Genomic DNA, 112,211 nt, shown 5'->3' on the forward strand with positions numbered 1-112,211 from the left:
GCGACATCGTCGGCGGGAAGCGCCTCGGCATGGTCGATCTCGACGCTGTCGATCGCCGCCTCGAGCTTGTCGAGCTGACGTTTCACCAGGTCATCGGAAGGGCGCGGGTTCATGGATTCGAGTTGCCGGCGCACGGCACCGCGCGCCTTCTCGTAAACCTTCTGCCGCATCTCGGCATTATTGTCCGAGAGGCCGTCCACGGCCCTCCGAATGACTGCTACAAAATCCGCCATCAGAACTTTCCGTCGTGTCCGCTCGCTATCTCATTGGAATACGTCACGGAACTGGTGTTGAGCTTGAGATTAGTCCTCAAACGGGTCGGTCACAAGTATCGTGTCCTCCCGCTCCGGACTGGTCGAAAGCAGGGCGACGGGGGCGCCGATCAGCTCTTCGACCTGTCGTACATATTTGATCGCCTGGGCCGGCAGGTCCGCCCAGCTGCGCGCGCCGACCGTCGATTCCTTCCAGCCTTCGAGCGTGATATAGACCGGCTCGACGCGGGCCTGCTGGCCCTGGCTTGCCGGAAGATAGTCGATTTCCTTGCCGTCGAGCTTGTAGGCGACGCAGATCTTCAACTCGTCGAGGCCATCCAGAACGTCGAGCTTCGTGAGCGCGATGCCCGTGATTCCCGAGGTCTTCACGGTCTGGCGCACGAGAACCGAATCGAACCAGCCGCAGCGGCGCGGACGGCCGGTATTGACACCGACTTCGCGGCCGACGGTCGAAAGGTGCTTGCCGATCTCGTCATCGAGCTCGCACGGGAACGGCCCCTCGCCGACGCGGGTCGTGTAGGCCTTGGTGATGCCGAGCACATAACCGATCGCCGTCGGGCCGAGGCCGGAACCGGCGGCGGCCTGGCCCGCAACCGTGTTGGACGAGGTCACGAAGGGATAGGTGCCGTGGTCGTTGTCGAGCAGCGCGCCCTGCGCTCCTTCGAAAAGGATGCGGGAACCGGCCTTGCGGTGGTCGTCGAGGATGCGCCAGACCTGGTCGACATAAGGCAGCACCCGGTCGGCGACTTCCATCAGTTCCTTCTCGATCGATTCCACCGAGATTTCCGGCAGGCCGAGGCCGCGCCGCAGTGCATTGTGATGGGTCAGCAGCCGGTCGATCTTCGCCGGCAGCGCGTCCCTGTCGGCCAGATCGATGGCGCGGATGGCGCGGCGGCCGACCTTGTCTTCATAGGCCGGGCCGATGCCGCGCCGTGTCGTGCCGATCTTCGTGCCGCTGTTGGAGGCGGCATCTTCACGGAACCCGTCCAGATCACGGTGCAGGGACAGGATGAGCGGTGCGTTGTCGGCAATGCGCAGGATTTCCGGCGTGATGTTCACGCCTTGGGCGCGCAGCTTCTCGATCTCGGCGACGAAGTGATGGGGATCGACGACGACGCCGTTGCCAATGACGCTGAGCTTGCCGCGCACGAGGCCGGACGGCAGCAGCGCCAGCTTGTAGCTGACACCATCGATAACCAGGGTATGGCCCGCATTGTGGCCGCCCTGATAGCGGACGATGACATCCGCGCGTTCGGAAAGCCAATCGACAATCTTGCCCTTGCCTTCGTCACCCCATTGCGATCCGACCACCACGACGTTCGTCATTTCATCTTTCCCGTATTCGCAAGCGGATAGCCGCGTGCCTGACACAAACCCGCGCATCTATACTGTGTTGTCTTTGGGAATGCGACCCTGTTATGACGGCCACAATCCGCTTTTTACATGACATTCCGCGCTTTTTCGCCTTATGTGGACCGCCTGCCGACGCACCCCGCGCCCTTCCCTCCACCGTCCGGATCACCCCGCCTTGAACAGCAGAGCCTATTTCTATCTCAGCGTTACTGCCCTTTTCTGGGGCGCGAACTCGGTGGCGGGCAAACTGGCGGTTGGCCATGTCAGCCCGATGGTGCTGACGACCTATCGCTGGATTGTCGCGCTCATCATCATCCTCGCCTTCATGATGCCGCAGGTGAAGCGCGACTGGCCGATGATCCGCAAGCATTGGCTGCAGCTTCTGCTCTACGGCATCTTCGGTTTCACGGCCTTCAATGCCCTGCTCTACACCGCGCTCGGCTATACCAGCGCCATCAATGCCGTCATCGAGCAGGCCGGCATTCCCATGCTGATCTTCGTCTTCAACTTCGTGCTGTTCCGCATCCAGGCCTCCATCGCCCAGATCATCGGCTTCAGCGTCACGCTTATCGGCGTGCTTGTAACAGCCGCTCATGGCGAATTCTCGGCACTGGCGGAGCTGGAATTCAACTTCGGCGATGCGCTGATGCTTTGTGCAGCCATCGTCTACGCCGCCTATACCGTGTCGCTGCGCTGGAAGCCGGAGCTGCACTGGCAGAGTTTCATCGCCGCCCCCGCCTTCGGCGCGCTCTTGAGCGCCATCCCGCTGTTCTTCTGGGAACTGTCGCGGGGTGCTGCGATCTTCCCGGATACGACGGGCTGGGCGATCGTGCTCTATGCCGGCATTTTCCCGTCGCTGCTCTCGCAGGTGCTCTATGTGCGCGGCGTCGAAATGATCGGCGCCAACCGCGCCGGCCTCTTCATCAACGCCATCCCGGTCTTCGGCACCATTCTGTCCGTCCTGCTGATCGGCGAGACGCTCTACTCCTTCCACGTCGTCGCCCTCCTCCTCGTGCTCGGCGGCATCGCCATTGCCGAGTGGGGCCGGCCGAAGGACAACAAAAAACCCGCCGGATGAACCGGCGGGTTTCTTTTCGTCTTGGGAGGACGAAGCTTAGTCGACGTTGAAGACCAGCGACTTGACCTGGCGGATGGCCGGGTTGGTGCGCAGCTTGTTCAGAACGTCGTCGGACACGGCGGCATCGACATAGAGCAGCGCGATGGCGTCACCGCCCTGCTTGTCGCGGCCGAGCTGGAAGTTGGCGATGTTGACGCCCGCCTCGCCCAGCGTCGAGCCGATGAAGCCGATCATGCCGGGAACGTCGGTGTTGGTGATGTAGACCATGTGGTTGCCGACATCGGCGTCGAGGTTGATGCCCTTGATCTGGATGAAGCGCGGCTTGCCGTCGGAGAAGACCGTGCCGGCGATCGAGCGGGTCTGGTTGGCGGTCGTCACCGTCAGGCGGATATAGCCGTCGAAGACGCCCGACTTGTCGCGCTTGACCTCGGAGAGGATGACGCCCTTTTCCTTGATCATGACCGGCGCCGAAACCATGTTGACGTCGGAAACCTGGGTGCGGATGAGACCCGCCAGCGCAGCACTCGTCAGCGCCTTGGTGTTCATCGAAGCCGTCGCGCCATCGTAGAGGATCTCGATTTCCTTGATCGCGCTTTCCGTGACCTGGCCGACGAAGGCGCCGAGCACGTCGGCAAGCCGGATGAACGGCTTCAGGATCGGCGCTTCCTCGGCGGTGATCGATGGCATGTTGATGGCGTTGGAGACAGCGCCACGCACCAGGTAATCCGACATCTGCTCGGCAACCTGCAGGGCGACATTCTCCTGGGCTTCCGTGGTCGAGGCGCCGAGATGCGGCGTGCAGACGACGTTCGGCAGGCCGAAGAGCGGGCTTTCCTTGGCGGGCTCGACCTCGAACACGTCGAAGCCGGCGCCGGCGACCTTGCCGGACTTCAGCGCTTCGGCGAGATCCGCCTCGACGACGAGGCCGCCGCGGGCGCAGTTTACGATGCGCACGCCGTCCTTCATCTTGGCGATTGCCGCCGCATCGATGATGTTGCGGGTCTTGTCCGTCAGCGGCACATGCATGGTGATGAAATCGGCTTCGGCGAAGAGCTCGTCGAGCTCGACCTTCTTCACGCCCATCTCCTCGGCGCGCTCCTTGGAGAGGAACGGGTCATAGGCGATGACATGCATCTTGAGGCCGATGGCGCGCGAGCAGACGATCGAGCCGATATTGCCGGCGCCGATGACGCCGAGCGTCTTGCCGGTGATCTCGACGCCCATGAACTTCGACTTCTCCCACTTGCCGGCCTGCGTGGAGGTGTCGGCAGCGGGAAGCTGGCGGGCGACGGCGAACATCAGGGCGATGGCGTGTTCCGCCGTGGTGATCGAGTTCCCGAACGGCGTGTTCATGACGATGATGCCGCGGCGCGAGGCGGCCGGGATATCGACATTGTCGACACCGATGCCGGCGCGGCCGATGACCTTGAGGTTAGTCGCAGCCGCGATCAGCTTCTCCGTCGCCTTGGTGGCGGAACGGATGGCGAGGCCGTCATAGTTGCCGATGATCTCGGCGAGCTTGTCCTTGTCCTTGCCGAGCTGCGGCTGGAAATCGACATCGACGCCGCGATCGCGAAAGATCTGGACGGCGGTTTCCGACAGTTCATCGGATACGAGTACGCGAGGTGCCATGGAAGGCCTCCTTCAATTGAGTCTAGGGAGATGAGATCAAAGGTGGCTTCGCCCAGAGGACGAAGCCGGTCGCGAAAAAATCAGGCCGCAGCCTTGGCAAGCGTCGCCTTCTGGGTCTCGAAAGCCCAGGTCAGCCACGGCATCAGCGCTTCGAGGTCCGCGGTGTCGATGGTCGCACCGGCCCAGATGCGCAGGCCCGACGGGGCGTCGCGGTAGGCGCCGATGTCATAGGCGACACCCTGCTTTTCGAGCAGGGCGACGAGACCCTTGGCAAAGGCGGCCTGTGCATCGGCGTCGAGCGCCGCCACGTCCTTGTCGGCGATGGTCAGGCAGACCGAGGTGTTGGAGCGCGTTTCCGGCGCCTTGGCCAGGTTGGCGATCCAGTCGTTGGCCTCGACGAAGTCGAAGATCACCTTGGCATTCGCATCAGCGCGCGCCATCAGCGCCTTGAGGCCGCCGATCTCCTTGGCCCAGAGCAGTGCATCGATGTAGTCTTCGACGCAGAGCATGGAGGGCGTGTTGATCGTCTCGCCCTGGAAGATGCCCTCGATGATCTTGCCGCCCTTGGTCATGCGGAAGATTTTCGGCATCGGCCAGGAAGGCGTGTAGCTTTCCAGACGCTCGACGGCCCGCGGCGACAGGATGATGACGCCATGCGCACCCTCGCCGCCCAGCACCTTCTGCCAGGAGAAGGTGACGACGTCGAGCTTGGCGAAATCGAGGTTCTGGGCAAACGCGGCCGAGGTCGCGTCGCAAATGGTGAGGCCCTGACGGTCCGCCGGAATGAAGTCCGCATTGGCGACGCGCACGCCAGAAGTCGTGCCGTTCCAGGTGAAGACCACGTCACGGTCGAAATCGATCGTGGAAAGGTCGGGCAGCAGGCCGTAATCGGCCGTGATCTTGCGGGTGTCGGGGAGCTTCAGCTCCTTCACCACGTCGGAAACCCAGCCCGAGCCAAAGCTTTCCCAGGCGACCATGTCGACGCCGCGCGGGCCGAGCAGCGACCACAGCGCCATCTCGACGGCGCCGGTATCGGAGGCCGGCACGATGCCGATGCGGTAATCCGCCGGCACTTCCAGGATTTCACGGGTGAGATCGATGGCCTGCTTGAGCTTGGTCTTGCCGACCTTGGCGCGGTGCGAACGACCGAGCGCGGCATCGGAAAGCGCTTCGAGCGACCAGTTGGGGCGCTTCGAGCAAGGGCCAGAAGAAAAATGGGTGTTGTTCGGACGCACGTCCGGAGCGGCGACGGTCTTCGTCATGATTGCTATCCTTCCAGATAGATAGCCCTTCGTTGGGGAAGGGTGTCCCGCCGCCGTGAATATGGAAGAGACCTTTTGAAGTCAAGCGGATTATGTCGCGAACGAAAAATAATCCGGCGCAATGGAAACGGCGCGCCGGTTGCCCGACGCGCCGCTCCAGAAACGAATGGGATGGATCTTACCAGGTGGTAACGCGGATACCGGCGCGGATCTCGTGCTTCTGGAAACCGTCGTCACGCCCGCGGGCGCTCACCGTGCCGACGCCCGGCACGTCGGTGCTGCCGCTAAACATCTTGCCGCCGGCCATGTCGGTGAAGCGGTAGCCGAGGTCGAGCTTCACGCGGTTGGTGAGATCGACCGAGGCGCCGGCCATCAGCGCATAGGTGAAGCGCCAGCTGTCGCCGCCCTTCACCCGGAGTTCCTCGAAGGTCTGCCCGCCGCAGGAACCCGTGCCGTTTTCGCAGTTTGCCTTGGCCCGGAAGCTGTCCCAGTTCATGTAGGTCACGCCCGCGCCGGCGCCGACATAGGGCGTGATGCCGGCATAGGTGCCGAGGTCCACATAGCCATTGGCGAGGAGATGGGCGGCGTTATAGTCAGCCTTCTGGCCGAGGCGGCAGGTCGTGCCGGCCGGCGCCGTGATGCAGGGCGCATCGATGTCGGAGCCGCCGCGCAGCGAACCGCTGAAGAAATCCGTCGTCAGGTCGGCGCGCAGGAAATTGTTGAACTGGTAGCCCATGCCGACGCCGTAGGAGACCGGCTTGGAAAAGCGCGCATCGTCGAAGTCGCCCTCGGCAAAGGTCGAGCCGAACGCCTCGATCCGGTAGTCCGGCTTATCATGGTTGACCCAGCCGGCATAACCAAGATCGCCGCGGATATACCAGCCTTCCGCCACCCCGCTCTCGGACACGTCGATTTCCGGCGCGTTGATGATGTCGAGGTCGCTCGCCGGCGCGCTCGTCGCGATGAGGCCGGCAAAAACGGCGATGCCAAGCGGTGCGATACGACGAAACATGGTCTCATCCCTTGAGGCCGGCAGGACCGGCGGTTGCGTGGAGGGTGCGAGGCCACGCATCGGGGGCCGCCTTACACCGTTGGTTAACCATAAATCTTAAGGAATGAAGAAACGGTTAAGTGGCCGGTTTTCCAGGCGATCGGCAAAACAAAAGGCCGCCCCGAAGGGCGGCCTTGAGAAGAGGTTCGGCGTGATGCCGCTTACTTGTAGACCGGCTGCTCGACCGGGATGTCGACCGGCGGGATATAGGCCTGCTGTTCGCAGCCGTTGAAGGAGTAACGCAGACCGGCGCGTGCCTCGTGGCTGTAGAAGCCCTTGTCGCGGCCCGGACCGCCGCCGACATTGTAGCCGAACATGTTGCCCTTGGTGACGTGGCGGAAGCGGTAGCCGAGGTCGGCCTTCAGGTTGCAGGTCAGGTCGACGGAGGCGCCGGCCATCAGCGCATAGGTGAAGCGCCAGCTCTTCTTGCCGCGGTGGCGGAAGGTCGGGTCGCAGTTCGTCGGATCGCCGTCGTCGCACGAGGTGTTGTCGAGGCCTTTCCAGTTCACGTAGGTGCCACCGATACCGGCGCCGACATAAGGCGTGATCGAACCGTAGGTGCCGATGTCCACATAGGCGTTGGCGAGCAGGCTGAGCGCGGTCAGCGACGAGACGTCCCGCGACGTGCAGTTCGGCGAAACGCCGCAGCCGCCCGAGGTCGAGCCCTTGAACTTCGACTTGAACATGTAGTCGAGCGTCACGTCCGTGCGGAAGTGCTCGTTGATCTGGTAACCGACACCGCCGCCGAGCGTGAAGCCGCTCTTCAGGTCCGTGGAGTCGAATTCACGAACGCGGTCGTTGGAGCCCTGGAAGTATTTCGCGCCGCGCAGCTTGTTGTAGGACCAGCCCGTGTCGCCGCGCAGATACCACCCGCCCGTCTCGATGATGGTTTCCTGCACCGGTGCCTCGACGACCTCCGGCTGGTAGATATCGGCTGCGTAGCCGGTCGTGCCCGTCAGCAGGACCGCAACGACGCCACTCAAAACTTTCCTCATGGCCTTGCTCCAATAGGCTTTTGCTTGGCATGCCCGGCACACCGGATTCCAAGTCCCTCGATCAGGAGTGGATAATGGCGAGGAAAGGTTAAGGGCCGATTAACTACAAACATTTACCGTCTTTGTTAACGAGCGTTCACGCATTCGGTAAACAACATCTAAAATCTGAGTAATCTTCAAAAGAACTTCATCGGCAAAAAAGAAAAAGGCCGGCGCATTGGCACCGGCCCTTAAGAATAGATGAATCGAACAGGATCAGGCGGCGTTGCGCACGGAACCTATTACGGCGACCAGGTCGTCGACGATGCGCTCCACCTTCGCCCGGTCGTCGCCCTCCGCCATGACGCGGATCAGCGGTTCGGTGCCGGAGGGGCGGATGAGCAGGCGGCCGCTCTTGGCAAGCTCGCTTTCGGCATCGGCGATCGCCTGGCGCACCGCGGCGTCCTCCAGCGGCTGGCCCGCCTGGATGCGCACGTTCTTCAGCACCTGCGGCACCGGCTCGAAGCGGTTGCACACTTCGCTCACCGTCTTGCCGTTGCGCTTGACGCAGGCGAGCACCTGGAGGGCGGCGACGAGGCCGTCGCCCGTCGTGCCGAAATCCGACAGCACGATATGGCCGGACTGTTCGCCGCCGACATTGTAATCGTGCTGGCGCATGTGCTCGACGACATAGCGGTCGCCGACCTTGGTGCGCTCTAGGCCAAGGCCCTTGCCGGTGAGGAACCGTTCAAGCCCGAGGTTCGACATGACGGTGGCGACGATGCCGCCGCCGCGCAGCATGCCGTCGGCCGCCCAGCTTTCCGCGATGACGGCCATCAGCTGGTCGCCGTCGATGATCTTGCCGTTCTCGTCGATGATCTGCACCCGGTCGGCATCGCCATCGAGCGCGATGCCGATATCGGCGCGCACCTCGTGCACCTTGCGCTGCAAGGCGTCCGGATGCGTCGAGCCGCATTCGAGGTTGATGTTGAGGCCGTCCGGCTCATTGCCGATCGTCACGACGTCGGCGCCGAGCTCCCAGAGTGCAGCCGGTGCCACGCGGTAGGCGGCACCATTGGCGCAGTCGATCGCAACGCGCAGGCCCTTGAGCGTCACGTCGCGCGGCAGGGTGCGCTTGGCGTGTTCGATATAGCGGTCATGCACGCCGTCGATGCGCTTGGCCCGGCCGATCTCGGCGGACTTGGCGAGCTGCGCCGTGATGTCCTTGTCGAGCAGGTCCTCGATTTCCATCTCGATCTCGTCGGAGAGCTTGTAGCCATCCGGGCCGAAAAGCTTGATGCCGTTGTCGTAGAACGGGTTGTGCGAGGCGGAGATCATCACGCCGATATCGGCACGCAGCGAGCGCGTCAGCATGGCAACGGCAGGCGTCGGGATCGGGCCGAGAATGAAGGCGTCGATGCCTGCCGCGGTGAACCCCGCCACCATGGCGTTTTCCAGCATGTAGCCGGAGAGGCGCGTGTCCTTGCCGATCACCACGCGGTGGCGGTGCGCGCCGCGGCGGAAGAGCGTGCCCACGGCAATGCCGACCCGCATGGCAAGGTCCGGCGTCATCGGGAAGATGTTGGATTGTCCCCGGATACCGTCCGTGCCGAAATAACGACGTTTCATGTTCTCTCCTGAAAATCGCCGGCCTGGGCTGCACATTTAGCGCTGCGCCCGGCTCTCAAGCGTCCATTCTGCCGCCCGCGCGTCCATCTCAGGGCAGAAGGCGGAAATACAATAATTCCGCCCCGTAATCTAATCCTTAAAACGGCGTAGAGCTGTCATACTTCTTTGCCATAAAAGCCGGCAAAGAGCATCCACCGCCCTATCAGAATTCATTACAGCCGGTTACCTAAAGAAAACGGCCGGAAAAGGATTTCCGGCCGTTTTCAATTCATTCGATGGGATCGCTTATTGCGGCTGCGGTTCGAGACCGCCTTCCGCCTCGCCACCCTTCTTGTGGCCGGCCTTCGGCACGGCCGAGCCGCGATGCGGCGGCGTGTCGTCGCCGAGGTCGCGCGCGGGCTTCTCGCCGCGGATCAGCGCCTTGATCTCTTCACCCGTCAGCGTCTCATATTCGAGCAGGCCTTCGGCCAGCGCCACGAATTCATGGTTCTGTTCGGTGATGATACGCTTGGCCTCGGAATAGGCCTCGTCGATCAGGCGGCGGATCTCGTTGTCGATCTTCTGCGCGGTCGCTTCCGAAACGTTCTTCTGCTGCGCGACAGAATGGCCGAGGAAGACCTCCTGCTGGTTTTCACCATAGGCGACCTGGCCGAGCTGGTCGGAGAAGCCCCACTGGGTCACCATCGCGCGGGCGAGCTTGGTCGCCTGTTCGATGTCCGAGGATGCGCCGGAGGTGATGTTGTCCTTGCCGAAGGTGATTTCCTCGGCAACGCGGCCGCCCATCATGATGGCGAGGCGCGAGACCATCCACTTGTAGCTCATCGAGTAGCGGTCGCCTTCCGGCAGTTGCATGACCATGCCGAGGGCACGGCCGCGCGGAATGATCGTCGCCTTGTGCAGCGGATCGGCGAGCGGAACCTTGAGGGCAACGATGGCATGGCCGGCCTCGTGATAGGCGGTCAGCTTCTTCTCCGCCTCGGTCATGGCAGAGGAGCGGCGCTCGGCGCCCATCATGATCTTGTCCTTGGCGTCCTCGAATTCCTGCATGGTGACGAGGCGCTTGTTGCGGCGCGCCGCCATCAGGGCGGATTCGTTGACGAGGTTCATCAGGTCGGCGCCGGAGAAGCCGGGCGTACCGCGGGCAAGGATCTTGAGGTCGACATTCGGCGCCAGCGGCACATTGCGCACATGTACCTTGAGGATGCGCTCGCGGCCGACGATGTCCGGGTTCGGCACGACGACCTGACGGTCGAAACGGCCGGGACGCAGCAGCGCCGGGTCGAGAACGTCGGGACGGTTGGTCGCGGCGATTAGGATGATGCCTTCGTTCGCTTCAAAGCCGTCCATCTCGACCAGCAGCTGGTTCAGCGTCTGCTCGCGTTCGTCATTACCGCCGCCGAGACCGGCGCCGCGATGACGGCCGACGGCGTCGATTTCGTCGATGAAGATGATACAGGGCGCGTTCTTCTTCGCCTGCTCGAACATGTCGCGCACGCGGGATGCACCGACACCGACGAACATTTCGACGAAGTCCGAACCGGAAATGGTGAAGAAGGGCACGTTCGCTTCGCCCGCGACGGAGCGGGCGAGCAGCGTCTTACCGGTGCCGGGCGGGCCGACGAGCAGCACACCGCGCGGAATGCGACCGCCAAGGCGCTGGAATTTCTGCGGGTCGCGCAGGAATTCGACGATTTCTTCGAGATCCTGCTTGGCTTCGTCAACGCCGGCGACATCAGCAAAGGTGACGCGGCCATGCGCTTCGGTGAGCAACTTCGCCTTAGACTTGCCGAAACCCATGGCGCCACGCGAGCCGCCCTGCATCTGGCGCATGAAGAACAGCCAGACGCCGAGGATCAGGAGCATCGGCAGCAATGTGCCGATATAGCTCAGGAACCCGGACGAACCGTCCGTCTCCGGCCGTGCGCTGACGACGACGTTCTTCGCCTCCAGGCGCTGGACGAGCGAGTTGTCGCCGGTCGGCGCATAGGTCTGGAAGGTCGCGCCGGTCTCGACATAGCTGCCGACGATCTTTTCGCCGGTGATGACGACTTCCTTCACCCGGCTCGAGTCGACCTCTTTGAGGAACTGCGAATAGGGGATTTCCCGCGAGCCGGTCTGCGCCGGGCTCGTCTGGAACATGCTGAACAGCGCGATCAGCAGGAGGGCGATGATCGCCCACAGGGCGAAGTTTCGGAAATTGGGATTCATCGAACTTTCCGGGCACTTTCCCGGCCGGGGTCTCCCGGCCGCTTCTTTGATGCCTAACATAGGGTCGCCGTGCGGCCTTGCCAAGGCAAAGCGCGCGCCCCCGGGGCTTTTCTCATAATATCGTCAACGCCGGAGACGCTTCGGCATCGACAGTCATCGATACTTTAGCACAACGCTTTCGCCCGCGCCTTCATTCGTTAGGCGGAGACGAAAACGCGGGGCGCCCGAAAATCGCCGCGAGTGCATTGGCAAGCGGCAGATCGAAACGCGGCAGGAAACGGGCATAGGGCGCGATCAGCGGCTCGATTACCGCTCCCTCCGCAGGCACCACCCCGCCCTGCTCGAAATTCAGGCGCGGCATGGCACGGCTGGCGCGCAGAGCCGGTCCGCGAAGGCCTGCACTATTGGTTTCACCGGCCGGCGAAACCACGATCATCCGGCCGCTCCGGTTGGTTACGCGAAACCTACCGTCCCACACGGCGGCCTCGCCCGCCGGAAGCACGACGCGCTCGATGCCGCGATATTCCCGGTAGAGGAACAAACCCTCGCGGCGGCGGTCGAAGACCACGCGGCCGGCGGTCAGCCGCGACAGTGTGCCGCTGGCGAGGAAGGCCCGCAGGCGCTCGGCCGACGCTGCCTCCAGCGCATGCACCCGACCTCCCGCCGTCGCCGCCAGCAGCAGGAGGCCGCGCCATGCCGACGGATCGGCGAGGAGGGTATCGACCGCGACCGGGTCTATTGCGATGAAGGCCTCGCCGGCTCGAACATTTCCGGCGAGAAAGCCCGCCGCGCGCTCAGAATGCGACACCCTGTCATCGTTGGCCTGTTCCGGCGCCGCGCCGCGCCGGCGCAGGCGCACCCGTTCGAAACGCGGATTGTCGTTGCTCGGATCGTCGAGCCAGCTTTCGCCCTGAGTGACGAGGAACGCCCTGATCATGGCCCGCTCCACCGAGAGGAAGGGCCGCAGCAGCCAGACGGAGCCGTTCAGCAAGACGGCATCCGCCATACCGGAAAGGCCGATGCCCTCCGGCGCGCGCGCGGCGCGCATCGCAACCGTTTCGTTCTGGTCGTCGCTGGTATGGGCGGCGAGGATTGCATCGGCGCCCATTTCGATGGCGACTTCAGCGAGCAGGTCGTATCGCTTTTCACGGGCAGCGGCTTGCAGGCCGGCAGCGGGTTTGTCGCCGTGCCAGCGACGGGTGACATGCGCGATGCCGTGTCGTGCGCAAAGCGCTTCGACCCACCTTGCCTCCTCGGCGGAGCCCGGGCGAAGATCGTGGTCGATAGTGCAGGCGGAAAGGGTGATGTCCGGATAGCGCCCGGTCGCGCAGAGCGTGGCAAGCGCCACGAGGAGCCCGGTCGAATCGCTGCCGCCGGAAATGGCGATCAGCAGCCGCGCGGGGCGCTTGAAACTGTTCAGCAAACGGCCGGCTGCCTCTGCGACGGGATTTCCCGCGCGGGCCACGGCGTTTGCCCGGTCGGCAATCAGCAGGACAGGCGGCCCTGTTCGGACGTCACCTTGGACTTCACGGCCTTGGAGGCGTTCGGATAACGCTTGTTCACTTCGCGCAGCGTCGCGCAGGCGGTCTCGCGGTTGTCGAGGGCGGCAAGCGACATGCCGAGCTTCAACAGCATTTCCGGCGCCTTCTTCGACTTGCTGAACGTCTGGTGCGCATTCAGGAAGGTCTTTGCGGCATCATTGAAATTGCCCTGCGAATATTGCGCTTCGCCGAGCCAGAAATTGGCGTCCGCCGCCTTCTCGCCGCTCGGGAAGATATCGAGATAGTCGCGGAACTCGCGCTCGGCGAGCTGATAATCGCCGGAAAGCACATGGCCGTAGGCGACCTGATAGAGATCGTCCGGATTGTCGAGCGAAGCCGTCGACGACTGCGAGGCCGCCGGCAGGCCGCCATCGACGCCCGGCAGCGAATTGTCGTTGCCGATCGAGGCGCTCTGGTTGTCGAGGTCCGGGTTCGTCGCCGCACCGATCGGGTTGCCGTTCTCGTCGAACTTGATGGAGCCGAGCTCCTGCGGCCCTGCGGCGCCATTGCCGTTTTCGGCACCCAGCGTGTCGGTCCCGGCGGTATCATCCGCCGGCACCCTGTTCGAAGCGATCTGCTGGTCGGCAGTGCCGCCGTTCACCGGCTTGTCGAGCGCACCGCTCTTGCCGGAGCCGCCGCTCTTTTCGATTTCCTGGAAGCGGTACTCGTTGTCTTCCTGCGTCTTGCGGAGCTGTTCCTGCATCTGGAGGAGCTGGTAGCTCATTTCCTCGATGCGGCCGTTGAGGCTGCGGATCTGCTCTTCGAGCTGGCCGACGCGCGGATCCATGGCCTGCGCCAGGATCACATTGCCCTCACCCGACCGTTCGCTGTGGGCCGGCAGGAAGCCGTTCGCCAGTGCCGACAGCGGCGAAGCGCTGATCGGCCCGACCATGCCTGCTACCGCTGCGAGACTGAGAACGCCTGCCGCGACAAGTTTCTTCATCTATCTTCGTCCTGTTGGTCCCATGATGCGCCGAAGCGCCGCCGAAGAGTTTTCTCATATGCTCTCAAAAAGCAACGGAGTTCGGCCAAAGTGTGTTGAAAAAAGAAAGGCGGCCTCTCGGCCGCCTTTCGCACCATCCTTCCGAAGAAGGAATTACATGCCGGCGCCGCCGAGAACGGTGACAGCGCGACGGTTCTGCGACCAGCAGGAAATGTCGTCGCAGACGGCGACCGGCTTTTCCTTGCCGTAGGAGATGGTCTTCATGCGGTTTGCCGGGATGCCGCGCGATGCCAGATACTGGCGGGTCGCGGCAGCGCGGCGTGCGCCGAGTGCAAGGTTGTATTCACGCGTGCCGCGTTCGTCGGCATGGCCTTCGACCGTGATCGCGTAGTTCGGGTAGCGCTGCAGCCACTGGGCCTGGCGATCGAGCGTCGCTGCGGCATCGGCGCGAACCGACGAGGAGTCGGTGTCGAAGAAGATGCGGTCGCCGACATTGACCGTGAAGTCCTGCTGCGAGCCCGGCGTGGCGGCACCGGCGCCGCCGTTGAGGCCGAGGTCGCCGGCATTGTTCGGCATGTTCTTCTTGGAGGCGCAGCCTGCAAGGGCGAGCGTCATGAACAGGGCGATCATCACCGGGTTGCGGGCGATGGTCTGCATGCGGCCAGCGGCCGGGGAATGAATGCGGCTCATGAGCCGGTCTCCTTGCGTCAGTTCTTGCGTCAAGTTCATTGAAGCAGCGGTTTCAATCAGGGTTGCCAGACTGTAACCGCGAGCGGTTAATCCGCATTCAACGATTATGGTTAACGATTGCTTGTAAGACCGTCCCCGGCCCCTTGCCTAAAACGGAAACGGGCCTGCCCGTCTCGCCTTGCGCCCTGATTTACAGGACTTTGCGGCAAGAACGCGGCAGGCCCGCCACATATATGGTGCTACTCCAGAAGCGGCGACCAGGCCGGGTCGGAAGCGAAGCCCTTGGTCTGCACGGCCTGCTCGTTATAGCCGGAAAGGTCGATCGAATAGATCTGCGGACCACCTGCACCAGCCGCCTGGCGGAAGAACATCAGCACGCGGCCGTTCGGCGCCCAGGTCGGGCCTTCATTGTGGAAGCCGGAGGTCAGGATGCGCTCGCCCGAACCGTCCGTCTTCATCACGCCGATCGAGAACTTTCCGCCCGACTGCTTGGTGAAGGCGATGAGGTCGCCGCGCGGGGACCAAACCGGCGTGGAATAGGAGCCGTCGCCGAAGGAGATGCGGCGCTGGTTGGAGCCGTCCGCGCCCATCACGTAGAGCTGCGGCTTTCCGCCGCGGTCGCTTTCGAAGACGACCTGCGTGCCATCCGGCGAGTAGGAGGGCGAGGTGTCGATCGCCGCCGTCGAGGTGAGCCGCGTGGTGGTGCGCGAGCGCAGGTCCATCGTGTAGATGTTCGAGTTGCCTTCCTGCTGGAGGCTCATGATGACCTTCTGGCCATCCGGCGAGAAGCGCGGCGAGAAGGTCATGCCCGGGAAGTTGCCCACCACCTCGCGCTGCCCCGTCTCGAGCTGGAGCAGATAGACGCGCGGCTGGTTGCCCTCGAAGGACATGTAGGTGATTTCCTGGCGGTTCGGCGAAAAGCGCGGCGTCAGGACCAGCTCGTTGGCGTTGGTCAGCGCGCGGGCGTTGAAACCGTCCTGGTCCATGATGGCAAGCTGGCGCTTGCGGGCCGTCTTCGGGCCGCTTTCGGCGACATAGACGACGCGGGTGTCGAAATAGCCCTTTTCGCCGGTCAGGTTCTCGTAGATCGCATCGGCGATGATGTGGGCAACACGACGCCAGTTTTCGGGCTGCGTATAGAACTGCTGCCCAGTCAGCTGCTGGCCGCCGAACGTATCCCACAAGCGGAATTCTGCACGAAGGCGACCGTCGCCCTCCTGGGTCACGCGGCCGGTGACGAGTGCCTGCGCATTGATGACTTTCCAGTCCTCAAAGCGCGGTGGCTGGTCCGGATTGGAGATCTTTTCGATAAAGGCCTGCTTGTTGACCGGTGCGAACAGGCCCGACCGCTTGAGATCGGCGGCGATCACATCGGTAATGCGCTGTCCGAGATCGCCATTCGCGATGAAATCGGTGACGGCGATAGGCAGCGGTTCGACATTGCCTTTGTTGATGTTGATTTCCACTCTGGCCCACGCCTGCGGCAGCGCCGCAGCAAGGCCGGTCAGCACGACCAGGAGTCGGAGGAGATTGCGTCTGAACATCTATCTAGGCCTTCCCTAGTTCTTACATCATCTCGCTTGGATCAAAGTTCACGACGACTTCGCTCCATGCGTCATATTTTTCAGGCGGCAGCCCCTTGAAGGGCCTCGATTTCATGATCGCGCGGCGGGCGCCGCCGGCAAGCGTGCGGCGCGCGGTTTCCGAACCGCCGGTCGCCACGACTTCCGGCTCGCCGATAATGTCGCCGTTCTGGTCAAGCTGCATCGTCACCTTGATGCGTACATCCGAGGCATCCGACATGCCTGGCACGATCGACCAATTGTTCTGGATCTGACCACGCAGCGCATCCATCTCGCTCAGCGAAAGTTTGGTGCCGCTCGTCGTCTTTTTGCCGCCGAGCGCAGCCTGTTCCTGCGAGCGCTTGGCCCCGCCCCCGGCGGCCTTGTCCTTGTTGAGAAGGGCTGCAATTTCATCCGAGTTGAAGTCGCTGTCGTTCAGCGAGCTCGCCTTTTCCTGCTTCTTCTTCTGGTCCTTCTTGCGGTCCGGCGTCTTGGCGGTCTCGGCTTTTGCCGTCTCGACCTTCTTTTCCTCGGGCTTTTCCGCGGTCTCGGTCTTCTTCGGCTCGATCTTCGGCTTCATCTCGGGAAGCGGAATCTTGTCGGGAAGCGCTTCGGCCTCCTCGGCTTCGGCCGGCTTTTCCTCCGAGGGCGTCGCCTCGGGCTTCGGGTCCGGCTTGACCTCCTGCTTGGTCTCGGGCAGTGCCGCGACTTCGGTCGAGGGCTCGCTGGCAGTCTCTTCCTGCTTGACGTCCTCGACGGGCTTGGTGTCCGGCGTCTGCACGACCTTTTCGGCCTTTTCCGGTGCGGCCGCGGTCTCGATATCGCGCGGCTTTTCCTCCGGCGTCGGCAGATTCTTCAGGTCGACGTCGTTTTCGCCGGCATTTTCCGCATTCTCGACCGGCGTTTCTTTCTTGGTCGGAACGGGCGCCGCCTTTTCCTTCATTTCGGCTTTCTTGTCGCCCTGCTGGATCTGCGTCAGCTCCTCGATCGACACGATATCGACCGGCATGGCCTCGACGTTGGCGACGTCGAAGCTCTCAGGACTGCCGAGCGAAACCAGCGCCCAGGTCAGAACCAGGGTGTGGAGCACGGCGGATGTGGCGAGACTGCCCTTCATGGCGCGCAATCAATTGTCCGGTTTCTGATCGGTGACGAGGCCGATATTGGTGAACCCACCCGCCTGGATGCGCGACATCACGTCCGCGACGATGCCATAGGGCGCATTGCCGTCGCCACGCACGAAGACGCGCTCGGTGTAACCCGTCGTCGCCACGGCCTGGAGCTTGGCAGCGACTTCGTCGATCGGGATCGGCGTTTCCTGCAGGAAGACCTGGCCGTCGGCCTTGACCGAGACGGTGATGGGCTGCGTATCGGCATTCAGCGCGCTCGCCTTGGTCTTCGGCAGGTCGATCGGCACGCCGACCGTCATCAGGGGTGCCGCCACCATGAAGATGATCAGCAACACCAGCATGACGTCGACGAACGGCGTCACGTTGATCTCGCTCATGGGAGCCTTCTTGCCCCCGCCGCGACGACGGCGGCCACCGCCCGAATTTTTTGTACCGACTGACATGCCCATGGCGTCGTCTCCGTCTCAGGACAGGATTACTGCGCCGCGGCGCGCGGCTGCAGCTTCTCGTCGATCTGGCGCGAGAGGATGGCGGAGAACTCGTCCGCGAACCCTTCCATGCGCGCCGTCAGCTTGCCGGCATCTGCAGAGAACTTGTTGTAGGCAATAACCGCCGGAATTGCGGCAAGAAGGCCGATGGCGGTCGCAAGAAGCGCTTCGGCGATACCGGGTGCCACGACCGCAAGGCTCGTCTGCTTGGAGCCGGCGATCGCCTGGAACGAGGTCATGATGCCGACGACCGTGCCGAAGAGGCCGACGAAGGGCGCCGAGGAGCCGATGGTAGCCAACGACCCGAGGCGCGCTTCGAGCGTCTCGGATTCGCGCGACAGCGTCACGTCCATTGCCCGGTCGATACGCATCTGAAGCCCGATCGGCGATCGTGCGCCGCGCTCGAAACTCTTCTTCCATTCCCGCATCGCCGCCACGAAGATGGCGCTCATGCCGGAGGTCTGGCGGTCGGAGAGCGTGCGATAAAGCTCCTCCAGCGACTGCCCGGACCAGAAGACCTGCTCGAAACTATCGAGCTGGCGACGGGCCTTGCCGTAGCTCACCGTCTTGTCGACGACGATCGCCCATGTCCACACGGACGCGGCGATGAGGCCGAGCATGACCAGCTTCACGACGAACCCGGCTTGCATGAAGAGCGCCCAAAGGGTCACGCTGCCTGCCGCTTCCAAACCCACTTGTTCCATAGACCTATGTCCCCGAATCCAAACACCCGGCACGGGCCTTTGCGGCCACGACCGGGTAACATTCACGCCCTTCGCGGTCTCCTGGGAGGTGGAACCCGCAATCGGCATTCACAAACACGACGTCGCAGCCAAGGATTTTCACCCGCACCCGCTTCGCATGTCCGTCAAGAATGTCCGGTTGATGCCGCCGGCCGCCATGCCGGTCAAACGCTTACAACCTGCCTTCTTGACGGCAAATTTGGTTAAAGGATGACGTGCAGTGCACAAAATCCTCACCACCTGAGTAAGACATCATTATGGTTAAGGGAGTGTTACTGCTAATGCGCGCCGGACGCTTCCTGCGCCTTGGCAAGAAAACGCGCCGCCAGACCTTCCGGCAGACGGCGGGGCCGACCCGCAGCATTGATGACGGCGATGATGACGCGCGCGGCGATCAGCAATTGCTCGCCGCGACGGATCTCCTGGTTCAGGATCATCTTGGCGCCGCCGGCCTTTTCCGTCGAGGTGACGATGGTCAGGATATCGTCCATGCGCGCCGGCGATTTGAAGTCGATCTCCATGCGATGCACGACGAAGACGAGCCCCTCGCGGTCGTCTTCCAGAACGAGGCTGCCCTGCTCAACGCCGAGCAGCCGCAGGTAATCCGTCCGCCCGCGCTCCAGGAAATGCAGGTAGCGGGCGTGATAGACCACGCCGGAAAAATCCGTGTCCTCGTAATAGACCCGCTGCGCGAGCCGGTGGCCCGCTTCGGTCAGTTCGCCTGAGAGGTGATGGTTCAAGTCGCTCATGGCGCTTCTCTCCCCCAAAGCGCCCGGAAATGCAAGGTTGCGGCGCTCAACCGAGTTCGACGACCATGATTTCCGGTGGCGAGCCGAAGCGCACGGGCGCGATCGAGCAGCCGAGCCCGCCGGAAACGCAGAGATGCCGGCCGTCCTCGACGACGTGGCCATAGGCGAAACGGTTGCCGAAGGCGGAGGGCACCATGGGCGAATAGCCGAACAACCGCACCTGACCGCCATGGGTGTGGCCGGACAAGGTGAGCGAGACCCGCGCCGGCACCTGCGGAAAGATATCCGGCTCATGCGCCAGGAGGATGACCGGCGCCTCGTCCGTCACCCGCGCCAGCGTGCCCGGCAGGTCATCGAGCCCAACATAACCGTAGCGGTTCCATTGCCGGCCGGGGCGCAACGCGATCTGGTCTTCCAACCCAGCGAGCCAGAAGGCACCAGTCGTCGTCTCGATCCGCGCGGCGCTGTTCGAGTAAACGGCAATGCCGGTATCGCGCAGTGCCCGGTGGCTGAAGGTTTCCCCGCCGCCGATCGCCTGCGCATCGTGATCGTCCCACCAGTCATGGTTTCCAAGCACCGCATGAACGCCAAGCGGTGCTTGAAGCGTCGAAAGCGCGGCCGCCCATGCCGCCGGCGGCACCTTGCCCCAAACGGCGCGCATGCTGGAGAGATAGTCGCCCAGCAGCACGACGATATCGCCGCCGAGATCATTGGCATGGCGGCAGATGTCGCCGATGCGGCGAGCGCTCATCCAGGGTTCGCAGGCATGGATATCGGCGAGCGCGACGATCCGCAGCTTCTGCCCTTCCGGCCATCCGGGCGGCGAAATCCGGTAGGTCGTGGTGCGCAGACGCAGCAGCGGTTCGACGCCCACGGCATAGGCGGAGGACGAAAGGCCCGCGGCAACCAGTCCACCGAAGGCCTTCAGCATCCCGCGCCGCGTCAGCACATCAATCGTCCTCGGAAAACAGCCTGAACTGCGTCGCCTCAAGATCCTTGGGCGGCGTCAGGCCCATATGTTTCCAGGCATTTACGGTCAAAACACGGCCGCGCGGCGTGCGCTGGATGAAACCCTGCTGGATCATGTAGGGCTCGATGATGTCCTCGATCGCATCGCGCGGCTCGGACAAGCCGGCCGCGATGGTCTCGATCCCGACCGGCCCGCCGCCGAAATTATGTGCGATCATCGACAGATAACGCCGGTCGAGCTGGTCAAGCCCCATATTGTCGACGAGCAGCCGCGTCAGCGCGTCGTCGGCGATGACCCGGGTTACCGCCTCGGCCCGCGCCACTTCGGCAAAATCGCGCACCCGGCGCAGCAGGCGGCCGGCGATGCGCGGCGTGCCGCGCGCACGACGCGCGATCTCGTGGGCACCGTCTTCGGTAATGGGGAGCCCCATCAGCCGCGCGCCGCGGCGCACGATCGATTCCAGCTCCTCGACGGTGTAGAAATTCAGGCGCACCGGAATGCCGAAACGGTCGCGTAGCGGCGTCGTCAGCAGGCCGAGGCGCGTGGTGGCGGCAACGAGGGTGAATTTCGACAGGTCGATCTTCACCGAACGCGCCGCCGGGCCTTCGCCGATGATCAGGTCGAGCTGGAAATCCTCCATGGCCGGGTAGAGGATTTCCTCGACGGCCGGGTTGAGGCGGTGGATTTCGTCGATGAAGAGCACGTCGCGCTCTTCGAGATTGGTCAGCAGCGCCGCAAGGTCGCCGGCTTTCGCAATGACCGGGCCGGAGGTCGAGCGGAAATTGACGCCGAGTTCCTTCGCCATGATCTGGGCGAGCGTCGTCTTGCCGAGGCCGGGCGGGCCGACGAACAGCACATGGTCGAGCGCCTCGCCGCGGTTCTTCGCCGCTTCGATGAAGATCTTGAGATTGGCACGCGCCTCCGCCTGGCCGGTGAAATCGTCCAGCGTCTGCGGCCGCAAGGCGGTATCGATGTCCTCGCCGCGCTTTTCCGGCGCCAGCAGTCTGTCCTCGTCGCTCATGAGCGCCTAATCCCATTGTCCACGGCGGAAGGCAACCGCATCATCGCGACAATTCCTTGAGGCCGAGGCGGATGAGCTTTGCACTATCTCCACCCTCTCCGCCATTCTTCCGCGCCGCGGCCACGGCATTGGCCGCCTGGTCGCGCGAATAACCGAGATTGGTGAGCGCCGAGACCGCATCGGAAACCGGCGCCGAAGCCACCCCTTCGCCAAGCTCCTGCTTGAGCCCGATCGAGGCTGATGCCTCGCCGGCAAAGGCCGGCGCCTTGTTGCGCAGTTCCGTCACGATGCGCACCGCCACCTTCGGCCCCACACCCGGCGCCCGCGACACCGCCGTCTTGTCCTGCAACGCGATGGCATTGGCCAGCTCGCCCGGCGTCAACGTGGAAAGCACCCCGAGCGCCACCTTGGAGCCGACGCCCTGCACGCTCTGCAACAGCCGGAACCACTCCCGCTCCAGCGCCGTCAGGAACCCGAACAGCCGGAACTGGTCCTCCCGCACATAGGTCTCGATGAACAGCACCGCCGCCTCGCCCGCGGACCCGAGCTTGCCAAGCGTGCGCGCCGAGCAATGGGCGACATAGCCGACCCCGTGCACGTCGATGACCACATGGTCGTCGCCGATCTCATCGATTGTGCCTTTGAGTTTGCCGATCATGAAAGGGGTCCGTCAGGGATGGGTTTCGGGAGAGATGATGTCGAGCGCGGGAAAGTAGGTGCGATAGCGTGCAGTGTCGCGCGTGAGCAGGCGATGTCCCCGGGCTTCCGCATGTGCGCCGATCAGAAAATCCGGCAAGGTGCGCTCCCGCTGCCCGCCCGCCCTCCGATAGTGCTGGTGCACAAGTCCAGCCCGATAGGCCGCAGAAAAGGGCAGAGCCTCACGCTGCAGGTTGAGCCTCGATAGCGCAAGCGCCAGCTCGTCCTCGCTCGGCAGCAGCCCGGCCAGCTCAGACCAGACGACCGGCGTCATGACGAACTGCGCCTGCGGCTTGAGCGCCAGGATGATCTGGGAAGACCAGATCTTGAACGGCGTCTCCGGTCCAAACACGTCGATGAAGATGTTCGTGTCAACGAGGACCGAGGTCATCGCGCGGCCCCCTCAGCCATTCCATATATTCGTCCGTCGTCATACCGCCGGTATCGAACGTGCCGCTCACGCTTTTGAGCCAGCTCTCGAAATCTTCAGGCTCCTGCGCCTTGCCACCCGAAACGACAATCAGCCGCGCACCCCTGTCGTCGGCGACAAAATCCACCTCCGATCCGGGACCGATATTCAAGCGGTCGCGGATATCCTTCGGGATCGTCACCTGGCCTTTTTCCGTCACACGCATGGTAATACCTCTGCGGTATTACTTATCGCCCACCCCGGAACAAGTCAAGAACAAATCAGCCGACGAGCTTGGCGAGGCGGCCGGAGAGACCCTGGCGGTTGTGGGCGTGGCAGATGGCGATGGCCAATGCATCGGCGGCGTCGTTACCGGTGAAGGTGGCCTTGGGCATCAGTACCTTCAGCATCATGTGGATTTGCTGCTTCTCGCCGTGACCGACGCCGATGACGGCTTTCTTGACGGCGTTCGGGGCATATTCCGCGACGCGCAGGCCGGCCCGCGCCGGCACCAGCATGGCGATGCCGCGCGCCTGGCCGAGCTTCAGCGTCGCCACCGCATCCTTGTTGACGAAGGTCTGCTCGACGGCGGCCTCATGCGGCTGGTGGCTGTGGATGATGTCGGCAAGGCCGTCATGCAGCTGGCAGAGACGCGAGGCGAGATCGGCGTCGCCATCCGACGTCACCGTGCCGGAAGCGACAAAGCGCAGCGAATTGCCCAGCGTCTCGATGATGCCCCAGCCGGTGCGGCGAAGCCCCGGATCGATGCCGATGATGCGAATCATGTCCTGCATGCGAAAACCCTAATCCTGTCCACCGGACCCTGCCAGCGAAATGTGAACAAAACAAAAACAAATGGCCGTTTGCAGAGGCGCCTGCGAAAAGCTGGTGCGGATCGCTTGGATTTCACAAAACTGAACCTACATGGGAGCACAATCAAATCTACTCATAGCGAGGCCGCTCCCATGGTGCCCTTCTCCATCCTCGACCTTTCCCCGGTCATCGAAGGCGGCACAGTCGCCCAGTCGCTCGAAAATTCCCGCCGTCTCGCGCAGGAGGCCGAAGCCTTCGGATACAAGCGCTTCTGGCTCGCCGAACATCACGGCATGCGCGGCATCGCCAGCGCCGCCACCTCGCTCGTCATCCAGCATGTCGCGGCGGGCACGCAGAAAATCCGTGTCGGCTCCGGCGGCATCATGCTGCCGAACCATTCGCCGCTGGTCATCGCCGAACAGTTCGGCACGCTCGCCGCCCTCTTCCCGGACCGCATCGACCTCGGGCTTGGCCGCGCGCCCGGCACCGACATGCGCACGGCCCAGGCGCTGCGCCGAAACCTCGACAGCGCCGCCAACAATTTCCCGCAGGACGTCGTCGAGCTGATGCAACTAATGGGGCCGACGAGCCCGCAGCAGCAGGTCATCGCGATTCCCGGCGCGGGAACCAATGTGCCCGTCTGGCTGCTCGGCTCCAGCCATTATTCGGCGCATCTCGCCGGCATGCTCGGCCTGCCCTTCGCCTTCGCCTCGCATTTCGCGCCGGACATGCTGCTGACGGCGCTGGAAATCTACCGCGAGCGCTTCGAGCCCTCACAATATCTCGACAAGCCGCATGCCATGGTCGGCGTGATGGGGGCGGCGGCCGATACGGATGCGGAGGCCGACTACCTCTTCACCTCGATGCAGCAATCTTTCGTGCGCCTGCGCCGCGGCACGCCGGGCGCCTTCCCGGCACCGGTGGACGACATGGACCCGCACTGGAGCGATGGGGAGCGCATCAATGTCGAGCACACACTGCAATATGCGGTGGTCGGCGGGCCGGAGAAGATCCGGCGCCGCATCGCCGATTTCCTGTCGATCACCAAGGCCGACGAGTTCATCGTCTCCATGCCGATCTACGACATGGACGCCCGGCTGAAATCGGTCCGGCTCTTCGCCGAGGCGCAGCAGGGGCTTGCCCTCGCCGCCTGAACGAAAAAGGCCGGGGCCTTGCGGCACCCGGCCTTTTCTTTGATTGCGACTTCGCCGATCAAGCCGATAGCTTGGCCATGACTTCGTCGGAGACTTCGAAGTTCGAGTAGACGTTCTGCACGTCGTCGTCGTCTTCCAGCGTGTCGATGAGCTTCATCAGCGACTGCGCCTTTTCCTCGTCGACCGGCACGGTGTTCTGCGCCTTCCAGATCGCCTTGACGGTCTCGGCTTCGCCGAGCTTGTCTTCCAACGCCTTGGAAACGTCACCGATATCCTCGAAGCCGCAGATGATCGTGTGGCCGTCCTCGTCGGTCGTCACGTCTTCGGCGCCGGCGTCGATGGCGGCTTCCATGACGGCATCCGCGCTGCCGACGGCAAGCTTGTAGGTGATTTCGCCGACGCGATCGAAGGAGAACGAGACCGATCCGGTTTCGCCGAGCGCGCCGCCGGCCTTGGAGAAGGTCGAGCGCACGGAGGAGGCGGTGCGGTTACGGTTGTCGGTCAGCGCTTCCACGATGACGGCCACGCCGCCGGGGCCATAACCCTCGTAGCGGACTTCCTCGTAGTTCTCGCCGTCGACGCCGGAGGCCTTCTTGACGGCACGCTCGATATTGTCCTTCGGCATGGACTGCGCCTTGGCGTTCTGGATCGCCAGGCGCAGGCGGGCGTTCATCGACGGGTCGGGCAGACCGGTCTTCGCCGCAACCGTGATTTCACGGGCAAGCTTGGAGAACATTTTCGACCGCACGGAATCCTGCTTGCCCTTGCGGTGCATGATATTCTTGAACTGTGAATGGCCAGCCATGGCACCCCTGTCTCGTTTTTTGGCGCCCGTTTCCGGTCGCCGATCACTGTGCCGGAGCCCCTGCCGCGGTGACGCGCCAGCCTGCTGCCCCGATTTTCGAAATGCCGCCTTATAATTTCATTGCCGCCGGACGTCCAGCAGTCCCGCAAACAAAGCGGCGGCCGCCTCAATCGGCCCTGACGCGGGCGCGACTGAGCAGGAAGGAGTGGCCGTCATTGCGCTCGCAGGTCAGGCCCGTGCGCTCCGAATAGCAGGTGAAGGGACCAGCAGACCAGGTCTCGCCATAGCCAAGCGTGTTCGCGCTGCCGCAGCACCCCTGATCGCCGACATTGCTTTTCACGGAGGCCTTGCCGCTGCGCCCGAGCGTCGCGCGCAGGTATTTCGGCTCGACGCGGTCGCAGGACAGTTCCGGTCCGCCATCGGCCGGCTGATAGACCGCCGTGCCGCCCTCGGGAATGTAGATGCAGCCGATATTGCCGGACGGCAGAATAAAATCCTCCGCCACGCCGAGGGTGCGCGTCGGAAGCTTTTCCACCGGCTGGGTCGCAAGCCCGCGCGGCTGGCCGGATTCGCCGCCGGGGCCTTCGGGCGTCGGCGCACCGCTCGCGAGGGCAATCGCGGAGGAAAGCAGAAAGGCGGGCACGGCAATGAGAAAGCGCATCAAAAACTCCGGCATCAGACGCCGGAGAGAATATGGATCGTCGGCCGCTTGGGCAAGCTGCGGATGGAAACGGTCATCGTCGCATCGTCGTCGGTCACCGCGTCGAAGCCCGTGCCGAACATCGAGAGGAACTGGCTGATCGGCGGCCCGCGGCGGTGCATGGGCAGGATCAGCGAGGAGCGCAGGCGCTGCACGACGCGGCTCATGCTCTCCGCCCCCATCGTCAGACCGCCGTCGACCGGCACCATCAGCACGTCGAGCCGGCCGATCTCGGCATATTGTTTTTCGGTCAGTTCATGATGCAGGTGGCCGAGATGGCCGATGCAGAGGCCCGCGACCTCGAAGATGAAGATGGAATTGCCGTTCGCCTCCATCGATCCGCCCCAGTTGCGGATGTCGGTCGGCACGTTGCGGATATAGGTGTCGCCCACCACGACATCATGGTCCGCGCCCTTCGGCGAGCCATCCTGCCAGCCGTGCAGCACATATTCGATGCCGGGCTCCGGGTTCGTCGTGTAGTGGCTGGAATGGGCCTTGTTCATCGTCACCACGGTCGGCAGCGCCGGCGGTTTGTACCAGCCGTTATAATCTGTGGCGATCTTCACGCCCGCAGGCGTTTCGATGAAGAAGGTCGAGTGGCCGATATAGGTGATCTTCACCTCCTCGTTCGCCTTGGCCTGCACCTTGAGGGCGGGTTCAGCGGAAAAGCTGGCAAAGGTGACGGAGGGAAGCGAGCGCGCGATCATCTGGCACTGGCTGACGGGCGTTTCCGCCTGTGCGAGTGCTGGCCGGGGTGCCGCAAACACGGCGAAGGCTGCAACGATCAACGGAACGAGCAGGAGATGCGGCATCAGCGGCTCCGTTCATTGGATCGGCGGGACTATGCGCCCGCAAGCATCGCCGGTCGAGATTTGCCGGCCGGCGCGGCGATCACAATCCGTTGACCGGCCGTGGAGCGGAACCTTGGACGCCCCCTCACGTTTCCCACCCATCAACGCCAACAGACGAGAGGAATATCCATGTCCAATCTCACCCGTGCCCGCGAAAACCCGAAGGAACAGCTCTTCGACGAAATCGACAAGATCCATGCCGGCATGCTCGGCGTCGAGGGCAGCCACATGCATATGCAGCCGATGGCGCCGCAACTCGACCGCCAGACGGCAACGATCTGGTTCTTCACCAGGACCGATGCGGAAATCGTCGACGCCATCTCACCGGGCTCGCGCGCGCATTTCTGCGTCGTCGGCAAGGATCATGACTACCATGCCTGCCTCGCCGGCCGCCTTTCCGTTCGCAAGGACCCCGTCAAGATCGATGAATACTGGAGTTCGATCGTCGAGGCCTGGTTCGACCATGGCAAGGACGACCCCCGGCTCACCATGCTGGCGCTGGAGATCGAGGATGCCGAAGTCTGGGCCTCGACCGGCAGCAAGCTGAAATTCGGCTGGGAGATCGCCAAGGCGAACTTCAATCCGGACGAGGAGCCCGATGTCGGCGTGAAGGCGCACCTGACCTTCAGCGGCGGCTCAGCCGATCACCTGCGCCACATGATCTAAGGCTTTTGTTTTTCCCGCATTATCCGACGTCGAAGCGATCTCGCTTCGACTGGAAATGCTCTAGCGCCAGAACTCCGGCACCGCTTCGGCCAGCCGCGGGCCGAGCCGGAGCGGTGCAATCTTTTCAGCAAGGCCCGTGCGGTCGGAAATTTCGACCGCAAGGCCGCAGATCGTCGCCGGTCCGGAAGCCGCCTCGAAGCGGCTTTTCGGCATTTTCGAGATGAAGCGGTTGAGCGGCTCTTCCTTCTCCATGCCGAGCGACGAATCGTAATCGCCGCACATGCCCGCATCCGACATATACGCCGTGCCGCCGTTCAAGATCTGGCAATCGGCCGTCGGCACATGGGTGTGCGTGCCGACGACGACGCTGGCGCGGCCATCGACGAAATGGCCGAAGCACTGCTTCTCGCTGGTCGCCTCGGCATGGAAATCGAAGATCACGGCATCCGCCTGCTCGCCCAGCGGGCAGGAAGCAAGAATGGCCTCGCCCGACTTGAAGGGATCATCGAGCTCGGGATGCATGAACACGCGGCCCATGATGTTGGCGACGAGCACCCGTGCCCCATTCTTGGCAACAAACAGATTGGCACCACGGCCGGGCGTGCCGGCGGGATAATTTGCAGGGCGCAGGAACTGGTCGTGGCGGCCGGCGAAGGTCACGGCCTCCTTCTGGTCCCAGACGTGGTTGCCGGTCGTCACGACGTCGGCGCCGGCATTGATGGTTTCGAGAAAGATCTCTTCGGTGATGCCGAAGCCGCCGGCCGCGTTCTCCCCGTTGACGACGACGAAATCCAGCCTGAAATCGCTGATCAGCCCCGGCAGGCGCTGCCAGACGGCCGTCCGCCCGGTCTTGCCCACCATATCGCCCAGAAAGAGAAAACGCATCGAAACTGCCTTACGAAACCTGTTGGAACAAACGGAAGCCGCTTTCAGTGAGGATCGCGTCCAGTGCGACGTCATGCGGTTCCGCGGGTACTGATGCCACTTCCTGGCAGTCGAACGCAATGCCGATCAGTTTTGGCGCATGGCCCTTCGCCTTCAAACGGTCGATCGCGCGGTCGTAGTGGCCGGCGCCGTAGCCGATGCGGTGGCCCGCCTTGTCGAAGGCGGAAAGCGGCACCAGCAGGATATCCGGATCGAGCACGGCAGCCTCCGGACCCGGCCCGGTCGTGCCGAAGCCGGTCTTCACCACCGGCGCGCCGACGACGAGTTCGCGGAAGACGATCGTCTCGCGGTCGAGCACGACGGGCAGGCAGAGCCGTGCGCCGCGCGTGCGCAGATGGGCGAGCAGCGGCCGGATATCGGCCTCCGAACGGATCGGCCAGAAGCCGGAAATCACCATGCCCGGCTCGAACTCTATGCGGTCGCCCGCATGCTCCACCATGGCGAGGCTGCCCTCGATGCGCGCTTCCGGCGTCATCGCATCGCGCAATGCCAACCGCTCGTTCCTGATCGCCGCCTTCAGTTCCTTGGGTGTCACGGGGGATGTCACGGATCTCTCCAGCCTTTTGCGCGTGGCTTACCAGCTAGCAGCGCCGGAAGGCAAACCCCTGTGTTTTTGCGACGGAGCGGAGTCGCAGAAATGCGTCCCGTAACGGGACAAAAAAGCCCAAAACGGCGCACTCCCGTTAAGCATTAGAACAGCTTCTGCTTTGCGCGGCGCCACCCAGCCATTAAGCGGAGCCGCATGACGTCCTCGGCAAATGACCCTTCCCGCCTTCCCGAGCTGACCGAAATCGAAAAACGGTGTCTTGAACTTGCCGCCAACGGCAGGACGCCGGCCGATATCGTGCTCGAGACCGACATAGCGATGCCGCGCGTGACCGAAGCCATGCGTAGCGCGATAGACAAGCTCGGCACGCGCAACATCACCGCCGCGATCATCCGCGCCGCCCGTCTCAACCTGATCTAGGCGGCCGCAGACGTCTCGGCGAGCCGTAGCATGGCGAGCGCCGCGCCTTCGTCGGTGATCAGCGTGTTGCAGCCGACGCGGCGGATGGTGGCGCGGATTGCAAGCGCCCGATGCTCGCCGCCGGAGACCAGCACGATATGGCGCGCCTTCTTCACCGTATCGAGGTCGATCGACATGACCCGATGGCGGATCGGATGGTCGATCGTGTGGCCCTCGGCATCGAGGAAATTGCACATCGTATCACAGACGCAGCCGGCCGCGATCAGCTCGTCCAGCTCATGCCGGGCGATGAAATCGCGTGACAGCGAAGAGGAGCGCGGGCCGATGTCGCCGCAGCTCACAACCGCGATGTCCATGTTTTCCGCCAGCTCGAACAGCGTTTTCAAACCGCACTTTTCGATCAGGCTGCGCTTGGTCTCCCGCGAATCGACCAGCAGCGGCGCGAGGAACAGGTAACATTCGGCACCAAGCTGGCTCGCCAGCCGCCAGGTATATTCGATCGGGTTGATATGGTGCGCCTCGACCACGCCGCCGAGCAGCGAGACGACCTTCACCCGCTCGCGCCGCGCCGGGCGGAAGCTGGCGAGCGAGGCGGTCAGCGTGCGCCCCCAGCCGACGCCGATCGTGCAATCGTCGGGTATCGCTTCTGTCAGGAACTGGCCGAGCGCCAGGCCGACGCCCCTCGCATTGGCCTCGGCACTTTCGGCCGCTGGCACCACCACGGCCTCGTCCAGCCCATAGGCCTTCTCCAAACGCACGGCGAGCTCGACGCAATCGGACACGCCCTCGTTGATCCAGATCTGCACCTCGGAGCGCTTCAGCGCCTCGTCGAGCATGCGGATGACGGTGGTTCGGCTGACGCCGATCTTCTCCGCCACGTCCTTCTGGGTGAGGCCCTGGTTGTAATAGAGCCAGGCGGCCCGCAGCCTCAGCGCCGCCGATTCCGAATAGGCCGTGTGTGTGTCGCGCCGGAGCCTAGCCACGGTGCCTCCATCTCTTTGCAATCGTTCCCGAACACCTTAACACAGGAAACGAAAAATGCGACATATGTTCAGAAGATTGATCAAAAGTGCTTGACTTTTGCCGCCGGAAACGACGATAGTCCGCCTCATATCGGCTGGCGCATTCCGTCGGCGGATTGGTTGTGCCGGCACGCACGGCGACTGAAACAGGAAGCACAGTCGTCGAGCGCGCCATCACGAGCAACTGGAGGAGGGCCTGGCGTTTCCGTGCAAGGAAAGCGGCCTAGCAACAACCATTTCGGGATATCGATATGACGTCCAAGCTTGAACAACTCCGCGCGATGACGACCGTCGTGGCAGACACCGGCGACATCGAAGCCGTGCGCCGCCTGAAGCCGGTCGATTGCACCACCAACCCGACGATCGTGCTCAAGGCACTCGGCACGCCGATGTTTGCCGACACCGTCTCCGAAGCCATCCGCTGGGGCCAGTCCCAGGGCGGCAACCGCGAAGGCGTCGTCTCGGCTGTCGCCGATCGTCTCGCCATCTCCGTCGGCGCAGCGCTGTCCGAACTCGTGCCCGGCCGCGTCTCGACGGAAGTCGATGCCGACCTCTCCTTCGACACGGAAGCCTCCATTGCCAAGGGCCGCGAGATCATCAAGGCCTATGAGGCGCGCGGCATCCCCCGCGACCGCATCCTCATCAAGCTCGCCTCCACCTGGGAAGGCATCCGCGCCGCGGAAGTGCTCCAGAAGGACGGCATCGACTGCAACCTGACGCTGCTCTTCAACAAGGCCCAGGCGATCGCCTGCGCCGATGCCGGCGCGTTCCTCATCTCGCCCTTCGTCGGCCGCATCCTTGACTGGCACGTCAAGGCTTCGGGCAAGACGTTTTCGGCCGAAGAAGATCCGGGCGTCGTCTCGGTGCGCGCGATCTACGACTACTACAAGTCCAACGGCATCAACACGATCGTCATGGGCGCCTCGTTCCGCAACACGGGCGAAATCGAAGCCCTTGCCGGCTGCGACCGTCTGACGATCAGCCCGGCGCTTCTCGAAGAGCTCGACGCTGCCGAAGGCACGCTGGAACGCAAGCTTTCGCCGGAAAAGGCTGCCAAGGTTTCGCCGATCAAGATCGACGAAAAGACCTTCCGCTGGATGCTGAACGAAGACGCCATGGCCACCGAAAAGCTCTCCGAAGGCATCCGCGCCTTCGCCAAGGACCTCGGCAGCCTGCGCGCCATGATCGACAAGGAACTGAAGGCCGCCGCTTAAACCCGGACCCTCGACAAAAAGCCACCCGAAAGGGTGGCTTTTTTGCGTGGTGGCCTGCGGCAAAAGAGAAAGGACCCGGCTCCTTTACGAACCAGGTCCCCTCACCCCCGGATAACTGGAATTTTAAGCAGCCGAGGATTCCCGGCAGTAGAACATCCGCGCGGACGCGGCGACGACGGACCGATATCGCTGCGCATCGAACGCCTCAGCCGGAAACGTCTCGATCAGATATTTTGCGAATGACACTTTTGCGTCCGGATCGAACCATGGCTGGCCCGTGATATCGTCAAAGATCGATTTCAGCTCGGCGAGCTCTTCTGGCTGATATGACGATTTAACGAAGAGGTGGTCCACTAAGGCCTCCTGACCTGCGGATAAATCAGCAAATCGCTTTGTTTAACGTGATTTTATGGGGCGCTTTGCCTATCGCATATGCAGAAATTCTAAGCCGACCGGCAGAATTGTCTATTAAGTTTGACATAGCCAAACCCACATTCGCCGTCGGGAATTCGCGCCAAAGCTGGATAGGATTCGCATCACTAGCGACCTGCACGCCGCACTGCGGTGCCGAGGCGGTAGCCAGTCAAGAACACTGCAATGAAGGTGAAGTGCGATCCACGGCGACCGATGGATGTTTACGATCCTGGGTGCCTACAAACGTAGGTGGGCGCCATGTGACCAAGCCCACGGGCCGGGTCAGGGACAGCTCCCTTTGGATCGAGTATGGCCCCAGGGATTGTGGTTCCTGTCGGGAAGCGCAGACCGCATCCGATATATAGGCGCAAAGCGGCCTCTTCGCCAGTGGCAATCGTAAGCGTCAGTTGACCGGCGGCTTGCCCGAGAGTTTTGCCGCCATGCCCTGGATCTGGCTGGTCAGGTCGCCGAGCGCCTGGGCGATCGCATCCTCGCTCTTCGAGACCTCGCTCATCACGCCTTCGCGGCCCTTGCGCAGCTCCTCGGCCTCCTTTTCGAGCTTGGCGAGGCGGCGGGTGACCTCGTTTAGCTCGTCCATCACCATGATGCCGGCCATGACGGTGAGGCGCAGGTCGCCGATCTCGCCGAACTGTTCCTTGAGGTGGCCGACATACCGATCGAAGCCGGCGGCGAGCTCTTCGAGATGCCCCTCCTGGCCCTCTTCGCAGGCCATGCGATAGGCCTTGCCATCGATCTGTACGGTTACCTGTGCCATGCGGAATTTGTCCTGATTGCTGGGAAGGCGGGCGGCTAGCGGTCGAGCACGGCCCGGATCGTTTCCATGGCGGTGACGAGCCGCCGGGAGACCTCGCGGTTGACCTCCTCCAGGCGGTTGGCGCGGAATTCGGACTGGTCCAATTCCTGGGCGAGCCGCGAGCGGTCGGTGTTCACACGCCGCACCTCGCCCTCGACCTCGCCGTGATCCCGTTCGCGGTCGAAGCGCATGTCGAGCGCATTGTCGAGGGAGGAAATCGCCCTGCGCAACTCCTCGATCGCTGCCCTGACTGTTTCCCCGTTCGTCATAAAGCCTTCACCGGCACTCTCAAAAAACGCGAATCGCCGCCGCCAGCGCCGGTTCTCTCGGCCTGACAGTATTCAACAGCGGGCGGCAGCGTCAACAGCGCGGCAATCCGCGGCGCAAACACCCTGTGGATCAGATAGCGGGACTGCGGCCTCGGCCCCTACTCAATCGATTTAAAAAACGCTAAGAAATGCGGCGGAATTGGTCGTGGAAACCCGCAAAAGCAGCCGAATTCGTTGACTCCGACGGCGCACCTGCTATGTGTCTCCCGCTTCCTAACCGATGCCCGAAACGGCATCGGCCCTGACACCCCGAAGAATACGGAACAGTCATGATCTCTCGCGAAAAACACGACCGGATGGCGAACGCAATTCGCTTCCTTTCCATGGATGCCGTGGAAAAGGCGAACTCGGGTCATCCCGGCCTGCCCATGGGCGCAGCAGACATCGCAACGGTTCTTTTCACCCGCTTCCTCTCCTTCGATCCGAAGACGCCGTCCTGGCCGAACCGCGACCGGTTCGTGCTGTCGGCCGGCCACGGCTCGATGCTCCTCTATTCGCTGCTCTATTTGACCGGCTACGAGGACATCACGATCGACGAGATCAAGAATTTCCGCCAGCTCGGCGCGCGCACCGCCGGTCACCCGGAATACGGCCACGCCGCCGGCATCGAGACGACCACCGGTCCGCTCGGCCAGGGCATTGCCAATGCCGTCGGCATGGCGATCGCCGAGCGCAAGCTGCGCGACGAGTTCGGCGCAGACCTCATCGAGCACTACACCTACGCCATCGTGGGTGACGGCTGCCTCATGGAGGGTATCAGCCAGGAAGCACTCTCGCTCGCCGGCCACCTGAAGCTCAACAAGCTGATCGTGTTCTGGGACGACAACAACATCTCGATCGACGGCCCGATCTCGATTGCCGACTCGACCGACCAGCACGCCCGTTTCCGCGCCTCGCACTGGCACACGATCGCCGTCGACGGCCATGATCCGGACGCGATCGCAGCCGCAATCGAGGAAGCCCGGAAGTCCGACAAGCCGACCCTGATCGCCTGCAAGACGACGATCGGTTTTGGCGCGCCGAACAAGGCCGGTACCCACAAGGTGCACGGTTCGCCGCTCGGTGCAGAAGAAATCGCCGCCACCCGCAAGGCGCTGAACTGGGAATCGGAAGCCTTCGTCGTTCCCTCCGACGTGCTCGACGCCTGGCGTCTCGCCGGTCTTCGCTCCGCCAAGACCCACAAGGAATGGGACACCCGCCTCGAAAAGACCGAAGGCGAGAAGAAGGCCCAGTTCGTGCGCCGCTTTGCCGGCGAACTCGAAAGCGGCCTCGACTCGGCGATTGCCGCCTACAAGAAGAAGCTTGCTGAAACCAAGCCGAACCCGGCGACCCGCAAGGCCTCCGAGGACGCGCTGGAAGTCATCAACGGCGTGCTTGCCGAAACGATCGGCGGCTCGGCCGACCTGACCGGCTCGAACAACACCAAGACCAGCCAGACCAAGTCAATCACGCCGACCGACTTCTCCGGCCGCTACCTCCACTACGGCGTGCGCGAGCACGGCATGGCGGCCGCCATGAACGGTATCGCGCTGCACGGCGGCCTGATCCCGTACTCGGGCGGCTTCCTGATCTTCTCGGACTATTGCCGTCCGTCGATCCGCCTTGCCGCACTGATGGGCATCCGCGTCATCCACGTCCTGACTCATGATTCCATCGGTCTCGGCGAAGACGGCCCGACGCACCAGCCGGTCGAGCACATGGCCGCACTGCGCGCCATCCCGAACCTGCTCGTCTTCCGCCCGGCCGATGCCACGGAAACGGCAGAAGTCTGGCAGCTTGCGCTCGAAAGCCACAACCGCCCGTCGGCGATTGCGCTGACCCGCCAGAACCTGATGCCGGTGCGCCTGGAATACGAAGAGGAAAACCTCTCCGCCCGCGGCGCCTACGATCTCGTTTCGGCAAGCGATGCGCAGGTCACGATCTTCGCCTCCGGCTCGGAAATCGAGATCGCGGTGAAGGCCCAGCAGACGCTGTCGGCCAAGGGCATCTCGACCCGCGTCGTCTCCGTGCCCTGCGTCGAGCTCTTCGCCGAGCAGCCGGAAGCCTACCAGCAGGCGGTCATCGGCAACTCGCCGGTCAAGATCGCCGTCGAAGCCGGCATCCGCCAGGGCTGGGATCACTTCATCGGCTCGGACGGCATCTTCATCGGCATGTCCTCCTTCGGCGCCTCGGGTCCCTACAAGGAACTCTACAAGCACTTCGGCATCACGCCGGAGGCTGTCGTCGCCGCTGCGGAAGCCAAGCTCGCCTGAGTGTCGCCTGAGTGTCCTGGGGGCGCGGCCACCCGCCGCGCCCGCTCAGACTGCCATTAGATTTTTGATAGGGAGAGACCCCAAATGACTGTGAAAGTTGCCATCAACGGATTCGGCCGCATCGGCCGCAACGTGCTCCGCGCCATCGTCGAATCCGGCCGCACCGACATCGAAGTCGTCGCCGTCAACGATCTCGGCCCGGTCGAGACCAACGCGCATCTCGTTCGCTACGATTCCGTCCACGGCAAGTTCCCGGGCACCGTCACCGTTTCCGGCGACACGATCGACGTCGGCCGCGGCCCGATCCGCGTCACCGCCATCCGTGACCCGAAGGAACTGCCCTGGGGCGACGTCGACATCGCGCTGGAATGCACCGGCCTGTTCACGACGAAGGAAAAGGCCGGCGCGCATCTCGCCAACGGCTCCAAGCGCGTCATCGTCTCCGCACCGTGCGATAATGCCGACAAGACGATCGTCTACGGCGTCAACCACAACACGCTGACCAAGGACGACCTCGTCATCTCGAACGCGTCCTGCACGACGAACTGCCTGGCGCCCGTCGCCTACATTCTCGACAAGGCCTTCGGCATCGAGAAGGGCTACATGACGACGATCCACTCCTATACGGGTGACCAGCCGACGCTCGACACCATGCACAAGGACCTGTACCGCGCCCGCGCTGCAGCCCTGTCCATGATCCCGACCTCGACGGGTGCCGCCAAGGCCGTCGGCCTCGTGCTGCCGCAGCTTGCCGGCAAGCTCGACGGTTCGGCGATCCGCGTGCCGACCCCGAACGTCTCGGTCGTCGACCTGAAGTTCGTGCCGTCGCGCAACGTCACGGCCGACGAAGTCAACGCCGCCATCAAGGCCGCCGCCGAAGGCGAACTGAAGGGCATCCTCGACTACGTCACCGGCCCGCTCGTCTCCATCGACTTCAACCATGACAGCCATTCCTCGAACTTCGCTGCCGACCAGACCAAGGTCCTCGACGGCAACCTCGTTCGCATCCTGTCCTGGTACGACAACGAGTGGGGCTTCTCCAACCGCATGTCCGACACGGCCGTTGCCCTCGGCAAGCTGATCTAAGGACGCCGATCATGTTCCCGCCCCTCACCCTCAAGACGGTCCGCTGGCGCCCGTTGGAGGGCGAGGGGCTGGAACACCTCACCGTGCGCGCCCTCGACGGCGGCATTCGTGTGGAAAGCGCCGTCATCGGCGAGCGCGAGCCCAGCATTCCCTATGGCGTTCACTACCGGGTCGATCTCGACGCGGCCTGGCATGTCCGGTCCTTCCTGGTGGAGGTCACTACGGGCCAGCGCATCGCGATGACATCGGATGGACAGGGGCACTGGCGATCGGAAGACGGAACGCCGCTTCCCGCCTTAGACGGCTGCATCGACATCGATCTTGCCGGCTCGCCCTTCACCAACACGCTGCCGATCCGCCGCCTAAACCTCGCAAAAGGCGAAAAGAGCCCGCTGCTGACCATGGTCTACGTGCCCTTCGACACGTTCGAGCCCTTTCCGGACGGTCAGTTCTACACCTGCCTCGCGGCGGATGAGCGCTACCTCTTCGAGGAAGAAGACGGCACGTTCACCGCGGAACTTCCGGTCGATGCCGATGGCTTCGTGACCGACTACCCCACCCTATTCGCAAGACTCTGACGGGAGCCCTCCCCCCATGACCTTCAAGACCCTCGACAACCTCACCGACATCGCCGGCAAGCGCGTGCTCGTCCGCGTCGATCTCAACGTACCGGTCAAGGACGGCAAGGTCACCGATGCAACCCGCATCGAGCGCGTCGCGCCGACCATCCTGGAACTGTCGAAGAAGGGCGCCAAGGTTATCCTGCTCGCCCATTTCGGCCGCCCGCAGGGTGCCGTCGTCGCCGACATGTCGCTGGAGCAGATCCTTCCCGCCGTGAACGACGTGCTCGGCACGACGGTGCACTTCGCCGCCGATTGCATCGGCGAGGCTGCTGCCGCCGCCATCGCATCGCTGCAGAACGGCGATATCCTGCTTCTCGAAAACACCCGCTTCCACAAGGGCGAAGAGAAGAACAACCCGGACTTCACCGCAGCCCTCGCCGCCAACGGCGACCTCTACGTCAACGACGCCTTCTCCGCCGCGCACCGCGCCCATGCCTCCACCGAGGGCCTCGCCCACCTCTTGCCCGCCTATGCCGGCCGCACCATGCAGGCAGAGCTCGAAGCACTGGAAAAGGGCCTCGGCAATCCGTCCCGCCCGGTGGTCGCCATCGTCGGCGGCGCCAAGGTTTCCACCAAGATCGACCTGCTGATGAATCTCGTGAAGCGCGTCGACGCGCTGGTCATCGGCGGCGGCATGGCGAACACCTTCCTCGCCGCCCGCGGCACCAATGTCGGCAAGTCGCTCTGCGAGCATGACCTCGCCGAAACCGCCAAGCAGATCATGATCGAGGCCGCGACGGCCACCTGCGCCATCGTGCTGCCGGAAGACGGCGTCGTCGCCCGCGAGTTCAAGGCCAATGCCGAGAACGAAGTGGTCGATGTCAACGCCATTCCGGCCGACGCCATGATGCTCGACGTCGGCCCGAAGACGGTCGAAGCGGTCAATGCCTGGATCTCGCGCGCCGCGACGCTCGTCTGGAACGGCCCGCTCGGCGCCTTCGAAATCGCCCCCTTCGACACGGCGACGGTCTCGGCCGCAAAACACGCCGCTGCACGCACGAAAGAAGGCAAGCTCGTCTCCGTCGCCGGTGGCGGCGACACCGTCGCAGCCCTCAACCATGCCGGTGTTGCGGACGATTTCACCTATGTCTCGACGGCCGGCGGCGCTTTCCTGGAATGGATGGAAGGCAAGCCGCTTCCGGGCGTCGAAATCCTGCACCAGCAGAAATAATCCCGGGGGGCTTGCGCTCAGCCGTGGATCGCCTACATTTCTAGTCAGTATCAACGAACAGAAAGGAAGGTGATCCAATGTCTAATGAGATTTCGGTCTTGGCTTCGGGCATGGGAATTGTGGTGAACGAAACGAGGCAGCCCTCGTTCTGATCCCGCCTTCCTTCGGGTCGCAAGACCCGGGTCCGCACCGGACCAAACCTCATGGGGGCCACCTTCGGGTGGCCCTTTTGCGTTTCAGGGCCTGATGAGCACCGTCAGCATCATCAGCACGATGGCGACGACCGCGATCTTCCAGAAATCCGCGCGTCGCTTCAGCCCCGGCAGGCCGATGGGCCGGATGAGATGCAGCAGCATGACGGCGAGCAGCAAAGCGGGAAGGATTTTCGACATGGTGGCCTTTCTCCGCCCTTCCTGTCACACCCGAGACACTTTTCCAAGCGATCAGCGCAGGGTCTGAAAATCGTTCGCGTGTCGCCTTTGTATCTGGCAATCGGCGGCGAGTGCGCTATTCCTTACCCATTGGCGAAACTCACGAAAATATCATGCGTAACAACCTCATCTCCGTCTTCGCGCTTCTCATGGGCACGCTGTTTCTTTTCCTTGGAAACGGCCTGCACGGCCTGCTGCTGCCCATGCGCGGCGCCTTCGAAGGCTATGAGACGACGATGCTCGGCCTGCTCGGCACGTCCTGGGCCTCCGGCTTCGTGCTCGGCTGCCTCATGGCGCCGACCATCGTCAAGCGCATCGGCCATGTGCGCGCCTTTTCCGGCTTCGCCTCGCTGATCGCCATCATCGCGCTTTTGACCGGCATGCTGGTCGATCCGTTCTGGTGGATCGTGCTGCGCGCCGTCACCGGCTTCTCCATTGCCGGCACCTCGATGATCATCGAAAGCTGGCTGAACGAGCGCGCCACCAATGAAAGCCGCGGCCTGATCTTCTCGCTCTATATCGCCATCACGCTCGTCGGCACCGTCGGCGGCCAGATGACGGTGGCGCTCGGCGACGTGACGACGCCGATGCTCTTCATGTTCGCCGGCATTCTCTACTGCTTCGCCATGCTGCCGACGACGCTGTCCACTGCCGCCTCGCCGCAGCCGCTGAAGCAGGTCCGGCTCGATATTCCCGCCCTCTTCCGCACCTCGCCCGTCGCCTGCGTCGGCATCGTGCTGATCGGCATTGCCAACGGCGCCTTCGGCACGCTGGGTGCCGTCTTCGGTGCCAATGCCGGCCTCACCTCCAGCTCGATCGCCATCATGATGAGCGTGGCGATCTTCGCCGGCGCCGTCATGCAGCTGCCGGCCGGCCGCATGTCCGATCGCATCGACCGCCGCATCGTGCTCGCCATCCTGTCGGCGGTCGCCGCCGGGGCCGGCCTCGCGCTCTTCGTCTTCCAGCCGGCCTCGGTCACGGTGCTGCTGGTGCTGACGGCGCTTTACGGCGCGACGGCGAACGCGCTCTACCCGATCGCCGTCTCACACGCCAACGACTTCGCCAGCCCCGAAGACTTCGTGAAGGTGTCGGGCGGCCTGCTGCTGCTCTACGGCATCGGCACGATCATCGGCCCGACGATCGGCGGTCCCATCATGTCGGCCGTCGGCCCCTATGCGCTCTTCATGGTCACCTGCTGGGCGCATATCCTGATCACCGCCTACGCGATCTTCCGCAGCCGCCGCCGCGCCGCAAAGCCCGCCGAGATGCGCGATTCCTACACCACCATCAATCCCGGCACGATGACGACGCCGGAAAGCCTGCAGCTCTCGCCGCGCGCCCTGCCCCAACAGCAGGCGAGCGACGAACTATCGGAGGAGAAATCGGCATGAGCCTCTTCGACGACGACCGCCCGCAAAAGAAGATCGCCCACGAGATCGGCAGCGACCTTTCGCTCCTGTCGGTGGACGAGCTTGCAGCGCGAATCGCGCTTCTGCGCGCAGAAATTGAACGGCTCGAATCGGAGAAAACGAAGAAGGGTGCGAGCCGCTCGGCAGCCGAAAATCTGTTTCGTTAACCACGCGCCAGATTGCCGCACCCTTGCCGAAAAGGCACAGGAAAGGGCAATCCGACAATAGAGTTAACCAGCCATTAAGCCTTATACGTTATTACTTGGGACATCCGGTCTTCCGGGTTCAGACATTTTCTCCCTTCGGGGTTTCGGTCTGATTTTTCTCCCTGTTTTACCTTGAGAGCCGCTTTCCGCGGCTCTTTTTTTGTTTGCACGAGGGCGCCCAAGGCACCTGTGCCGAAACAATTGTGGAGATTAACCCTTTATTAAGAATGCCCTTGCGCGAATTAGGTTATGGGATCATCCTTGAGACATAAAAGGGCGGCTCGGAACATAGGGCCCTCACCTTCCGTTACCTGCATTGTGATGCGTTCAACAGGGATGACACCATGTCCGATCGTGGATTGAATACCGTCAGCTTCGCTGGCCATGTTGCGTCTTCGGCGCAATTCAAGTCCCTGTACGCCGAAGGCATGGGTCTCGTCGAGGAAACGGCAAGCTATCTGGATGGCATCGGTCGCCAAGCCTCCAAGGTCCTGCCCCGCATGGCCTCGGTGCTCTACGCGGCGGAATCGATGCGGCTCACCACCCGCCTGATGCAGATGGCCTCTTGGCTGCTGCTCCAGCGCGCCGTCAACAATGGCGAGATGAGCCGCGATCAGGTTCTGTCTGAAAAGAACAAGGTGCGCCTCGACAGCTTCAATGTCGACAAGACCGCGCCCGGCTGGAACGACCTGCCGGAATCCTTCCGCGACCTGATCGAACGCTCGCTCCGCCTGCAGAACCGCATCGCCCTGCTCGACCGCGAAATCTACCGCCCGCAGGACGTCCAGACTTTCTCGCCGGACAACCAGAACAGCGTCCAGGCCCAGCTCAACCTGCTGCAGACCGCCTTCGGCAACAACTGAGCGACCGTTGCAGACGACATGACAGAACCCGGCTTCGGCCGGGTTTTTTATTGGCCGTTGGTGAACACCCCCTCATCCGACCCTTCGGGCCACCTTCTCCCCGCTGGGGAGAAGGAGAGTGGGAACGTAAGCGATCTTCCCCTTCTCCCCAGCGGGGAGAAGGTGGCGGCAGCCGGATGAGGGGGTTCAGCGTGCACGAGCCAATCGGCAAAAGCAGGCAACAAAAAAAACCCGGCCGAAGCCGGGTTCTTGAAACCGTCAAGGAGAAGCAGATTAGAGGCCGAGGCCCGAGAAACGCTTCTTGAACTTGGAAACGCGGCCGCCGCGGTCCAGCATCTGCTGGTTGCCGCCGGTCCAGGCCGGGTGCGAGGTCGGGTCGATTTCGAGGTTCATCGTGGCGCCTTCCGAACCCCAGGTCGAGCGGGTTTCGTACTCGGTGCCGTCGGTCATGACGACCTTGATGACGTGGTAGTCGGGATGGATATCAGCCTTCATGACAATCTTCCTGCTTGTTCCGGGGGCCATTTGTCGCAACGCATTGCGACAGCGGGGCCAAAGACGTAAATGAAGCCGCGGTCGGCTAGACCTACGGCTTCCCAATTCGATGGCGAGCCTATACATGAAGGCCGTCTGGATAACAAGAGCCGAAAGACAATTCGTGCCGCCAGGCACTGGAAACGGGGGTATGGTGTCCGCAGACAGAGAAGCAACCGCGCCGGGCAAAACCGAGCGCCGGACCGTCCGTCCGCTGGGCAGGCTCCTTCCCTATATCGGCCGCTATCGCGGCCTCGTAGCCGGTGCGCTCGTGGCGCTCGTCATGGCCGCCATCACGACGCTCATCCTGCCGCTCGCCGTGCGCCGCATGATCGACCACGGCTTTTCCGGTGCCGATGCGGGCTTCATCAACACCTATTTCATGATGCTCTTCGTGCTGGCCGGCCTGCTCGCGGTCGCGAGCGGCATGCGCTACTATTTCGTCATCACGCTCGGCGAGCGCATCGTCGCGGATCTCCGCCGTGACGTCTTCGCCCATGTGACGAAACTGTCGCCCGCCTTCTTCGATGTGAACCAATCCGGCGAGATCGTCTCGCGGCTCACCGCCGATACGACGCAGATCAAGTCCGCCGTAGGCGCCACGGCCTCGGTCGCATTGCGCAATCTCATCCTCTGTCTGGGGGCCATCGCGATGATGGTCTATACCAGCCCGAAACTGTCCAGCCTCGTCATCGCGGCCATTCCGGTCATCGTCTTCCCGCTTGTCGCCTTCGGCCGCTCCGTGCGTCGCCGCTCGCGCGAGGCGCAGGATACACTCGCCGCAGCCTCCGCCTATGCCGGCGAGGCGATCGGCGCGACGCGCACGCTCCAGGCCTTCAACGCCGAAGAAGCCGCCCGCGCCCGCTTCTTCGGCAATGTCGAAAGCGCCTATGAAGCCGCCCGCGCCGCGATCCGCGCCCGCTCGCTGCTCACGGGTTTTGCGATCGCCATGATCTTCGGTTCCGTCGTCGCCGTCCTGTGGTTCGGCGCGCGTGACGTGCTCGCCGGCAATCTTTCCCCCGGCACACTCGGCCAGTTCCTGCTTTATGCCGTCTTCGCCGCCGGTAGTCTTGGCGCACTCTCCGAGGTGTGGGGCGAACTTTCGCAGGCCGCCGGTGCCGCAGAGCGCCTGACCGAGCTTCTCGCCGAAAACCCGGCGATCAAGGCGCCCGCCAACCCCGTCGTACTGCCCCAACCCGCCCGCGGCGAACTCGCCTTCGAGGACGTGCACTTCTCCTATCCAGCCCGCCCCGGCTATCGCAGCGTCAACGGCCTGAGTTTCGCGGTGAAACCCGGCGAGACCGTCGCCATCGTCGGCCCCTCCGGCGCAGGCAAGAGCACGATCCTGTCGCTCGTCCTGCGCTTCTACGATCCCGATGCCGGCACGATCACGCTCGACGGCGTGGACCTGCGCGCCGCCGACCCGGAAGAGCTGCGCCGCCGCATCGCGCTGGTGCCGCAGGATGTCACCATCTTCGCCGCGACGATCCGCGACAACATCGCCTTCGGCCTGACCAATGTCAGCGACGCGGCCGTGCAGGCCGCCGCGCGCGCCGCACAGGCGGAAGAGTTCATCGCGCGCCTCGACAAGGGTTACGACACGATGGTCGGCGAGCGCGGCGTGACGCTGTCCGGCGGCCAGCGCCAGCGTATCGCGATTGCCCGCGCCATCCTGAAGGACGCACCCCTGCTGCTGCTCGACGAGGCGACCTCCGCGCTCGATGCCGAAAGCGAGACGCTGGTTCAGAAGGCGCTCGACGGCCAGATGGGCAAGCGCACGACGATCGTCATCGCGCACCGGCTCGCGACCGTGCTCAAGGCCGACCGCATCCTCGTCATGGAGGCAGGCCGCGTCGTCGAGGAAGGCACGCACCAGTCGCTGATCCGCCAGGATGGGCTCTATGCCCGCCTTGCCCGCTTGCAGTTCGATCACGGCGGCCAGGCTTTCCTGGGAGAAGACCGCGCGGCGAGTTAACCGCCACCTGCCCTTGCCTCCCCGGCCTGCCGCCCTATTGTGAAGGGGCGACCTGCGTCACTCTTGGCCCGCGTCACTCTTGGGAGGAGAACCCCGTGGCATTTTCGACGATTACCCGCCGTACCCTCATGGCCCTCGGCACCACCGTGCTGGCAACGCTGGCACTCGGCCTACCCGCCAGCGCCCAGCAATTTCCCGACCGGACCATCACGCTCGTCGTGCCCTTCGCCGCCGGCGGGTCGACGGACGTGGTCGCGCGCATCATCGCGCAAAAGATGTCGGAAGGGCTTGGCCAGCAGGTCATCGTGGAAAATGTCGGCGGTGCCGGCGGCAGCCTCGGTGCGGACCGCGTGGCGCGCGCGGACCCGGACGGCTACACGATCCTGATGGGAACCGTTGCCACCCATGCGCTGAACCCGCTCATCCTGAAGACGAAACCCTATGATGCGGAAAAGGACTTCGCGCCGGTCTCGCTGCTCGTCGTGGTGCCGAACGTGCTGGTGGTGAACCCGGAACTGCCGGCGAAGAATGTCGAGGAGCTGCTGGCGTTGCTGAAGGCCGATCCGCAGGGCTACAGCTATGCCTCGTCGGGCAACGGCACGCCGCTGCACCTTTCCGGTGAACTCTTCAAGAGCATGGCCGGCGTCAGCATGCAGCATGTGCCCTACAAGGGTTCCGGCCCGGCGCTGAACGACGTGATCGGCAACCAGATCCCGATCATGTTCGACAACCTGCCCTCCTCCTCCGCCCATATCAAGGCCGGCACGCTGCGCGCGCTCGCCGTCACGACGAAGGAACGCGCCGCCTCCTTCCCGGATGTGCCGACCATCGCGGAATCCGGCATTCCGGGCTACGAGACCTATACGTGGAACGCGCTCTTTGCGCCGGCCGGCACGCCGACGGAAGTTGTCGCCAAGCTCAACGAGGCGGCCAACAATACGCTGAAGGATCCCGCCGTCATCGAGCGCATGAAGGAATTCAGCGCGACGATCGTCGGTTCCACGCCGGAAGAACTCGGCAAGCATGTGACCGCCGAGCTTGCCAAGTGGAAGCCGGTCGTCGAAGGCGCCAAGATCCAGATGGATTGATCACCTCCGGTCGGCGCTTTCAGGCGCCGACCGCCCTTCCCGCCACGCGGCCGGAAAACAGGCAGCCGCCGAGGAACGTGCCCTCCAGCGCATTGTAGCCATGCAGGCCGCCGCCGCCGAAACCGGCCGCCTCGCCCGCCGCATAGAGGCCCGGCACCGGCTTGCCGGAAAGCTCCAGCACCTGCCCGGACAGATTGGTCTGCAAGCCGCCCAGCGTCTTGCGCGTCAGGATGTTGAGCCGCACGGCGATCAGCGGCCCGGCCTTCGGATCGAGCAGGCGGTGCGGCCGCGCCGTGCGCATCAGCCTGTCGCCGAGATAGGCGCGCGCACCGCGGATCGCGGTGACCTGCGCATCCTTGGAGAAGGGGTTGTCGATCTCCCGGTCGCGCGCCTCCACCTCGGCCCGCACTTGCGCCACGTCCAGAAGCGGCTCGCCGGTGAGCGCGTTCATGGCGGAGACGAGGTCTCCGAGATCGTTGCGCACCACGAAATCCGCGCCCTTGTCCATGAAGGCCTGCACCGGGCCGGGCGGGTTTCGGCCGAGGCGCTTCAGCAGCAGCGGGATGTCCTTGCCCGTCAGATCGGGGTTCTGCTCGGAGCCGGAAAGCGCGAATTCCTTCTTGATGATCGCCCGCGTCAGGATGAACCAGCTGTGGTCATGGCCGGTCGCGCGGATCGCCTTCAGCGTTGCCAGCGTGTCGAAACCCGGCATGGCGGGGGCTGGAAACCGCCGACCCGTCGCGTCGAGCCAGAGTGAGGATGGCCCCGGCAGGATGCGGATGCCGTGGCCCGGCCAGATCGGATCCCAGTTTCGGAGGCCCTCGGTGTAATGCCACATGCGGTCGCCATTGATGACGGAGCCGCCGGCCACCTGCGCGATCGCCAGCATGCGCCCGTCGACATGGACCGGCACGCCGCTCACCATGAAACCCGGCGGCTCGCCGAGACGGTCGCGCGGCCAGTTCTGCCGCACCAGATCCGGATTGCCGCCGATGCCGCCGGAGGCGACAAGCACGGCGCCGGCGCGCAGGCTGAAGTCACCCACAGCCTCGCGTGAGGTCGACCGGCCCCGCGCGGCATTGTCCGGCTTCAGCACCGCGCCATGCGCCCCGACGACGGTGCCATTCTCGACGATGAGGCCGTCCACCCGATGGCGGAAGCGGAAGAACAGAGCCTTGGACACACGCAGCGCCTCGGCCCGCTTGAGGAAAGGCGCCAACACACCCGGGCCGGTGCCCCAGGTGACGTGAAAGCGCGGTACCGAATTGCCGTGGCCGGTGGCAAGCCCGCCGCCACGCTCCGCCCAGCCGACGACGGGGAACCAGCGCATGCCCATGGCATGCAGCCACGCGCGTTTCTCGCCGCTGGCGAAATCGAGATAGGCGTCCGCCCAAAGGCGCGGCCAATGATCCTCCGGACGGTCGAAGCGCGCCGAGCCGAACCAGTCCTGCCGGGCGAGCGCGAGCGTGTCGCGAATGCGCAGGCGCCGCTGTTCCGGACTGTCGATGAAGAACAGTCCACCGAGCGACCAGAAGGCCTGGCCACCAAGGCTTTGCTCGCCTTCCTGGTCGATGACGATGACCTTGAGGCCGCGGCCCGCCGCCTCCGTCGCCGCCACGAGGCCCGCAAGCCCCGCCCCGATTACCAACAGATCGCAATCCACCGCAAAGCCTCCCGCCACTGTCGGGAAAACTTACGCGCACGTCTGCGTAAGATCAACGAAGGCGGCTTGGACCGATCGACATTCAGTTCAGGCTGCGCCGAAAATGGTGAGTTTCCGTGACCCGGAGCGCAGCGTACTTTCAGTACGTGAGCACCGGAAGCACGGAAAATCGCCGTTTGCAGGCCGGCCTGGGCTGAATGTCGATCGGTCTTAGCGTTCGGTGAGTTTCAACTCGATACGGCGGTTGGTGGCGCGCGCCGCGTCGTCCTGCCCCTCGGCAATCGGCTGGAACTCGCCGAAACCGGCGGCGACGAGACGGTTGGCCGGCACGCCGTTGGCGATGAGGAACTTCACGACGGATGTCGCGCGGGCGGAGGAGAGCTCCCAGTTGTCGCGGTAGCGGCCGGTGCCGGAGAGCGGCACATTGTCGGTATGTCCGTCGACGCGCAGCACCCAGTTGATTTCGGCGGGGATTTCGCGCGAAAGGTCAAGCAGCGCGGTGGCGAGCTTGCCCATCTCCGCCTGCCCTTCCGCGTTCAGCTCGTTGCCGCCCGAGGGGAACAGCACTTCCGACTGGAAGACGAAGCGGTCGCCGACGATGCGGATGTTTTCCCGGTCGGAGAGGATTTCGCGCAGGCGGCCGAAGAAGTCGGAGCGGTAGCGGTTGAGCTCCTGCACGCGCTGCGCCAGCGCGACGTTGAGGCGCCGGCCGAGATCGGCGATCTTCGCCTGCGAGGACTGGTCCTTCGCCTCGGAGGCCTGGAGCGCCTCTTCGACGGCGGCGATCTGGCTGCGCAGCGCCGCGATCTGCTGATTGAGCAGCTCGATCTGGCTCATGGCGCGCGCTGTCACCTGCTTTTCCGCATCTAGCTCGCCTTCCAGCGTGGTCGCGCGGGCCGTGGCGACATCGGAGGCGCCGGCACCGCTATCGAGCAATTGCTGCAGGCGGGTGCGGTCGCTTTCCGACTGGGCGAGCGAGGCCTGGAGATTGGCAAGCGAATCCTCCAGATCCTGCTTGCCGCTCTTTTCCAGCGCCAGAAGCTGCGTCAGCTCGTTGATCTGGCTGGTCAGCCGGTTCAGCACGTCGTCCTTGCCGGAGATTTCGCGGCTGAGGAAGAACTGCGCCAGCACGAAGACGGTGAGCAGGAACATGATGGACAGCAGCAGCGTCGACAGCGCATCGACGAAACCCGGCCAGTAATCGACCGTTCGCTGGCTGCGCCGGTTGCGGGCGAGCGCCATTTATTCGCCCCCGGCCTTGTGGGCTTTTTCCGTGACGCGTTCCGGCAGTTTCTCCACGGCCTTTTCACCGCTGCGCGCCGCGATCCTGTCGAGCGTACGGCGCAGCGCCTTTGATTCCTCCTGCTGCGCCTCGATCCAGTCGCGCAGCATCTGCTGCTCGCTGCGCATGTTCTTGACGAGACCCTGGATGCCTTCGGCAAGGCTCGCCATCGCCGCGGTCGAACGGCCGGGGCCGCCTTCCTGCGCGAGTTTCAGGATCTGCTGGGCCAGCGCCTGCACATCGGTGGCGGACGACGCCGCGAGGTCGGCCGCCGGCTGGAGCTCCGAGCCAACATCGGTAACGGAGGAGAGCCAGTTTTCCAGCTCCGTATAGAAGCGGTTCTGCGCGCGGCCGGCCTGGAGATCGAGGAAGCCGAGGATCAGCGAGCTCGCAAGACCGAAGAGCGAGGTGGAGAAGGCCGTGCCCATGCCTTCGAGCGGCGCGGAGAGGCCTTCCTTGAGGGCGGTGAGAATATCGTTCGCCGTGCCGCCGCCGGCATCGAGCGACTGGATGACCGCGCTGATCGAGCCGATCGTGCCGAGCAGGCCCCAGAAGGTGCCGAGCAGGCCGAGGAAGACGAGAAGGCCGATGAGGTAGCGCGACGTATCGCGCGATTCGTCGAGGCGGGTGGCGATGGAATCGAGGATGGAGCGCAGCGCCGCGGTCGACAGTGCCATCGAATGGCGCCGGCCGATCAGCGAACGCATCGGCGCCAGCAGCACCGGGTCGCGCCCGACTTTTTCCGCGCTGCCCGCCGCGCGGAAGGAATTGAACCAGCGCACTTCCGGCCGAAGCGCCAACACATGGTTGAACACCAGCAGGATGCCGATCAGCAGCACGCCGATGATGAGGCCATTGAGGCCCGGATTGCTGAGGAAGGCCGATTGCGCCTGGCGGAAGAGAATGGCAGCAACGAACCCGACAATGATGAGGAAGATCACCATCGTCCAGAAGAACGCCATGGGGCTCGAGAGTTTGTGGGGATAATCGTCCCCGGACTCGGCCGACCCTCCCCAACCCGACAGCGCCAGCTTAGCCATGTAGTCGCATCTCCACTTCCTCGGTCGGGCGGGAGACTAGAGGAAGATTATGCCGAATTGAAGGGCTTCGCGGCCACAGCGGCGCAGGAAAGCGCCGCTATCACACGCTGTTAGCGCGTCGGAACCGGGCGATGCACGACGTCGCGCAGCGCCTTGTGGATATATTCGTTGCCGGCGACCACTGTGCCGGTATCGAACATGGCATTGCCGCCGTCGAGATCGGTTGCATAACCGCCGGCTTCGCGAATCAGGAGAAGGCCGGCGGCGAGATCCCAGGGCATGAGGTCACGCTCCCAGAAACCGTCGAAACGGCCGGCCGCGACATAGGCGAGGTCGAGCGAGGCGGAGCCGAGGCGGCGCATGCCGGCGACTTCGCCCATGACGTGGCGCAGCTCGACGAGGAACTTGCCATGGTTGCCGCGGCCGAGATGCGGCACGCCGCAGCCGATGACGGCATCCGACAGGTTCTTGCGGGCCGCGACGCGCAGGCGGCGATCGTTGACGAAGGCGCCACCGCCGCGCTCGGCGGTGAAGAGCTCGTCGGTCGCGGGGTTCAGCACCACGGCCGCGACGATCTCGCCATTGCGCTCCAGCGCGATCGAGACGGCGAAGGCCGGGATGCCGTGCAGGAAGTTGGTGGTGCCGTCGAGCGGATCGACGATCCAGCGATGCGCGCCGTCCGTGCCGATGATCTCCTCGGATTCCTCACCGAGGAAGCCGTAGGTCGGCCGCGACTTCAGCAGTTCCTCGCGCAGCAGCTTCTCGGCCTTGCGGTCGGCCTGCGAGACGTAGTCACCCGGGCCTTTGAGGGAAACCTGCAGGTTCTGCACTTCGCCGAAATCGCGGGCGAGCGACTTGCCGGCCTTGAAGGCGGCCTGAACCATGACGTTGAGAAGTGCTGAACGAGCCATGTAACAAAAATCCTTCGGGAATGTCCGGCGCTTCGGAACGGCAAGCCGCGGCGCGAAAACGCGCCAGGACCGGAATATGGCGCCTCAAGACCACAAATCCCCCGAAGTTTCAAGCCTTCAGCCCCTGCATCCGCTGCAATGCAGGGTATGCAATCGCGCAACAGGGTAAATGCGGGAGGCTTCAGGAGCCCGAGCGGTACTTGTTTGCGGCGTCGACCGCCGCCTTCTGCTGGTCGTCGTTGAGGCCGAGGTAGAAATCTTCGAGCAAGGGGTCGTTGAGCCCGGCGCGGCGCGCCAGCACGAACCATTTGGCCGCCTGGATCGGATCGGGCTTCGTTCCAAGCGCGTGGATATAGAGCTGGGCAAGCTTGCTCTGGGCGACCGGATTGCCGCCATCGGCCGCGCGCTTCAGCCATTTGAAGCCGGCATCGTAGTCGCGCTCGCCGCCCGTGCCGTTCACCAGCCAGATGCCGAGATCGAGCTGGGCGGTGTCGTAGCCGGCGCGGGCGGCGCGCAGCAGCCATTCGCGCGCGCGCTTCGTCTTTTCCTCCGGCAGGCCCTTCAGGTTGAGGTAGATCTGCGAGACGGCATATTGCGCATCCGCAATGCCCTGTTCCGCGGACTTCTCATAATAGGGAAGTGCTGCGGCAAGGCCCTTCTCGCCCGGGGAATCCGCCACCAGCACCTGCCCATAGTTGAACTGCGCCGAGGCATTGCCGAGATCGGCCGATTTCTTCATCAGCTCGTCGGCCTTGGCGCGGTCCTCCTTGGAGCGCGATCGCTCCATCAGCAGGATTGCATATTTGAACATGCCGGTCGGGTCCCCGCCATTGGCCGATTGCTCGTACCAGAACATCGCCTGTTCGCGATTGCGCTTGACGCCGAGGCCACGGTCGAGGATTTCCGCCACCAGCGTCTGCGCCGCCGGATCGCCGAGCTGGGCGCGCGGCAGTGCAAGCTCCATCGCCGTCAGGTAACGACCGCGCTGGAAAGCGCCGAACGCCTCGTCGATCTTGCCGGTGAAGGGTTTTTCCGCCGGCAGCGCCGGCAGGTCCGCGCCCATGCGGTCGAGCACGGAGAGACCGGTGGACGGGCCGTCGGCGGGCTTGTCCTCCTCCGCCTTGATGGGCGTCTCTTCCGCGGAGGCCGGCGCGGTCTCCACCACGGTGTCCTTCTTCGGCATCGTTCCGTTATCGCCGGCGGTGACGGACGGGCCCTTCTTGGCCGTCTGCGCCCAAGCGGGCGCGGCCACGAAAACGCCCGTGGCGAGGAACGCCACCGGCGCGATACGGCAAGCTTGCAAGAAGAGGACACTGATCATGGCGCCTACTATTGCCCAAACCGTGGCGCTTTTTCGTCAAGCAGCGCGTTGACCGCAGCCACCACATGCGGCGCCTGCGCGGGGTCGGCAAAAACCGCCTTGTCGAGCGCCACGAACTCCGCCCCGGCTTCGGCAACAGCCAGCGCCGATTGCGGATCGGCCCCCCCGAGCACGATGCAGGGGATCTCGATCATGGACGCCCACCATTCGGCCAGCGCCACGTTCTTGGGATGCGCCTCCGGCTTGATGTCGCCGCCGATCTTGCCGAAGAAGATATAGTCCGGCTGCACCTCGCCGATCTCCAGCGCCTTGTGCCGGTCGGTCGCATTGCCGCCGCCGACGATGAACTGCGGCGTGAATTTTTCGATGGTTTCGCCCAGCTCCTGCGCGCCGCCCGTCACATGGATGCCGTCGGCCTTCACCCGGCCGGCCACGCGCGTGTCGCCGGCGACGAGCGCTGCGGCGCCGGCCTGCTGGACGATCGCCACCAGCGCCTCGGCATGTTTCTGGAACTGGCTGTCGTCGAGCCCATATTGCGGCAGGATAACCGAGGCGACGTCGCCGCCCTTCAGCGCGCCCTCCAGCATCGCGGCACGCGCGGACAGGTCCTCGCCCTCGGGAAGGATCAGCACCAGGCGGCAGCGGGATTCGACGTCAGACATGGATGTTGCACTTCCTTGAATTTCAGCGGCCGGTCGCGGCCTTCGGGGCTCGTCATAACAGATCAAAGCGGATAGACGGAAGAACCAACAGGATCAATCGCCCTCCATGTCCATCGACCCCTCAATCTACTACGCCGCCATACCCGCCGTCATCCTCGTCGGCATGACGAAGGGCGGCATGGGCGAGGCGCTGGCGCTGATGGGCGTGCCGATCCTCGCCATGGCCGTTCCGCCGGTGCAGGCCGCCGCCATCCTGCTGCCGATCCTCGTCGTCATGGATGTCGTCTCGCTGTGGATCTGGCGCGACCACAACGACCGCACGCTCCTGAAGATGCTGCTGCCCGGCGCCCTTGTCGGCGTGGCGATCGGCTGGGCGACATCGGCCTATGTGCCGCGCGATGCGCTGCGCCTCATCATCGGCGTCATCACCGTGCTGTTCGCGATCCGCTACTTCTACAACAGCTACCGCGCGCGCCACGGCTATGTCGTCCAGCCGAAACCACACCGCGTCGTGCCCGCCGCCTTCTTCGGCACGCTTGCCGGTTATGGCAGCTTCGTCGCCCATTCCGGCGGTGCACCCTTCCAGGTCTACGGCCTGCCGCTGAAACTGCCGCCGCGCGACTATACAGGTGCGGCCGTGCGCTTCTTCGCGATCATCAATTTCATCAAGCTCGGCCCCTATTTCGCGCTCGGCCAGCTCGATACGACGAACCTGACGATCTCGGCGACGCTCGTGCCGCTGGCCATCGCCACCACGGCGCTCGGCGGTTTCGCCGTCAAGCGCATGAAGCCGGATGTCTTCTATCCCTTCATGTATGCCATGGCCTTCATCGCCGGCCTGAAGCTCGTCTATGACGGCGTCGTGGCCATTCTCTGAGGCCTGAAATTCAGGCTCTTCGCAGCGCACAAAAAGCTTGCCGCACATGCTGCTTTGCCATAGCTTTCGGCCATGGCGCACCCGGACCCCTTCTCTGCGATTGCCGATCCCAACCGCAGGTTCCTGCTGGAGGAACTGCGCCGCGCGCCCCGCACGGTCAACGAGCTCTCCGAAGGCCTGCCGATCAGCCGCCCGGCGGTCTCGCAACATCTGAAGGCCCTGCTCGACTGCAATCTCGTCAGCGTCAAATCCGAGGGCACCAGGCGCATCTACGCGATCAACGCCAAGGGCTTCGACAGGCTCAATCTCTGGCTCGACCAGTTCTGGTCCTGAACACCTGTTTCAAAACAGAACGCCCCGGCGCGTCGATCGACGGCCAGGGCGCCTGCTTGTCTATGATTACGTTTACCGGAGGCAGTTTCGCGAATTGGGCTCCTACCCTGGTCCTCCCATTCAGACCAACTGTTTCGCGACCGTCACTCCATTTGTAACTTTGGAAAAATCCCTGTCTTTCAGTGAGTTGAGGAGCGAAGACGCTCGATCTCATCCTTGATGCGCAGCTTGCGACGCTTGATGTCGGCGATCGTACGATCTTCAGAAGAAGGTTGGTTCATCGCTTCATGCAACTCCTCTTCCAGAGCGAAGTGCTTCTTTTCGAGCGTGGCCAGATGAGCCTCAATCGTCATGTGACAGTTCCTTCCTTTTGCTTGCACCCGGTCATTCGCACGCCGGGTGGTCCAGGTTGCAACAGTTTCAGTGTGCCATGTCATTTTTCATTTGTCGAAGGCGAAAACGTGGCGAGGGATAACTTCCCGTTACCAGGGGTTTCGTGGTACGAGCAGCCTTCATACAGGCTGGGGGACGCGGGTCAGCCGCGCCTCCGACGACGGGGAACGAATAGCATGCCAGACCAGGACCAGGCTGAATTGCGGCTTGCCGTTGCACGGCTGAGGCAAGAACACGAAGACTATGATGCCGCGATCAACGCCATGATCCAGATCGGCTGCGAGGCCCTCAGAATCCAGCGCATGAAGAAGAAGAAACTGGTCATCAAGGACAAGATTTCCAAGATTGAAGACCTGATCATCCCCGACATCATCGCCTGATAAAGAACCGGACGAGAAGCCTTGGACACCACAGAAACGCCCCCCGTCGCCATCATCATGGGTAGCCAGTCCGACTGGGAAACAATGAAGAATGCCGCCGATACGCTCGATGCGCTTGGCGTCGATTACGAGGCACGCATCATTTCGGCGCACCGCACGCCGGACCGGCTCTACAGTTTTGCGCGGGGCGCGAAGGCGGAAGGCTTCAAGATCATCATCGCCGGCGCCGGCGGTGCGGCGCACCTGCCCGGCATGGCGGCCGCCATGACGCCGCTGCCGGTCTTCGGCGTGCCGGTCCAGTCCAAGGCGCTCTCCGGCCAGGATAGCCTGCTCTCCATCGTGCAGATGCCGGCCGGCATTCCGGTCGGGACGCTGGCGATCGGCAAGGCGGGCGCGGTCAATGCCGCGCTGCTCGCCGCCGCCGTGCTGGCGCTGAGCGATCCCGAACTCGCCCACCGGCTCGACGAATGGCGCGAGAACCAGTCCAACGCGGTTGCCGAATATCCCGTGGACGGCCCGCTATGAGCGTTCGCACGATCGGCATCATCGGCGGCGGCCAGCTCGGCCGCATGCTCGCCATGGCCGCCGCGCGCCTCAACCTGCGCACCGTCATCCTCGAACCGCAGGCCGATTGTCCGGCCGCACAGGTCGCCAACGCCCAGATCGTCGCGGCCTATGACGACCCGGATGCGCTTGCCGAACTCGCCCGGGTCTGCGACGTCGTGACCTACGAATTCGAGAACGTGCCCGTCTCCTCCGCCGAGGCGCTGGCGAAAACCGTTCCGGTCTATCCGCCGCCGCGCGCGCTGGAAGTCTCGCAGGACCGGCTCGTCGAAAAAACTTTCATCCGCGATTGCGGCATCGTCACCGCCGATTTCGCCGCCGTCGACAGCCAGGCAGACCTCGAAGCCGCGCTCGACCGCTTCGGCGGCGTCGGCGTGCTGAAAACCCGCCGCCTGGGCTATGACGGCAAGGGGCAGCGCATGTTCCGCTCGCCGGCCGAAAGCCGCGAGGGCACGTTCGAGGCGCTCGGCGGCGTGCCGCTGATCCTTGAAAGCCTCGTGCCCTTCGAGCGCGAGATCTCGATCATCGCCGCGCGCGACCGCGACGGCACCATCGCCTGCTACGATCCGGCGGAAAATATCCACCTGAACGGCATCCTGCACACCTCCACCCTGCCCGCCGGCGTCAACGAGGCGACGGCCGACCAGGCCCGCAAGGCGGCGCGTGCCATACTCGACCAGCTCGGCTATGTCGGCGTCATCGGCGTCGAGTTCTTCGTGCTGCCCGATGGCGGGCTCGTCGCCAACGAGATCGCGCCCCGCGTGCACAATTCCGGCCACTGGACGGAGGCGGCCTGCATCGTCTCGCAGTTCGAGCAGCATATCCGCGCCGTGGCCGGCCATGTGCTGGGCGATCCCCGCCGCCATTCGGATTGCGTGATGCAGAATCTCATCGGCGACGACATCAACGACGTTCCCGCCTGGCTCGCGCGGCCGGGCGTTCTCGTGCATCTCTACGGCAAGACGGAAGCACGTCCGGGCCGCAAGATGGGGCATATCACGCAGATTCTCGACTGAAACGCCGTCGCGGCGGTTGGAAAACCGGCCTCGATGGTTGACAGCGGAAATGTGACGGGGTACATGCCTGCCAACCCGAAAGCGCGCCCGAAACGGCGCGTTTTTGATTGAAGAAATCCGGCGAACTCGTGTCGCCCTGCAATATGCGGATCAGAAAAATGAAGATCAAGAATTCGCTCAAGTCGCTCAAGGCTCGCCACCGCGAAAACCGCCTTGTTCGCCGTAAGGGCCGCATCTACATCATCAACAAGCAGAACCCGCGCTTCAAGGCTCGTCAGGGCTGATACGGCGCCGGTCGCCACCCCTTGGGTGTGATGATCGAGAAATATTGATTTGAAGTTCGGCGATGGCGGTCTACCATGACCGCCATGCGCTTTTTCATGCTTGCCACAATCTGCCTTTCCCTCGCCCTTGCCGGCTCGCCGCCGACCGTCGCGCTAGCGCAGACGGTGGACAAGGCCTCCACCGGCGCCGCCTCCGGTGCGTTCACGACGCACGCCCAGCGGCTCGAAAAACTCTTCGACGAGTTGAAGCATGAGGGAAATCCCGATGCCGCGCGCGGCATCGCCGACCAGATCCGCCGGGAATGGCAGGATTCCGGCAGCGCCAGCATCAACCTCCTCATCCAATGGGCCGACAAGGCCATCTCGGAGGAAAAGAACGCCGCCGCGTTCGATTTCCTTGATGAAGCGATTCGCCTGAAGCCGGATTATGTCGAGGGCTGGAACCGCCGCGCGACACTGCATTTCAAACTCGGCAACTACCGCAAGTCGATGTCGGACATAAACCGCGTGCTCGCCATCGAGCCCCGGCATTTCGGCGCGCTCGCCGGCATGGCGGCGATCATGGCGCAGACCGGCCGCGACGAGATGGCGATGAAGGCCTGGGAACGCTTCCTGGAGGTCTACCCGACCGAGCGGCAAGCACAGAAGGAAATGGGCGACCTCGCGGAAAAGCTGACCGGCCAGCGCACATAGTTTTGGCAAGTGAAATCCCGGCAAGTGAACCGGCATGGCGCCGGTTGCGTAGATCGGCTATCTGACAGGAAAACCGGACCCTTCCTTGCCCTCCCCTTTCCGCCTCATGCTGCTTGCCATCCTCACCGCCCCCGTCGTCCTCGCGTTCGCCCTCTATGCCTTCACGGCATGGAAGGCGCGGGCGATAGAGCGGCAATTTCCCAATGTCGGTGAACTGATCGATGTCGGCGGCCTGCGGCTGAACAGCGTCTTCGTGCCCGCCGGCGACAAGGCTGACCTGCCGCCGATCGTCTTTATCCATGGCGCCAGCGGCAACCTGCGCGACCAGATGCATGCCTTCCGGGCAAAGCTCGAAGGCCGCGCCGACCTGCTCTTCCTCGACCGGCCGGGCCACGGCTATTCCGAGCGCGGCGGGCCGGAAAATGCCTGGCCGGACGGCCAGGCCCACGCCATCGCCCGGCTGATGGAAAAACGCGGCATCGCCAAGGCGATCATCGTCGGCCATTCCTTCGGCGGCGCCATCGCCGCGAGCTTCGCGCTGGAACATCCAGACAAGACGGCTGGCCTGCTCTTCCTCGCGCCTGCGACCCATCCCTGGCCCGGCGGCGTCGACTGGTACTATGACCTTGCGAAGATGCCGGTCGTCGGCTGGCTCTTCACCCGCCTCGTCGCGCTGCCCGCCGGCCTCTCTCGCATCGACAGCGGCACGCGCTTCGTCTTCGCGCCGAATGCCCGCCCGGACGACTACATGGAGGCGACGGCCCCTGCCCTCGTGCTGCGCCCCGCCGCCTTCCGCAACAACGCCACCGACGTCGCCAATCTCCTGGAATACGTCCGCCGCGTGCAACCGCACTATGCGGAGATCCGCACGCCGACGGTCATCGTCACCGGCGATACGGATGGCGTCGTCTATGAGGAAATCCACTCGCGCGGGCTGGCGCGCGACATAGCGGGGTCGGAGCTCGTCTGGATCCGCAATCTCGGCCACAAGCCGGATTATGTGGTGACAGACCTCGCCATAGAGGCGCTGGAAAAGATAGCCGGTAGCGACCGCGACCTGCAAGAATCAGCAAGGCGGGCCGAAGCCCGCCTTGCAAAGGATCATCAGGAGTAAAGCAATTCCAGGAAAAGTGTGGAGCGGTTTTCCGTCCGGAATTGCGTAGACAGAAGAGCCCGGATCAGACGCCGCTGACGCCGTCCGCGCCGATATAGGCGATGCGCAGCATGTTGGTCGCGCCGGGCGTGCGCAGCGGCACGCCGGCCGAGATGATGATGCGGTCCCCCGGCTTGCCGAACTCTTCGGTCACGACGATGCGGCAGGCGCGGTTGACCATGTCGTCCAGGTCTTCCGCGTCACCCGTGACGACGCAGTGCAGGCCCCAGACGACCGAGAGGCGGCGCGCCGTCTCGATGACCGGCGACAGCGCTAGCACCGGCACTTCCGGCCGTTCGCGCGCGGCGCGCAGGCCCGTCGTGCCCGACGAGGTGTAACAGACGATGGCCGACAGCTTCAGCGTCTCGGCGATCTGGCGTGCAGCGAGCGAGATGGCGTCCGCACCGGTCGCTTCCGGCGTCGAGCGCTGGGCATAGATGATGCCCGGATAGTGCGGGTCTCGTTCGACCGTGCTGGCGATGGACGCCATGGTGGAGACGGCCTCGACCGGATAGGCGCCGGAGGCGGATTCGGCCGACAGCATGATGGCGTCGGCACCTTCGAAGACGGCGGTCGCGACGTCGGACACTTCGGCGCGCGTCGGCACCGGGGCGGAGATCATCGATTCCAGCATCTGCGTCGCAACGACGACCGGCTTGCCCTGGCGGCGGCAGGCGCGGATGAGCTGCTTCTGGATGCCCGGAACGGCTTCCAGCGGCATTTCCACGCCGAGGTCGCCGCGCGCCACCATGAGCGCGTCGGAAAGCTCGATGATCTCCTCGATGCGTTCGATCGCCTGCGGCTTTTCGATCTTCGACATGATGCCGACGCGGCCACGCGCGATCTTGCGCACTTCGGCCAGGTCCTCGGGACGCTGGACGAAGGAAAGGGCTACCCAGTCGACGCTGCCGGTCGCGAGCACCGCATCGAGGTCGACACGGTCCTTCTCGGTCAGCACGCCGACGGCGAGCAGCGTATCGGGCAGGCTGACGCCCTTGCGGTCGGAGATCTTGGTGCCGGAAACGACGGTGCAGACGATCGCCTTGCCGTCGGCGGATTCGGCGCGCAGATGCAGCTTGCCGTCGTCGATCAGCAGGCGGTCGCCGGCCTTGACCGATTCGAGGATTTCCGGATGCGGCAGGAAGACGCGTGCGTTGTCGCCGGGCACGTCCTTGTTGTCGAGCGTAAAGGTCTGGCCGGGCTTCAGTTCTTCCGAGCCGTTGGCAAACTTTCCGACGCGCAGCTTGGGACCCTGCAGGTCGGCGAGAATGCCGATCGGGCGCCCGCAACGGGCTTCGACGGCGCGGATGCGGCTGATCAGCGTGCGCATCACGTCATGGCTGGCATGGCTCATATTGATGCGGAACAGATCGGCTCCCGCCTCATGCAGCTTCTGGATCATCTGCTCGTCGGACGAAGCAGGTCCGAGCGTCGCGAGGATTTTGACTTTTCTGTTCCGTCTCATCAGTTCTGGCTTTCCTGGGTCCCTGGCGTATCTGAGAGCTGCACCATCCAGCTCCCCTGTCGGCCCGTGTCATATTCCTTGAAGCCCATGCGCTGGAAACCGCGAGCGAAGCAATCCTGCACACCGGTGATCTTGAACTCGTTTTCGGCAACGCACATGTTGACGTCGCCGGTCCAGCGGCCGCCGCGGGCGGCGTCTTCGGCATAGAGGTAATAGTAGCGCGACTGCAACTCGCCCTCGATCAGCGTGGCGCAGGTCGTGGCAGGAACCTGCCACCAGCCTTCGGTCATCCAGCCTTCCTTGGCGCGGTAACCGATGGCGACGCCGACAAGGTTCTGCGTGCCGTTGCAAACGCGGAAATCGGCCTTCGCCTCATCCGGCGCGGAAAGGGCGGCGAACCCCGTGAAAACGAAAAGGCCGGCCTGGAGAAGGCAGCGGGCTTTCGGGAAAAACGGGCGGTGGCTCTTGGCTCTCACGGCTTCCGATGCAACTCCGTTGATTTGAATATGCGCTTTCTTGCGACGGCGGGGCATGAATGTCAACGCAACACTACTGCGCCGCGCGTCATTCGATGACGCCCGGAGGACGCCGCCGAAATTTCAATCTGCCGCACAGCTTCCTGCATCGTTTTAGATACGGGAAGCTATGCGGCGGTCGATTACACTTTCACGACAACAAGGGTAATCATTCGGGCGACCGCGGGCGTCCAGCCTTGCGGGGCGCATCGCCCCGTGCGATCAGTCGGCATCGGCGGCGCACATTCGGCTGAAATCATGCAGGACCATCCCCCCTTCGAGATCATTGACGGCGATACCGGCCTCGGGCTGGTCATCCTGGCGGACCACGCCACGAACCTCCTTCCCGAACGCTACGGCCGCCTCGGCCTGCCCGACAGCGCCTTCCAGCGCCACATCGCCTATGACATCGGCGTCGAAGGCGTCGTGCGCGGCCTCAACACCCGGCTGAACGCACCGGTCGTCATGAGCCGCTTTTCACGCCTGCTGATCGACCCCAACCGCGGCGAGGACGACCCGACGCTGGTCATGCGGATTTCCGACGGCGCGATCGTTCCAGGCAACCACCCGATCACGCCCGAAGAATGGCAATACCGGCTGGAGGCCTTCCACCGCCCCTATCACGATGCCGTGTCCCGCACGATCGGCGCAGTGGCGGCGCGCACCGGCAAGGCCCCGCTCGTCATCTCCATGCATTCCTTCACGCCGGCCTGGAAGGGCGTCGCCCGGCCCTGGCAGGTGACCGTGCTGTGGGACACCGACCATCGCGCCGTGCGCCCGCTGCTCGCCGGGCTGGAGGCGCTGGGCGACGTCGTGGTGGGTGACAACGAGCCCTATGACGGGGCGCTGCGCGGCGACACCATGTTCCGCCATTGCATGAAACCCGGCATTGCGCATGCGCTGATCGAAATCCGCCAGGACGAGATCGGCAGCGAAACCGGCATCGCCAGCTGGGTGGAACGCCTCGCGCCCATCCTTGCCCGGTTGAATGCGGACCCGGCGCTACACACATACGAGATATTCCCCTCCCGCACCGGACCCTATTGAGGCCAAGACGATGACCGACCTGAGCAAGGACCAGCAGACCGAATTCGAGGCGGCCGCCTTCCGGCGCCTGCTGAAACACCTCAACGAGCGCAGCGACGTGCAGAACATCGACCTGATGAACCTCGCCGGCTTCTGCCGCAACTGCCTGTCGAACTGGTATCGCGAGGCGGCCAACGAGGCAGGCGTCGCCCTCGACAAGGAAGCGTCGCGCGAAATCGTCTACGGCATGCCTTACGAGGAATGGCGCGCGCTTCACCAGCGTGAGGCGAGCGACACGCAGAAGGCCGCCTTCGAGGTCAACCGCCCGAAGGAATGAGGCCACAGCCCCGACGAAAATGGGTGGGGACCGCGCGATAGGCCTTGATCTTGCCGAAAGTTCGCGGCAAGTCACGGCACCTTCGAATTTCAAAGTCTACCCAAGGAGATTATCATGTCGGATGCCCACGGCGTCGCCCGCGACCAGCTTCGCGCGTTCATCGAGCGGATCGAGCGCCTCGAGGAAGAAAAGAAAACCATCGCCGACGACATCAAGGACGTCTATGGCGAAGCCAAGGGCACCGGCTTCGACACCAAGATCCTGCGCAAGGTCATCCAGATCCGCAAGCAGGACAAGGACGAGCGCATGGAGCAGGAAGCGATCCTCGACACCTACCTCCAGGCCCTCGGCATGATCGCGGCACCCGCGGACGCCGAATAAGGTTTTTGAAAGCCAAAGAAAAAGCCCGCCGGATCGCTCCAGCGGGCTTTTTTGATGGGACTGTATCGCCGACTAGTTCTGGCTGCCCTCGAACTTGCGGACTTCCATGAAGTTCACCGCCGTGCCACTGAAGCGACCTGCATCAACCGACTTGCCCTCCGGCTGGAAGCCGGCCATGTAGACGGTCGTCGGTGCGGCGCGCAGCTTGCGGCTGACGAAACGCGGCGCCTTGACGGGCTTGGAGAGCGTCTCGACGCGGCTCTGGCTCAGCGCCCACTGCGAGATGATCTTCTGCGTCAGCTTCGGCTCGGTACGGATCGCGCCACGGCTCGCGGCATCGGCGTCCTTCTTCTTCGGACGGCCGCCCTTGGTCTGCGTTTCTTCCGCCGGCTTGCCGTCGAAGGCATCGAGGCCGGCCAGCGAACGCGTGCTGCCGCTATTGGTCGAGACGAGTGCCGCCATTTCGACCGGATTGCCGGAGAATTCATCCGCCGTCGGATCGGCAAGGGCTGCAAGGCCGGAACGATCCGCCGTTACCGGCAGCGCCACGTCGGCTTCGGCCGCGGCCATCAGCGCCGTTTGCGACTGGTCGAGCTCGGCGACCGGACGCAGGCCCGGCACCGGCACCATGGCCAGTTCCTCGGCGTCCTCGACAGTGGCTTCCGTGGCCGCTTCTGCGGTCAGGACCGTGCCCGGTTCCGCATCGCCAGCCTCGGTGCGTGCACCAAGCATGACGGGAAGCGGGATCTTGTAGGCGGCAAGGTCCTCGAATTCAGGCTTCTGTTCTTCCTCGACCGTGGCCGGCGTGGCCGCTTCGAGGGCAGCAACGGCGCCGCTCGTCGTCGGCGCTACGAGAGCGAGTTCGCTCGTCGTCTCGGCCGTCTTGAAGGCGGGGCGGCTGCCCGGAACGGGCGCGGTGAAGGCCACTTCCGTCTCGGCTTCCGTGACGACGGGCTTCTTCTCCTCGACAGCCTTGGCCGTCGCGCCGGCGGATGCGCCGCCTTCGTCGAGGGCCTCGCCGCTGGCGATTGCTTCGGGTTCTTCATCCTCGTCGCCGCCGCCGCCGAAGAGGGCAGCAAGGAAGCCGCCCTTGCGCTTGGACGCGGTCGGCGTCGAGCCGCCGCCGGCAACCTGGATTTCCTTGGCGCCGACACGGCGCTTGTAGTCTGCGACCGCCTGCTGGTAGCCGGGCAGCGGCTTGCCATCGGTCGGAACGTGCATGGTCTTGCCATCCGGGAAGATGCGCACCAGCTCCTGGCGGCTCATGCGCGGCCAGGCGCGCACGCTGCCGACGTCAAGATGCACGAAGGGCGAACCGGAGGTCGGATAGTAGCCGACGCCGCCGACCTGGAATTTCATGGCGGTGGCGCGCAGCGTCGCGAGCTTGACGCCCGGAATATAGAAGTCCATCGCCTTGCCGAGCATGTGCTGGCTCTTCTTGGCCACGCCCTTGGAGCGCGAGCGCAGCATGCCGTTCGTTGCCGGCGAGCGATAGGCGGAGACGACGTTGATGTAACCGGAGGCGCCGACCTTCTGGTAGACTTCCCAAACCAGGTCGAAGAGACGCGGGTCCATCTTCGTCGGTTCGTTGCGACGCCAGTCGCGCAGGAACTGGCTGAGCTGCTTCAGGCCGCGCGCATCATAACGCCCGTTGCGCTTGAAGGTGATCTCGGCCTTTTCCTTCGTATGGATGAAATAGAGCTTGAGCGTGCGATTGCCGCTCTCGGCCTGCACCGTCGCGGGAATGGCCGTGGGCAGGATGAGGGCAGCCGACAGGACAGCCGTGGTCAAAGCCTTGGGCAGCTTGTGCAACACTCTCTTGCAGAGGCTGCTCAGGGTGGCCCCTGGGCGCTTCATCGATGCGAACAAATTTGCCAACTCTTTCCCCGTCCGAAGGACAACGAACGTCCGTTATCCCAGATGACTGCCAATTGCGGTGAGAGCATGGCAAATCCGCCACACTCATCACCGCGCACCCGTTATAGTGAACAATCCACTAACAGGGAATAAACGGCAATCAAGAAATCTCAAGTGGCCGGGATTCCAAGGGTTTTTACGCAGCTTCTTTCAACGGATTGTCCGGGTCGATGCCATAGTCCTTCAGTTTGCGATAGAGAGTCGAGCGGCCAATGCCCAATTTTCGGGCAACTTGGCTCATCTGGCCATGATAAAACTTCAGGGCAAAGCGGATCAGTTCCTCTTCCACCTCGGCCAGTTTGCGCACATGGCCACCCTTGTCGACGCTGGAAATGGCGGTGTCGGCGCCGGCATCGGCGCTCACTGATTCGTTCGGCCGGAAGTCCGGGTAGACGCTCGGCAGGCGCGATTCCGACGCGGGCTCCGGCGTGCGGATGTTCGCCGCCTCCCAGGTCACGGCGCCATCTTCGGCAAGGCCATAACCCGGAACCTGTGCGGCGATCTGCGGGAAGTCCGCCGCATTCAGCTCCGCCCCTTCCGACAGCACGACGGCGCGGAAGATGGCGTTTTCGAGCTGGCGGATGTTGCCCGGCCAGTCATAGGCCGTCAGCAGCGCCATCGCACCGGCCGAGACGCCGAGCGGACGGGCAAGCTTTTGCTCGCCTGCAAAACGCTGCACGAAGGCGCGCACGAGAACCGGAATGTCCTCCTTGCGCCGGCGCAGCGCCGGAATAGTGATCGGGAAGACGTTGAGGCGGTAATAAAGGTCCTCGCGGAAACGGCCCTCGCGCACCTCGTTGATGAGGTCGCGGTTGGTCGCCGAGATGAGGCGGACATTGACCTTCTGCGGGAAGCGCGCGCCGATCGTCTCGATCTCGCCCTGCTGCACGGCGCGCAGCAGCTTCACCTGCACTTCGAGCGGCAGGTCGCCGATCTCGTCGAGGAACAGCGTGCCGCCATCGGCCTCCATGAACTTGCCGGTATGGCGCTCCGTGGCGCCGGTGAAGGCGCCCTTCTCATGGCCGAACAGGATGCTTTCAACCAGATTGTGCGGGATCGCGCCGCAGTTGACGGTGACGAAGGGCTTGTGCGCCCGCTCGCTCGCCGCCTGTATGGCACGCGCCACCATTTCCTTGCCGACGCCCGATTCGCCTTCCAGCACGACGGGAATGTTCGATTGCGCGGCGCGGCGGCCGAGCTCGATGACGCGCAGCATTTCCGGGCTTGCCGAAACGATGTCGTCGAAATGCACGGTTTCGCTGCGGTTGCGGCGCCCGCCGCGGCCGCGGCCCTCGCGCTGGTCCATCTTCAAGGCATTGCCGACCGCCGTATTGAGGCGCTCCGGCGAGACGGGTTTCACCACGAAATCGAAGGCGCCGGCCCGCATGGCCATGACGACGGTTTCGATGCCGCCCTGCCCGGTCTGCACGATCACGGGTATCGTGTTCTCCCGTTCCCCGAGCGCTTCGAGGAAGGCCGAGCCGTTCATTTCCGGCATCATCAGGTCGAGCAGGATCACATTGATCAGACCGCCCTTGCGATCGAGAAGATCGAGACCGGCGCGACCGTTTTCCGCCATATGGGCGACATGGCCGGAACGCTCGATCATGTTCTTCAAAAGCCTGCGCTGGACAGGATCATCGTCGATGACAAGAATATGGGCCGTCACTGGAACCTCCTTGCCTCGAGGCGTGCCTCATGCACGCCCAAGGGAACTGAACACCAGCGGACCTTGGCAGAAAGGGTTGAACATGCCGTTTTGAGAAAGGCTTGCATTTTAACCAACGCCGACGCAAGCAAGACAACCGATCCGACCACCTGGAAGAGAGAGTGAAGATGACCCGTAATGTCCCCGAAGCCCGCATCGTCTTCGCGCCGGCCGACGCCGCCGCTGCCGCCGAGCTGGGCGACCTTCCCGGCTGGAATCTGACCGATCTCTACCCCGCGCCGACCGCGCCGGAATTCCTGGCCGACATGAAGAAGGCCGAGGCGGATTCGCTTGCCTTCGAGGACCGCTGGAAGGGCAAGCTGGACGCCGCGACCGAGAAGACGGGCGACGAGGGCATCGGTGCCGCCGTGCGCGAATTCGAGGCGCTGGAAGACCTGCTCGGCCGCATCGTCTCCTTCGCCGGCCTCACCTATTTCACCAACACGACCGATCCCGCGAACGGCAAGTTCTACGGCGACGTCCAGTCGAAGCTGACCGATCTCGGCGCGCATCTCCTGTTTTTCTCGCTTGAACTCAACAGGATAGCGGACGAGCGCATCGACGCGGCGCTTAACAAGGATGCGCTTGCCGCACACTACCGTCCCTGGATCGAGGACCTGCGCAAGGACAAGCCCTACCAGCTCGACGACAAGACGGAGCAGCTTTTCCTCGAAAAATCGATGACGGGCGCGGCCGCCTGGAACCGCCTGTTCGACGAGACCATGGCCTCGCTGCGCTACGATATCGACGGCGAAGAGGTGCCGCTGGAGATCGCCCTCAACCAGCTCCAGTCGCCCGACGGCGAGGCCCGTCGCAAGGCGGCGCAGGCGCTCGCGGCGACCTTCAAGGAGAACATCCGCACCTTCACGCTGATCACCAACACGCTCGCGAAGGACAAGGAAATCTCCGACCGCTGGCGCGGCTTTTCCGACATCGCTGACAGCCGGCACCTGGCCAACCGCGTCGAGCCCGAGGTGGTCGCAGCGCTGGCCGCGGCCGTTCGCGAAGCCTATCCGCGCCTCTCCCACCGCTATTATGCGATGAAGGCGAAGTGGCTCGGAATGGAGCAGATGCAGTTCTGGGATCGCAATGCGCCGCTTCCTGAGACATCGAACGCGACGATCTCCTGGGACGAGGCGCGAGATACCGTGCTTTCCGCCTACAGCGCGTTTGCGCCGGAAATGGCCGATATCGCAAAACGCTTCTTCGATCATGGCTGGATCGATGCACCGGTGCGCCCCGGCAAGGCGCCGGGCGCCTTCGCGCACCCGACGGTGCCCTCCGCGCATCCCTACGTGCTCGTCAATTATATGGGCAAGCCGCGCGACGTGATGACGCTCGCCCATGAGCTCGGCCACGGCGTGCACCAGGTGCTGGCCGGCGGCCAGGGCGCGCTGATGGCGTCGACGCCGCTCACGCTTGCCGAAACCGCCTCCGTCTTCGGCGAGATGCTGACCTTCCGCAGCCTGCTCGACAAGACGAAGGACCAGCGCGAGCGCAAGGCCATGCTCGCCCAGAAGGTCGAGGACATGATCAACACGGTCGTGCGCCAGATCGCGTTTTACGAATTCGAGCGCAAGCTGCACACTGCCCGCAAGGAAGGCGAACTGACCTCCGACCAGATCGGCGAACTCTGGCTTTCGGTGCAGGAGGAAAGCCTCGGCCCGGCGATCCGTATTTCCGAGGGCTACGAGACCTATTGGGCCTATATCCCCCACTTCATCCACTCGCCCTTCTACGTCTATGCCTATGCCTTCGGCGATTGCCTGGTGAACTCGCTCTATGCGGTCTACCAGCAAGCGGACACCGGCTTCCAGGCGAAGTATTTCGACCTGCTGAAGGCCGGCGGCACCAAGCATCATTCGGAGCTGCTGAAGCCGTTCGGTCTCGATGCGAGCGATCCGTCGTTCTGGAGCAAGGGACTGTCGATGATCGAGGGGCTGATCGACGAGCTGGAAGCGCTTGATAAGGCCTCCTCTTAAAAGAAGCCGGATGCCCGCATGACCGACCGCGAACGCTATGTGCTCCTCAGGGACGACCGCGAGGACCGGACGGTGGTTTTCGCCGACCCGGTCGCGGTGGTCACCGTGCGCGAGCGCGCCGGCTTCGAGCCGGCCTTTGCGGCCCTGCAGGCGGCGCATGAAAAGGGCCTCTGGATCGCCGGCTTCATGAGCTATGAGGCCGGCCATCTCTTCGAGGCGAAGCTGGCGCCGCTCGCAGTGGAAAACCGTCCGACGCCCCTGATGAGCTTCGGCATTTTCGAAAAGCCGGCGGACGACCACCCGCTCACCAAGCCGCGCCAGCGCACCGAGAACGAGCCTTTCTTGACGGAGCCGAAAGCCGACTGGAATTTCGAGACCTACCGCGGCCGCTTCGATCGCCTGCACCAGCATCTGCGCCAGGGCGACTGTTACCAGGCGAACCTCACCATGCCGATCCGCGCCCGCTGGACCGGCGATCCGCTCGCCGCCTTCTGGTCGCTGATCGAGCGCCAGCCGGTGCGCTACGGCGCCTTCGTCTCGCTGGATGGGCCACAGCTTCTCTCCCGCTCGCCGGAACTCTTTTTCGACATTGATAAAGAGGGCTGGATCGAGACGCATCCGATGAAGGGCACGGCACCGCGCGGCGCCAATGCCGCCGAGGATGCGAGGATCATTGCCGAGATGCAGGCCGACCCGAAGTCGCAGGCGGAAAACCGCATGATTGTCGACCTCTTGCGCAACGACATCTCGCGCATCACCGAGGTCGGCACGCTTCATGTGCCAAAACTCTTCGCCGTGGAAACCTATCCGACTGTGCATCAGATGGTGAGCCATGTGCGGGCGAAGCTCACGCCCCGCACCTCGATCCGCGACATCTTCGCCGCCCTCTTCCCCTGCGGCTCGATCACCGGCGCGCCCAAAATGCGCGCCATGGAAATCCTGCACGACCTGGAGGATGGCCCGCGCGACGCCTATTGCGGCGCCATCGGCATGATCGCGCCCAACGGCACCATGCGTTTCAACGTCGCCATCCGCACCATCTCGCTCTTTCCGGATGGCCAAGCGGTCTTCAACGTCGGCGGCGGCATCGTCTTCGATTCCACCGCGGAGTCGGAATATGAGGAAGCGCTGCTCAAGGCGCGCTTTGCAGTGGGGGATCAATGGATATCTCGCTGATCGAGACCTTGCGGTGGGAGCCCGACGCGGGCTTCGTGCGGCTGGAGCGGCATCTGGCGCGACTTGCGGGGTCGGCGGCGGCGTTGGGCTTATCGGGAGCCGAAGGCGCGCAGGATGCGTTGATTGCTGCGCTACCCCCCTCTGCCCTGCCGGGCATCTCCCCGCTCCGCATCCGCCTCGAACTCTTCGCCGACGGCCGGATCGACGTGCAGACGGCACCCTTCACGCCGCTCGCACCCGACACAACCTGGCGCCTGAAAATCGCCACGACCCGCCTCGCCTCCGCCGACCCGCTGCTGCGCCACAAGACCTCTCGCCGCGCCGCCTATACCGCCGCTCGGGCCGAGTTCCCGACAACGGAAGCTGAGGAGGTTATTCTCCTCAACGAACGCGGCGAACTTTGCGAGGGCACGATCACGTCACTCTTCCTTGAAGAGGGCTCCAGCATCCTCAAGACGCCGCCACTTTCTTCCGGGCTGCTTGCCGGCGTGCTTCGGCAAGAACTGCTCGAAACCGGCAAGGCCGTGGAGCGGGCTCTGCGGCCGGAAGACCTCGCCCACGGCACCATCTTCGTCGGCAATTCGCTGCGCGGGCTCATCCGGGGCAGCCTCGCATGAAACAGCCGACCTACACGCCCTATGACGGCTCCGCCCGTCTCTTCACCATCGGCCTCGGCCCGCTCGACCCGGCGCGCTGGATCGAGCCGGACGGCGATCTCAAACGTTATCTCCGCGAAAAGGACCGGCTGATCGCTGGTCATCGCGGCACCGTCTTCGTCGAGGAAGAGGAGACACGCGCAGCGCAGCAGGAGGTTCTCGACCTTCTCACCGGCCACGTCACGCAGCAGCACCCCGCCCTTTACCGCCGCGAAGGATCGATGATCCGCATCGGCGAACGCGCCATTGCGCTCGACACCGACGAGGCACCGCTGATCACGGCCGGTGCCCTGGTGCAGGAAGATCTCGTCCTCATGCGCCGCGACGAGACCGGCTGGCGGCTCGTGGCCGGCTATGTCGCCTTCCCCTCCTCCTGGACGCTCACGGAAAAATTCGGGCGCCGCATGGAGGATATTCACGCCCCCGTGCCGGATTTCGGCGACGGCACGCGCAATGCCACGCTGATCAACCGCATGTTCGACAATCTCAAGGTCGAGCAGCCGGTCTTCCGCTTCAACTGGTCGATCAATCCCGATGCCGACCTGCACTATCCGGCCTCCAAGGCGCACGGCGCCCTGCCGGAAGGGCATACGCTGTCGCTCGAAACCACCTTCGCGCGGGTCGAGCGCCAGACGTTGCGCAAGCTGCCGGCCTCCGGCGATATCCTCTTCACGATCCGCATCTACAATGATCCGCTCGCCGCGGTGCGTACGCTGCCGGATGCCGCCAAGGTCGCGGCGGTCTTCGCCGATCAGCTCGAAGCGCTGAGCCTGCCGCAGGCCGAATACAAGGGGCTTATCGCGAAAAGGGCGACGCTTGCGGCGCAATTGCGGGCGGTTGCGGCCGGTTAAGAATATCACCGCAGAAATCCGTGGCCGCTCTTTATTGTGACAGAAATCTGTGCTCTAGCGCTGCGATACTATGCTATGGGGCCCTCAGAGGCCCTGTTTTTGCGAAAAGCGGCCGTCCGCAGGAGAACCAAATGGCAGACAGCACCTATCCGGTTTATGGCGAAATCACCGGTCCGATCGTGATGATCGGTTTCGGCTCCATCGGGCGCGGCACGCTGCCGCTCATCGAGCGCCATTTCAAATATGACCGGAACCGGCTGATCGTCATCGAGCCGCGCGAAGACGCCGCTGATGCCGAGATCTACGCCCGCCACGGCGTGCGTCACATCAAGGCGCATATCACCAAGGAAAACTACAAGGACCTGCTGAAGCCGCTCCTCAAGGAAGGCGGCGGCCAGGCGTTTTGCGTCAACCTCTCGGTCGACACCGGCTCGCTCGACCTGATCAAGCTCTGCCGCAAGCTCGACGCACTCTATATCGATACGGTCATCGAGCCCTGGCTCGGCTTCTACTTCGACAAGAGCATGAAGAATGCCGACCGCACGAACTACGCGCTGCGCGAGACGCTGCGCCACGAGAAGGACAAGAACCCGGGCGGCACGACGGCCGTTTCCACCTGCGGCGCAAACCCGGGCATGGTCTCCTGGTTCGTCAAGCAGGCGCTGGTCAACCTCGCCAAGGATCTCGAATTGAAGTTCGAAGAGCCGGCGCAGGACGACCGCGAAGGCTGGGCGAAGCTCATGAAGAAGGTCGGCGTCAAGGGCGTGCACATCGCCGAGCGCGACACCCAGCGCACCAAGAACCCGAAGCCGTTCAACACCTTCTGGAACACCTGGTCGGTCGAGGGCTTCATCTCGGAAGGCCTGCAGCCGGCCGAACTCGGCTGGGGCACCCATGAAGAATGGATGCCGAAGAACGCCAAGAAGCACAAGAAGGGCTGCAAGGCCGCGATCTACCTGGAACAGCCCGGCGCCAACACCCGCGTGCGCTCCTGGTGCCCGACGCCCGGCCCGCAATACGGCTTCCTCGTCACCCACAACGAGTCGATCTCGATTGCCGACTACTACACGGTGCGCGATAAGGACGGCGACGTCTCCTACCGCCCGACCTGCCACTACGCCTACCATCCGGCCAACGACGCCGTGCTCTCGCTGCACGAAATGTTCGGCAATGGCGGCAACCAGCAGCCGGTGCTGCATGTGCTTGACGAAAACGAGCTGGTCGACGGCATCGACGAACTCGGCGTGCTGCTCTACGGCCACGACAAGAACGCCTACTGGTACGGTTCGCGCCTGTCGCTGGAGGAAACCCGCCGCATCGCCCCCTACCAGAACGCAACCGGCCTGCAGGTGACCTCCGCCGTGCTCGCCGGCATGGTCTGGGCGCTGGAAAACCCGAAGGCCGGCATCGTGGAAGCCGACGAGGTCGACTACAAGCGCTGCCTCGAAGTGCAGACGCCGTATCTCGGCCCGGTCGAAGGCCACTACACCGACTGGACCCCGCTCGACGGCCGCCCGGGCCTCTTCCCGGAAGACCTCGACACAAAGGATCCGTGGCAGTTCAAGAACATCCTGGTTCGCTAAAGCGGCCTGACAAATCGAATGCCGGACGCCCGCGGCCAAGCCGCGGGCGTCTTCGTTTCGATGAGGCTTTCGGCGGGGCTTTCAATGGGATAATGCCGGTTCGCCGGGCGGCCCGTCTTGCTTTCGACGTCTCTTCGCGGCATGGTCTGGCGAATTGGACGGGTGGTTCGCGCCACCGTGACCTTGGGAGACTGTAGATGAAGCCGATCACCGCCCTCAGCCTGCTGGCCGCCTCTGTCGCGCTCGCCTCCTGCCAGAGCGACCGCGCCCCCCGGGATTTGCCTCCCATCCGCCAGCAGCAGCAGACCGGCGTCGAGGGCGCCTGGGTCGATCCGAACGGCATCGTCTCCACCTTTGCGGCCGGCACGTTCTCGACGCGCACGACCGACACGAACCAGCTCCTGGCATCCGGCACCTACATCAACACCTCGCCGACGCTGGTCGAGATCAACATGACCTCGCTGGTGCGCAACACCCAGTCCAAGGTCAATTGCGCGCTGGTCAGCCAGGCGCAGCTGAACTGCACCACGGCCGAAGGCGCGCAGTTCTCGCTCGCCCGCCGCGCGGTCTGAGCGACGGCACATCGAGAAGAGAGGGCCGCGAGGCCCTTTTTTCGTTTCAGCGCATAAACATGCGATCGTTTCGGCGTCGTGTCTTTTCTCTTGAAGTTGCCGACAAGCGGTGAAAACATCCGCCGGCCGGCTGTCATGTTTCCGGCCTATCGTGCAGCGGACAGCCTCTCCCGCGCCACGCCGCGGGCAAACAAGGAGAACAGGACCATGACGATTTTCCGATCCGGCCTATTGGCCGCCTCCCTTATCGCGCTCTCCAGCGGCTCCGCACTTGCGGATTACGAGCTGAACATCCTGCACATCAACGACCTGCATTCGCGCATCGAGGCGATCAACAAGTTCGATTCGACCTGCTCGGCCGAGGAAGAAGGCAAGGGCGAATGCTTCGGCGGCGTCGCGCGCCTCAAGGCTGCGATCGATGCCCAGCGCCAGGCCCAGGCCGGCAAGAACCTGCTGCTGCTGAATGCCGGCGACAATTTCCAGGGCTCGCTGTTCTACACGACCTACAAGGGTGCGGTGGAAGCGGAGTTCCTGAACCTGATGAAGTTCGACGCCATGACCGTCGGCAACCATGAATTCGACGACAGCGAGGATGGCCTTGCGACCTTCCTCGACAAGGTGCAGTTCCCGGTCGTGACAGCCAACGTCGCCGCCAGCGCCAGCTCGAAGATCGGCGACCGCATCAAGCCCTTCATCGTGCTCGAACAGGGCGGCCAGAAGATCGGCATCGTCGGCGCGGTTGCCAACGATACGGCGGAACTCTCCTCGCCCGGCCCGAACGTGCTGATCGGCGATGACGTCGCCGACATCACGGCCGCGATCGGCGAATTGAAGAAGCAGGGCGTCAACAAGATCATCGCGCTCACCCATGTCGGCTATCCGCGCGACCTCGCGGCGATCGCGAAAATCCCGGACGTCGACGTTGTGGTCGGCGGCCACACCAACACCTTCCTGTCGAACACCTCGGACAAGGCGGAAGGTCCCTACCCGACGCTGGTCGACAATCCCGGTGGCTACAAGGTGCCCGTCGTGCAGGCCGGCGCCTATTCAAAATATCTCGGCAATCTGAAGGTCGTGTTCGACGACGCCGGCGTGGTGAAGGCAAGCTCCGGCGAGCCGATCCTGATCGACAATTCGATCAAGCCGGATGAGGCCGTTCTCGCCCGCATCAAGGAGCTCGGCGGCCCGATCGAGGAGCTGAAGAACAAGATTGTCGCCGAAAGTGCAGCGCCCATCGACGGCTCGCGCGAAGTGTGCCGCGCGGCCGAATGCGCCATGGGCAACCTGGTGACGGACGCCATCCTCGACCGCACCAAGGGCCAGGGCACGACGATCGCCATTACCAACGGCGGGGGCCTGCGCGCCTCGATCGACGGCGGCCCGGTCTCGATGGGCGAAGTGCTTTCGGTCCTGCCGTTCCAGAACACCGTCGCGACCTTCCAGCTCAAGGGCTCGGACCTCGTCGCCGCCCTCGAAAACGGCCTCAGCCAGATCGAGGAAGGTGCCGGCCGTTTCCCGCAGGTCTCCGGCATGAAATATTCCTTCGACAAGTCGAAGCCGGCCGGTAGCCGCGTGGTCTCCGTCGAGGTCAAGGAGGGCGACGCCTTCGTGCCGCTCGATCCGGCCAAGACCTACAACGTGGTCTCCAACAATTACATGCGCTCCGGTGGCGACGGCTATACCGTCTTCGCCAAGTCCGGCATGAACGCCTATGACTTCGGCCCGAACCTCGAACTGGTGGTCGCCGACTATCTTTCGGCCCACCGCCCCTACCAGCCCTTTACGGATGGCCGCATCACCGACGTAGCAGCTGCCACCGTCGTGGAAAGCCCGACGACCACCGCCGAGACCGCAACCAGCACCGAGACCGCGCCGGCAACGGGCGAAACGGCAACCTCCACGGATACGGCCGCCAAGTCCGTCGATAGCGCTGCAACGCCGACGACGGGTGAAGCCGCAACCGGTTCCGAAGCCACCACCACGGCGACGGAAACCGCGGCAAACACCACGACGGCCGGCGGCAAACATGTCATCGCGCGCGGCGATACGCTGTGGGATCTCGCCAAGGCTGCCTATGGCGACGGCACGCTGTGGCGCCGGATCGCGGAAGCCAACGGCAATCCGCGGCCGCGTGCCCTGCATGTCGGCACGGAACTGTCGATCCCGGCCAAATAAGGACAATTTGTCTCCACTTTTTCTGCCGGCCCGGGCTTTCCCGGGCCGGCATTTCTTTTTAGAACGATTCTGAACCAACCCGGCTCCGCCCGCGTAAACGGGCGATGACCGAAAACCCGCACGTACAGGACCGCATCATGCCGCACCCAGCCGCCACGCCCGCCAGCCATCCGCCCGTCAAAAACGGCAAGGTCGGCGTGCTGCTCGTCAATCTGGGCACGCCTGACGGCACGGACTACACCTCCATGCGCCGCTACCTGAAGGAGTTCCTGATGGACCGGCGGGTGATCGAATGGTCGCGTTTCGCCTGGTATCCGATCCTCTTCGGCATCGTGCTCAACACCCGCCCCGGCAAGGTCGGCAAGGCTTATGAGACGATCTGGAACAAGGAGAAGAACGAGAGCTACCTGCGCACCTATACGCGCAGCCAGGCCGAGCTGATGGCAAAATCCTTCGCCGATCAGACCGAGGTCGTCATCGACTGGGCCATGCGCTACGGCCAGCCGTCCATCGCGTCGCGCATGGATTACCTGCAAAAGCAGGGCTGCGACCGCATCCTCGTCTTCCCGCTCTATCCGCAATATGCGGCGGCAACCACCGCGACGGTCAACGACAAGGCCTTCGAGACGCTGCTCAAGCTGCGCTGGCAGCCCGCACTGCGCACGGTGCCGCCCTATCACGACGACCCGGCCTATATCGATGCGCTGGCCGTCTCGATCGAGAAGCACCTCGCGACGCTCGACTGGGAGCCGGAGAAGGTGCTGACCTCCTTCCACGGCATTCCGAAGAGCTATTTCGAAAAGGGCGACCCCTATTATTGCCAGTGCCAGAAGACCGCCCGCCTGCTGCGCGAGCGTCTCGGCTGGTCGGAAGACAAGCTGATGATCACCTTCCAGTCCCGCTTCGGGCCGGAGGAATGGCTGCAGCCCTACACCGACAAGACGGTGGAAAAGCTGGCGCAGGAGGGTGTTAAGCGCATCGCCGTCATCAATCCCGGCTTCGTCTCCGATTGCCTGGAAACGCTGGAAGAGATCGCCGAGCAGGCGGCCGAAAGCTTCCACCACAATGGCGGCGAGAAATTCACCCACATCCCCTGTCTCAACGATTCCCCCGAAGGCATGGCCGTGCTGGAGAAGGTCGTGCGGCGCGAACTCGCCGGCTGGATCTGAGCACCGATAAATCTTCCACCCGTCCAAATAGACTGGCGCCGCGGCGCGTATTCCTTAAAGTGGCGCCGCGCGGCCTGCAAAGCGCGCGCGTGCTTTGGATTATTGAATTTACGCATGTCGTTCCCGCGAAACTGCTGAACACGGTGCGCGACATACTTTGGGGAGAACACCATGGATTTGGCAGGATTGGATATCGTTGTCATCGCCCTCGTGGTCCTGGTCATCCTGATCCTGTTTGCCGGGATCAAGACGATCCCGCAGGGCTACCAGTACACGGTGGAACGCTTCGGCCGCTATACGCGCACCCTGGAGCCCGGCCTCAACCTCATCATCCCCTTCATCGACCGCATCGGCGCGAAGATGAACGTGATGGAGCAGGTGCTCGACATCCCGACGCAGGAGGTCATCACCCGCGACAATGCGAGCGTTTCGGCCGATGGCGTCGCCTTCTACCAGATCCTCAATCCCGCCCAGGCCGCCTATCAGGTCGCCAATCTGCAAAACGCCATCCTCAACCTCACCATGACCAACATCCGCTCCGTCATGGGTTCGATGGACCTGGACGAGCTGCTCTCCAACCGCGACGTGATCAACGACAAGCTGCTGCGCGTCGTCGACGAGGCGGCCAATCCCTGGGGCATCAAGATCACCCGCGTCGAGATCAAGGACATCGCGCCGCCGAAGGACCTCGTCGATTCAATGGGTCGGCAGATGAAGGCCGAGCGGGAAAAGCGCGCCCAGGTTCTGGAAGCCGAAGGTGCCCGCAACGCGCAGATCCTGCGTGCCGAGGGTGCGAAACAGTCCGCGATCCTCGAAGCCGAGGGCCAGCGCGAAGCCGCCTTCCGCGACGCCGAAGCCCGCGAGCGCCTGGCGGAAGCCGAAGCCAAGGCGACGAAGGTGGTGTCGGAGGCGATCGCCGCCGGCAGCGTGCAGGCGATCAACTACTTCGTCGCCCAGAAATACACAGAAGCCATGGCCGCCATCGGCAAGGCGCCGAACTCCAAGATCGTGCTGATGCCGATGGAGGCCTCCGCGCTTGTCGGCTCGCTCGGCGGCATCGGCGCCATCGCCCGCGAAGTGTTCGGCGACGGCGGCCCGGCCCAGGGTGCGGTCACCCCGCGCACGCGCCAAACGACGACCACCACGGCCTCGACGCCCGCCTTCCGCAACCCGTTCGACCCGACGTCGCAGGGAGGCTGAGCATGATCGAGCGCGTCGTCACGGAACTGGGCCCCTGGGCCTGGTGGGTGCTGGGCATCGTTCTGCTGATTCTCGAAGTGCTGATGCCCGGCGTCTTCCTCGTCTGGATCGGCATTGCGGCCATCATCACCGGCGCCCTCTCGCTCGCCCTGTGGGAAACCGCGTTCTGGACATGGCACGCGCAATGGCTGGTCTTTGCGGTGCTGTCGCTCATCGCGGCGATCATCGGCCGGCGCATCGTCAGCAGCCGCGGGCAGACCTCCGACCAGCCGCATCTCAACCAGCGCGGCCAGAGCCTCATCGGCCGCACGGCGACGCTGGAACAGCCGATCGCGGAAGGCCGCGGCCGCATTCGTCTCGATGATACGATGTGGAACGTGCAGGGGCCGGACCTGCCGGTCGGCACCCGCGTGCGCGTCACGACCAGCAGCGGCAGCAATCTGACGGTCGAAGCCATCTAGTCAAACAAAACCCCCGCATTTCCAGGAAATGCGGGGGTTTTGGCTTGTACCTGTGGACGCACAGATCAGGCGACGCCGATCCTGAGCAGATCGTGGAAATGCACGACGCCGACGGGGCGGAAGGTCTCGTCGGTGACGATCAGCGCGGAAATATTGTACTGGTTGAGCAGGCCGAGTGCCGCTGTCGCGAGCGTCGTCGGCTTCACGGTCTTCGGCGCGCGCGTCATGATCTCGTTGACGCTGAGTTCGGCGAGGTTGCGCGAAAGATTGCGCGCGATATCGCCGTCCGTGACGATGCCGACGAGGATGCCCTCGTCATTGATGACGCCGACGCAGCCGTAACGCTTCTGCGAGAGCAGCAGCACGGCGTCCGGCATCGAGGTGCCAAGCGCCACGAGCGGCATGTTCTCGCCGCTGTGCATGATATCGCCGACATGGGAGAGGCTCGCGCCGAGTTTGCCGCCGGGATGGAAGGTCTTGAAATCGGTCGCGGTGAAGCCGCGCGCTTCGAGCAGGGCCACGGCGAGCGCATCGCCAAGGGCGAGCTGCATCAGCGTCGAAGTGGTCGGTGCCAGGCCGTGCGGGCAGGCTTCCTGCTCCTTCGGCAGCAGCAGCACTGTATCCGCCTCGCGGGCAAGTGCCGAGCGTTCGCCGGAGGTGATGGCGATCAGCGGGATCGAGAAGCGGCGGGAATAGGAGACGATGCCCTGCAATTCGGCGGTTTCGCCGCTCCAGGACATGGCAAGGATGACGTCGTCGCGGGCGATCATGCCGAGATCGCCATGGGTCGCCTCGACGGGATGCACGAAGAAGGACGGCGTGCCGGTGGAGGCGAGCGTCGCGGCGATCTTCACGCCGATATGGCCGGACTTGCCGACGCCGGTGACGATAACGCGGCCGCTGATGTCGCCGATGAGGCGCACGGCCTCGCAGAACGCGTCGTAGAGCCGTCCTTCGAGGGCCGCCGAGAGAGCGCTGAGACCAGCTTTTTCCGTTTCAACGGTGCGGAGTGCGGAGGCGATAGCGCCGTCGCTGTCAACTTGTGCCTGTCTTTTGATCATGCGCCTCGTTAGCGCTTTTGTAAGAAACTGTCCATGCACGAATGACAGCAGATTGTTACGGCGAGTGATTCCGCCCGAAAGCAACCAAGCGTTAACCACAACGGTTTACGTTCGCTTAGGAAATTGAAAGAATCGCAGGCCCAATCATGCCAGAGGCAAACGGAATGGATCGCGGGGCACCTTCGCCCCGCCTGTCACGGCGTCTGGCCGGGCTGCTGCTCGCCGGCACCATGCTTGCCGCCATTCCTGCCCTTGCCCAGCAGCAAGTGCCTGCCGAAACGACGACGTTCCAGCAGCCGCTCAATCCCCTCGTCGACGATCCGGATGCCGATCCCGATGCGGACCCGGCCGATGCGGCGACGACAGCCACCACGACAACGACGACCCAGCCCGCTTTGACCGACGACCAGGCCGGCGCACTGGCCGAGGCCGCGGACGAGACCGGCGCCATCCGGCGCACCGCCCGCGAAGGCGAACGCCTGAACGCGCGCGAAGGCAATGTTGACAATGTGACGAGCGAATTCGGCGATCCCTATGAACCGACCGGCATCCGCCTCGGCGCCTTCGTACTGAAGCCCTCGCTGTCGCAGGGCATCGGCTACGAGAAGACCAAGACGGGCTCCTCCTCTGAGAGCCGCAGCTTCTCCGAAACCGGCTTCCGCGGCTCGCTCGTCTCTGACTGGTCACGCCACCAGCTCTCGATCGTCGCCGACGGCGTCTATCAGCGCAATCTCAGCGGCAGCGGCGAGACCGAACCGGAATTCAACATCAACAGCGACTTGCGGCTCGACCTCAGCAACGACACGATCGCCAACCTGACGGCCGGCTATAGCTTCGAGCGCGAAAACTCCAGCGATCCCAACGCCATCGACGGCGCCAGTGTGCAGTCCGGCGTGCACAATTTCACGGCCGGTGCGCGTGTGACCCGCGATTTCGGCGTGATCCGCGGCACGATCGCCACCGATATCGAACGCGAAATCTACGGCTCGGCCAAGCTCGCAAACGGCGACAAGCTCAGCCTTTCCGACCGCAACTTCACGGAAGGCACGATCACCGGACGCGTCGGCTTCGAAGTTTCGCCGGCGCTGATCCCCTATCTCGAAGCCTCCGTCGGCCGCTCGATCTACGATCACAAACGCGATTCGCTGGGCTACGAGCGCTCCGCCGCCACACTTGGCGCGCGCGCGGGCGTGGAAGTGGATCTCGGCGAAAAGCTGCGCGGCGAACTCGGCATCGGCTACCAGCGCTCCGCCTTCGACGACAACCGCCTCAAGGCCATCGAGGCGGTGGCGATCGACGGCTCGATCTTCTGGTCGCCACAGCGCGGCACGGACCTGAGACTCGGCCTCAGCACGGAAATCGAACCCTCGACCAGCGCCGGCCAGAGCGGCTACGTCGCATATGAAACGACGGCGGAGCTGACGCACGAACTGCGCGAAAACCTCGTGGCGCGGCTGAGCGGCGCCTATACCTGGCGCAACTTCCCCTCTTCCGGCAGCTCCGACCAGAACGTCTATCTCGTCGGCACGGGGCTCACCTGGGACCTCAACCGCTGGCTGGCGCTCACGGGAGACGTCTCCTACGAGCTGACGACCCAGTCCGGCCCCGACACCGGCATTACGCGTGCCGGCATCGGTCTCGTGCTTCGGCGCTAAAACCTTATTTCAGCTTGGCGACGAGTTCCCGCAGCGGCCCCTCGACGGAGGGACGAATGTCCGCACGGGCGAGCGCGAAAGCGATGTTCGCCAGGATGAAACCGTCCTTCGCGCCGCAGTCGTAGGTTTCCCCGCGGAAGTGATAGGCAGCAAACTTCTGGTTGCCGGCAAGCTTCACCATGGCGTCGGTGAGCTGGATCTCGTTGCCGGCGCCGCGCTCCTGCGTGGAGAGGATCGGGAATATTTCCGGCTGGAGGATATAGCGGCCGTTGATGAAGAAATTGGAGGGCGCGGTGCCCTGCGGCGGCTTCTCGACCATCTTGGTAATGGCGAAGCCGTCGCCGATCGTCTCGCCGACGCCGACGATGCCGTATTTGTGGGCCTGGTCCGGCGCGCATTCCTCGACGGCGATGATGTTGGCGCCGCTATGCTCGAAGAGCTCGACCATGCCCTTCAGGCAGCCCTTCTCGCCCTTCATGATCATGTCGGGCAGCAGCAGCGCGAAAGGCTCGTTGCCGACGAGCTCGCGGGCGCACCAGACGGCGTGGCCGAGACCGAGCGGCTCCTGCTGGCGGGTGAAGCTCGTGGAGCCCGCGACCGGCAGGATGCTTTCGAGCAGCGTCAGCTCGGCGGTCTTGTTGCGCTGGCGCAGCGTCTGTTCCAGCTCGACCTGGATGTCGAAATAGTCCTCGATGACGGCCTTTGAGCGGCCGGTCACGAAGATCAGGTGCTCGATGCCGGCATCCAGCGCCTCGTCGACCACGTATTGGATCACCGGCTTGTCTACGACGGTCAGCATCTCCTTCGGCACGGCTTTCGTTGCCGGAAGGAAGCGGGTGCCGAGGCCCGCCACTGGAAACACTGCTTTGCGAACCTTACGTGTCTGAGACATTAATCACCTCGTTGAGCCCCTGCCCTCATGGCCAGGACATATCTGTGCCGAAATAGAGTCAAATTGCTATTTTTTTGCAAAGCACGACTTTTTTAGGAAAGAAGACGGGGGAAAAATTTGATGGTAAAGAATTTGTTGACTTCGTTTTTATAAGTTTTGCGAACAGCCGATGGTTCCCTGCCATCGAACCGAAATTTGAAAACGGACATGATAGCCGATGACACAGAATCTGAAGACCGTTCTGCGCCGATCCGCGCTCACCTTCCTGCTCACGGCCGGGCTTTTCGCCCAGGCCACCGCCGCCCATGCGGATGCACGCTTCCAGAAGTGGATCGCCGACTTCTACGCGACGGCATCCGAAGCCGGCATCAGCAAATCGACCTACCAGAAGGCGTTTTCCGGCGTCAAGACACCGGACCCGGCCGTCCTCGAAAAGGCCGCCTACCAGCCGGAATTCAAGCACAAGATCTGGGACTATCTCGATTCGCGCGTCAATCCCTACACGGTGCGCGTCGGCCAGGAGATGGCGGCGAAACACGGCCGCACGCTGGCCGCCCTCGAACGCCATTTCGGCGTCGACCGTAACATCCTGCTCGCCATCTGGTCGATGGAATCGAACTACGGCGCGGTGCTCGAAAAGGATGACCGGCTGCATTACGTGCCGCGCGCCTTGGCGACGCTCGCCTATGCCGACAAGAAGCGCGCGAAATTTGCACGCACGCAGTTGATCGCGGCGCTGAAGATCATCCAGCGCGGCGACATCGCCGCCGCCGACATGACCGGCTCCTGGGCCGGCGCGATGGGCCACACCCAGTTCATCCCGACGAGCTACCTGATCTATGCCGTCGATGCCGATGGCAACGGCCACCGCGACATCTGGAATTCGGTGCCGGACGCGCTGGCGACCGCCGCGAACCTGCTTGCCAAGAACGGCTGGCAGGCCGGCAAGACCTGGGGTTACGAGATCGTCGTGCCGACCGGCGGCAGCAAATATTCCGGCCAGACGGAGACGCTCGCCCAATGGGCGAAGCTCGGCTTCACGCGCCCGAACGGCTCCGGTTTCAAGAACGGCGCGGACCGCGCCGAGCTGAAGCTGCCGGCAAATGGCGGGCCGGGCTTCCTGATGACCAAGAACTTCTTCGTCATCAAGCGCTACAACGCATCCGACTCCTACGCGATGGGCGTCGGCATGCTGGCCGACCAGCTTGCCGGTTATAGCGGCGTCAAGCAGCGCTGGCCGCGCCCGGAGGGCACGCTCGACATCACGGAGAAATTCGAGTTGCAGACGCGCCTGAAGGAACTCGGCTACTACGAGGGCGAGGTCGACGGCAACTTCGGTTCCGGCTCCAAGGCCGCGATCCAGGCCTTCCAGAACCGCATGGGCCTCTCCGCCGATGGCGAGCCAAGCCTGCAAGTGCTGAAGGCGCTGCGCCGCTAACGGCCGACTTGGACGACATCAGGGGCGCTTCGGCGCCCCTTTTTGTTGCCGGGCGCTTCCGCTTGCGCACTTCATTTGCCATCATGCCGCCACCGATATCCCGCAGGATCGCGGTCAAGACGGAGAGCCCATCGCGATGAGCATGACCACGACGTTCCGGATTGTGCGGCTCAGCCTCGCCTTTACCGTGGCAGCGAGCGTCGTCGTGACCGCCATCCCGGCCGGCGCGCAGGAGCGCCGCGAGCGCAAGACCATCTTGGAACTGCTGTTTGGCACGCCCAAGCGCAAGGAAGTCGTGCGCGAGCCGCAGGTCAAGAAACCGCGCACCGCCAACCGCAAGAAGAAACAGACGACCACCGTCGCCACCAAGCCGGAACCGGCCGCGATCGAAAAGCTGCCGGACGCCAAGGTGGTGCTCGTCGTCGGCGACTTCATCGCCGGCAGCCTTGGCGAAGGGCTGATCGCCGCCTTCGAGGCGACGCCCGGCATCGTGGTGGAGCGCCGCACGAACGGGTCGTCCGGCATCGTGCGCGAGGACTATTACAACTGGCCGACCTCGCTGCCCACGCTGATCACGGAAACCAAGCCCGCCTTGATCGTCGTTAGCATGGGCGCCAACGACCGCCAGCAGATGACGGTCGGAGGGGAAAAGGAAAAGTTCCGCTCCGAGGCCTGGACGAAGGAATATGAAGCGCGCGTCGGACGCCTCGCGACGCTTGCCCGCAATGGCGGCAAGCCGATGATGTGGATCGGCATGCCAGCCTTCCAGTCCTCCGCCATGACCGCCGACATGACGACGCTCAACAATATCTATCGTGCGGGCGTCGAGAAGGCGGGCGGCGAATTCGTCGATATCTGGGACGGCTTCGTCGACGAGAACGGCAAGTTCGTGATCTCCGGTTCCGACATCAACGGCCAGCAGGTGCGCCTGCGCGGCTCAGATGGCATCAACTTCACCAAGGCCGGCAAGCGCAAGCTCGCCTTCTATGTGGAGAAGGAAATCCGCCGCGTGCTGGGTGACGCCGCCGCCGACGGCCCCGGCCTGCAAGGCGACCTGAAGGACCTCGTGGTGACGGCACCGGCCGAAGACACGGAAATCACCAAGACCCAGCCGATCAGCCTCGCCGACCCGGCGCTCGACGGCGGCACGGCACTGCTGGGCGGCGCTGTCATCAAGGGCAACGGCAAGAGCCTGCGCGAAAAGCTGGTCGAAAAAGGGGAGATCGCCGATGCGCCCCTCGGCCGCGTCGATGATTTCCGCGTGAACAAGGTCGCGACGCCCTAAGCGACGATCCGCGGCAGGGTGATGCGGGCGCAAAGTCCCGGCTGGCGATTTTCCAGCGCGAAGCTGCCATTCGCCTCCTCGACGAAGCTCTCCACGATGGCAAGGCCGAGGCCTGCGCCCTCGCTCGTCGTGTCGAGCCGGCTGCCGCGCTTTAGCACAAAATCGATCTCGCCTTCCGGAATGCCCGGCCCATCGTCGGTGACCTCGATGATCGCATTGTGATCGTCCATGCGGGCAAAGATGCCCACCGTGGTCCTGGCATAACGCGCAGCATTTTCCGCAAGGCTGCCGAGGATTTCCGCTAAATCCTCCGGATCGATGCGCAGGATCAGCCCCGGCTCGATCTCCTGCTGCCAGTCGAGATCGCGCCCTGCCGGCGTGCGCGAGACGACGCTGACGACCTGCGAGGCGACGCGGCCGAGATCGCTGCGGCCCGCATGTCCACGTTCCGCCTGGCGCGCGCGGGCCATCTCATGGTCCACATGGCGGCGCATGCGCAGGATGATCGCCTCGATGTCCTTGGCAACGCTCTCCTCCCCACGCTCGCGCAGGCGCAGCACGTCGCCGGAGAGGATTTGCAGCGGCGTCTTGAAACCATGCGCAAGATCCGCCGCCCGCTCGCGCGCCTTGCGCAACTGGTTTTCGCGCGATTGCAGCAGGGCGTCCACCTCGCCGGTCAGGGGCAGCACCTCGTCGGGAAAATCGTTGCCGAGCCGTTCGGCCTTACCGGCCCGGATGGCGGACAGGCGCTCGGTCAGCGTTGCAAGCGGCCGGAGGCCCACGAAGATCTGCACGAAGCTCGCCGCCAGCAGAAGGGCTGCAAGGGCCTGGAGATAGGGCAGGAGATCACCCTCGAACTCGTCCGTCGCGCGGGAAATATCGGTCCGGTCGATCGCCACCGCCACCCGCAACGGCCGTGCACCGGCACGCTCGGGCGTCACCACCTCGCGCTCGACAAGAAGCAGCGGCACCGCGCCCGGCCCGGGAATGGTCGCCGTGTGCACGCCGCCGGCCGGGATATCCGGCAGCGTGAGAATATCGTCCCAGAGCGAGCGGGAGCGCAGGCGCTTGCCCTCGCCTTCGATCTGCCAGTAGAGGCCGGACAGCGGGCGCTCGAAGCGGGGATCGACCGGCGGCTTCACGAGGTCGAGCGCCGTGCCCGGCTGTTCGGCAAGCCCGGCGATGATCTGGTTGAGATGCAGCGCCAGCTCGGCTGCGATGCGCCGCTCCACATGGCGCTCGAACAGGGTGGAAAGAACGAAGAACGCCGCCACAAGGGCGGCGATGATGGAGGCGGCGCCCGCAAGCGCAAGGCGAAGGCGCAGCGAACGGCGCGTCACGGCGCGCTCTCGCCCATATAATAGCCGAAGCCGCGCCGCGTGCCGATGGCGACGGCGCCGAGCTTCTTGCGCAGCCGCGCGACGAGCGCCTCCAGCGCATTGGCATCGCGCGAATAGTCGTCGCCGTAGAGGTGCTCCTGCAATTCCGTCGGCGGCACGATGCGGTCGCGGTGATGACCGAGATAGCTGACGAGACGGTATTCCAGCGGCGTCAGCGATTGCGGCACGCCATTGACGCTGACCCGCATCGCCCGCGTGTCGATGGTGACCGACCCGATGGCGATGGTCGCCGCGCCATGGCCGACGGAGCGGCGGATGAGCGCGCGGGCGCGGGCAAGCAGTTCCTCGAACTGGAAGGGTTTCGGCAGGTAGTCGTCGGCGCCGGCATCGATGCCCTCGACGCGTTCCGCCCAGCTTCCCCGCGCCGTCAGCACCAGCACCGGCATGTGCCGGCCGTTCGCCCGCCAGCGCTTCAGCAGCGACATGCCATCCATGCTCGGTAGTCCGAGATCGAGGATGATGAGATCATAATCCTCGGTATCGCCGAGGAACCAGGCGTCCTTGCCGTCAGAAGCCGTCTCCACGGAATAACCGGCACCACTCAGGACGGTGGAGACATCGGCCGCAATGCGGGCATCGTCCTCGACGAGAAGCAGGCGCATCAGTCGGCATCGTCCTCTACGATCGCCATCGTCTTGGCATCGAGCTGAAGCTCGACGATCTGGCCGGACGGCTGGATGAATTCCAGCTCATATATATAGCGCCCGTCCTCGCGCTCAAGCTCGACTTCGATGAGGTCGCCCTGAACGTGCTTGCGCGCCTCCACGATGATCTGTTCGAGCGGGCGCACGAGGCCCTGTTCGAGCGCTCGGCGGGCTTCCTCGTGCTCCACCGCATCGTCGTCGTCATCCGCCTGCGCGCCCATAGGCGGCGCGATGGAGAGGGCGACGAACAAAGCGATCGCCAGCGGAAAAGGGGTCAGGAGTTTCTTGATCATGCACCTACCTATACGCGAGCCAAGCTGACAAATCGCTGACAGCGCCTGTCAGGCAAGCAACAGGCGGCCTGTGCGAATCCTCTCCTCAACAACGACAGGAAAGGACTTCGCAATGCGCACCATGACGATCGGCCTTCTCGCCGCAGGCCTCCTCGCCCTCGCCCTGCCCGCACAGGCGGAAACCACCAAGGTTTCGCCCCGCAAGACCCTGGAGCAGGTGGCCAACGAGCTTTCCGCCAAGGGCTACACGATCCGCGAGATCGAGATGGACGACGGCCACTTCGAGGCAAAGATCGTCGATGCCAAGAACGTCGTCAGCGAAGCCAAGATCGACAGCTACACCGGCGAGATCCTGCGCCTGGAACGCGAAGACTGATCCTCCCCCAACCTCTCCCCTGAAGACCCTATCAAAAAAGGACATTTCCCATGGTAAAGATCACCGGCACTTCCAAGGCCAACACGCTCAAGGGCCAGTCGACGTCTGACGACATCTACGGCTATGCCGGCAACGACAAGCTGTTCGGCTACGGCGGCAACGACGACCTCGAAGGCGGCGCGGGCAACGACTGGCTGCAGGGCGGCACCGGCAATGACGAGCTGACCGGCGGCGCCGGCCGCGACACCTTCGTCTTTTCCAGCGGCCGCGACGAGATCGACGATTTTTCGAGCCGTGACGACACGATCGTCATCGACAGCGCGCTCGGCGTGAAGAACTTCACCGAGCTGAAGGCGCTCGCCAAGTCCGTCGACGGCGGCGAGGATGTGCGCTTCGACTTCGGCAACGGCAACACGCTGACGCTGGACGACACCAAGCTTTCGAGCCTGAAGGCCAGCGACTTCTCCTTCAAATCCGTGAACACCGACGAGCCAAAGGACCCGCTGTCGGGCGATGACGTGCTGAACGGCACCAGCAAGGCCGACAAGCTCTCCGGCGGCGCCGGCAATGACAAGATCTCCGGCTTCAGCGGCAACGACAAGCTTTCGGGCGATGCCGGCAACGACAGGCTCTATGGCGGCAACGGCCATGACGACCTGGAGGGCGGCGCCGGAAACGACATCCTCTCGGGTGGTGCGGGCAATGACGACCTCGAAGGCGGTTCCGGCAACGATCGCCTGAACGGCGGCGCCGGCAACAACGAACTGGAAGGCGGCGCCGGTCGCGACACCTTCGTCTTCGCCACGGGCAAGACGGAGATCGAGGACTTCCGCGCCGATTTCGACACGATCGAAATCGCGAAGAGCCTCGGCGTATCGAGCTTCGCCGACCTCACCGACATCGCCCGCACCGCCGATGGCGGCAAGGACGTGATGTTCGATTTCGGCCAGAGCGAGTTGCGCCTCGAAGACACCAAGCTCGCCGACCTCTCGGCATCGGACTTCCTCTTCGTCTGAGGCGGGTATCGCCCCTCATCCCGCTGCCGCGACCTTCTCCCCGCAAACGGGGAGAAGGGGCTTGTGGCAAGGCCGTGCCTAAATCAGGCATGGCGAAACCGGGCAACATCCTCCTTCTCCCCGCTTGCGGGGAGAAGGTGCCGGCAGGCGGATGAGGGGCACTTCATCAAAAAGAAAAGGGCGCGCCGGTTTCCCGGCGCGCCCTTTTATTCTTACCAAAAACCTCAGAGCGGCAGCGTGGTCGAGCCCATCAGCGATTCGTCGATTGCACGCGCCGCCTGGCGGCCTTCGCGGATGGCCCAGACGACGAGCGACTGGCCGCGGCGCACGTCGCCGGCGGTCCAGAGCTTGTCGACCGAGGTCTTGTAGTCGCGCTCGTTGGCAATCACGTTGGACGAACCGCGCTTGTCGGTGTTGATCGCGAGCTTCTCGCCGAGATCCTTCAGGACGCTGTCCGTGAAGGGACCGCGGAAGCCGATGGCGATGAAGGCGAGGTCGGCCTTGATGATGAACTCCGTCCCGGCGATCGGCGTGCGGCGATCGTCCACCTGGCAGCACTTCACGCCGGTCAGGACACCATCCTCGTCGCCGACGAATTCGAGCGTGCCGACCTGGAACTCGCGCACGGCGCCCTCGGCCTGCGAGGAGGAGGTGCGCATCTTCGTCGCCCAGAAGGGCCAGACGGCGAGCTTGTCTTCCTTTTCCGGCGGCTGCGGGCGGATGTCGAGCTGGGTGACCTTGACGGCGCCCTGGCGGAAGGCCGTGCCGACGCAGTCGGACGCCGTATCACCACCGCCGACCACGACGATGTGCTTGCCACCGGCAAGGATCGGCTCCGACGGCCAGCCGACGCTGTCAATGTTCTCGCGGCCAACGCGGCGGTTCTGCTGCACGAGATAAGGCATCGCATCATGCACACCGGTGAACTCGACGCCCGGAATGCCGGCATCGCGCGGCGTTTCGGAGCCGCCGCAATAGAGCACGGCATCATGCTCGGCGAGCATTTCTTCCATCGGCTTGTCGACGCCGACATTGACGCCGTAATGGAACGTCACGCCCTCGCCGCGCATCTGGTCGACGCGGCGGTCGATGAAGTTCTTCTCCATCTTGAAGTCCGGAATGCCATAGCGCAGCAAGCCGCCGGCCTTGGATTCGCGCTCGTAGAGGTGGACCTCGTGGCCGGCGCGGGCGAGCTGCTGGGCAGCGGCCATGCCCGAGGGGCCGGAACCGATGACGGCGACCTTCTTGCCGGTCTTCACCGTCGCCGGCTGCGGCACGATATAGCCCATTTCATAGGCCTTGTCGGCAATCGCCTGCTCGACGGTCTTGATGGAGACCGGCGCGTCTTCCAGGTTCAGCGTGCAGGCTTCCTCGCAGGGTGCGGGGCAGACGCGGCCGGTGAATTCCGGGAAGTTGTTGGTCGAATGCAGGTTGCGGATCGCCTCTTCCCAGTTGCCGTTATAGACGAGGTCGTTCCAGTCCGGGATCTGGTTGTGCACCGGACAGCCGGTCGGTCCGTGGCAATAGGGAATGCCGCAGTCCATGCAGCGCGCGGCCTGCTTTTGGACCTCGGGGTCCGACATGGGAATGGTGAATTCGCGAAAATGGCGGATGCGGTCGGAGGCCGGCTGGTACTTTGCAACCTGCCGATCGATCTCCATGAAACCTGTAACCTTGCCCATCGTATTTTCCTGATCTCAAGCGTGTTCAACGAGCGCCTTCCGGGCGCGTGAAAAACCCTCCAGCAACGCCGGAAGGTCGCAGTCTCGGCGGCCGGGTTACTCGGCCGCCTCCGCCATTTTCATGCGTTCCATGTCTTCCAGCGCACGGCGATATTCGACCGGCATGACCTTGCGGAACTTCGGACGGAACTCGGCCCACTGGTCGAGGATCTCCTTGGCACGCGGCGAGCCGGTATAATGCAGGTGGTTGGAGATGAGCTGGTAGAGCCGCTCCTCGTCGTGGCGCGTCATGTCGCCGGAGACGTCCACCATGCCCTTGTGCATGAGGTCGCCGCCGTGATGGTGCAGTTTCTCCAGCATGTCGTCCTCTTCCGGCACCGGCTGGAGCTCGACCATCGCCATGTTGCAGCGGCGGGCGAAATCGCCCTCCTCGTCCAGCACATAGGCGACGCCGCCCGACATGCCGGCCGCGAAGTTGCGCCCCGTCTGGCCGATGACGACGACCACGCCGCCCGTCATATATTCGCAGCCATGGTCGCCCACGCCCTCGACGACGGCGATGGCACCGGAGTTGCGCACGGCGAAACGCTCGCCGGCCACGCCGTTGAAGTAGCACTCGCCGGCAATCGCGCCGTAGAGAACCGTGTTGCCGACGATGATCGACTCGTGCGGGATCGCTTTGCTGCCGGTCGGCGGGCGCACGATGATGCGGCCGCCGGACAGGCCCTTGCCGACATAGTCGTTGCCCGCACCGACGAGGTCGAAGGTGATCCCGCGGGCCAGGAACGCCGCGAAGGACTGGCCGGCCGTGCCCTTGAGCGTGACCGAGATCGTGTCGTCCTTCAGGCCCTTGAAGCCGTAGCGCTTGGCGACGGCACCGGAGAGCATCGCGCCCGCCGAACGGTCGACGTTCTTGATGTCGACCTCGAAGGCGGCCGGCGTCTTCGATTCCAGCGCGGGTTTCGCCTGCTCGATCAGCTTGCGGTCGAGGATGTCGTGGATCGGGTGATCCTGCCGCTCGGTCCAGTAGGTTGCCTCCTTCGGCGCATCCACCTTGTGGAAGATGCGGGAGAAGTCGAGACCGTTGGCCTTCCAGTGCGAAATCATCTTCTCCTTTTCGAGCAGCTCCGAGGCGCCGATGATCTCGTTCAGCGAGCGAACGCCGAGCGAGGCCAGGATTTCACGCACCTCTTCGGCAACGAAGAAGAAGTAGTTGATGACGTGCTCCGGCGTGCCCTTGAAGCGCTTGCGAAGAACCGGATCCTGCGTCGCGACACCCACGGGACAGGTGTTGAGATGACACTTGCGCATCATGATGCAGCCGGCCGCAATCAGCGGCGCGGTGGCAAAGCCGAACTCGTCGGCCCCCAGCAGCGCGCCGATGACGACGTCACGACCGGTCTTCAGGCCGCCATCGACCTGGAGCGCGATGCGCGAGCGCAGCTTGTTGAGCACGAGCGTCTGGTGCGTCTCGGCAAGGCCGATTTCCCAGGGCGAGCCCGCATGCTTCAGCGAGGTGAGCGGCGAGGCGCCCGTACCGCCGTCGAAGCCGGCGATGGTGATATGGTCGGCGCGCGCCTTGGCGACACCGGCGGCAACCGTGCCGACGCCGACTTCCGAGACGAGCTTGACCGAGATATCGGCTTCCGGGTTGACGTTCTTCAGGTCGTAGATGAGCTGCGCCAGGTCCTCGATCGAGTAGATATCATGGTGCGGCGGCGGCGAGATGAGGCCGACGCCCGGGGTGGAGTGACGGGTCTTTGCGACCGTCGCATCCACCTTGTGGCCGGGCAACTGGCCGCCCTCGCCGGGCTTGGCGCCCTGCGCGACCTTGATCTGCAGCATGTCCGCATTGACCAGGTATTCGGTGGTCACACCGAAGCGGCCCGACGCGATCTGCTTGATCGCGGAACGCTCGGGGTTGGACGAGCCATCCGGCAGCGGCAGGTAGCGGTCTGCCTCCTCGCCGCCCTCGCCGGTGTTCGACTTGCCACCGATCCGGTTCATGGCGACAGCGAGCGTGGTATGCGCCTCGCGGGAAATCGAGCCGAAGGACATGGCGCCGGTGGAGAAGCGCTTGACGATATCGACCGCCGGCTCGACCTCGTCGATGGAGATCGGCGTGCGACCGGCGTCTTCCGCGCCCTTGATGGCGAAGAGGCCGCGGATCGTGTTCATGCGCAGCGACGAGGTATTCACCAGCTCGGCGAATTCCTTGTAGCGGTCGGCCGCATTGCCGCGCACCGCATGTTGCAGCGAGGCGATGACGTCCGGCGTCCAGGCGTGTTCCTCGCCGCGCATGCGGTAGGCATATTCGCCGCCGATATCGAGCGTGTTGGCCAGCAGCGGATCACGGCCGAAGGCCGATTTGTGGCGTGCGAAGGTTTCCTCCGCGATCTGGTCGAGGCCGATGCCCTCGATCGTCGTTGCCGTGCCGAAGAAATACTGGTCGACCAGCTCGGACGACAGGCCGATCGCGTCGAAAATCTGCGCGCCGCAATAGGACTGGTAGGTCGAGATGCCCATTTTGGACATGACCTTCAGGATGCCCTTCCCGATCGCCTTGATGTAGCGGTAGACGACTTCCTCGGCGTCCACTTCCTTCGGGAACTCGCCGCGCTTGTGCATGTCGGTGAGCGTGTCGAAGGCCAGGTACGGGTTGATCGCTTCTGCGCCGTAACCGGCGAGAAGACAGAAGTGATGCACTTCGCGCGGCTCGCCGGATTCGACGACGAGGCCGACCGAGGTGCGCAGCCCCTTGCGGATCAGGTGGTGGTGCACGGCGGCGGTGGCCAGCAGCGCCGGGATCGCCACGCGGTCCGGCCCGATCTGGCGGTCGGAGAGCACGATGATGTTGTAGCCGCTGCTGACGGCCTTCTCGGCGCGCTCGCAGAGCCTGTCGAGGATTTCCGGCAGGCCTTCGGCACCGCGGGAGACGTCATAGGTGAAGTCCAGCGTCTTGGTGTCGAAACGGTCTTCGACATGGCCGATCGAGCGGATCTTTTCGAGATCGCCATTGGTGAGGATCGGCTGGCGCACTTCCATGCGCTTGGCCTTCGCCGCACCGCCGTGGTCGAGAATGTTCGGACGCGGGCCGATGAAGGAGACGAGGCTCATGACCAGTTCCTCGCGGATCGGGTCGATGGGCGGGTTCGTCACCTGCGCAAAGTTCTGCTTGAAATAGGTGTAGAGCAGCTTGCGCTTGCTCGACATGGCCGAGATCGGCGTGTCGGTGCCCATGGAACCGATCGCCTCCTGCCCCGTCGTCGCCATCGGCGACATCAGCAGGCGGGTGTCCTCCTGGGTATAGCCGAACGCCTGCTGGCGATCACGCAGCGACACGTCGCGGCGCAGCGCCCGCGGCTCCACCGGGCCGAGGTCTTCGAGGATGATCTGGGTGTTGTCCAGCCATTCGCGGTAAGGATGCTTGGCGGCGAGCGCGGACTTCACCTCCTCGTCGGAGATGATGCGGCCCTCTTCCATGTCGATCAGCAGCATTTTGCCCGGCTGGAGACGCCACTTCTTGACGATGCTCTCTTCCTTGACCGGCAGCGTGCCGGCTTCGGAGGCGAGGATGACGCGGTCGTCATCCGTCACGAGGTAGCGGGCCGGACGCAGGCCGTTGCGGTCAAGCGTCGCGCCGATCTGGCGGCCGTCGGTGAAGGCAACCGCAGCGGGACCATCCCACGGCTCCATCAGGGCGGCGTGATACTCGTAGAATGCCTTGCGCTCGGCACCCATCAGCTGGTTGCCGGCCCAGGCTTCGGGGATCAGCATCATCACGGCATGGGCGAGCGAGTAGCCGCCGCGGATCAGGAATTCGAGCGCGTTATCAAAACAGGCTGTGTCCGACTGCCCCTCGTAGGAGATCGGCCAGAGCTTGGTGATGTCGTCGCCGAAGAGCGGCGAGGAGACGGAGGCCTGGCGGGCCGCCATCCAGTTGACGTTGCCGCGCAGCGTGTTGATTTCGCCGTTATGGGCGACCATGCGGTAGGGGTGCGCGAGCTTCCACGACGGGAAGGTGTTGGTGGAAAAGCGCTGGTGCACGAGGGCGACGGCCGATTCGAAGCGCGGATCGGCCAAGTCCTTATAATAGGCGCCCACCTGGTAGGCGAGGAACATGCCCTTGTAGACGATCGTCGTCGAGGAGAGCGAGACGGGATAGAAGTTGCTCTCCTCGCCTTCGTATTCGTCATAGATACGGTTGGAGATCACCTTGCGCAGGGTGAAGAGGCGGCGCTCGAACTCGCCGTTCGTCGCGGCATCGCGGCCGGCGCCGATGAACACCTGCACATGCCGCGGCTCGGTGGCGGCAATTTCCGGCGCCTTGGAGAGCGAGGAATTGTCGACCGGCACATCGCGGAAGCCGATGAGGATCTGCCCCTCCTCGGCGACGACGTCGGCGATGACCTTCTTGAAATGCTCGACGAGCGTCTCGTCCTGCGGCATGAAGATATGGCCGGCGGCGTATTCGCCGGCCTTCGGCAGGGTGATGCCCTGCTTGGCCATCTCCTCGCGGAAGAAGCGGTCGGGAATCTGCACGAGGATGCCCGCGCCGTCGCCCATCAGCGGATCAGCGCCGACAGCACCGCGATGCGTCAGGTTTTCGAGCATGAACAGCCCGTCCTGCACGATCTGGTGCGACTTCTGGCCCTTCAGGTGCGCGACGAAGCCGACGCCGCAGGCATCGTGTTCGTTGCGCGGATCGTAGAGGCCCTGTCGTTTTGGCATGCCGGTATTGGAGGTACGCGTTTTGGCGTCCGTCGCAGTGATCTGCGCGTGGCTCTGCCGAAACCCGTTTGATGGCGTCATGTCCGTCATCGTCTTTCCTCCTGTGGCGCCCGGCACCGTGCGGGCATTCGTTTCCGCCCGCGTAGCGACCGTTTGCCTTTCAGCAATCCGGCCACGCGAGCGTCTGTTATATAACCCTGACCCGACCGTAAAAAGACGACGGCCGACCAGGCATGATCATCCAGGACCGTCGGACGGCCAGGCAGCATCCAGAGAGGGTCTCCAATGCCCGGCGCCTCTTCGGCGTCCCGTCGCGGTCGCGGGGGACGCTTCATCGGTCTCTTGACCGAAATAGGACAGCAACACTGTCCTATTTCATAAGCTCTATGCCAGAAACGACCCTTCGCTGCAAGGCCATCATGCCAAATAATCACCACCTCATGAAGAAAAATTGCCTGCGCGGTCGCGGGCTTGAAATTAAATTACGACATCGTAGCACATTGTTTCCGTTCCTTTCATTTTACACAGGAACGGCTCTCGTGCCGCGCGGCGGCGATTGATCGCCATCATTTCTCCATTATGGTCCCCCCGAAGCCCTCAATCGCATTGGAAACCGCATGTTCTTCGCATCCGACAACTGGGCGGGCGCCCATCCCGACATCGCAAAAAGCCTCGTCGACGCCGCCGGCGGCTTTGCCTCCGCCTATGGCACGAGCGACCTCGACAAGCGTGTGGAAAAGACCTTTTCCGAAATCTTCGAGCGCGACGTCGCCGTCTTCTTCGTCGGCACCGGCACGGCGGCGAATTCGCTGGCGCTCGCAAGCTTCAACCGCCCGGGCGGCCAGGTCTTCTGCCACCGCGAAGCGCATGTGAACGTCGACGAATGCAACGCCCCGGAATTCTTTGCGACCGGCGCCAAGCTCGTGCCGATCGACGGCCCCGCCGGCAAGTTGCAGGCCGATTCGCTTGCCGCGGCGATCTCGCGTTTCCCGCCCGATTTCGTGCATGGCGGCCAGCCGATGGCCGTTACCATCACCCAGGCGACGGAAGCCGGCACCGCCTATACGCTGGACGAAATCGCCGCGCTTTCGGAGGTCACAAAGAACGCCGGCCTGCCGCTGCATATGGATGGCGCCCGTTTTGCCAATGCGCTCGCCCATCTCGGCACGAAGCCGGCGGAAATGACCTGGAAGCGTGGCGTCGACCTGCTCTCCTTCGGCGGCACGAAGAACGGCTGCTGGTGCGCCGAGGCGCTTGTGCTCTTCGATCCGGCCAAGGCGCAGCAGATGCATTTCCTGCGCAAGCGCTCCGCCCAGCTCTTCTCGAAATCCCGCTTTATCGCCGCGCAGTTCGACGCCTATTTCCGCGATGGCCTGTGGCTGGAACTCGCCCGCCATTCGAACGGCATGGCCGCCCGCCTCGCGGCTGGTTTCAGCACTTCCGAAAAGGCCCGCCTCGCCTGGCCGACCGGCTCGAACGAACTCTTCGCCATCATCCGCAACGATGCGACGAAGGCGCTGAAGGACAAGGGCGCCGTCTTCTACGACTGGCCGGCCGGCCCGGAGCTGAAGGCGAGCATGCGCGAGGACGAAACCCTGATCCGCCTCGTCACCAGCTTCGCCACGACCGAATCGGACGTTGACACTTTCCTCTCGGCGCTCTGAGACTCCCGGCAGCCCCTGGGACACAAAAAAGTCCGCACCCCCTCCTCCGTCATGGTCGGGCTTGACCCGACCATCCACCCTCCGAACACGCCGGTGGATCCTCAGGTCGAGCCCGAGGATGACGTCGTGGGTGGGGGATCGCCTTGCACACCAAGAAAACCGACAACAAAAAAGGCGGTGCCTTGCGGCACCGCCCTTCTTCATTCCCGAACGAAGCGACAGATCAGTTGGTCTGCGCTTCGATCTGCTTGGCTTCGCGGTTGACGGCCGAAATCTCGATACGGCGCGGCTTGGCGGCTTCCGGAATGTCGCGCAGAAGATCGATGTGGAGAAGGCCGTTCTTCAGCGAAGCGGCGCGCACTTCCACATGATCGGCGAGCTGGAAGCGGCGCTCGAAGGCGCGCTTGGCAATGCCGCGGTAGAGATACTGGCTTTCCTCGGCCGTTTCGTCCTTCTTCTCGCCCTTGACCGTCAGCGCATGTTCGCGCGCCTCGATCGACAGTTCGCTTTCGTCGAAACCGGCAACCGCCATGGTGATGCGGTAGGTGTTTTCGCCGGTGCGTTCGATGTTGTAGGGCGGATAGGTCTGGGCCTGCTCGGGCTGGCCGAGGCTATCGAGCATGGTGAAGAGACGGTCGAAGCCGACGGTGGAACGATAGAGGGGGGAGAAATCGACGTGACGCATGGTGTCCTCCTTCAGAGCAACGGTTGCGATCGATAAAAGGCGGCACCCGATTTCTGGAAGGTGCAGCCCGGTTCATCCGGCGTCCGACCCTCTTTGGCGACGGAAGCCTCGACGGACCCTTTCGGCGCCCGTGACGATGAGATGGGAACGCTTTTCCGGCGGTTCAAGGGGGGCTGGACGGCCGAAAATTACCCGCCGAAGAAATTTTCGAGATGAACGGCGGATGAACGCCCGCTTCGGAAACCGTTCAGCTTCACCTTGCTAGAACGGCAGCATCGGAAGCGAAAACTTCTGAGACCGGGGTGCAACGTCCCTTCCTCCCTGGTCAAATTGCGCCGGACTGCATGAGGGCTACCCCCGTTGCCCCATGCATCCGGCTTTTTTCTTTGACGGCACGAAACCCAGCGCCTATCCATCCAGGGAGCAATTCCCGCCGAGACCCGCCCCGCGCCATGGATTCCATCCTGCACGCCACCGCCGACAATCCCGTTCCGGAGAACCATTTTGCGGGTTTTCTGGAAGGCCGCGGCGGCGTGAAGATCCGCTATGCCGTGTTCCGCTCGAAGGAGCGCGAGGCCAAGGGCACGGTCGTGCTGCTGCAGGGCCGCAGCGAATGCATCGAGAAATATTTCGAGACGATCAACGATCTCAACGCCCGCGGCCTCTGGGTCGCCACCTTCGACTGGCGCGGCCAGGCGGGTTCCGACCGGCTGATCAGGGGCAACCGCGCTGGCCATATTGGCCGCTTCGCCGATTACGAGGCCGACCTCTCGCTCTTCCTTGAAAAGATCGTGCTGCCGGACGCCCGCCTGCCCTTCTTCATCGTGGCGCACTCGACCGGGGCTCTGGTCGCGCTTTCGCAGGCGCCTTATCTGGAAAACCGCATCGAGCGTATGGTGCTCGCCGCGCCCTTCATCGCGCTCGCCGGCCAGTCGATGAGCCAGAGCAAGATCACCGTCATCGCCCGCCTCGCCTCGCTTTTCGGGCTTGGCAAGCATACTTTCCGCAAGGGCGATCCCGGACACGATTTCCCACGCAATGTCGTGACCTCCGACGAGCGCCGCTTCATCCGCAACGCCGCCATCTTCACCGAACATCCGGAGCTTTCCATCAGCTGGCCGAGCGCGCGCTGGCTGAACGAGACGCTGCGCACGATGGCCCGTGTGACGCATCAGGATCACCTGACGCACATCCGCATCCCCACCCTGCTGCTTTGCCCGACGGCCGATGCGCTGGTGCCGCGCCGGGCGATCGGCGATCTCGCGCGCATCTTCCGTGCCGCCCGCCTCATCGAGATCGACGGCGCCAAACACGAGCTGTTCCAGGAGGCCGACCGTTTTCGCGCGCAGGCGCTGGCGGCGATCGAGGCCTTCATTCCGGGCAGCGACGCCGAAGACACCAGCCTCGGCGCGTGAAGCTCAATTAAGCCTTGAGAAGCGCCATCGCCTCGTCATAGACCTTGCGGCTGCCGGCCGCGATGATCTCGCCGCCCATTTCCGCTGGCCCGCCATCCCACGCCGTGATGATGCCGCCCGCCTGCTCGATGACCGAGATGAGCCCGCCGACGTCATAGGGCTTCAGACCGCATTCGACGACGAGGTCGACATGGCCGGCCGCGAGCAGCGCATAGGCGTAACAATCGACGCCATAGCGGAAGAGCCGCACCTTGTCCTGCACCGCCTCGAACCGCGTCTTGCGGGTGTCCGTGAAGAGATGCGGCGAGGTGGTGAACAGGATCGCATCCGACAGCTTTTCGCACGGACGCGTCGAAAGCACCTTGCTGCCGTCCGGGCCTGCATAGTGCGAGATCTTGCCATCCGCGAAATAGCGCTCGCCGGTGAACGGCTGGTCGATGAGGCCCATCACGGCCTCGCCATTGCGATAGAGGCCGATCAGCGTGCCCCAGACGGGCACGCCGGAAATGAAGGCGCGCGTGCCGTCGATCGGGTCGATGACCCAGACATATTCCCGGTCGAGCCCGACCGAGCCATGCTCCTCGCCCAGGATGCCATGCTCGGGAAAATGCGCCTCGATCATCGCGCGGATCGCCGTCTCGGCGGCGCGGTCGCCTTCCGTCACCGGATCGAAGCCGGCGGCCTCCTTGTTGACGACATCGGCGCCGACGCGAAAGCGCGGCAGGGTCTCCTTGGCCGCAGCATCGGCAAGGCGGTCGAAAAAGGCGCGATCAGGCAACATGGGGGATCTCTCGGAGGGGGACTGCGGACTGCCCTTCCCTTACGCTATCGCGCGGCAAAACGGAACCGGATTGACGCAGAACATGTCCGCAGCCCCGCGCAGGAAAATTGCTTAGCGGACTTCAAATTTGTCCCGCAGTTGCGCTTGACATTTGTGCAGCGCAACATTATTGTTTCCTTACAGTCATTCGTGACTGTAAATACCCTCCTTGGGTGTTTCCTCCCTAGACTTAACCGCGCCCAAAGCGCGGTTTTTTTTGAGAGGAATGCGGCTTATTCGGCTGCCAGCGCCCGGTCTGCGGCATATTCCTCGACATGGTCGGAAAAATCCTGGAGGAAGGCGGAAATAGCCGTCTGCAACACCGCGAAATCCGGCTTCTTGGCGAGCGTCGTCTCGTCGACGTAAAGGCCGCGGTTCACCTCGATCTGCAGCGCATGCAGCCCCTTGGCGGGCCGGCCGTAGTGCTCCGTGATGAAGCCGCCCGCATAGGGCTTGTTGCGCACGACGGAAAAACCCATGTCCTCCAAGAGCCGCATGGCGGTGCGCGAAAGCTCCCCGGAGGCGCTGGTGCCGTAGCGGTCGCCGATGATGAAATCCGGCCGCACGCTGGTGCCCGAAACCCGGATATTGCCCGGCATGGAATGGCAATCGATGAGCACCGAAAAGCCGAAGGTCACATGGGTGCGCACGACGAGACGGCGCAGGCACGCGTGATAGGGCTTGTAGACCGTCTCCACCCGCTCCAGCGCGTCTGCCACCGGAAAGCGTTGGCGATAGATCTCCATGTTCTCCGCCACGACGCGCGGCACGGTGCCGAGACCGCCGGCGACGCGAATGGAGCTGATATTGGCATAGGACGGCAGCGACCCCTCGAACATGCGCGGGTCGAGCTCGTAGGGCTCGCGGTTGACGTCGAGCCAGGCCCGCGGGAAATGCGCCACCAGCATCGGCGCGCCAAGCGCCGGGGCGACCGAGAAGAGCTCGTCGACATAATGGTCTTCCGAACGGCGGATGCCGAGCGCGTCGAGGCGCGACTGCGCGAGGAAGCTCTGTGGATAACGCCGGCCGCTATGGGGGGAATTGAAGACGAGGGGCACGCTCTGCGAAACCGGCTCCAGCACTTCGAAGTGGCTGTTTTCGCTCAGGGCCTCCGCCATTGCCGTCCTTTACCATGCCTGAAAGTCATACCGTCGCCCATGTTGCCAGCGGCCTCCGCCCGTGTCCATACTGAGAAACGAGGGATTAGGGGCTTGCCCTGCCCCATTCACCGGATATTTACCGGAATACGCTCTTGTAACAGAACCGCCCGTCCGCGGGCCGACAACCTTAGCAACGGTTCCCGAATTCCATGACACCCAAGATTCTCCTCGCAGAAGACGACAACGATATGCGCCGGTTCCTCGTGAAGGCGCTCGAAAAGGCGGGCTACCAGGTGTTGTCCTACGACAACGGCGCCAGCGCCTATGACCGGCTTCGCGAAGAACCCTTCTCGCTGCTCCTCACCGACATCGTGATGCCGGAGATGGACGGCATCGAGCTGGCGCGCCGCGCGACCGAACTCGATCCGGACCTGAAAGTGATGTTCATCACCGGCTTTGCCGCCGTGGCGCTGAACCCGGATTCCAAGGCCCCGAAGGATGCCAAGGTCCTCTCGAAACCTTTCCATTTGCGCGATCTCGTCGACGAGGTCAACAAGATGCTGGCCGCCTAAGACCCGGAAAACACCACAAAATCGGGCCGTAAAAAAAGCTTCAAAAAGCTATTGACGGCGCCCAAGGTTTTGTGGTCTATCCGCCGCATCGGATGGGCGTGTAGCTCAGCGGGAGAGCACTACGTTGACATCGTAGGGGTCACAGGTTCAATCCCTGTCACGCCCACCATCCAAGTTCATGTATTTAAAGGGCTTTCGGGAAACCGAGGCCCTTTTTACGTAGTTCCCCACAGGTTCATTGAACCTGACGCGAGAGTTTCGCCATGAACCGCCTCGGCCATCAAGCCATCTTCATCGGCCTGCCTCTTGGGGCTATAGTCTATTTCGGTATGTGGATGGGATGGTGGTGATGGACAACGGCACATGGGCCGGCATGATAGCCATGGGGCTGCGCTATCACGTCCACTGTGATCCGTGCGAGCGCGTCGTCGAGATCGACATGACCAAGCTACCGTCGGATGGTGAGGCTATCGGGAGAACGTTCCGGTGCAGCCAGTGCGGAAGGCCGGGACACAGCGTGGTGAGCGCGAAGAGTGCCGAGAGGTGCACGCCGGTGGCTAGGCCGGTGCCCCGCTAGCGTGCCCGGCTCCGCTGCTCCAGTCTCTGGAGGATTTCCTTCGACACCCGCGAGTCGGTGACGACGTCGTTCAGCTTGTTCGATAGATCGCGAAGAATGCTGTTCGTCGACAAGAGCGACTGGTCGAGCGCGACGGTCTTGTTCTGAAGCGCCTCGATCTGGCTGTCTCGCTTGATCTTGGTCTCCTCCAAGCTCTTGATCCGCTCGTCGAAGCGGGCAATCGTCGCCTCCCGATCGGCCTTCGCTTCCTTGTGGAGCGACTCGTGGCCCACCTTCCATTCCTGAAGGTCCTTGATATCCCTGCCCTTATCGAACCAAATTCCGGCTAGGCCGAGAGCCATCGTAACGATGGTCCCAATCTGGATTAATGTGTTGAGGTTCCACTCAAGCTTAGGAGCGCGCGAAATTCCCATGGTCTCATCCCCGCTCAATCCCAGCACCCCTTCCGAGCCCCTGCCCGGTCATTCGAAATAACGCGTTCGGCGCCCGATCGATCAGCCTGGAGCAGGGCAACCGTCCCGGCCGGCGACAGGTTCGCCTTCACAAACGGGCTGCACCCTGAGACTGTCGCACTCTGGCACCCGGCCAAGGTAAGCGATGCAAAGGTCAAAATCAGACATGCGCTGAAGCTTGGCGTCATCGCCTTTCCTTTCCAGCTCTTCCTTCTGGGATTGAACGGCCTGTTCGGCGATGAGGCGGTCGCGGGCGTCCTTACGCTCCGCTGGCAGCGTGAAGGCCTGCACATAGGCGTAGACCACCACGCCGCCGAGGATCGCGCCAGCCGCCAGCTTGAGGCCGGTTATGAGCGGGATCATGTGCCCCATCCGCATTTTTTTGCGAGGGCATAGGCCAGCTCAACACTGACGCCGAGCGCACCGCCTACGAGGATGAGGAGGTCCGGGTCCGCGCCTATCTGGGAGCCGAGGTCGGCGTCCATGTATCCGGCAGCGACGAGGGCACCGGCAGCATAGCGCAGGGCGATACGGGCAATGATGGCCGACATGGCTACTTTCCTTTGAAGAGCTTCGCGATGATGGAGATGAGGGCAGCTAGCCAGTTGCCGGAAGGCGCCGGAGGGGTGGTGCCCAAATCGGGTGTTTTCGGCTGCAACACACTGGGTTCTGAGGGTTTCGGGGTGATGCCCAAATCGGCCTTCTTCGCCGAATAACCAGCCGCGACCAGCGCGCGCTCGAAGGCCTTGGCATAGACGGCGATATCGGCGCCGTTCGATGCTGTGTCGCCGTTGATGATGGCGCGCGAGCTATAGTATTTGAAGCCTGGAGCGTCAGGGCTGCGGGTGACCAGATAGTCGTAGTCAGCCAACTTCTTGCCGGTGAACATGCCCTTCGTCATCCCGTCGAACAGGATACGCACTGCGGTTGCCATCTCGCCGGCGGCTTCTGGATTATCGGCAATTCCGAACTTCTCGTAGTTCTCGCGGCCGGTGATCTGCGCTAGGCCGCGCCCGCGGAACCGCCAGCCGTCATCCTGGAACTTGTTGCCGAGGCGGCCGCCATAGACCTTATTCGCGAGTGCCTTCGGGTTGTTCGCATACGGCTGTGCGGCGGCAATTGTCGGAAACCGGCTCGGCCATACCTGCGTCATCCGCTTGGCGGAATAGTTCAGATTCTCGCTGATCGGCTGCATTCTGCCGCCCGTCTCGTGATAGGCCTCCGACAGGATCGCGGCGAGATGGAAGAGCGACGTCCCGCGCTTTTCGCCCTCGTCAAGGATTGCTTCGACGCCTTCCACCTGGGGCTGGGAAAGAGACGTGCCGAAAATGCCGGACGTGCGAGCGCGCGCCGACGCATAGAATGCGCTGCGGTTCATGGTGTTGTCCTTGTGGGAAATAAAAGCGCCGGCTAGCGGCTAGGTGCCGTCGCAACGTGGCAAGCGACGGTGGGGTGCGTCAAAGCTCTTCAGCCATAAAATACGTGTCAGTGATGGCGCCCCGGATGGGGTACGCGCCGCCCGACGTTAGGTTGTTGATCTGGATTTCGTAGTAATCCGTGCCATTGCCGACCACGACGTCTGTTACCTTCGGGTTTGCCACCATGGTGCTTTCGGCGTTGTCGTATCCGATCGCGATAGACGTGCCGTTTTTGAGGAGGCGGCATTCGACACTGCGCTGGCCCGAGGTGATCGAAACCGCAAGCTGGGCATAGATGCGGAAAGCTCTTCCGCTCGGCGGGGTAAACCGGGAGGTTGCGGTATCGTACATACTGCCAACATCATAGACCTCAGTGCCGAACGTCACGATGGTAGCGGCGTCCGTCAGCGTTTGGTTCGTGCCGTTCTTATTGGCTTTGAAGCGGGCCTTGTCCTCTCCTCCAAAATATTCGAACCGGAAATTGCCATTGTTGACGGAAAGGATGCCGCTGGATCCGACCGTAAGGGCAATGAACTCCTCCCCGTTGACCGTCTCCGACCCGTTCGGGTTGATCGTCACTGCGCCGCCCTGGGCGTAAACCTTGCACTGCCAGCCGTCCGTCAGCGTTGCGGCCGAGGATGTGGTCAGCGTTGCCTCTTCCGAGAACTCAATCAACTGGTTGTGATCGGCCTTTACGGCGGTATAGGCGGTATCCTTGGCCGCCCGGCGGGTCACGAGCCCCTTGGCAATATGGGCCATTTCCGTCCGCATAGCGTCGTCGAGGTTGGACGGCTTCGCGGTTCCGAGGATGGACGTCCCGCCGATATCCTGATTTTCGGATGCCGTGGTGCTGTAGTCGAGGATGCTGTCTTTGCTCATCAGTAAAGTCCTACGCTGTCGCGTGCGCGATCTGCTTGAGAGCGGCTGCCGTCGCCCATGGAATTCCCGCCGAAGAGACCTCCGAAGAGGCCTCCGTCCCAGCCGCCACCACCGCCCCAGGTGTCGCCGTCCTTGAACAGCGTCTCGCGCCCGAACTTGTCGATGCGGGAGACGATGCCGTTGCCGAGGTTGGTAATCCGGGAGCCGTCCGTTGCCGTGCCCGTGGTGCCCTGTGGACCGCCCCATGCGCCGTATGCGGCCTGCGAGCCCTGCCCGAGGTCGTTGAGCGTTCCGACGCCGGCCCATGCCCCTTGGCCGCCCGGTCCTCCGCCAAGCAGGCCCTTGACCCCGTCGAGAAGGCCGTTCTGGCCGGGGGCGCCGAAGGCTTCCTTCGCCAGTGCAGAGCCGAGAATGCCGCCGATAGGGCCGCCGAGTGCCGAGCCGGCAATGCCGCCGAGCATTGAGACGCCAGCATTCCGGGCGAACTGGCCAACCTTGGAGGGCTGCGCCTGTGTGGCGTCGGGTGTCGTGGAAACAGCGGTATCCTGCTCGACGGTCGCTTCTGGCGTCTGCACGCCAGTCGTTACCGGTCCCTCGATGGCGGCTGTCTGGACCGTCTCGGGCTCGTAGGCCGGGAGGCTGTCAACCGGGCTGGTGAGCGGGTTTTGTGCAAGCCTGCCGACGCCGAGAATGTCGTTCGGATCGCGGACCTTAAGGCCGGAGGCGCCAAGAATGCCGCCCATCTCCATCGACTGCCCCATTTGGGCGTAGGCGTCTGCGAGGCTGGGCGTCTGGCTCTGTGTCGTCGGAGAAACGGCCTCGATAGCGCCCACCGCATCGTTGACCGTCTGCTCGGGCTGATAGGCTTGGAACGTGCGGTCCTGGCTCACGCGACCGCGTGCTTGGTTGATTTCATTCTGGAGGTTCGCACTCGCTTGCATCTCTGCGAGCTTCGCTTCCTGGCTGGGCATGCTGCCGGATGACAGGAGGCCAGAGCGGAGGCCGTCCAAGCCGCTGGCAACCATGCCGCCGGCCATACGATCCGATGCGGGGGATTGCACGCCGGCTCCAGAGAGGTTGAGCGATGGCGTTTCGCCCATGGTGCTGGCGAGCTGGCCGTATGCCTCTGTCGGAGTGATGCTGGGAAGATCGGAGAGAAGGCCGCGCTCGACGCCCATCGTCGATGCTGGGTTGACCGCCGACATAATGCCGGTCGCGCTGTCTGCCTGGTTGATGCCCGTCCCTGCCCGATCGGCAAAGGTGGGCGTCGGAACCCGGCTCAGGGGGCCGGTGTTGTCAACACCGTTCAGCGCCACGCTATACTCGTCTGCCGGCATCGCTCCGGGCGCGTTGCCGTGGTAATGGACATTTTGACCAAGCCCGAGCCGCTTGGCGCCAGCTTCGATCATTGGATTGATCCAACCGGTGAGGTTAGACTTGTCGCTAACGTTAGGGTTTGCGTAATTTACCGCCCCGCCAATGGTGGACAGTGCTCCAGCCGTCCGGTTCTCAACGTGCTGTCGAACTAAATCCTGTACGGCCTGGGAGGCTTTCGGCGTGTTCTGCACCGACCCGTAGGGATCGAGGTTCGACGGCCCGGTGATCTTCGAGAACTGGCGGCGCTGGTTGAGAACGCCTGTTACCGACTTGGGATAGCCCTCCGTCGCTAGACGATTGGTCACCGTATCGACCACCGCGCGCACCATATCGCGGTAGACCACAGGGTCGCGGCGTTGGATGGAACGGGGAACTTCCGTGTCGACGACGCGTGCGATATAGTCGATATCTCGATCAGTGAGATTGATCGTATTTGCCATTTGGCACCCCGGAGGAAGCTGTGTTTTTCAGGATTGTGGTCGCGGCAATGCTCGTCTCAGCGCCGGCTTTCGCGGGCGACTGTTACGTGAGCGAAGATGAAGAGGGCTGGTCGGTTGAAATTGTTGATGGCGGTTTTAAATGGAACCAAGGCGTTAAGAGCCTAGATCTTGAAGACCAGTCCGTTGGGACCGGAATTCCTTACCGTGTTGCCGTCACCGAAGACGGCGAGAGCTTCTATCGATACCTTTTCCACAAGGGTGACTTGATTTTCGACAACGCGGTTTATGCCCGAGCTCCTGACAGCAAGTGTAAGTAGACTCGACTCCCGGTTGATCTCGTGCTTTTCTCCCTCTGCTTGAGGGGAAACACACATGCACGAACATTTTTCACGCGGCGCCGTGTGCGCTGTGCTTTCACTCGCCTTGGCGGGCTGTACCACTTCCTCGTCGCAGATGGCAAAAGCGCCTCACAAGGTGCCAAAATCGGCGCTTTGTAGATCATTCGTTGAGACCAAGGACGACACGCTCCGCTACAATATCCAAGTTGAGTTAGTCCGGCGCGGCATTCAACCGGCCGCTTGCGACAAGATGGTCCAGGACCAGAACAATGCCGCTGCCGCCCTGGTCGCGGTGGCTGTTATCGGAACTGCCGTGGCTGTTTGTGCGAACAATAATTGCGGCGGCGGTTCTGGGTACGGCTACGCATGGGACCAGTTCCAGCACCCCAATGCCTATGGGCTGATGTGGGCGTGCCGATCGAGGTACAATGGGCAGTTCGCCGAGAACTACCATTGCAACGGTCTACCTGTGAATGACCACACATGGCCGGGGTGGGCCTTGTGAGGTTATCTCGCGCCATATAAAGTGCAAACCATGCAGATTGACCACGATCCGAACGAGCCGCCGCGCCGAGCCTATAACGACTGGTGGCTTTTCCCGGCATGCTTTGTGGTTATCGCCGTCCTGTGGGTTGCCATCTTGTCTTTAGAGGAGTTGGCATGGCCACAAATCGGGTTGGGATTTCTAACTGGTGGGCTCTTAATGGCTTGGGCGAATGATGCTTTTCCGAATGCCTACCGATCAAGGCCCAGCGATAGCCCGACCGACAGAAGGCGAGACCTCTGACGTTTCGGCGTTCAGGATCGCATTGAGCAGCCCTCTCGTCTGGGGCGAGATTGCCATACCTTGGGCCACCTGATTTGCGAGATACTTCTGAACGGCGGGGTTCATTAGTACCCTGCCAGCCATCCTCGGTGCAGCAAAGCCAGCCAGACCGGCCAGAATTGCAGTTTTCGTGTCTCCCGTCGATGTCCCGGCCCCAGCGCCAAGAAGACCGGCCAAGCCGAGGCCGAGGTTCTGAGCGTTAAGGCGTCCGGCCGTGCCACTGTTCGGCATACCCTTCATCACCGCCTCGCCCGAGCGCGCCAGCTCGGCAAAGTCGCCCTTGCCGCGGGCGTAGTTTCTGCGACCGTGCCCAACAACCGTAGCGTTTCTAAGCTGCGCCGGGGATATAATGCCCATCGCGGCGTTCTCGCCTGCTCCCGTCGCGGCGCGCTCGATGACGAGAATGTTACGGTATTCCTTGCGGGCCTGCTTCCACAGCGGAATATCCTTTGACCCCTTACGGAACATGGAGCGCTCCATACCGTCGTCCAAGGCATTCCGAAGACCATAAAGAGCGTCCTGCAACTGCGGGTCCTTCGCCGCGCTGCGCGCCAAGCGGTCTAGCCGGGACCGCGTAGCCTGGTAGGCCGGGCCGTCGAGATCGCCTTTTTGCAGAACCGTTCCAACATCCTGGATCATGTCCATGATAACTGGAGCGCGCTGGTTCGGTGCAGTGAGCGAGGCGTATTCCCGCCAGACAGCACCAAGATCCTGCGCAAGCTTCTTGTCCGGCGTCAGGTCATTGCGCGCGGCGAGGTCGTCAAACTTCTGCCCGATCGTCTCGAAGCCTTGGTCGATGACTTCAGGTGTGGCACGCTCAGCTTTTATGCCAGCGCGCTTGAGGGCTGCCGAAGTGAACTGCTCGCCCTGCTTATCGACGAAATCCCTGGCCTTCGCGCCGCCGAGTTCGCTTTCGGCATAACGCAGCCGGTCGCTCCCGGTCCTCTGGCCTGCCGTTGTCGTCACGCCTTCGCGGGAAAGCGCATCAACAGCCGCCTTCCTTTCGGGATTGGACATAAACGGGGAGATTGCCTTTTTGGCGACGGAGCCGGCGACTTTCATAGCTCCGGGTATAGCAGCACCAATCACGCCGCCGCCCACCGCTCCATAGGTTGCCCCTTCTCCCATGCCGGCTAGCGTGCCATCCGATGCGCCTGCCCCGGAAAGCGCTCCGTAACCCATCCCCTCTAGGGCTGACGCCGCGGTAACACGACCCAGCCCACGGCCAGCGTTGATCGCGTTTGCGGTCGGAGACAGGCCAATCTTTGCCGCCCCAACCGGGAGTGCAAACGACCCGCCAACCTCGGCAGCAAGGCCAGCGGTGCCTGACCGATTGCGGGCACGCTGTGTCTGGTCTTCCATCGCCGCGAGTTCTTCGGCGTAGGATTTATCCGTGAACGCAGCTCGCCCGGCTGCCGCTTTATTACCAAGGCCAAACGTGACACCCGTCGCAGCGAGATCAGCAATGTCACCAGCAGCAACGAGCGGCTTCTTCCATGTCGGGAGAGCGTCAAAGCGCGCCTGGTCAAGGCTTTCGATCGTCGCGTCCCCGAGCTTGTTGGACATGCCGGACAGTTCCGAGCGCATGTCCTGCGACTGCTGGCTTTCCGTCGGCCCTGCGCCGCGTATGCGGATGATCTCGTTTGCAAGCGTCTTTGCCGCTTCGACGTCACCAGCCTTGTCGGCGTTGATAAGAGCGGTGGAAAGCTGCTCGATTGTTGCCATGTTACCCGCCGTACTTCTTTAGAAGATCGTCAACAGTGCTTCCGCCCGTCGCCCCGCCGCCCGGCTGATAGAACGACCCGCCGCGCAGGCCTTCCGCGCGCTGGCGGTTGAATTCCAGGCGACGTTCAGCAAGGGCTTGAGCCCTCTGCAAGATGCTGGCGCGCACATTGGCGGGCTGCCCCGACGAGCCCTGAAGATCGAGCAGGATTTTGCGCTCGCCTTCCGTTGGCGCCGCGCCGAAGATAGATTTGAGGCTCTGGAGAGCCTGCCCAACCACGAGATTGTCAAAATCGGCCGTTGCAGCGCCACTCTCTTTGGAAGAAATGGCGTCCGGCACCATCCAATCCGGAAGCGCGTTGCTAAGGGCGCCACGGGTGCTCGCAAATGCGCCTTGGTTAGCTTGGTTGTTGATCTCCTGGGCCTGCTTGAGGGCCGTGATGGCATTTTCGTTAGCCGCGACCATCTCGTCGGCTTCGAGGATGGCCTTTTTGTCGGTCGCGGTGAGCGGCGACTGGTCTTCGCGCGGCATCTTGCCGGTGAGGATAAACGACTGATATGCCGGGTTGTCAGGAGTGAGGCCGTTCGCCTCCGCTGCTGCCCGGCGGGACTCGTACGGGTCTGGCTTGTTGTCTTCCGGCTTGACAGCCGTGCCAAGTGGCTCAAACCCGCCAGAATTTTTGTCCGCCCAACCATACCGGCCGTCTGGCAACTGCACCCATTGGCGCTGGGGCTGCTGCGCCTTCAGCTGCGCTTGCTCCGCCTCTCGTTTTTGCTTGTAGGACAGCGACAGGAGATCGGCCGGGGACATGCCGGCATCGAGCATCGGGAGGAGATCGGGGCTGTTCTTCTGGAGCCAGTCCATCGTGACGTTGCGCTGGCGCTGGTCTTTACGAACCTGCGAATACCCCCCGAGCGCGCCGCCGATCTGTTCCGCAGGGGTCCGGCCCGTCAAAAGACCGCTGCTGATTGCCATGAGGGCGTCGGGATTGAGATTGCTGAGGAAATTGCCTGCCATCGTCACAGCCTCACTTCATGTAGCCCATTTGCCGAAGGGCCATGAGCAACTGCTGCTGCTGGCCCATCGGCTGGGGGTTAATGCCCGGCATCTGCATCGGCCCCATGGCTTGCGGAGCCATCGCCATCTGCTGCTGCTGTTGAGGGTTGCCAAGACGCCAGGTGTTGATCGGCTTGTCGGCGGTCGGGTCATCCGGGTTGAGCGTCGGCTTCGTCGGGTCTTCGCTTGTCGGCAGTTGGTTGATCTTCACCGGATCGTACATCTGGTTCAGATAGTTCCGCTGAGCCAGGAGGCCACCGCCAAACCCGTTGTTCATCTGTTTGGCGAGAAGACCGATCTGGCCGGGAAATCCGCTCGGGAACGTGAGGCCGTTGTCCGGCTTTTTGACCGGGCGGCCATAGGTTTCGTCGGGGCGCTTTGCCATGATGCCGTCTCCTTAGATCTTCCTGCCGCCGAGGCCGCCGGTTCCGGCCGGGGCACCGCCACCACCAAACAGATCGGAGAAGAAGCCCAGCCCACCTGTGCCGGCTCCGAGCGCCTGGAGGAATGGGTTCGGCCCAGCCGCCGTTTCCGTTTTGCTTCCGTAACTGCCGTTTAGGTTGGCAACATTGAGAAGCCTGCCGATCTGGTCCCATGCACCGTTTTGCGTGCCGTTGAAGAGGCGTAGCTCGTCGTTTTTCAGGCGGGTGGCGAGGTCTTCGTTCATGCCGCCGACCTGCATTTGCGTCTGATACGGCATCTGGGCGATGGAATAGGCGTCCCGCATATTGCCGATACCGGCCTGACCAGCATTGAAGAGTTGGCCCTGCGCGTTCAGCAGGTTGCCGAACTGGCGGTCGATATTATCAATACCGACCTGCCCCATGTTCATGAGGTTGTTCGAGGCGCCCTGCATCGTGCCGTATGCGCCGGTCATGTTGCCGACGCCCTGCTGACCGCCCGCAAACAGGCTGTTGTTGGCCGCGTCCTTGCGGTTCAGATACCTGTTGTATTCATCCGAATACATTGTGTTTGCGAGATTGCCCGCCGTCTTGCCCATGACGCTCTGATGAGCACCGGAGCCATACCGCCCGGCACCAGCGGCACTGAGATTGACGCTATCGCCAGCCGCATCGAGAGCGCCGGCAAGCACTTTCTGGAACGCTGGGTTACTGTCGGGCGCAAAGCTTGACGTCGCCGTTGTACGGTAATTGTCCATCGCCGTACGCTGGTCAGCGGTCAGGCCCCCGGAATTGATAAGATCCTGGAAAACCTGCTGATTGGCGCCGAAATTCTTCTTGGCCGAGCCAAGTGCCATTTGTTGGGTCTGGTTGAAGCCGCCATTGCCCAGCATGCGGTTATAGCGGTTCTGAGCGTTCTGCGCGCCGAATTCGAGGCCGCCCATCGCCTGTTGCTGAGGTCCGGTAAAGCCCCCGCCGCGGATAATGTTCTCCATCTGCGCAGTGAGATTTCCACCACCCCCGCCACGACCCATGCGGCTTGCCAGCCCCTCAAGGCCCGACATACCCTTCATCGTTTGGAGCGAGTACGGAATGACCGTCGAGCCGGCAAACTGCTGCCCGCCGATACCGTTCTCATAGAGCTTCAGCGCATCGGTAAGGCCTCGTTCGAGCAGCGGCTGAGACGGCTTGTAGGGCTCGCTGCTCGTCGTGGTCGTTTGCTTGCTGCCAGACATGGCTATACCTCGTAAACCCTGCGTAATTCGCGCGCTTCAGGAAAGAATGGGCGCCAGTCACGCCCCTCGAAGATGAACCGCTTTGCGCCGCCCGCATCACGCGCCTTGACAGCGAATTCCTTGGCGTCCTTGGCCCAAAGCCGTGGATTTTCCCCAGCCAGGGCCAGGCAACGCATCACGGTCCCGGTCGGCCAGTCCTCAAACCGCCATACCGAAGCCATCCATGCTTTTTCCGTGTCGTGAGCCACCATCATGTAGGCGGCGCCAGAGCGGCACATCTGCCAGAGCATCCCGCTCGAAAGATCACCACCGCATCGGTCGCACGCCTTCTGCATTCGCTGCGAGAAGAGCGGCCAAAGCTGGTCAACCTCCTGCGGGGAGGCAAAGGCGACGAGCACGCTAGCCCTTCTTGCCCGAGTGGTTCAGAATGTAGACAGCCGTCACATCGATGCCGGCTGCATCCGCCTGGACGCGCAAGATTGATTCTGGAGCGATCGGAAGGTTATGGTCCTTGAGGTGGAAGAAATCGTCGGCTGCGACGTCCTTCTCAAACGTCACCGAATAGGCAGACCCCTTCACGCTTATGCTCAAGTTAAAGGTTCGACCGGCTCCGCTGGTGTTACAGGCTATGACACTCTCAAGCGTTGCAGTTTCGCCGGTGCTCACCGTGATAAGATCGACTTCGTTTCCGTCTGTTAGCGAGACGGTCGCAAGGCTTCGTTGGCCGGCAGTTTGAGCAAAAACGGTCATGAGAAGGCCGCCCTCTCGCCCATCAAATCAATTGTGGTGGCCGTCTTCCAGATCGCCCCCGATGGAATGCTGACCTTGAGCTTGAGCATGCGCCCGTCGCCACGCAGGCCACAGAAGCGCGTCCTGGCCGAGGGGGTTACAGGATTGCGCCAGCTGATGCTCTGCCCCTTGTAGTCGGAAGTGCCGAGCGCGATCGTGTAATCCGTCGCATCGCTGTCAAGCCTCGCGCCGTTTACAAAGAAGCGGTCAGGATCGGACGGCGAAAACTCTGCCGTGTAGAGGTCTACAGGCAAATTCTGCCCCGACATGAAGGCAAGACGGCCATTGATGGAAATCCCGCCGAATGTCGGCTGCCCGGATTGCCAGAACCGGCTATCGAAGGGTACGTCGATATCGTCGATGGTGTCGAAATACTTGTCCATGCCGTCGATCGTGACAGACGGCGTTACGACGGTGGCGAGTGCCTGGAATTCGATGTCTGAGAAGCACCAGCGATCGAGCATCCAGTTATAGCCGAGGAGATAGTTGTTCGCGTCTCTGGCCCGGAAGCGCCACCAGACGACTTGCCGGAACGGATCTACCGAGCACTCCATGTCTTCGAGATAATCGCTATCGATGGTGTAGCTGAACCATTTGTTCAGCCGTTCGGAGCCGATTGAATTCCCGCCGCGATAAAAGCCGGAGGGGCTGTAGTAAATGAAATCGTCTTGCCCGATCTGTGCGACGGCATAGGGCGCCGCAAGACCCCGCTCCGTCGTAATATCCTGGAAGGAGAAGACGAACCCTGAGTCGAGAGCAAAATTCATCGAGCGGATGGAGGAGCGCAGGAATATGATGGCTCCACTTGACATGGGAACGGCGTTCATCACGTCCGCACCTACCGGCATAGGCTGGAGATCGGCGCCGCTCTTGCCTACCTCCCACTGTTCCGTGTTGTTTATCGCGCACCAGCGTACCGTATCGGGCGCTCCGTCGATGCCGAGAGCCACAACAAAATCACCTACAACGATGATGCTCCGGCATACAGGAGGAGATCCCGCCAGATTATCGAAGAGCGAGTCGGACGAGAGGTCGAACTTCTGGATCGGGTCAACGCCATTGGTGGCAAGGACACGGTTGCCGAACTGCTTCATGACCCACCTTCGGGATGAAGAGTAGTCGGAAGAGGCACGCGTGACGTCATCCCAGATCAGGTCGGTTTCATTGAAGCGGTAGAGCTTCGTTGCCGTCCCGGCGAACGTCGCGATGGTCCCGGAGGCGGTGCGAGCATAGAATACGCCCGTGCACCCCTCGATCGTCGCCACCGAGCCCTCCCCGATCTCCGGGTCAACCGGAATGATTTCGTCAAGCGAGGGCATTGGCCCCCAGCCGTCCGCGACAGGAAGAGCATTAACCACCGCGTCGGCAGCGGCGACGTTATAAGTCGCCTTGTCCGGCTCGAATGGAGACAGCGGGATTTTCATGCTTACGCGAAGGTCAGCACGTCAGCCGGATCGACCGTGATGGCCGAAATCAGCGCATTGTTGACGAC

The 112,211-nt window shown here is 63.5% G+C and carries 113 protein-coding genes, 1 tRNA gene and 1 other RNA gene (2 of these 115 cut by a window edge); 46 read left to right on the top strand and 69 right to left on the bottom strand.

Annotated elements, in window-relative coordinates; all coding sequences use genetic code 11:
* A protein-coding gene (locus J2Y63_RS11440) for a hypothetical protein (protein WP_435266173.1) crosses the window boundary here: on the bottom strand, nt 1–233 show its start. 1,936 nt of this gene lie to the left of the window's left edge; the window shows 233 of its 2,169 coding nt (coding positions 1–233); its start codon is at nt 231–233; its stop codon lies off the left edge, out of view.
* Nucleotides 234–302: 69 nt separating this feature from the next.
* Nucleotides 303–1,598 (bottom strand): adenylosuccinate synthase, encoded by a 1,296-nt coding sequence (locus tag J2Y63_RS11445; RefSeq protein WP_435266174.1) that lies wholly within the window; start codon nt 1,596–1,598, stop codon nt 303–305.
* Between the two features lie 202 nt (nt 1,599–1,800).
* On the opposite strand from J2Y63_RS11445, the gene J2Y63_RS11450 reads away from it, so the two are divergent.
* The gene (locus tag J2Y63_RS11450; RefSeq protein WP_256121007.1) at nt 1,801–2,703 is read left to right on the top strand and encodes a DMT family transporter; all 903 of its coding nucleotides are present in this window, start codon (nt 1,801–1,803) and stop codon (nt 2,701–2,703) included.
* Between the two features lie 36 nt (nt 2,704–2,739).
* Here the strand turns inward: J2Y63_RS11450 and serA are convergent, their stop codons facing one another.
* The 20 genes from serA to ruvC all read right to left on the bottom strand — a co-directional run bounded on the left by serA (nt 2,740) and on the right by ruvC (nt 23,195).
* Nucleotides 2,740–4,335, bottom strand: coding sequence for a phosphoglycerate dehydrogenase (gene serA, locus J2Y63_RS11455; protein ID WP_435266175.1), 1,596 nt, complete (start codon nt 4,333–4,335; stop codon nt 2,740–2,742).
* Nucleotides 4,336–4,415: 80 nt separating this feature from the next.
* Nucleotides 4,416–5,597 carry a phosphoserine transaminase gene (locus J2Y63_RS11460; protein ID WP_435266176.1) on the bottom strand — a complete coding sequence of 394 codons (1,182 nt, stop codon included), beginning with the start codon at nt 5,595–5,597 and terminating at the stop codon, nt 4,416–4,418.
* A 178-nt stretch (nt 5,598–5,775) separates the two neighbouring features.
* A complete protein-coding gene (locus J2Y63_RS11465; RefSeq protein ID WP_435266177.1) occupies nt 5,776–6,609 on the bottom strand; it encodes an outer membrane protein in 834 nt (277 codons plus the stop codon).
* A gap of 200 nt (nt 6,610–6,809) precedes the next feature.
* Nucleotides 6,810–7,643, bottom strand: a complete 834-nt coding sequence (locus J2Y63_RS11470; protein ID WP_435266178.1) for an outer membrane protein — start codon at nt 7,641–7,643, stop codon at nt 6,810–6,812.
* Between the two features lie 255 nt (nt 7,644–7,898).
* Complete coding sequence (gene glmM / locus J2Y63_RS11475; RefSeq protein WP_319321071.1) at nt 7,899–9,251, bottom strand: phosphoglucosamine mutase; 1,353 nt, start codon at nt 9,249–9,251, stop codon at nt 7,899–7,901.
* 285 nt (nt 9,252–9,536) lie between these two features.
* Nucleotides 9,537–11,459 (bottom strand): ATP-dependent zinc metalloprotease FtsH, encoded by a 1,923-nt coding sequence (gene ftsH, locus J2Y63_RS11480; RefSeq protein ID WP_256121001.1) that lies wholly within the window; start codon nt 11,457–11,459, stop codon nt 9,537–9,539.
* A gap of 190 nt (nt 11,460–11,649) precedes the next feature.
* Nucleotides 11,650–12,924, bottom strand: a complete 1,275-nt coding sequence (gene tilS, locus J2Y63_RS11485; RefSeq protein WP_435266179.1) for a tRNA lysidine(34) synthetase TilS — start codon at nt 12,922–12,924, stop codon at nt 11,650–11,652.
* Nucleotides 12,925–12,944: 20 nt separating this feature from the next.
* Nucleotides 12,945–13,943, bottom strand: coding sequence for a tol-pal system protein YbgF (gene ybgF, locus J2Y63_RS11490; protein ID WP_435266180.1), 999 nt, complete (start codon nt 13,941–13,943; stop codon nt 12,945–12,947).
* A gap of 153 nt (nt 13,944–14,096) precedes the next feature.
* Nucleotides 14,097–14,633, bottom strand: a complete 537-nt coding sequence (pal, locus tag J2Y63_RS11495) for a peptidoglycan-associated lipoprotein Pal (protein WP_256120998.1) — start codon at nt 14,631–14,633, stop codon at nt 14,097–14,099.
* 239 nt (nt 14,634–14,872) lie between these two features.
* Complete coding sequence (gene tolB, locus J2Y63_RS11500) at nt 14,873–16,177, bottom strand: Tol-Pal system beta propeller repeat protein TolB (RefSeq protein WP_435266181.1); 1,305 nt, start codon at nt 16,175–16,177, stop codon at nt 14,873–14,875.
* Between the two features lie 22 nt (nt 16,178–16,199).
* A complete protein-coding gene (locus J2Y63_RS11505) occupies nt 16,200–17,312 on the bottom strand; it encodes a hypothetical protein (protein ID WP_435266555.1) in 1,113 nt (370 codons plus the stop codon).
* Between the two features lie 9 nt (nt 17,313–17,321).
* Complete coding sequence (tolR, locus tag J2Y63_RS11510; protein WP_256120996.1) at nt 17,322–17,774, bottom strand: protein TolR; 453 nt, start codon at nt 17,772–17,774, stop codon at nt 17,322–17,324.
* A 26-nt stretch (nt 17,775–17,800) separates the two neighbouring features.
* Nucleotides 17,801–18,517: a protein TolQ gene (gene tolQ / locus J2Y63_RS11515; RefSeq protein WP_256120995.1), complete on the bottom strand. Its 717-nt coding sequence runs from the start codon at nt 18,515–18,517 to the stop codon at nt 17,801–17,803.
* Nucleotides 18,518–18,834: 317 nt separating this feature from the next.
* Nucleotides 18,835–19,305, bottom strand: coding sequence for a tol-pal system-associated acyl-CoA thioesterase (ybgC, locus tag J2Y63_RS11520; protein WP_435266182.1), 471 nt, complete (start codon nt 19,303–19,305; stop codon nt 18,835–18,837).
* Between the two features lie 46 nt (nt 19,306–19,351).
* The gene (locus J2Y63_RS11525) at nt 19,352–20,254 is read right to left on the bottom strand and encodes a metallophosphoesterase (protein ID WP_435266183.1); all 903 of its coding nucleotides are present in this window, start codon (nt 20,252–20,254) and stop codon (nt 19,352–19,354) included.
* 1 nt (nt 20,255) lies between these two features.
* The gene (ruvB, locus tag J2Y63_RS11530; protein WP_435266184.1) at nt 20,256–21,296 is read right to left on the bottom strand and encodes a Holliday junction branch migration DNA helicase RuvB; all 1,041 of its coding nucleotides are present in this window, start codon (nt 21,294–21,296) and stop codon (nt 20,256–20,258) included.
* A 40-nt stretch (nt 21,297–21,336) separates the two neighbouring features.
* Nucleotides 21,337–21,954: a Holliday junction branch migration protein RuvA gene (ruvA, locus tag J2Y63_RS11535; protein ID WP_435266185.1), complete on the bottom strand. Its 618-nt coding sequence runs from the start codon at nt 21,952–21,954 to the stop codon at nt 21,337–21,339.
* A 12-nt stretch (nt 21,955–21,966) separates the two neighbouring features.
* Entirely contained in the window at nt 21,967–22,383 is a 417-nt protein-coding gene (locus J2Y63_RS11540; protein ID WP_435266186.1) for a type II toxin-antitoxin system VapC family toxin, read from the bottom strand.
* A complete protein-coding gene (locus J2Y63_RS11545; RefSeq protein ID WP_435266187.1) occupies nt 22,364–22,627 on the bottom strand; it encodes an AbrB/MazE/SpoVT family DNA-binding domain-containing protein in 264 nt (87 codons plus the stop codon). Before J2Y63_RS11545 ends, J2Y63_RS11540 begins: the two co-directional genes overlap by 20 nt.
* 55 nt (nt 22,628–22,682) lie before the next feature.
* Complete coding sequence (ruvC, locus tag J2Y63_RS11550; RefSeq protein ID WP_256120988.1) at nt 22,683–23,195, bottom strand: crossover junction endodeoxyribonuclease RuvC; 513 nt, start codon at nt 23,193–23,195, stop codon at nt 22,683–22,685.
* 171 nt (nt 23,196–23,366) lie between these two features.
* Between ruvC and J2Y63_RS11555 the strand changes: the two genes are divergently transcribed.
* Nucleotides 23,367–24,368 (top strand): LLM class flavin-dependent oxidoreductase, encoded by a 1,002-nt coding sequence (locus J2Y63_RS11555; RefSeq protein ID WP_435266188.1) that lies wholly within the window; start codon nt 23,367–23,369, stop codon nt 24,366–24,368.
* A 58-nt stretch (nt 24,369–24,426) separates the two neighbouring features.
* Here J2Y63_RS11555 and J2Y63_RS11560 read toward each other — a convergent pair whose 3' ends face one another.
* The 3 genes from J2Y63_RS11560 to J2Y63_RS11570 all read right to left on the bottom strand — a co-directional run bounded on the left by J2Y63_RS11560 (nt 24,427) and on the right by J2Y63_RS11570 (nt 26,688).
* Complete coding sequence (locus J2Y63_RS11560) at nt 24,427–25,173, bottom strand: YebC/PmpR family DNA-binding transcriptional regulator (protein WP_256120986.1); 747 nt, start codon at nt 25,171–25,173, stop codon at nt 24,427–24,429.
* Between the two features lie 166 nt (nt 25,174–25,339).
* A complete protein-coding gene (locus J2Y63_RS11565; RefSeq protein ID WP_435266189.1) occupies nt 25,340–25,834 on the bottom strand; it encodes a hypothetical protein in 495 nt (164 codons plus the stop codon).
* A gap of 14 nt (nt 25,835–25,848) precedes the next feature.
* The gene (locus J2Y63_RS11570; RefSeq protein ID WP_435266556.1) at nt 25,849–26,688 is read right to left on the bottom strand and encodes an MBL fold metallo-hydrolase; all 840 of its coding nucleotides are present in this window, start codon (nt 26,686–26,688) and stop codon (nt 25,849–25,851) included.
* 165 nt (nt 26,689–26,853) lie between these two features.
* Here J2Y63_RS11570 and J2Y63_RS11575 point away from each other — a divergent pair, with 165 nt between their 5' ends.
* Nucleotides 26,854–27,390, top strand: coding sequence for a pyridoxamine 5'-phosphate oxidase family protein (locus J2Y63_RS11575; RefSeq protein ID WP_435266190.1), 537 nt, complete (start codon nt 26,854–26,856; stop codon nt 27,388–27,390).
* Nucleotides 27,391–27,450: 60 nt separating this feature from the next.
* Here J2Y63_RS11575 and J2Y63_RS11580 read toward each other — a convergent pair whose 3' ends face one another.
* Complete coding sequence (locus tag J2Y63_RS11580; protein ID WP_435266191.1) at nt 27,451–28,275, bottom strand: TIGR00282 family metallophosphoesterase; 825 nt, start codon at nt 28,273–28,275, stop codon at nt 27,451–27,453.
* A gap of 10 nt (nt 28,276–28,285) precedes the next feature.
* Nucleotides 28,286–28,870, bottom strand: coding sequence for a 5-formyltetrahydrofolate cyclo-ligase (locus J2Y63_RS11585; protein WP_435266557.1), 585 nt, complete (start codon nt 28,868–28,870; stop codon nt 28,286–28,288).
* A 207-nt stretch (nt 28,871–29,077) separates the two neighbouring features.
* On the opposite strand from J2Y63_RS11585, the gene J2Y63_RS11590 reads away from it, so the two are divergent.
* Nucleotides 29,078–29,302: a helix-turn-helix transcriptional regulator gene (locus J2Y63_RS11590; protein ID WP_435266192.1), complete on the top strand. Its 225-nt coding sequence runs from the start codon at nt 29,078–29,080 to the stop codon at nt 29,300–29,302.
* Here the strand turns inward: J2Y63_RS11590 and J2Y63_RS11595 are convergent.
* A complete protein-coding gene (locus J2Y63_RS11595; RefSeq protein ID WP_435266193.1) occupies nt 29,299–30,285 on the bottom strand; it encodes a sugar-binding transcriptional regulator in 987 nt (328 codons plus the stop codon). The two genes, J2Y63_RS11590 and J2Y63_RS11595, sit on opposite strands and share 4 nt — an antisense overlap.
* Nucleotides 30,286–30,575: 290 nt before the next feature.
* Here J2Y63_RS11595 and tal point away from each other — a divergent pair, with 290 nt between their 5' ends.
* Complete coding sequence (tal, locus tag J2Y63_RS11600) at nt 30,576–31,538, top strand: transaldolase (RefSeq protein WP_435266194.1); 963 nt, start codon at nt 30,576–30,578, stop codon at nt 31,536–31,538.
* Nucleotides 31,539–31,661: 123 nt separating this feature from the next.
* Here tal and J2Y63_RS11605 read toward each other — a convergent pair whose 3' ends face one another.
* The 4 genes from J2Y63_RS11605 to J2Y63_RS11620 form a co-directional block, all read right to left on the bottom strand.
* A complete protein-coding gene (locus J2Y63_RS11605) occupies nt 31,662–31,892 on the bottom strand; it encodes a hypothetical protein (RefSeq protein WP_256120979.1) in 231 nt (76 codons plus the stop codon).
* A gap of 254 nt (nt 31,893–32,146) precedes the next feature.
* A non-coding RNA gene (gene ssrS, locus J2Y63_RS11610) (6S RNA) lies at nt 32,147–32,305 on the bottom strand.
* 50 nt (nt 32,306–32,355) lie between these two features.
* A complete protein-coding gene (locus J2Y63_RS11615) occupies nt 32,356–32,727 on the bottom strand; it encodes a cell division protein ZapA (protein ID WP_256120978.1) in 372 nt (123 codons plus the stop codon).
* A gap of 35 nt (nt 32,728–32,762) precedes the next feature.
* A complete protein-coding gene (locus J2Y63_RS11620; RefSeq protein ID WP_256120977.1) occupies nt 32,763–33,035 on the bottom strand; it encodes a DUF4164 domain-containing protein in 273 nt (90 codons plus the stop codon).
* 329 nt (nt 33,036–33,364) lie between these two features.
* Between J2Y63_RS11620 and tkt the strand changes: the two genes are divergently transcribed.
* The 4 genes from tkt (at nt 33,365) to J2Y63_RS11640 (ending at nt 38,227) form a co-directional block, all read left to right on the top strand.
* Nucleotides 33,365–35,347, top strand: coding sequence for a transketolase (gene tkt, locus J2Y63_RS11625; RefSeq protein ID WP_435266195.1), 1,983 nt, complete (start codon nt 33,365–33,367; stop codon nt 35,345–35,347).
* Between the two features lie 84 nt (nt 35,348–35,431).
* Nucleotides 35,432–36,433 (top strand): type I glyceraldehyde-3-phosphate dehydrogenase, encoded by a 1,002-nt coding sequence (gap, locus tag J2Y63_RS11630; RefSeq protein ID WP_023514642.1) that lies wholly within the window; start codon nt 35,432–35,434, stop codon nt 36,431–36,433.
* Between the two features lie 11 nt (nt 36,434–36,444).
* The gene (locus J2Y63_RS11635) at nt 36,445–37,011 is read left to right on the top strand and encodes a putative glycolipid-binding domain-containing protein (protein WP_435266196.1); all 567 of its coding nucleotides are present in this window, start codon (nt 36,445–36,447) and stop codon (nt 37,009–37,011) included.
* A gap of 16 nt (nt 37,012–37,027) precedes the next feature.
* The gene (locus tag J2Y63_RS11640; RefSeq protein WP_435266197.1) at nt 37,028–38,227 is read left to right on the top strand and encodes a phosphoglycerate kinase; all 1,200 of its coding nucleotides are present in this window, start codon (nt 37,028–37,030) and stop codon (nt 38,225–38,227) included.
* 236 nt (nt 38,228–38,463) lie between these two features.
* Here the strand turns inward: J2Y63_RS11640 and J2Y63_RS11645 are convergent, their stop codons facing one another.
* Nucleotides 38,464–38,619: a hypothetical protein gene (locus tag J2Y63_RS11645; protein ID WP_256120972.1), complete on the bottom strand. Its 156-nt coding sequence runs from the start codon at nt 38,617–38,619 to the stop codon at nt 38,464–38,466.
* Nucleotides 38,620–38,771: 152 nt separating this feature from the next.
* Between J2Y63_RS11645 and J2Y63_RS11650 the strand changes: the two genes are divergently transcribed.
* The 3 genes from J2Y63_RS11650 to J2Y63_RS11660 all read left to right on the top strand — a co-directional run bounded on the left by J2Y63_RS11650 (nt 38,772) and on the right by J2Y63_RS11660 (nt 41,136).
* Entirely contained in the window at nt 38,772–40,049 is a 1,278-nt protein-coding gene (locus J2Y63_RS11650; protein WP_435266198.1) for an MFS transporter, read from the top strand.
* On the top strand, nt 40,046–40,234 hold the full coding sequence (locus J2Y63_RS11655) for a DUF1192 domain-containing protein (RefSeq protein WP_256120970.1): 189 nt from the start codon (nt 40,046–40,048) through the stop codon (nt 40,232–40,234). Before J2Y63_RS11650 ends, J2Y63_RS11655 begins: the two co-directional genes overlap by 4 nt.
* 383 nt (nt 40,235–40,617) lie before the next feature.
* Entirely contained in the window at nt 40,618–41,136 is a 519-nt protein-coding gene (locus tag J2Y63_RS11660) for a DUF1465 family protein (RefSeq protein WP_435266199.1), read from the top strand.
* Nucleotides 41,137–41,409: 273 nt separating this feature from the next.
* On the opposite strand, the gene rpmE is transcribed toward J2Y63_RS11660, so the two are convergent.
* A complete protein-coding gene (gene rpmE, locus J2Y63_RS11665; RefSeq protein ID WP_256120968.1) occupies nt 41,410–41,631 on the bottom strand; it encodes a 50S ribosomal protein L31 in 222 nt (73 codons plus the stop codon).
* Nucleotides 41,632–41,821: 190 nt separating this feature from the next.
* On the opposite strand from rpmE, the gene J2Y63_RS11670 reads away from it, so the two are divergent.
* Nucleotides 41,822–43,645 carry an ABC transporter transmembrane domain-containing protein gene (locus J2Y63_RS11670; RefSeq protein WP_435266200.1) on the top strand — a complete coding sequence of 608 codons (1,824 nt, stop codon included), beginning with the start codon at nt 41,822–41,824 and terminating at the stop codon, nt 43,643–43,645.
* A 128-nt stretch (nt 43,646–43,773) separates the two neighbouring features.
* The gene (locus J2Y63_RS11675) at nt 43,774–44,733 is read left to right on the top strand and encodes a Bug family tripartite tricarboxylate transporter substrate binding protein (RefSeq protein ID WP_435266558.1); all 960 of its coding nucleotides are present in this window, start codon (nt 43,774–43,776) and stop codon (nt 44,731–44,733) included.
* 19 nt (nt 44,734–44,752) lie between these two features.
* On the opposite strand, the gene J2Y63_RS11680 is transcribed toward J2Y63_RS11675, so the two are convergent.
* The 6 genes from J2Y63_RS11680 to J2Y63_RS11705 all read right to left on the bottom strand — a co-directional run bounded on the left by J2Y63_RS11680 (nt 44,753) and on the right by J2Y63_RS11705 (nt 51,612).
* Nucleotides 44,753–46,396 (bottom strand): FAD-binding dehydrogenase, encoded by a 1,644-nt coding sequence (locus J2Y63_RS11680; RefSeq protein WP_435266201.1) that lies wholly within the window; start codon nt 46,394–46,396, stop codon nt 44,753–44,755.
* A gap of 210 nt (nt 46,397–46,606) precedes the next feature.
* The gene (locus tag J2Y63_RS11685) at nt 46,607–47,638 is read right to left on the bottom strand and encodes a peptidoglycan -binding protein (protein ID WP_256120964.1); all 1,032 of its coding nucleotides are present in this window, start codon (nt 47,636–47,638) and stop codon (nt 46,607–46,609) included.
* A complete protein-coding gene (locus J2Y63_RS11690; RefSeq protein WP_435266202.1) occupies nt 47,639–48,718 on the bottom strand; it encodes a MotA/TolQ/ExbB proton channel family protein in 1,080 nt (359 codons plus the stop codon).
* A gap of 110 nt (nt 48,719–48,828) precedes the next feature.
* The gene (locus J2Y63_RS11695) at nt 48,829–49,629 is read right to left on the bottom strand and encodes an inositol monophosphatase family protein (RefSeq protein WP_256120962.1); all 801 of its coding nucleotides are present in this window, start codon (nt 49,627–49,629) and stop codon (nt 48,829–48,831) included.
* Nucleotides 49,630–49,810: 181 nt separating this feature from the next.
* Nucleotides 49,811–50,950 carry a tetratricopeptide repeat protein gene (locus tag J2Y63_RS11700; RefSeq protein ID WP_435266203.1) on the bottom strand — a complete coding sequence of 380 codons (1,140 nt, stop codon included), beginning with the start codon at nt 50,948–50,950 and terminating at the stop codon, nt 49,811–49,813.
* Between the two features lie 8 nt (nt 50,951–50,958).
* Nucleotides 50,959–51,612 carry a thiamine phosphate synthase gene (locus J2Y63_RS11705; protein WP_435266204.1) on the bottom strand — a complete coding sequence of 218 codons (654 nt, stop codon included), beginning with the start codon at nt 51,610–51,612 and terminating at the stop codon, nt 50,959–50,961.
* Nucleotides 51,613–51,718: 106 nt separating this feature from the next.
* Between J2Y63_RS11705 and J2Y63_RS11710 the strand changes: the two genes are divergently transcribed.
* Entirely contained in the window at nt 51,719–52,489 is a 771-nt protein-coding gene (locus J2Y63_RS11710) for a sulfite exporter TauE/SafE family protein (protein WP_435266205.1), read from the top strand.
* A 72-nt stretch (nt 52,490–52,561) separates the two neighbouring features.
* Nucleotides 52,562–52,822 carry an ArsR/SmtB family transcription factor gene (locus tag J2Y63_RS11715; protein ID WP_435266206.1) on the top strand — a complete coding sequence of 87 codons (261 nt, stop codon included), beginning with the start codon at nt 52,562–52,564 and terminating at the stop codon, nt 52,820–52,822.
* Nucleotides 52,823–53,001: 179 nt separating this feature from the next.
* Here the strand turns inward: J2Y63_RS11715 and J2Y63_RS11720 are convergent, their stop codons facing one another.
* The gene (locus tag J2Y63_RS11720; RefSeq protein ID WP_256120957.1) at nt 53,002–53,175 is read right to left on the bottom strand and encodes a YdcH family protein; all 174 of its coding nucleotides are present in this window, start codon (nt 53,173–53,175) and stop codon (nt 53,002–53,004) included.
* 216 nt (nt 53,176–53,391) lie between these two features.
* Between J2Y63_RS11720 and J2Y63_RS11725 the strand changes: the two genes are divergently transcribed.
* From J2Y63_RS11725 to J2Y63_RS11750, 6 genes are all read left to right on the top strand, one after another.
* Nucleotides 53,392–53,595 (top strand): YdcH family protein, encoded by a 204-nt coding sequence (locus J2Y63_RS11725; RefSeq protein ID WP_256120956.1) that lies wholly within the window; start codon nt 53,392–53,394, stop codon nt 53,593–53,595.
* 57 nt (nt 53,596–53,652) lie between these two features.
* The gene (gene purE, locus J2Y63_RS11730) at nt 53,653–54,120 is read left to right on the top strand and encodes a 5-(carboxyamino)imidazole ribonucleotide mutase (RefSeq protein WP_256121020.1); all 468 of its coding nucleotides are present in this window, start codon (nt 53,653–53,655) and stop codon (nt 54,118–54,120) included.
* Nucleotides 54,117–55,175, top strand: coding sequence for a 5-(carboxyamino)imidazole ribonucleotide synthase (locus J2Y63_RS11735; RefSeq protein ID WP_435266207.1), 1,059 nt, complete (start codon nt 54,117–54,119; stop codon nt 55,173–55,175). The genes purE and J2Y63_RS11735 overlap by 4 nt, the downstream gene beginning before the upstream one ends.
* A 158-nt stretch (nt 55,176–55,333) precedes the next feature.
* A complete protein-coding gene (ykgO, locus tag J2Y63_RS11740; protein WP_024271182.1) occupies nt 55,334–55,459 on the top strand; it encodes a type B 50S ribosomal protein L36 in 126 nt (41 codons plus the stop codon).
* Between the two features lie 75 nt (nt 55,460–55,534).
* Nucleotides 55,535–56,152, top strand: coding sequence for a hypothetical protein (locus J2Y63_RS11745; protein WP_435266208.1), 618 nt, complete (start codon nt 55,535–55,537; stop codon nt 56,150–56,152).
* Nucleotides 56,153–56,261: 109 nt separating this feature from the next.
* Nucleotides 56,262–57,266 (top strand): alpha/beta fold hydrolase, encoded by a 1,005-nt coding sequence (locus J2Y63_RS11750; RefSeq protein ID WP_435266559.1) that lies wholly within the window; start codon nt 56,262–56,264, stop codon nt 57,264–57,266.
* A 64-nt stretch (nt 57,267–57,330) separates the two neighbouring features.
* Here the strand turns inward: J2Y63_RS11750 and pyk are convergent, their stop codons facing one another.
* Together pyk and J2Y63_RS11760 are read right to left on the bottom strand one after the other, a co-directional pair.
* Nucleotides 57,331–58,770 (bottom strand): pyruvate kinase, encoded by a 1,440-nt coding sequence (pyk, locus tag J2Y63_RS11755; RefSeq protein ID WP_256120953.1) that lies wholly within the window; start codon nt 58,768–58,770, stop codon nt 57,331–57,333.
* Complete coding sequence (locus tag J2Y63_RS11760) at nt 58,770–59,246, bottom strand: DUF1036 domain-containing protein (protein WP_413818683.1); 477 nt, start codon at nt 59,244–59,246, stop codon at nt 58,770–58,772. Before J2Y63_RS11760 ends, pyk begins: the two co-directional genes overlap by 1 nt.
* 297 nt (nt 59,247–59,543) lie before the next feature.
* Between J2Y63_RS11760 and J2Y63_RS11765 the strand changes: the two genes are divergently transcribed.
* From J2Y63_RS11765 to J2Y63_RS11775, 3 genes are all read left to right on the top strand, one after another.
* Nucleotides 59,544–60,332: an N-formylglutamate amidohydrolase gene (locus J2Y63_RS11765; RefSeq protein ID WP_435266209.1), complete on the top strand. Its 789-nt coding sequence runs from the start codon at nt 59,544–59,546 to the stop codon at nt 60,330–60,332.
* Between the two features lie 10 nt (nt 60,333–60,342).
* On the top strand, nt 60,343–60,648 hold the full coding sequence (locus tag J2Y63_RS11770) for a DUF1244 domain-containing protein (RefSeq protein WP_256120951.1): 306 nt from the start codon (nt 60,343–60,345) through the stop codon (nt 60,646–60,648).
* Between the two features lie 114 nt (nt 60,649–60,762).
* A complete protein-coding gene (locus tag J2Y63_RS11775) occupies nt 60,763–61,029 on the top strand; it encodes a DUF2312 domain-containing protein (RefSeq protein ID WP_256120950.1) in 267 nt (88 codons plus the stop codon).
* Between the two features lie 72 nt (nt 61,030–61,101).
* Here J2Y63_RS11775 and J2Y63_RS11780 read toward each other — a convergent pair whose 3' ends face one another.
* Nucleotides 61,102–62,886: a DUF882 domain-containing protein gene (locus tag J2Y63_RS11780; RefSeq protein ID WP_435266560.1), complete on the bottom strand. Its 1,785-nt coding sequence runs from the start codon at nt 62,884–62,886 to the stop codon at nt 61,102–61,104.
* A 196-nt stretch (nt 62,887–63,082) separates the two neighbouring features.
* The gene (locus J2Y63_RS11785) at nt 63,083–64,615 is read right to left on the bottom strand and encodes a sigma-54-dependent transcriptional regulator (protein ID WP_256120949.1); all 1,533 of its coding nucleotides are present in this window, start codon (nt 64,613–64,615) and stop codon (nt 63,083–63,085) included.
* A gap of 167 nt (nt 64,616–64,782) precedes the next feature.
* On the opposite strand from J2Y63_RS11785, the gene J2Y63_RS11790 reads away from it, so the two are divergent.
* The 10 genes from J2Y63_RS11790 to J2Y63_RS11835 all read left to right on the top strand — a co-directional run bounded on the left by J2Y63_RS11790 (nt 64,783) and on the right by J2Y63_RS11835 (nt 76,479).
* A complete protein-coding gene (locus J2Y63_RS11790) occupies nt 64,783–66,636 on the top strand; it encodes a M3 family oligoendopeptidase (RefSeq protein WP_435266210.1) in 1,854 nt (617 codons plus the stop codon).
* Between the two features lie 18 nt (nt 66,637–66,654).
* The gene (locus tag J2Y63_RS11795; protein WP_435266211.1) at nt 66,655–67,812 is read left to right on the top strand and encodes an aminodeoxychorismate synthase component I; all 1,158 of its coding nucleotides are present in this window, start codon (nt 66,655–66,657) and stop codon (nt 67,810–67,812) included.
* Nucleotides 67,797–68,429: an aminotransferase class IV family protein gene (locus tag J2Y63_RS11800; protein ID WP_435266212.1), complete on the top strand. Its 633-nt coding sequence runs from the start codon at nt 67,797–67,799 to the stop codon at nt 68,427–68,429. The genes J2Y63_RS11795 and J2Y63_RS11800 overlap by 16 nt, the downstream gene beginning before the upstream one ends.
* Nucleotides 68,426–69,319, top strand: coding sequence for a heme-dependent oxidative N-demethylase family protein (locus J2Y63_RS11805; RefSeq protein ID WP_435266213.1), 894 nt, complete (start codon nt 68,426–68,428; stop codon nt 69,317–69,319). Before J2Y63_RS11800 ends, J2Y63_RS11805 begins: the two co-directional genes overlap by 4 nt.
* Nucleotides 69,320–69,450: 131 nt before the next feature.
* A complete protein-coding gene (locus J2Y63_RS11810; RefSeq protein WP_256120946.1) occupies nt 69,451–70,902 on the top strand; it encodes a homospermidine synthase in 1,452 nt (483 codons plus the stop codon).
* A 197-nt stretch (nt 70,903–71,099) separates the two neighbouring features.
* Nucleotides 71,100–71,474, top strand: a complete 375-nt coding sequence (gene omp10 / locus J2Y63_RS11815; RefSeq protein WP_256120945.1) for an outer membrane lipoprotein Omp10 — start codon at nt 71,100–71,102, stop codon at nt 71,472–71,474.
* Between the two features lie 207 nt (nt 71,475–71,681).
* The gene (locus J2Y63_RS11820) at nt 71,682–73,649 is read left to right on the top strand and encodes a 5'-nucleotidase C-terminal domain-containing protein (RefSeq protein WP_435266214.1); all 1,968 of its coding nucleotides are present in this window, start codon (nt 71,682–71,684) and stop codon (nt 73,647–73,649) included.
* Nucleotides 73,650–73,786: 137 nt separating this feature from the next.
* Nucleotides 73,787–74,818, top strand: a complete 1,032-nt coding sequence (hemH, locus tag J2Y63_RS11825) for a ferrochelatase (RefSeq protein ID WP_435266215.1) — start codon at nt 73,787–73,789, stop codon at nt 74,816–74,818.
* Between the two features lie 177 nt (nt 74,819–74,995).
* Nucleotides 74,996–76,018, top strand: coding sequence for an SPFH domain-containing protein (locus J2Y63_RS11830; RefSeq protein WP_435266561.1), 1,023 nt, complete (start codon nt 74,996–74,998; stop codon nt 76,016–76,018).
* Between the two features lie 2 nt (nt 76,019–76,020).
* Complete coding sequence (locus tag J2Y63_RS11835) at nt 76,021–76,479, top strand: NfeD family protein (protein WP_256120941.1); 459 nt, start codon at nt 76,021–76,023, stop codon at nt 76,477–76,479.
* A 65-nt stretch (nt 76,480–76,544) separates the two neighbouring features.
* Here the strand turns inward: J2Y63_RS11835 and J2Y63_RS11840 are convergent, their stop codons facing one another.
* Nucleotides 76,545–77,540, bottom strand: coding sequence for a KpsF/GutQ family sugar-phosphate isomerase (locus tag J2Y63_RS11840; RefSeq protein ID WP_435266216.1), 996 nt, complete (start codon nt 77,538–77,540; stop codon nt 76,545–76,547).
* Nucleotides 77,541–77,704: 164 nt separating this feature from the next.
* On the opposite strand from J2Y63_RS11840, the gene J2Y63_RS11845 reads away from it, so the two are divergent.
* Nucleotides 77,705–79,195, top strand: a complete 1,491-nt coding sequence (locus J2Y63_RS11845) for an outer membrane beta-barrel protein (protein WP_435266217.1) — start codon at nt 77,705–77,707, stop codon at nt 79,193–79,195.
* Nucleotides 79,196–79,199: 4 nt separating this feature from the next.
* Here the strand turns inward: J2Y63_RS11845 and galU are convergent, their stop codons facing one another.
* On the bottom strand, nt 79,200–80,087 hold the full coding sequence (galU, locus tag J2Y63_RS11850) for a UTP--glucose-1-phosphate uridylyltransferase GalU (RefSeq protein ID WP_256120938.1): 888 nt from the start codon (nt 80,085–80,087) through the stop codon (nt 79,200–79,202).
* A 217-nt stretch (nt 80,088–80,304) separates the two neighbouring features.
* Here galU and J2Y63_RS11855 point away from each other — a divergent pair, with 217 nt between their 5' ends.
* Nucleotides 80,305–81,525, top strand: coding sequence for a lytic murein transglycosylase (locus J2Y63_RS11855; protein ID WP_435266218.1), 1,221 nt, complete (start codon nt 80,305–80,307; stop codon nt 81,523–81,525).
* Nucleotides 81,526–81,661: 136 nt separating this feature from the next.
* Complete coding sequence (locus J2Y63_RS11860) at nt 81,662–82,810, top strand: SGNH/GDSL hydrolase family protein (protein ID WP_435266219.1); 1,149 nt, start codon at nt 81,662–81,664, stop codon at nt 82,808–82,810.
* Here J2Y63_RS11860 and J2Y63_RS11865 read toward each other — a convergent pair.
* The 3 genes from J2Y63_RS11865 to J2Y63_RS11875 are packed head-to-tail and all read right to left on the bottom strand — an operon-like array spanning nt 82,807 to nt 85,147.
* Entirely contained in the window at nt 82,807–84,150 is a 1,344-nt protein-coding gene (locus J2Y63_RS11865; protein WP_435266220.1) for a sensor histidine kinase, read from the bottom strand. The two genes, J2Y63_RS11860 and J2Y63_RS11865, sit on opposite strands and share 4 nt — an antisense overlap.
* Nucleotides 84,147–84,812 (bottom strand): response regulator transcription factor, encoded by a 666-nt coding sequence (locus tag J2Y63_RS11870; protein WP_435266221.1) that lies wholly within the window; start codon nt 84,810–84,812, stop codon nt 84,147–84,149. The genes J2Y63_RS11865 and J2Y63_RS11870 overlap by 4 nt, the downstream gene beginning before the upstream one ends.
* A complete protein-coding gene (locus tag J2Y63_RS11875) occupies nt 84,812–85,147 on the bottom strand; it encodes a PepSY domain-containing protein (protein WP_256120933.1) in 336 nt (111 codons plus the stop codon). The genes J2Y63_RS11870 and J2Y63_RS11875 overlap by 1 nt, the downstream gene beginning before the upstream one ends.
* Before the next feature lie 112 nt (nt 85,148–85,259).
* Here J2Y63_RS11875 and J2Y63_RS11880 point away from each other — a divergent pair, with 112 nt between their 5' ends.
* A complete protein-coding gene (locus J2Y63_RS11880; protein ID WP_435266222.1) occupies nt 85,260–85,523 on the top strand; it encodes a PepSY domain-containing protein in 264 nt (87 codons plus the stop codon).
* Between the two features lie 50 nt (nt 85,524–85,573).
* Complete coding sequence (locus tag J2Y63_RS11885) at nt 85,574–86,539, top strand: calcium-binding protein (RefSeq protein ID WP_435266223.1); 966 nt, start codon at nt 85,574–85,576, stop codon at nt 86,537–86,539.
* 224 nt (nt 86,540–86,763) lie between these two features.
* On the opposite strand, the gene J2Y63_RS11890 is transcribed toward J2Y63_RS11885, so the two are convergent.
* Both J2Y63_RS11890 and gltB read right to left on the bottom strand, forming a co-directional pair.
* On the bottom strand, nt 86,764–88,221 hold the full coding sequence (locus J2Y63_RS11890; protein WP_435266224.1) for a glutamate synthase subunit beta: 1,458 nt from the start codon (nt 88,219–88,221) through the stop codon (nt 86,764–86,766).
* A 96-nt stretch (nt 88,222–88,317) separates the two neighbouring features.
* Complete coding sequence (gltB, locus tag J2Y63_RS11895; protein WP_435266225.1) at nt 88,318–93,042, bottom strand: glutamate synthase large subunit; 4,725 nt, start codon at nt 93,040–93,042, stop codon at nt 88,318–88,320.
* Between the two features lie 527 nt (nt 93,043–93,569).
* Between gltB and J2Y63_RS11900 the strand changes: the two genes are divergently transcribed.
* Nucleotides 93,570–94,616: a threonine aldolase family protein gene (locus J2Y63_RS11900; protein WP_435266226.1), complete on the top strand. Its 1,047-nt coding sequence runs from the start codon at nt 93,570–93,572 to the stop codon at nt 94,614–94,616.
* Nucleotides 94,617–94,839: 223 nt separating this feature from the next.
* On the opposite strand, the gene J2Y63_RS11905 is transcribed toward J2Y63_RS11900, so the two are convergent.
* Complete coding sequence (locus J2Y63_RS11905) at nt 94,840–95,301, bottom strand: Hsp20 family protein (RefSeq protein ID WP_256120927.1); 462 nt, start codon at nt 95,299–95,301, stop codon at nt 94,840–94,842.
* 452 nt (nt 95,302–95,753) lie between these two features.
* Between J2Y63_RS11905 and J2Y63_RS11910 the strand changes: the two genes are divergently transcribed.
* Nucleotides 95,754–96,716: an alpha/beta fold hydrolase gene (locus J2Y63_RS11910; RefSeq protein ID WP_435266227.1), complete on the top strand. Its 963-nt coding sequence runs from the start codon at nt 95,754–95,756 to the stop codon at nt 96,714–96,716.
* Between the two features lie 7 nt (nt 96,717–96,723).
* Here J2Y63_RS11910 and hisN read toward each other — a convergent pair whose 3' ends face one another.
* Nucleotides 96,724–97,497 (bottom strand): histidinol-phosphatase, encoded by a 774-nt coding sequence (gene hisN, locus J2Y63_RS11915; RefSeq protein WP_435266228.1) that lies wholly within the window; start codon nt 97,495–97,497, stop codon nt 96,724–96,726.
* Nucleotides 97,498–97,769: 272 nt separating this feature from the next.
* Complete coding sequence (locus tag J2Y63_RS11920) at nt 97,770–98,654, bottom strand: N-formylglutamate amidohydrolase (RefSeq protein ID WP_435266229.1); 885 nt, start codon at nt 98,652–98,654, stop codon at nt 97,770–97,772.
* 191 nt (nt 98,655–98,845) lie between these two features.
* On the opposite strand from J2Y63_RS11920, the gene cpdR1 reads away from it, so the two are divergent.
* Nucleotides 98,846–99,208: a response regulator CpdR1 gene (gene cpdR1, locus J2Y63_RS11925; protein ID WP_069061148.1), complete on the top strand. Its 363-nt coding sequence runs from the start codon at nt 98,846–98,848 to the stop codon at nt 99,206–99,208.
* A 94-nt stretch (nt 99,209–99,302) separates the two neighbouring features.
* Nucleotides 99,303–99,377: transfer RNA gene (locus tag J2Y63_RS11930), tRNA-Val, on the top strand.
* 404 nt (nt 99,378–99,781) lie between these two features.
* Here J2Y63_RS11930 and J2Y63_RS11935 read toward each other — a convergent pair.
* The 6 genes from J2Y63_RS11935 to J2Y63_RS11960 form a co-directional block, all read right to left on the bottom strand.
* Entirely contained in the window at nt 99,782–100,126 is a 345-nt protein-coding gene (locus tag J2Y63_RS11935) for a hypothetical protein (RefSeq protein ID WP_435266230.1), read from the bottom strand.
* Nucleotides 100,127–100,279: 153 nt separating this feature from the next.
* Complete coding sequence (locus J2Y63_RS11940) at nt 100,280–100,600, bottom strand: hypothetical protein (RefSeq protein ID WP_435266231.1); 321 nt, start codon at nt 100,598–100,600, stop codon at nt 100,280–100,282.
* Nucleotides 100,597–100,788 (bottom strand): hypothetical protein, encoded by a 192-nt coding sequence (locus J2Y63_RS11945; protein WP_435266232.1) that lies wholly within the window; start codon nt 100,786–100,788, stop codon nt 100,597–100,599. Before J2Y63_RS11945 ends, J2Y63_RS11940 begins: the two co-directional genes overlap by 4 nt.
* Nucleotides 100,789–100,790: 2 nt before the next feature.
* Complete coding sequence (locus J2Y63_RS11950) at nt 100,791–101,615, bottom strand: hypothetical protein (protein ID WP_435266233.1); 825 nt, start codon at nt 101,613–101,615, stop codon at nt 100,791–100,793.
* A gap of 79 nt (nt 101,616–101,694) precedes the next feature.
* Nucleotides 101,695–102,534, bottom strand: coding sequence for a hypothetical protein (locus J2Y63_RS11955; RefSeq protein ID WP_435266234.1), 840 nt, complete (start codon nt 102,532–102,534; stop codon nt 101,695–101,697).
* On the bottom strand, nt 102,534–104,351 hold the full coding sequence (locus J2Y63_RS11960; RefSeq protein WP_435266235.1) for a cell wall hydrolase: 1,818 nt from the start codon (nt 104,349–104,351) through the stop codon (nt 102,534–102,536). The genes J2Y63_RS11955 and J2Y63_RS11960 overlap by 1 nt, the downstream gene beginning before the upstream one ends.
* An 86-nt stretch (nt 104,352–104,437) precedes the next feature.
* Here J2Y63_RS11960 and J2Y63_RS11965 point away from each other — a divergent pair, with 86 nt between their 5' ends.
* Together J2Y63_RS11965 and J2Y63_RS11970 are read left to right on the top strand one after the other, a co-directional pair.
* Nucleotides 104,438–104,668: a hypothetical protein gene (locus J2Y63_RS11965; protein ID WP_435266236.1), complete on the top strand. Its 231-nt coding sequence runs from the start codon at nt 104,438–104,440 to the stop codon at nt 104,666–104,668.
* 55 nt (nt 104,669–104,723) lie between these two features.
* Nucleotides 104,724–105,194 (top strand): hypothetical protein, encoded by a 471-nt coding sequence (locus J2Y63_RS11970; RefSeq protein ID WP_435266237.1) that lies wholly within the window; start codon nt 104,724–104,726, stop codon nt 105,192–105,194.
* 237 nt (nt 105,195–105,431) lie between these two features.
* Here J2Y63_RS11970 and J2Y63_RS11975 read toward each other — a convergent pair whose 3' ends face one another.
* The 8 genes in view from J2Y63_RS11975 to J2Y63_RS12010 are tightly spaced (at most 12 nt apart) and all read right to left on the bottom strand, a layout consistent with a single transcriptional unit that may run on beyond the window.
* A complete protein-coding gene (locus tag J2Y63_RS11975; RefSeq protein ID WP_435266238.1) occupies nt 105,432–107,240 on the bottom strand; it encodes a hypothetical protein in 1,809 nt (602 codons plus the stop codon).
* A 1-nt stretch (nt 107,241) separates the two neighbouring features.
* Entirely contained in the window at nt 107,242–108,255 is a 1,014-nt protein-coding gene (locus J2Y63_RS11980) for a hypothetical protein (RefSeq protein WP_435266239.1), read from the bottom strand.
* Nucleotides 108,256–108,265: 10 nt separating this feature from the next.
* Nucleotides 108,266–108,679, bottom strand: a complete 414-nt coding sequence (locus J2Y63_RS11985; protein ID WP_435266240.1) for a hypothetical protein — start codon at nt 108,677–108,679, stop codon at nt 108,266–108,268.
* Between the two features lie 12 nt (nt 108,680–108,691).
* Nucleotides 108,692–109,930, bottom strand: a complete 1,239-nt coding sequence (locus tag J2Y63_RS11990) for a hypothetical protein (RefSeq protein ID WP_435266241.1) — start codon at nt 109,928–109,930, stop codon at nt 108,692–108,694.
* 2 nt (nt 109,931–109,932) lie between these two features.
* Nucleotides 109,933–110,328, bottom strand: a complete 396-nt coding sequence (locus J2Y63_RS11995; RefSeq protein WP_435266242.1) for a hypothetical protein — start codon at nt 110,326–110,328, stop codon at nt 109,933–109,935.
* A 1-nt stretch (nt 110,329) separates the two neighbouring features.
* Nucleotides 110,330–110,680 (bottom strand): hypothetical protein, encoded by a 351-nt coding sequence (locus tag J2Y63_RS12000; protein WP_435266243.1) that lies wholly within the window; start codon nt 110,678–110,680, stop codon nt 110,330–110,332.
* A complete protein-coding gene (locus J2Y63_RS12005; RefSeq protein ID WP_435266244.1) occupies nt 110,677–112,143 on the bottom strand; it encodes a hypothetical protein in 1,467 nt (488 codons plus the stop codon). Before J2Y63_RS12005 ends, J2Y63_RS12000 begins: the two co-directional genes overlap by 4 nt.
* A 2-nt stretch (nt 112,144–112,145) precedes the next feature.
* Nucleotides 112,146–112,211, bottom strand: partial view of a hypothetical protein gene (locus tag J2Y63_RS12010; RefSeq protein ID WP_435266245.1) — the 3' end only. The gene runs 198 nt beyond the window's last position; 66 of the gene's 264 nt are visible here — the last part of the coding sequence; its start codon lies off the right edge, out of view; its stop codon occupies nt 112,146–112,148.

The sequence above is a fragment of the Shinella sp. BE166 genome, from assembly GCF_051201095.1.
GTDB lineage: Bacteria > Pseudomonadota > Alphaproteobacteria > Rhizobiales > Rhizobiaceae > Shinella > Shinella lacus.

Coding starts and splice junctions, on each gene's coding strand:
- J2Y63_RS11835 (WP_256120941.1), top strand. CDS start 76,021: ATGATCGAGCGCGTCGTCACGGAACTGGGCCCCTGGGCCTGGTGGGTG.
- J2Y63_RS11590 (WP_435266192.1), top strand. CDS start 29,078: ATGACGTCCTCGGCAAATGACCCTTCCCGCCTTCCCGAGCTGACCGAA.
- J2Y63_RS11460 (WP_435266176.1), bottom strand. CDS start 5,597: ATGACGAAGACCGTCGCCGCTCCGGACGTGCGTCCGAACAACACCCAT.
- gap (WP_023514642.1), top strand. CDS start 35,432: ATGACTGTGAAAGTTGCCATCAACGGATTCGGCCGCATCGGCCGCAAC.
- J2Y63_RS11950 (WP_435266233.1), bottom strand. CDS start 101,615: ATGAACCGCAGCGCATTCTATGCGTCGGCGCGCGCTCGCACGTCCGGC.
- J2Y63_RS11670 (WP_435266200.1), top strand. CDS start 41,822: ATGGTGTCCGCAGACAGAGAAGCAACCGCGCCGGGCAAAACCGAGCGC.
- ftsH (WP_256121001.1), bottom strand. CDS start 11,459: ATGAATCCCAATTTCCGAAACTTCGCCCTGTGGGCGATCATCGCCCTC.
- pyk (WP_256120953.1), bottom strand. CDS start 58,770: ATGAGACGGAACAGAAAAGTCAAAATCCTCGCGACGCTCGGACCTGCT.
- J2Y63_RS11790 (WP_435266210.1), top strand. CDS start 64,783: ATGACCCGTAATGTCCCCGAAGCCCGCATCGTCTTCGCGCCGGCCGAC.
- hisN (WP_435266228.1), bottom strand. CDS start 97,497: ATGTTGCCTGATCGCGCCTTTTTCGACCGCCTTGCCGATGCTGCGGCC.
- J2Y63_RS12005 (WP_435266244.1), bottom strand. CDS start 112,143: ATGAAAATCCCGCTGTCTCCATTCGAGCCGGACAAGGCGACTTATAAC.
- J2Y63_RS11795 (WP_435266211.1), top strand. CDS start 66,655: ATGACCGACCGCGAACGCTATGTGCTCCTCAGGGACGACCGCGAGGAC.
- J2Y63_RS11770 (WP_256120951.1), top strand. CDS start 60,343: ATGACCGACCTGAGCAAGGACCAGCAGACCGAATTCGAGGCGGCCGCC.
- J2Y63_RS11985 (WP_435266240.1), bottom strand. CDS start 108,679: ATGGCAAAGCGCCCCGACGAAACCTATGGCCGCCCGGTCAAAAAGCCG.
- J2Y63_RS11975 (WP_435266238.1), bottom strand. CDS start 107,240: ATGGCAACAATCGAGCAGCTTTCCACCGCTCTTATCAACGCCGACAAG.
- ykgO (WP_024271182.1), top strand. CDS start 55,334: ATGAAGATCAAGAATTCGCTCAAGTCGCTCAAGGCTCGCCACCGCGAA.
- tkt (WP_435266195.1), top strand. CDS start 33,365: ATGATCTCTCGCGAAAAACACGACCGGATGGCGAACGCAATTCGCTTC.
- ruvB (WP_435266184.1), bottom strand. CDS start 21,296: ATGAGCGACGAGGACAGACTGCTGGCGCCGGAAAAGCGCGGCGAGGAC.
- J2Y63_RS11940 (WP_435266231.1), bottom strand. CDS start 100,600: ATGATCCCGCTCATAACCGGCCTCAAGCTGGCGGCTGGCGCGATCCTC.
- J2Y63_RS11775 (WP_256120950.1), top strand. CDS start 60,763: ATGTCGGATGCCCACGGCGTCGCCCGCGACCAGCTTCGCGCGTTCATC.
- tolQ (WP_256120995.1), bottom strand. CDS start 18,517: ATGGAACAAGTGGGTTTGGAAGCGGCAGGCAGCGTGACCCTTTGGGCG.
- J2Y63_RS11545 (WP_435266187.1), bottom strand. CDS start 22,627: ATGCGTGTGACGGAAAAAGGCCAGGTGACGATCCCGAAGGATATCCGC.
- J2Y63_RS11945 (WP_435266232.1), bottom strand. CDS start 100,788: ATGTCGGCCATCATTGCCCGTATCGCCCTGCGCTATGCTGCCGGTGCC.
- cpdR1 (WP_069061148.1), top strand. CDS start 98,846: ATGACACCCAAGATTCTCCTCGCAGAAGACGACAACGATATGCGCCGG.
- J2Y63_RS11700 (WP_435266203.1), bottom strand. CDS start 50,950: ATGATCAGTGTCCTCTTCTTGCAAGCTTGCCGTATCGCGCCGGTGGCG.
- J2Y63_RS11745 (WP_435266208.1), top strand. CDS start 55,535: ATGACCGCCATGCGCTTTTTCATGCTTGCCACAATCTGCCTTTCCCTC.
- tal (WP_435266194.1), top strand. CDS start 30,576: ATGACGTCCAAGCTTGAACAACTCCGCGCGATGACGACCGTCGTGGCA.
- ruvC (WP_256120988.1), bottom strand. CDS start 23,195: ATGCAGGACATGATTCGCATCATCGGCATCGATCCGGGGCTTCGCCGC.
- J2Y63_RS11705 (WP_435266204.1), bottom strand. CDS start 51,612: ATGTCTGACGTCGAATCCCGCTGCCGCCTGGTGCTGATCCTTCCCGAG.
- J2Y63_RS11725 (WP_256120956.1), top strand. CDS start 53,392: ATGCCAGACCAGGACCAGGCTGAATTGCGGCTTGCCGTTGCACGGCTG.
- J2Y63_RS11840 (WP_435266216.1), bottom strand. CDS start 77,540: ATGATCAAAAGACAGGCACAAGTTGACAGCGACGGCGCTATCGCCTCC.
- J2Y63_RS11635 (WP_435266196.1), top strand. CDS start 36,445: ATGTTCCCGCCCCTCACCCTCAAGACGGTCCGCTGGCGCCCGTTGGAG.
- J2Y63_RS11860 (WP_435266219.1), top strand. CDS start 81,662: ATGAGCATGACCACGACGTTCCGGATTGTGCGGCTCAGCCTCGCCTTT.
- J2Y63_RS11685 (WP_256120964.1), bottom strand. CDS start 47,638: ATGGCGCTCGCCCGCAACCGGCGCAGCCAGCGAACGGTCGATTACTGG.
- J2Y63_RS11905 (WP_256120927.1), bottom strand. CDS start 95,301: ATGCGTCACGTCGATTTCTCCCCCCTCTATCGTTCCACCGTCGGCTTC.
- J2Y63_RS11640 (WP_435266197.1), top strand. CDS start 37,028: ATGACCTTCAAGACCCTCGACAACCTCACCGACATCGCCGGCAAGCGC.
- gltB (WP_435266225.1), bottom strand. CDS start 93,042: ATGACGGACATGACGCCATCAAACGGGTTTCGGCAGAGCCACGCGCAG.
- J2Y63_RS11820 (WP_435266214.1), top strand. CDS start 71,682: ATGACGATTTTCCGATCCGGCCTATTGGCCGCCTCCCTTATCGCGCTC.
- J2Y63_RS11470 (WP_435266178.1), bottom strand. CDS start 7,643: ATGAGGAAAGTTTTGAGTGGCGTCGTTGCGGTCCTGCTGACGGGCACG.
- J2Y63_RS11735 (WP_435266207.1), top strand. CDS start 54,117: ATGAGCGTTCGCACGATCGGCATCATCGGCGGCGGCCAGCTCGGCCGC.
- omp10 (WP_256120945.1), top strand. CDS start 71,100: ATGAAGCCGATCACCGCCCTCAGCCTGCTGGCCGCCTCTGTCGCGCTC.
- J2Y63_RS11695 (WP_256120962.1), bottom strand. CDS start 49,629: ATGGCTCGTTCAGCACTTCTCAACGTCATGGTTCAGGCCGCCTTCAAG.
- J2Y63_RS11960 (WP_435266235.1), bottom strand. CDS start 104,351: ATGGCAAATACGATCAATCTCACTGATCGAGATATCGACTATATCGCA.
- J2Y63_RS11615 (WP_256120978.1), bottom strand. CDS start 32,727: ATGGCACAGGTAACCGTACAGATCGATGGCAAGGCCTATCGCATGGCC.
- J2Y63_RS11890 (WP_435266224.1), bottom strand. CDS start 88,221: ATGGGCAAGGTTACAGGTTTCATGGAGATCGATCGGCAGGTTGCAAAG.
- J2Y63_RS11580 (WP_435266191.1), bottom strand. CDS start 28,275: ATGCGTTTTCTCTTTCTGGGCGATATGGTGGGCAAGACCGGGCGGACG.
- J2Y63_RS11900 (WP_435266226.1), top strand. CDS start 93,570: ATGTTCTTCGCATCCGACAACTGGGCGGGCGCCCATCCCGACATCGCA.
- J2Y63_RS11675 (WP_435266558.1), top strand. CDS start 43,774: ATGGCCCTCGGCACCACCGTGCTGGCAACGCTGGCACTCGGCCTACCC.
- J2Y63_RS11875 (WP_256120933.1), bottom strand. CDS start 85,147: ATGATCAAGAAACTCCTGACCCCTTTTCCGCTGGCGATCGCTTTGTTC.
- ruvA (WP_435266185.1), bottom strand. CDS start 21,954: ATGATCGGCAAACTCAAAGGCACAATCGATGAGATCGGCGACGACCAT.
- tolB (WP_435266181.1), bottom strand. CDS start 16,177: ATGTTCAGACGCAATCTCCTCCGACTCCTGGTCGTGCTGACCGGCCTT.
- J2Y63_RS11690 (WP_435266202.1), bottom strand. CDS start 48,718: ATGGCTAAGCTGGCGCTGTCGGGTTGGGGAGGGTCGGCCGAGTCCGGG.
- J2Y63_RS11620 (WP_256120977.1), bottom strand. CDS start 33,035: ATGACGAACGGGGAAACAGTCAGGGCAGCGATCGAGGAGTTGCGCAGG.
- tolR (WP_256120996.1), bottom strand. CDS start 17,774: ATGGGCATGTCAGTCGGTACAAAAAATTCGGGCGGTGGCCGCCGTCGT.
- J2Y63_RS11720 (WP_256120957.1), bottom strand. CDS start 53,175: ATGACGATTGAGGCTCATCTGGCCACGCTCGAAAAGAAGCACTTCGCT.
- J2Y63_RS11845 (WP_435266217.1), top strand. CDS start 77,705: ATGGATCGCGGGGCACCTTCGCCCCGCCTGTCACGGCGTCTGGCCGGG.
- J2Y63_RS11800 (WP_435266212.1), top strand. CDS start 67,797: ATGGATATCTCGCTGATCGAGACCTTGCGGTGGGAGCCCGACGCGGGC.
- ybgC (WP_435266182.1), bottom strand. CDS start 19,305: ATGAGCGACTTGAACCATCACCTCTCAGGCGAACTGACCGAAGCGGGC.
- J2Y63_RS11955 (WP_435266234.1), bottom strand. CDS start 102,534: ATGAGCAAAGACAGCATCCTCGACTACAGCACCACGGCATCCGAAAAT.
- J2Y63_RS12000 (WP_435266243.1), bottom strand. CDS start 110,680: ATGACCGTTTTTGCTCAAACTGCCGGCCAACGAAGCCTTGCGACCGTC.
- J2Y63_RS11660 (WP_435266199.1), top strand. CDS start 40,618: ATGTCCGATCGTGGATTGAATACCGTCAGCTTCGCTGGCCATGTTGCG.
- J2Y63_RS11655 (WP_256120970.1), top strand. CDS start 40,046: ATGAGCCTCTTCGACGACGACCGCCCGCAAAAGAAGATCGCCCACGAG.
- purE (WP_256121020.1), top strand. CDS start 53,653: ATGGGTAGCCAGTCCGACTGGGAAACAATGAAGAATGCCGCCGATACG.
- J2Y63_RS11560 (WP_256120986.1), bottom strand. CDS start 25,173: ATGGCTGGCCATTCACAGTTCAAGAATATCATGCACCGCAAGGGCAAG.
- J2Y63_RS11810 (WP_256120946.1), top strand. CDS start 69,451: ATGGCAGACAGCACCTATCCGGTTTATGGCGAAATCACCGGTCCGATC.
- J2Y63_RS11935 (WP_435266230.1), bottom strand. CDS start 100,126: ATGGCTCTCGGCCTAGCCGGAATTTGGTTCGATAAGGGCAGGGATATC.
- J2Y63_RS11980 (WP_435266239.1), bottom strand. CDS start 108,255: ATGGCAGGCAATTTCCTCAGCAATCTCAATCCCGACGCCCTCATGGCA.
- J2Y63_RS11465 (WP_435266177.1), bottom strand. CDS start 6,609: ATGTTTCGTCGTATCGCACCGCTTGGCATCGCCGTTTTTGCCGGCCTC.
- J2Y63_RS11565 (WP_435266189.1), bottom strand. CDS start 25,834: ATGCGCTTTCTCATTGCCGTGCCCGCCTTTCTGCTTTCCTCCGCGATT.
- J2Y63_RS11870 (WP_435266221.1), bottom strand. CDS start 84,812: ATGCGCCTGCTTCTCGTCGAGGACGATGCCCGCATTGCGGCCGATGTC.
- hemH (WP_435266215.1), top strand. CDS start 73,787: ATGCCGCACCCAGCCGCCACGCCCGCCAGCCATCCGCCCGTCAAAAAC.
- J2Y63_RS11765 (WP_435266209.1), top strand. CDS start 59,544: ATGCAGGACCATCCCCCCTTCGAGATCATTGACGGCGATACCGGCCTC.
- galU (WP_256120938.1), bottom strand. CDS start 80,087: ATGTCTCAGACACGTAAGGTTCGCAAAGCAGTGTTTCCAGTGGCGGGC.
- J2Y63_RS11710 (WP_435266205.1), top strand. CDS start 51,719: ATGTCCATCGACCCCTCAATCTACTACGCCGCCATACCCGCCGTCATC.
- J2Y63_RS11445 (WP_435266174.1), bottom strand. CDS start 1,598: ATGACGAACGTCGTGGTGGTCGGATCGCAATGGGGTGACGAAGGCAAG.
- J2Y63_RS11885 (WP_435266223.1), top strand. CDS start 85,574: ATGGTAAAGATCACCGGCACTTCCAAGGCCAACACGCTCAAGGGCCAG.
- J2Y63_RS11650 (WP_435266198.1), top strand. CDS start 38,772: ATGCGTAACAACCTCATCTCCGTCTTCGCGCTTCTCATGGGCACGCTG.
- J2Y63_RS11715 (WP_435266206.1), top strand. CDS start 52,562: ATGGCGCACCCGGACCCCTTCTCTGCGATTGCCGATCCCAACCGCAGG.
- J2Y63_RS11970 (WP_435266237.1), top strand. CDS start 104,724: ATGCACGAACATTTTTCACGCGGCGCCGTGTGCGCTGTGCTTTCACTC.
- ybgF (WP_435266180.1), bottom strand. CDS start 13,943: ATGAAGAAACTTGTCGCGGCAGGCGTTCTCAGTCTCGCAGCGGTAGCA.
- glmM (WP_319321071.1), bottom strand. CDS start 9,251: ATGAAACGTCGTTATTTCGGCACGGACGGTATCCGGGGACAATCCAAC.
- J2Y63_RS11910 (WP_435266227.1), top strand. CDS start 95,754: ATGGATTCCATCCTGCACGCCACCGCCGACAATCCCGTTCCGGAGAAC.
- serA (WP_435266175.1), bottom strand. CDS start 4,335: ATGGCACCTCGCGTACTCGTATCCGATGAACTGTCGGAAACCGCCGTC.
- J2Y63_RS11505 (WP_435266555.1), bottom strand. CDS start 17,312: ATGAAGGGCAGTCTCGCCACATCCGCCGTGCTCCACACCCTGGTTCTG.
- J2Y63_RS11855 (WP_435266218.1), top strand. CDS start 80,305: ATGACACAGAATCTGAAGACCGTTCTGCGCCGATCCGCGCTCACCTTC.
- J2Y63_RS11805 (WP_435266213.1), top strand. CDS start 68,426: ATGAAACAGCCGACCTACACGCCCTATGACGGCTCCGCCCGTCTCTTC.
- J2Y63_RS11880 (WP_435266222.1), top strand. CDS start 85,260: ATGCGCACCATGACGATCGGCCTTCTCGCCGCAGGCCTCCTCGCCCTC.
- J2Y63_RS11780 (WP_435266560.1), bottom strand. CDS start 62,886: ATGAAGCGCCCAGGGGCCACCCTGAGCAGCCTCTGCAAGAGAGTGTTG.
- J2Y63_RS11540 (WP_435266186.1), bottom strand. CDS start 22,383: ATGACCTCGGTCCTCGTTGACACGAACATCTTCATCGACGTGTTTGGA.
- J2Y63_RS11920 (WP_435266229.1), bottom strand. CDS start 98,654: ATGGCGGAGGCCCTGAGCGAAAACAGCCACTTCGAAGTGCTGGAGCCG.
- J2Y63_RS11990 (WP_435266241.1), bottom strand. CDS start 109,930: ATGTCTGGCAGCAAGCAAACGACCACGACGAGCAGCGAGCCCTACAAG.
- pal (WP_256120998.1), bottom strand. CDS start 14,633: ATGAGCCGCATTCATTCCCCGGCCGCTGGCCGCATGCAGACCATCGCC.
- J2Y63_RS11645 (WP_256120972.1), bottom strand. CDS start 38,619: ATGTCGAAAATCCTTCCCGCTTTGCTGCTCGCCGTCATGCTGCTGCAT.
- rpmE (WP_256120968.1), bottom strand. CDS start 41,631: ATGAAGGCTGATATCCATCCCGACTACCACGTCATCAAGGTCGTCATG.
- J2Y63_RS11555 (WP_435266188.1), top strand. CDS start 23,367: ATGGTGCCCTTCTCCATCCTCGACCTTTCCCCGGTCATCGAAGGCGGC.
- J2Y63_RS11575 (WP_435266190.1), top strand. CDS start 26,854: ATGTCCAATCTCACCCGTGCCCGCGAAAACCCGAAGGAACAGCTCTTC.